The sequence below is a fragment of the Paenibacillus sp. FSL R5-0519 genome, from assembly GCF_037974275.1.
Classification (GTDB): domain Bacteria; phylum Bacillota; class Bacilli; order Paenibacillales; family Paenibacillaceae; genus Paenibacillus.
In genome coordinates this window covers 1,268,770-1,384,112 of sequence record NZ_CP150234.1, presented here as the reverse complement: position 1 = coordinate 1,384,112, position 115,343 = coordinate 1,268,770, and the positions used below count along the sequence as shown (strand labels likewise).

The window sequence follows — 115,343 nt, the reverse complement described above, 5'->3', positions numbered from 1 at the left end:
TGCATCATGACAGGTTTATTATGCGTGCTATGAATCTGCTGGGGGGAGAGTAACTGTTCCGGATAGAACTCCCACTCTCCATCCAGTGGAATGACGGATTGGCTCGTCCACTTCATACCTGTCAAGTCCAGAATACCCTGTCTGGCCACGGGCTTTTCGTGTCCACCTGAGATCTGCCATGTTACCACTAGCGCAAGCAGCAGGGTCATGAGTCCGATCCCTAACATAAATCGATCCGTTCTGATGACTGTCATCTCTCTTTCTCCAGTAACGTCTATCTTGCAACATAGCGTTATTTTCCCACTCGCACCTGAAGCTGTCCATCCTTTTTGATAACGACCATATAACGATGAAAAAAAGGCATCCGCAGATGCCTCCTGGATTTCATCTGATGCTGCTTGTCCCCAACTGAAGACAAGGACAAGAAGCATCAGCAATCTACTTTTTAATTCTGGGATGCAGCCTGGATCGCGCCATAAGCCCAGTGATCTACAGATACATCCTTCCATCTGGAAGTACCGGACACCTCAGGCTCAATCTTCACCAAACGATTTAGCAATGTAACGGCCTCTGCTCGCGTCACAGCATCGTTGGGACGGAATGCTCCGTCTTGCGACACGCTCATGACTCCCGTTGCCAATACATGTTGAACCGCCTCACGGGCCCAGTGCAGCGTAATATCCGTAGCTTCGTTTGACAAAGCTGTTGTTGCTTCAGTTGCTTCTGCATTGACATCGGCAGCTGACTCTTGAATTGTCAAAATCCGCTCGATGATGACAGCCATCTCGGCACGTGTGATAGAGCGCCCTGGCATGAAATCGCTGGCAGCATTACCACGCATATAACCTGCTGCTGTCGCCTTTGTAATCGCTTCTCGTGCCCACTCGGCGTCAGGCATATCCCGATAGGATGCCGTGCTTGCTTCATCGCTGTCCGACGGTAATACGCGATATAGCAATGCAGCCATTTCAGCACGTTGAACCGCCTGATTCGGTCTGAATGTACCGTCGGCATAACCTTGAATGTACGCTGAGGAGTTGCTGCCATTCATGAGAATAATGGAAAATGTGCTGAACTTGGTGACTTCAAACTCGATTCCCGGTTGGTCTGTTCCATTAAACTTAACAAGTTTACCCTTAACGAGTTCCTTGGTCCCATCGCTATGTTCAATAAATACTTGCAGCTTGTCCAGTTCCTTCTGTGTCAGGTTCGTATCCCTGATCGGTAGCACTACTGTCACCGGACGACTGCTCATATTCGTCTCAATCGTCATTGGACGACCTACCAAGCGAAGATCGGCGGTATTGTTTGACTGTTTGACGATTAATGCATCCTTCTGAATACGCTGCTCCACCACTTCACGTCCTGCGGCATCCTTGATCGGCACAAGGTGGAAAAATACGTCCGAGTCCAGTCCTTGCAAAGATTTCGCCGGAAGTTGCAGAGAAGCGTTATCCGTTTCAATATACAGATTTATCTTTTCATTGGCCATTAGTGCAGTAGACTTGGCAGGCAGCTTCACGTTCAGTTCGGATACCTCGTCCTTCTCATCCGGAATCATGATCCGGGCATTAGTCGACCCGGCCTTCTTCAGACTTTCAATTGCTCGAGAGGTCTGCTCGGCCGTCAGATTGACCTCGTCCTTTTTGCGTCCATCTGCCCCTGTGGTTCTCTCAATAATCGTTTCCGAAACAACAGCATTGGTGTTCCGTTCGTTGGTCACATGTACGGTAATCTTCTCGGAAGTGCTTGCAGACGGTGATGGTGTTGACGAACCACCGGATGAACTTCCTGAACCGGACGAACCCGGATTAGATGGCGTTGTTGGTGTTGTTGGTGTTGTTGGCGTTGTTGGTGTAACTGGCCCACTAACGACCGTAATCTCACCGGGTACTGCCTGTTTATTCATTTCAATTGCATCAGCATCCGTCACCGTAAAGTGTTCAGGCAGGGTTGTGTCGACAACCTGAACCGGGTACTTTCCTGCAATGGCACCGGTAGCAATCGTGAATTCGATGTTGAACAGCGCCTGCGGGCTCTCGGATGCCGGAACAGGACTGAGCCCGCCATTCTCATCACTCCAGCCTACAATGAGTGATCCTGTTTCATTATTCACGTTATACTGTATTTCCGTTCTGTCGCCTGTAACATCAGTAACCTGCATGGCTGCGGGATTGAACTTCAAACGTACCCCGTAAGAGCCGATTGGTTGATCAAGTGACACCGTATCGACCGATAGCGTTACCTTGTCACCTGCTTTTCCTTGTGCAGATCCGATGGAGACAACCACATTCCCGACCGGCTTCCCATCCGCCAGCACAGTAACTTGCCCATTCTCCCCAGTCGCCTGAAACGGATCATATTCCTCTACTAATGCACCCGCATGCAAAGTTACTGAACTTGGACCGGTAGCCGCACTCTCTTTAATCTTAAAATGAAGGGAATACAGCGCCGTGGATTCCTGAATGTAATTTTGCGTCGTCATGATCACTGAGATATATCCTAGAGCAGACGTATCCTCAGTTAGACTGACGCCCTGATAATTTTCATAGGCTTGGCGGTTTACAACCTCGTCCCCTTCCACAAGTTCTAGCACAGCCGAATCGTAGGCAAAGGACAGCTCGGAGTGATAAAAAGAAAATGCTGAGCCTTTTGAATCATAGGATACAGGCACTTCGACGATGTCTCCTGGTTTACCAGATACTTCTCCGATATGAATGATTGGATCTACACTGGCCTGTGCCTGAGGAAGCCACGAAAAGATCATGGAAACCGTGAGCAGCATAGTCAGAAGCGCCTTCATGGATCGTTTGGATTTTGTAGATATTAAATGCCCCTTTTGGTTTGGCAAGATAGTCACTCCCTTCTGATATTATGAATTAATCCCCAAGTAAACGCCCATAATCAGGGCTGAATCCTTCGCATCCAGGACACCATCATCGTTCATGTCCAATGCTTCAATCTGCTCTGGTGTAAACGTGATCAACCCTTTGATATATTTATTGACCAATAATGCATCGGCTGGTGTAAGCACACCATCACCGGTAGCATCACCTTTAATTCGCAGCATGATTGTGACATCCACGCTATCCGAAAAGACAGTTCCATTCTTGGCCTGCCAGCCAAATGTTGTCTTGATCCCTGTAAAAGCTGAACCAGGAACAAAGGCCAATGTGTTCAACTCTGCGACAGGAATAACCTGATTCTTCACCACATCAACGCCGTTCAGCTGCAATTTGCCGCTGTCAGGAATAGACGTAATGCGTATATCCGTCATTGGCCGTTCCTCTGGGTCGGCATAATTAGTTTCAAAATCGGCGGATGTAAAGGTTACTGGCAGCCCTTGTTTAACCATTTTGGAAAATGCACCAGCAGCCGGCTTCGGCGTATTATCCTGGCTGAGACCCAGAGTACGAGCAGAAGTTCCGTCAGCACTGAATACAACAATCCGGTCTCTCGCTGTATCAGCCATATATAATTCACCTTCTGGTTCAAAAGCAATCTGATTACTGAGATCAATCGGATATGCCTCGTTTCCAGTTACCCAAGTGCTCAGCACAGGAGTGTTAGGATATACGAAGCCTTCATAGCCTGTGCGCATAATCTGATTCTCGCTCACAACATATAAACGTTTGTCTACTACATCCAGTGTCAGATCTGCAAGCTTGTCCGTTGAATTCTGTATACTAACCAAAGGGTAGATAAAAACTCCATTATTATGGGTATACCACATATTTTGTCCCCCCTCGTTATTACCAGGGATTACACTGGAGTATTTCTCCAAATTCACCCTGCTTCCACTCCCTGAGTTATCCAGGTAGTTATAGGAAAATTTGGTCTTTATCTCTGTCTCATCATTCACCAATCTGGTCTCGTTATAGGTTACACCTATAGTTTCTCTGTTGTGCTGTTTAAATCTGATGACATTCCGAATATACCTTTGATCCACGCCATACCCCAAGTTCATCCAATATTTATTGTTTAAGTCGATAGGTGGTGCGCTTACTGTACCATCCGGGTTAAAAATATGGATCTGTAGGGATGTCCCTGATTCAGCAGCGTAGATTAATCCATCGTTACCCATCGTTACCGCCGTTACATTATCGACCTCTATCGTCGATAGTACCTCACCTTCCGGCGTAGCCCGAATAACCCGATTGTTGCCGCTATCTGCGATGAGCATCTCTGTTTCACCATCAGCCGCCGTGTAGAACTCAATATCCGTAGGTCGACTTAATGAAACTGGACCTGTTGCAGCCAGTACCGATGAAGATGGAAAAACCACGCTTGTGAGTAATGTAATGACAAGAGCAAGCACACTCCATCGTGTTCTCTTGACTCTTGCACCCTTGTTAGTATGTAGATTCAACTGGTCTCCTCCTTAAGTTTCTAATGACGTTCTGAATCAATATAACAAGCCGCTCTTAACAATCACTGAACATAAACAGGTTTGGGATGATCAAAAACAAGCATAAAAAAAACGACCAGACCAAACGGATACCCGTTTACTCCAGTCGTTCTAATCGATTATGTTTCCTCCGCATGATTCAGATCGCTGCAAATACCTGATCAAAGCCTGCTTTCGACTTGGCGAACCGCGTCTCCAGATCCAATTCGGATGCCGGTGCCAGTACCTCTTGAGCCACGACACCATTGTAACCAATGGCCTTCAGGTTTTTCAGAAAACCTTTCAGATCAATTACACCTTCCCCAGGATACAAGCGTTCTCCATCCTTCAATTCCTCGATCGGCAAATCATAAGCATCGTTGATATGCACATGAACAACCTGCTCTTTCTTCAGCTTCAACAGATCTTCCATCGGGAGACCATTCGTGTGCCAGTGATAGGAATCTACAAGCAAGCCAACATTGGGCGCATGGATCGTATCGATCCAGTCCAGCGTATCCTCCACACGCCAGATAAACGGATTTTTCCATTGCGTCCGCAAATGATGGCATCCCACAAACTCCAGACCCAACTTGATTCCGAATGCATCCAAGATGTCTGCGCAGAGTCTCAAGCGTTTTGTAGCCGCTGCCATAAATTGCGCTGCCGGCTGATCCGTTGAAGGTAGAATATACGTACAACAGCTGTAACAGTCCAGCGAAGCAGATGCTTCTGCCATGGCGACCAACGATTGCAATCCCTCACGAAATTGCTCATCTGTTGTCCGCCATTCTACCGTCAGACCCGATGAACCGATGATTACCTGATTGCTTTCCAGCAGATGTTTCGCCCGTTCCTTCCCATACGTTTCAATCAATGAGAGCGGATTCAAATCTACAGATTCGAATCCGTGCTTGGCCGCACCAGTGATATATTGTTCATCAGACTCGATGTTGCCCAGTCCCGCATTCGTTAACCCTCTAATCATGCCAATCTCCTCCTGTGACTCGTCTGGAATTGCAGCTTGTTTATCATTTTATAATAACAGTACTCTCCGAAAAAGAAACCAGCAAAAAGAGCGGCAACAACGTTAATTTAACGTCATTACCGCTCTAACTTCTCTATTTCACAGCTTCAAGCGCATACCGGTTACGTGGAATCTCAAGACCCAGATTCTCCCTTAGTGTCTCGTGTTCATATTCTGTACGGAACAGCCCTCGTTCTTGCAGAACCGGAACAACGAGCTCCACGAAATCTTCCAATCCATTGGGCACCACAGTACGAACATTGAATCCGTCTGCCGCTCCACCTTCAAACCATGCCTGAATCTGATCTGCGATCTGTTCCGGTGTACCAATGAACGATGTACGCGGGGTAGACGCTAACCATGCTACTTGCCGCAAGGTCAGCCCTTGTTCTCGTGCCTGCTGCTTGATCTTGTCTGTTGTACTGCGGAAGCTGTTGCTGCCGATCTCCCCAATCTCGGGGAAAGGTTCGTCCAGCGGGAACTGGGAGAAGTCGTAATGATCGAAGTAACGTCCCAGATAGTTCAGCGCTTGATCAATGCTCACCAGTTCGGCAATTTCCTGATACTTCTGCTCCGCCTCTTCCGCTGTTCTACCCACAATGGGACCAATGCCCGGGAAGATCAGGATATCCGTTGCCTGACGTCCATACGCCACCGCTCTTGCCTTCACATCCCGGTAGAACTCCCTTGCTTCCTCCAGCGTCTCATGTCCCGTATATACGGCATCCGCCGAGCGGGCAGCCAGATCTTTACCGGATTCGGATGAGCCCGCCTGGAAAATCACCGGATGACCCTGCTTCGAACGCCCCACATTAAGGGGGCCCTGTACGGAGAAATGCTTTCCTTTGTGATTAAGCGTATGTAGCTTGGCAGGGTCGAAGAATACGCCCTGTTCCTTGTCACCTACAAAGGCATCGTCCTCCCAGGAATCCCAGAGACCTTTGACCACATTCAGATGTTCTTCCGCAATTTCGTAGCGCAGCGCATGGATTGGATGTTCGCCTTTGCCAAAGTTCAGTGCTGATCCTTCCAAAGGTGAAGTAACCACGTTCCATCCGGCCCTCCCACCACTTAATTGATCCAGCGAAGCAAACTGCCGTGCAACCGTGAACGGTTCACTATAGGAAGTAGACAATGTAGCAACCAGCCCAATGTGGGAAGTGGCCCCGGCGAGTGCGGACAGAAGCGTCAGAGGTTCGAAGCGATTGAGAAAATGAGGATTGGACTTCTCGTTGATGAAGAGACCATCTGCAATAAAGAGCAGATCGAACTTCCCTTTTTCCGCGATACGCACCTGCTTCTTGTAGAATTCCAGACTAACACTCGCGTTAGTGGGAATATCCGGGTGACGCCAAAAGGAGATACTGTTACCCACTCCGTTCAGATTAGCTCCCAATTTCAATTGTCGTTGCGACATATATATTCCTCCCTATTTTGTAGTGATGTCCATACCGTTCGAATATCCTTTTATCTCTTAGAGTTGTTTCGTCGTGTTGTCATTTCTTTATGTTGTGTCCGCCCGCTTCTGCTGTTGTCATGCTTAATCCGGGTTTCCCCGCCTGTTTCACATCACTAACCCTGACTGCCCAAGCCGCTCCCAGCAATACCACTCCTGTGAATAGAAAAATAAACGGAATGCCGATCCATCCACCAAGCAAACCACCGATTAACGGCCCAAGCACAATGCCGAACTGACTCGCCGTCTGACTCAGACTGACTGCCCTCCCACGAAAATCGTGGTCAGCATACTTGATAATCAGCGCATTGAGCGCCGGATAGACCGCGGCAAAGAACAAACCATACACAAATCGCAGGCTGCCAAAATAAATCAGATTCGTAGCTGTCATCTGCAGCAGACTGCCAATTCCGCCGCCGATCAGACCGATAAACAGTGTTTTCTCGTATCCGATCCTGCCACCAATCTTGCCCCAACGGGGTCCCATAATGACGGTTGCCACACCAATCGCCGAGAAGACAATGCCCGCACTAAGTGTTGCACTGCCAACATCCCCGCCAATCTGCACGACATAGAGCGTCAGCACAGGTTCGATGATAAGCACGGAGGTCGAGACCAACAAAATCAAACCATAGATTCGCATCAGGCCGGGCGTGGAAGCTGCTCTTTTCAAATCCCCCATGATCTTCGTTGGAACGATCGTACGAACTTGTCGTGACTCCTTCACACCGAGGACCATCAAAGCCGCGATTAATGTAATTACCGCCGAGGCAACGAAGCATCCCCGCAGTCCGATCCAGTGACTCAACACACCTCCGGCAAGCGGGCCAAGAATCCCGCCCGCAGCGCTAGCCGTGGAGATCACGCCAAGTGCATAACCGACATGTTTCTCCGGTGTATTGGTACCGATTAGGGTAATCGAGGCGGGATGAAAACCAGCCATGAGTCCCTGAAAGACCCTTACGGCGATAAACGTATATGGATCATATACAAAAAAGTTAGCCAGATGCGCAATGCCCAGCCCCACTCCTGAACGGACGAGCATTAATTTGCTGCCATATCGGTCAGCCAGCGATCCCCAGAAGGGTGCGCATAATCCACTGATCAGAAAGCTGATCGAAATGGAGATCCCCGACCAAGCTTCCAGGCCGCTCTGGATACCGAGATCATTTTGCAGGAATATGGGAAAGAACGGAACGGACAGCGAGTACGCCATATGATTGAAAAACAGGCCGAACCACAGAATATACAGATTTCGCTTCCATTGTGGCATCTTGGCATTCTCCATACTATATAATTCCTATATAAAAAGTAGGTTATTATCCATATTAAGGTACCGTCATCGGAAAGTATAATAGAAAAGTTCAATAGACCCATTCAAGAATTAAATGAATGGGTCTGTTATATAACTTGAACTAAAAATTATTTACACTGACACTACGATGACAGAACAACCTTCCAATCGCTGTTATCCCCAGATTTTTTTGATTCCCTTTTCTCAAGGGTAAAATCCGCTGATAAAGGCGAACGCTTCGCTTTTCCAGTTTTCTTCTGTCCTCTCCGTTTCTGTGTAAAAGAATAGTTCAACTTATATAGATGTATAGTCAAAATTACTGCACTTGGACAGACATAAATACGTCCACTTCATCTTCACTATCCAACATAAATCCAAATCGTTCATACAATCGACGAGCAGGGCTTCCCTGCAATACATTTAAAGTAACTCGTTTCCCCTGAACTTCATCCTGTTCCAGCAGCATGTGCAGCACCTTAGTTCCTATTCTCTGACCTTGATAATCGGGATGTATGTAGAAATGTTCCAATAGATATATCTCATCCTTGGGCTTCAATGCTACGCAACCTACCATTGATCCCTCCACTTCAATAATCCGCGTATGGACAGCGTCGAATGTATTTCGGAAACGTTCACGTACGTTCACATCATCGTACCTTCCCAGCCTGGTTAGATCATCGTAAAGTACCAAGGCTCGCAAATCAGCGAGTGGCTCTTGGTCTGCCTGTACAGCTTGACGCATTGTTATTGAATTCATTGGTTGGATTCCTTTCTATTAGAGCCACACTAGATTTTGGATGTCTTATCTCACTATAGGGATAAGACACTTCAAAATCATACCTTTGGCAGCTCACTTGAGCAACAGCGGATTTTTAGAACGTAATATATTTTCCAAAGATATTTATCTCCGCAAAATAAAAAAAGCCCAAAAAGGACAATGCAGTCTTGCTTATACAAATAAGCGAACCGCAACCGTCCCTTTTGGATGTAGGTTATTTAAGAAAACTACGAAGCATGTGACGCTTTTGCTGCATGGTGCAATGCTTCCAGACCCAATGCGAGCGCACCACACAGGCCTGCATGCTGGCCCAATCCGGGCTGCACAATATATTGATCGATATGTTGCGTGATTGAAGCTGCATTCACATAACCATTCAAATTCCGTACAATCTGCTCCCGGATCAGTGGAAACAGATGATCTTGCTGCATCACACCACCGCCCAGGATGATCTTTTGCGGCGAATGAAGCAGAATGGCCGTGGTGATCGACTCCGCAATGTAAAAGGATTCGATCTCCCATGCCGGATGATCTGCCGGCAGTTCACTGCCGGGACTTTGCCAACGCGCTTCTATGGCTGGTCCTGCAGCCATTCCCTCCAGGCAATCGCCATGGTACGGGCATAATCCAGCAAAGTGATCGTCTGGATGGCGTCTTGTTCGAATATGTCCACCCTCCGGATGTAACAATCCGTGTACTCGTTGGCCCCCTGCTACAAGTCCAACACCAACGCCTGTGCCGATTGTGTAATATACACAGTTGTCCAGCCCTTGCGCCGCTCCCCATGTCACTTCACCCAGCGCGGCAGCATTCACATCCGTATCCCATCCGATAGGAACCGGAAATTCATGCTTTAAGGTTCCAACCACATTACAGTTTCCCCACCCAGGCTTAGGTGTGGTCGTAATATAACCATAGGTCGGACTATCCGGTTGCAGATCAATCGGACCAAAGGAGCCGATTCCCATGGATTCCACACCTTTATCCCTGAAATAGTCGATTACCTTGGTAAGTGTTATCTCCGGATGTTCTGTTGGAAAGCTGATCCGATCTTCAATCTGTCCATGCTCATTCCCTACACCACATACAAACTTCGTTCCGCCCGCTTCTATAGCTCCAATACGCATCGTTCTGGACTCCTTTCCTTCATTACTATTAATCTTTAGCCTTGGACGGTGATATCTCATAGAGTTGGAGTGAAGTGAATACCAGATCCGTATTTTCGGCATGAGCAGAGATGCCCTTGGAATCCACATCCGGATAGATCAGATCCGTGATAACCGCCTGACCATCATTCGCAAATACTTCCACAGAAGAATGATCTACAAAGATACGCAAAGAGTGATTCCCACTCACCGTTTTTAACTCAGCTGTATGGCGGCCCAAGAAATGTTCATGAAAATCGCCGATACCCGATCCACTACGATCGATATACACTTCACCGGTGTTGGCGTCTACGCCAACGAACGTTTCGTTATCTGCTCCACTTCTTAGTGCAAAATGAAACGACTGATCCGAAGCCCACTCCGCGTGAATCTCATAGTTCACTAGTTGCAACGCGTTCAACTGCTCACTCACTTGCTGAATCGAAGCATCCTGTAGGGACAATACTGTCGTACGGGCTTGCTCAAGTTCACGTGCAGGACGTTGAATCAATATAACTTCTCCCGCTCTTGTCTCCAGTGTCAACTCTCGTGCAATGGTCATGGCTCCACGGTAATCTTCGGTTGGCGTCTGGTTGGCATACATCCAGTTGCTCATCCAACCCATGAACAAGCGTCTGCCATCTTCAGCCGGAATGTCGGACCAACTAACGCCCGCGTAGTTATCCCGGCCATGATCAATCCAGCGAATCGTATGAGATTCCTCATCTGGGACAAATGTAGTTCCATCAAAATTCCCGATGAAATATTGCGTTCTGGAGCCTTCTATACAAGCAGGATCTGCACCAATGCTGACGAGCATTACCCACTTCTCCTGCCCCGATTCTCCATCCACTGCAAGTGGGAACAGGTCCGGACATTCCCACACACCATCGTGTGAACCGATCCCTTCGCCAAATTCACTTCCTAGCGTCCAATCCTTCAGATTGGGAGAACGATACAGACATACCGTTTGACCACATGCGATTATCATAATCCATTCTTTGGTCTGCTCATGCCAGAATACTTTGGGATCACGGAAATCTACAAAGGATTCGTGCGTTAATACCGGATTACCCTCGTACTTGGTCCAGGTTCTGCCACTGTCTTTGCTATACGCCAGACTCTGACGCTGAACAGGTTGCTCATTCGGCACTTCCAGATGATGTGTGAAAATAGCAACCAACCCCGGCTCATCTTCGAAGAATCCCGACGTATTGTTCCAGTCCACCACCGCACTGCCGGAGAAGATCATGCCATGTTCATCTGGTGCAAGAGCTACAGGAAGTTCCTCCCAAGTGACGAGATCTCGGGTCACGGCGTGCCCCCAATGCATCGGTCCCCATGTGGTACCAAACGGATGATACTGATAGAACAAGTGATACTCTCCATTGAAAAACACCATGCCGTTCGGGTCGTTCATCCACTTCTCTTTCGGTGAAAAATGGTATTCATTGCGGTAATCTTGTTGTAGAATCGTCGACATTATGGTTTCTCCTCCGTACTTTTCTTTATTGGTTGTTACGGTCATATCCCGCTTGTTTAATCTGCAGCCATTCTTGCAATCCAAGGCGATCCAGCTCTTTCAGATAAGCATCCCATTCCTGATCTACTTTCCCGTTCTGATACCATTCTGTACGCAGACGCAACACATAGGCGAACAAATCAGTCTCAATGGTGGAAAGGCGGTCGAGTTCATCGATTGAGAAGAACACGCTTGGATAGACGTTATCTGCTTTCATGTGTGGAACCATATATTTATCGAGCAGTTCCATACGCCATGCAGCATCTTCCGGTTTGGTGGTGTATTTGTCATAATAACTGTCGAGGATGGCCAATGGTCCCGCGATACTTGTCTTTTGCCTGAGTTCTACAGGTGCAGAGCCTTCCAGCGGAAGATGCTTCAACATGCCCTTGGCTTCATCGAATTCAAATATATTTTGCTGACTCTCGTCTCCATACGTACCCCAGTTGTTCTGCACAGATTGGAGCGGATCGTACAATTGGTCTACCCACTTTGCTGTGGATTCGAGGTTTTTATTGCTGCTGGTAATGACCATGCGACCACGATCAAGACCGATGCCATTTGTTCTTGTGACATTAATCTCTCCATCAGGTCCGGCAATTGGAGGCAGAACATCATACGTATCATTCATGCCTGTAATGTTGGCTTTATCCCATGTGAAGTACATACCGTACTTGTTGTCCTTGCCTTTTGCCAGATACGTGTTCCAATCCTGCTGATACGATTCAACGTCGATCAGACCTTCCTGAACCAGTTCATGAATGTACTTAACCGCGTCCTTGTAACCTGCATCAGCTGCCGTGAAGACCACTTTCCCATCATTGGTTACTACAGTATGATCCCAGTTCTCTCCGAGTCCAAATGCCGCAAAGAGAAATGTCAGATCTTCTCCGCCTGGCTTGTTAATAAAAGACAATGGAATTTCGTCGGCCTTGCCGTTGCCGTTGGGATCTTGGGTTTTGAACGCGATCAGCACTTCTTTCAACTCTTCGGTTGTCGTTGGCATCTTCAGCCCGAGCTTGTTCAGCCATTCCACATTAATCCAGGGCAAGTTATCCACTGCCTGAATCCGTTGTTTGCCACTTCCGAGTTCTTCAATCCATGGGAAGGAATAGATATGTCCGTCCGGAGCCGTGATCATGCTCTTGTATTCGGGAGCTTCCTCCAGCACCTTTTGCAGATTAGGCATATATTGTTCAATCATGTCCTCAAGTGGAATGATCGCCCCGTCCTTCGCCAGTTTCAGGAGATCATAATCCCCATAACCTGCATCAAATATGGCATCCGGCAAATCACCGCTGGCTACTGCCAGGTTTCTTTTTTCAGCAAACACATCACTCGTATAGTTCTTCCAGTTGATATGCACATTGGTTTTCTCTTCGAGTCGCTTATTAATCAGCTTGTCGTTCGGATCAGCGGGAGCCAGCGGAGAGCTCTGTGTTATAAAATTCAATGTCACCTTGCCATCAGGTGATTGCGCCTCACTTGCCGCGCCGCCTCCCCCCCCGCCACAGGCGGTTAGAAAGAGCATCGCAGATAACATGGAAATGGATGCCGTTGTAACGGCTTTTCTGGACTTGTTCACTTTTTTCATAATAATGACCTCCATGGATTGGGTTGGATCAAACTTGCTATATGGCTGACTGTTCCCTATTTGAGGGAACCAACCATGACACCTTTTTCGAAATACTTCTGGAAGAACGGGTACATGATGATGAGTGGCAGACTCGAAATGACAATGGCTGAATATTTAATCATCTCCGAGAGTCGTTTCAGTTCCGCCATCGCGAGTTGGTCACTGATCATACCTGGTGCAGCCTGATTCTGAATCAGAATGGAGCGCAGGACGAGCTGTAACGGATGGAGATTCGGATTGTCCAGATAGATCATCGCATCAAAGTAGGAATTCCATTGCCCAACGAAAGCATAAAGGGCGAGTACAAATATGATGGGCTTCGACAACGGAATGACGATCTGGAAGAAAATTTTCATCTCGGAGGCGCCATCCACGTTTGCAGCTTCTTTCAGCTCCCGAGGGACTCCTTTGAAAAAGGTTCTGGAGAGAATGATGTTCCAGACGTTAACGGCTCCAGGGATGATGATTGCCCACACCGTATCCAGCATGCCAAGATTACGAATAAGTAGATAGGTAGGGATCAGTCCCCCGCCGAAGAACATCGTAATGATGAAGATAATCATGAAAAATCCACGTCCCGCGAGCCTCTCATCCGACAATGCATAACCTGCAAATATGGATACGGTCACGGTAATCAGTGCAAAGGAAACCGAGTACAATACCGCATTTACAAACCCCCGGATCATGGCTGGATTGGACAAAATCATCTGATATCCGTCCAGACTCCAGTCCGATACATTAAAGGACAGTCCACGATTCAGTAACACCGTGGGGTCCATGAATGAGGCGATAACAATATAAATCAGGGGAACAACCACAACCAGTACAGCACAGGTGAGAAAGATGGCATTGAGTGTGAGGATCAATCGATCCATTCCCGTGTGTTTAACAACCATGGATAATACTCCTTTCCTAATAGAGGCCTTCGCCTTCATTCAATTTCTTCACAATCAGATTCACCGTCACCAGCAAAATCACATTGATCACCGAGTTGAACAATCCAACTGCCGCAGAATAAGCGTAATCTCCAGACTGTAGCCCCACCTTGTAGACATACGTGGCAATAATCTCGGAGGAAGGCAGGTTCATGGACGTCTGCATCAGATAGGCCTTCTCAAATCCAATGGACATAATGCCACCCGCTGCAAGGATAAAGACGATAGCCATAATTGGACGAATCGTTGGAAGATCAATGTGGCGAATACGCTGAAGGAGATTGGCTCCATCCAGATTAGCCGCATTGTGAAGCTCCGGATCAACATTGGCCAAAGCCGCAACGTAAATGATGGAAGCCCAGCCGGCTCCGGTCCAGATATCGGACAAAATATAGATCCAGCGGAAATATTCCGGTTCAGACATGAACATAATTGGCTGACCTGTGATCCAGGTCGCTAATTGATTAATCGGCCCTGTCGGTGAGAGGAAGATGAACAGCATACCCACCACCACAACAACCGAGATAAAATTGGGTGCATACAGAAACAGTTGGATATTTTTCTTCACGCCAGCTTTGCGTACCTGATTCAGCATGAGTGCAAGTAGAATGGGCACCGGGAAACTGAATATCAATCCCAAAAAGCTGAGTTTAAGCGTATTCATTAAAATGATATCGAAATTGGGAGAAGCTATAAATTTCTCAAAATGCTTCAGTCCTACCCAATCACTGCCCATAATGCCTTTGATCGGACTGAAATCCTTAAACGCAATGATGGCTCCATACATCGGGATGTACTTGAAGATAAGGGTCAAGATTAAGGCTGGTGCGAGCAACATATATAAAAAGTAATTCTTTTTAAGCTGCTGCAACCTGTGACCATTGGTCGTCCTCACTTTCACAACCCTTCCCCTGCCCTTTTTGGTGTCCACTATGTTATCCAACACGCTACCTCCGTTCCATTCTTGAAGTTGACAATTGTTTTCGGTAAGGGCTTTCAATATTTACAATTGCCTATTTGATAATTTACAATTTAGCAGATTTCAATGAATTTAGTCAATACATTTTGTAAAAAATAATTTGTGCATTTGATCATTTCTTCTTACCTAAATGTAAATTTAACACGCTAAAATTGCATATAATCAGCACCAATTCGGTGATATCAACATAGATACTTCTTTATCATCGCTGATATTCATCCAATCACATTACACTTGTAACAAAAATTTTGGAGCAATTATAAAAATGAAATTTGTGTCCCGAATTGTAAACAGAATTGTGCATTTGTAAAGTTAAGATTGCTATTTGTGCCATTCTATTATACATTTGACTTAGAGAAGAATATGGATGACTATTGATGAGTAGAGGTGAAGCATTAGATGGCAAAGGAAAAAGTCACGATACAAGACATCGCTGATGCTTTGGGGATCTCCAGGAATACGGCTTCCAAAGCATTAAACGATAGCGGAAACATCCCGGATGAGACTAGAAACCGTGTAATTAAAAAAGCAATTGAACTTAAATATAAACAGTTTGCCTATATGGAAAATGAACATGTTTTAACCAAGGCCCCAGGCAATATCGCCTTGTTAACTGAAAACCTGCCGAATACATCTCACTTTGGTTCGTTGTTAATCAGCGGTTTGGAGAGAAGAATCAGTGCGGAGGGATACAATCTCTCGATTCATATCGTGCGTGAAGAAGATCAAGACGCGCTTACACTTCCCAACAATTTTGATATCGCCAAAGTAGACGGCATCATATGCATTGAATTATTTGATCTGGAATATACTCAGCTCATTACGGATCTGGGCATCCCCACCATCTTTATCGATTGCGCGTCCAACATATGTTATCCCGAATTCCATGCAGATCTGCTCCTTATGGAGAATGAACACAGCATCTATCAGATCACCACAAAATTAATTGAGAGCGGCTACACAAGTATCGGATTTGTTGGAGACTACAATCACTGTAAGAGCTTTAATGAACGATGGGTTGGATATCACCGAGCTATGCTTGAATCAGGGTTGCAGGTAGACCTATCTCATTGCATTCTAGATAATGATCGCCTATGCTTCTCCAAGCCAGGATGGTTGAACCAGCGGGTGGCAGAGCTGACTTCCTTACCTTCCGCTTACGTATGCGCTAATGATTTTCTTGCCGTCGATCTGGTCAGGGCTTTGAAAGCCAGAGGTGTTTCCGTTCCGCAGGATGTTGCGATATGCGGATTCGATAATGCACCCCAATCCCGAATTATTGAGCCTGCATTAACGACCGTTCATATTTACAGCAATGAGATGGGGATTAAGGCTGCGGAGATGCTGTTATCCCGGATTAATAGCCCGACACAGCCGTATCAGGTCTCACATATTGTGACCAAACCCATCATCAGGGAGTCTACGCCAGCAATCATGGCCGATCATTCTCAGATGGTTCATGGTTCGGCAAAATAAAAAAACGTATGTCTCACGAGTAACAACTCGTGAAGCATACGTTTTTTGGTGTTTTCGACTTGGCTGGCTGTATGGGGACTTTAACCTGTCCAGCGCTGTCCAGAATAGAAATCATCTCGCGATTAGATCTCTTTCAAGATACCTTTTACCAGCCCAATAAAGGTTGTTTTCACTTGCGCAGCCACTTCAATGACTTCGTCATGACTTAACGGCTGATCCAGGATGCCACAGGCCATGTTGGTCAGACAGGATATGCCCAGAACCTTCATACCGCCATGAATGGCAACAATGGCTTCAGGTACTGTGGACATGCCCACTGCATCCGCACCCATCGTACGAATCATGCGAATCTCGGCTGGTGTCTCATATGCCGGACCACTCCACCATGCATAGACACCTTGCTGCAGGCCAACATTCTGTGCTTCTGCAACTTTAAGGGCAATGCTGCGCAGTTCGCGATTGTATACTTGGGACACATCCGGGAAGCGCACACCCAGTTCAGCATTATTTGGTCCCATCAATGGGTTATTGCCTACCAGGTTAATATGATCTGTAATGAGCATCAGTTGACCTGGCTCAAAGCTTGTATTGATTGCTCCGCAGGCATTGGTGATAAGCAATTGCTCGACACCCAGCGCCTTCATGATGCGGACCGGGAATGTCACTTCATCCAGTGTAAAACCTTCATAGTAATGAAGGCGACCTTTCATCGCTACAACCGTTTTGCCCATCAGATCCCCAATAACCAATTCATTGGCATGACCGATTGCCTCGGATTGTGCAAAGTAAGGAATTTCTGTATACGGGATAACGGTCGCATTTTCAATCTCGTCCGCGAGCGCTCCCAGCCCCGAACCCAGAATCATGCCTATGGCAGGTTTGGTATGGATTCGGTTTAATATGTAATCTCTTGCTTCCTGAATATGTGCGGATTGATGCATAATGATATCCTCCTGATGATCTCAATTGAGTTAATGAGGTCTTACTCATCAAGTGTAATGAACAATGGTCCTGATGTAAATGGAAGCTGTTATCCGAATCATTGCAGGGAGAACCTAGTCAATCCCGGTCAAGGCTTTTGTCCAGACTCCCAAACCGTTACCTGACCGATGGCACACCCCGATTCATGTACGAATCCAGTAGAAGGATCGGGAATGATGCCTTCACTGTAAACGGAATGGTTAATCTGCTCAGTGGATATATGAAGAGACTTCAGGCCATCTGCCTGTTGTTCAACCCATTGTTTGGATTGTTTCCGTAACAAATCACGGCCTCCCTGTTATCAGCCTAACATGCATTTTTCTTTTCATAAAAAAAAACGACCCTGTGTCACAGGATCGCTTAAGCTCATCGAATATGCTACTCCAGTGAATATGTGTTCCTGCTTTTCACGTAATCGATCAACATGATCAGTAACATCATGAGTGTGGCAAACATCATCGGCTTGGCCAGTGTGCCCTCTTCAAAAATGAAATAGGTTACTACCAAGTTCCCTACAAATGTCATCAGATAATTGCGGATGCGATCCATATACTCATCTCATTTCAGACAGAAATTCGATTCGATACGCAAACATCTTCATTTTTCGTTATCTTGAATTATACGCCAAAATGATTCCTTTGGCTGCAACTGTTGATCAAATATAAAAGGCCAATTTTTACGTCCACGTACCGGGAAATGATCCAACCAGGTGTAATTGTCCGCTACTCCCCAGAAAGTCACTGAGGTAATGGATGATTTATATTCCCGGAACAGATCGAAGATTTCTTCATATCGATGCTCCTGTAGCTCAGCCATTTCCGGAGTGGGCGCAGTAAGATCGGTTCGACGATCCTCATAACGAAACACCGACATATCCAGCTCCGTAACATGCAACTGTACATCCAGTGAAGCATAACGCTCAATCGCCATTCGGATCTCCTCAATTGAAGGACCATGAATATTCCAGTGCCCCTGCATACCGATTCCATGTACAGGCGCTCCCTTATCCAGCAAAGACCGAACCAAATTGTATATTTTCTCCCGTTTGACCGGATCGGTCTCATTGTAGTCATTATAGAAAAGAAGGGCATTGGGATCTGCTTCATGAGCCATGCTGAATGCTTGATGCAGATAGTCTTCTCCCACGAGTTGCAGCCACTTTGTGTCCCGCATGAAGAGATCGGTCTTATCTTCAATCGCTTCATTGACGACATCCCATGCATATATTTGCCCCTTATACCGACCTACTACCGTATCAATATGTTGCTTCAAGCGAGATAATAACAGTTCTCTGGAAGCAGGAGCACCTGAGGTATCCTCAAAGACCCATTTCGATGTCTGATTATGCCAGACCAAAGTATGTCCGCGAACCCCAATCCCTTGGGCAACAGCAAAATCAACAATTTTATCCGCCGCCTCAAATGTATAACGATCCTCTTCCGGGTAGATTTCTTCAAATTTCATCTGATTTTCAGCCGTGATGCTATTGAAGTGTTTGGCGATAAATTCCCCTTCGGACTGCAACATGCCTGTATGTACAGCAGCACCTATTTTGAACTTGTTGGCATAAGCAGCATGTAATGATGGAATTTCCGTCGACATATACAATTCCCCCTACCCATTTTTATCCATCATATCTTTTGTTGAATACGCTTACAATGAACAAATTATACTTCTTCCCCCTCATATTTAACTATTTATGAATCTTGCGCCCTGTTCGCAAAACAAAAACACCTCCACATTCGTTCAGCTGCTCATAGCAACAAAACTATTTCGTGGAAGGTGCCATGTTATCGTGATGTTCCGTTTAATTCAACTCCAGTGCGAAGTGAAATGTTACAGCTTGTCCACCTGTAACAACGTCACCTGTTTCACGGTGCATGCCGGGTTAATTTGTTCCTCGGACAGAATGTTCAGCTTGATGAGGCTTTTCAGCTTATGGCTGTCTACCTTGGACAACAATCGCCAGATGTCCGGGTCTGGAAGAGAAGCATACAGCTTCTGATCATCATATTCTTTGCGGTTCTGAAGCACTGTTTTCACGGTGTAACCACCAACCTGCGTCTCATAGACTCCTTGTTCTGCACAATACGCGACAATCTCATCCCGTAGTACAGACAACTGTTGCTCAATATCTTTTTGCTGCTGCTTCAGTTCAAAGTAAGATTGCACTTTCTGTTCCATATCGATCACGCTCCTCTATTATCAAAGGTATGCGAGGATCGCTAGTTTAGGACTGGCTGTTTATTTTATTTAAAAAAGTGGTCTTTCTATTACTTAATCGTATACTGTCGTCATTGTGTATCCCCGTATTACGATTACAGCAGGTGTTCATTCAAATATGGGTTACGGACAACCATGCTGTGAACCCTTTCCATGACATCTGGCCCCATGGGTACATCCCCAACGCGCCTTAACAGAATCCAGCGCAGGCAAGCTATCGCGTCAAAAACCTGCTCCTCTTCCAGCGTGTAGGTATAACTTGCAGAACGTGCAAATTTAGCGTGATACATCTCGCCGTAACGTTCCCCATTATAGATGTTGATAAGAAAAACAGACCATGCCATATCGTACCTTGGATCACCATACTGCCCATTAGTCCAATCGATAATGGTGTAATGACCGTCCATTTCAAGAATGTTTCCCAGATTATAATCGCCATGAATCAGACATTCCTGTCTGATCTGGACCTGCTGAATCAAGTTTGTTAGAAGATCATTTATATCGTCATGTAATTCAATTTGAGGAAAAAAGTATTGAACAAACTCGGTTTTGAATATGTATTCTCCATCTTCTCCAGTATTCATTTCATTCACCGGATACCGATGGACCTCCATCAATCGCTCAGCCAAATGTGTCAGTTTGCTTTGTGTTAATTGGGTAATTGGCTCTCCATCATAACTCGTTAACAGCACTTGATTCTGTTGGTCGTCTAATCCCCAACCGTAGGGTCTAGAAACACGAATTCCACTTTGATAAAGCTTGGACAATAATCGATATTGTTGGGCGATATCCGGTTTGGAATCCTTGTCCCAGACTTTCAATACGTACCGCTGATCTTCCATTTCGATTCTCATCACGCTAGCTTCCAATCCAGGTGTCATGGGAATGATGTGATACTCCTGTTCAATCATTTGCTGGACACGTTCATCCAGTTGAGTCCAGTTCATCTGGCTAAGTTCGGTAGTCAAACGTTCTCCTCCTTCCTCCATGTTATGACCGTCTTTCCGGTTAGTCAGGTATAATCAGGCCTTTGCCAATGACATTGGCGGATACTGGCTGCTTGCCCAATTCTCGTGCCCATACCGATAGCTGTCCCATATGGTGAATCTCATGGGCGACCACATGTCGCATGACTTCTCCCCATGAATCTGTAGCGACATTGCCACCTGAGCGGTGATCAATATAAGCTCTTTTTTCCATACTCGGCTCCCATGCTGTAACAAATGCCTCCACATCCGGACGTAATCTGCGATCCAATTGTCTTACCGCCTCAAGGTTCTGGTAGTTTGCAAAATCTTCGGCATCATCCGGTTTACCCTGAAGTAACTGAAGCCAGCTCCACTCTACATCAATGATATGAAACAGCGTTTGTAATATGTTACCTACTCCGCCCGTACGGGGCCGAAGCAGTTCTTCAAGCGGTACATCTTCACACCAGGTATACCATTGCTCACGCACGATCCAGTTGTAACGAAAGAAAGTTTCCATTGGTATATCCCCCTTTATCGGCTATGTTTTCAGAGAGATTTAATCAATTCTGTATTGGCAAAGGTATCATTAGAGTGTTCAAAATCTCCATAAATTCCGCTGATCTGATCGAATCCGGATTTGATCCAGAAGCGTAATGCAGGCCAATTTTTGAGCGCGACGTTAATTCGAAATTCCTTGTAACTTAGCTCGGAACAATGGAGAGTCAGTGCCTGAATTAATTCTTGTCCATATCCCTGCTTCTGGATTTCACTCTGAATATACAGAAACTCAAGATATAGCGAATCGTCAGAAGGATAACCGTGGTACACACTTAACAAACCAATGTTGCGATCATCCTCAGCCGTACGAATGGATTGAATTCGATAATTCTCCAGCCTGCCTCCCGGTGGAAGGTGGCCTTCTCCAAAACATTTTTTCACATAATCCAGATCATGCTCTCGTCCATCCCATTGATGTAAGTAACGACTGGTATCATAAATCGACTGAAGTTCAGGAATATCGGATTCTTTCACGTCCGAAATAACAAGCCTGTCTGACTTCCATTCTACCGGAAGTTGTTTCATCATAATCACTCCATCTTTACGTTCTGGTTGATCTCTTTTTAATATACAAGATTACATGAATACCTGCATATATAAACAGGACATTGAACAAATATAGAAGTACATTTAAAGAGATGCCAGATATAAACCAGATTGTTCCGTCCGAGTTGGCATAATGATAATCCGTAAAGAATCGGATCGGGAAACCATACTCTGTTCGGAGCGGTCCATCATCTGTATATAAAGTTCCAGGAATACATATGATGGCTAATACAGCAAGCCAGGCTGATAGATTCATGATTCTTTTGTTAATCGCCAATACCTCTCCTCCTGACGAATCAGTTTAATTCAACTCTTTCTGCTTCCTGTAACCAAACTTCCAACCCCATATCAATCATTACAAATAAAATAGCAGCAAAAACACTTAATAAGGTCAGAACTAACGTCTCTTTGAAATTCAGTATTTCTTCTCCTGCTCCCATGAGCACATAATAGATATACATCCCTAGAACTCCAGCACATGCATAACCCAATATCCTCGTACTTAGATACAACATATGATTAACGAATTGTATTCGGCAGAGCAGATCGTCCAGCAATATCGATAAAGGTAGCCCGATCAATACGATCAGCGGAGTTGCGTATACCAGATACATAATAATGTAAAAATCAAAACTGTAGGATTCATTCATCGATATGATACTTGCAGCCAAAGTAAAACAAATGATGGTTAGAACGGTTGTTATCAGCTTTCTTCCCATGTTCATCTCATCACTCCAATACAGTTATCTCTATTCATTGGATGTGCTCATGCGTCAGATTTTGTCGGTTGCCATCCGATTTCTTGAGACCAACGATGTGCTCTCTGTAATATGCTCCACACCATCGGTCCTTTTCCTTCAACATATTTGGGACGCTCATCTTTATACAATGACATGAGTCTGTGCTTTTCTTCCGCATAGTTCAAACAATCTTCTGGATGCTCCCTTAAATAGTCTCTGAACAGCAAGGTCATCTGCTCGGAGAAACTGCCTGCCTGTCTAACGTGTATATGTATCCTTCTGTTTCCGGGTTCTTCACGAAAGTAACGTTTAGTCTTATCTGGATTTTCTGCTCTGAATACAAAACTAACTGTTTCGATCTGACGTTTGTAGTCCAACAGATTTTCATAATTAGAAACAGATATTTGTATATCGATAATAGGTTTGGCGTCTATTCCGACAATGGAAGTGGACCCAACATGATCAATCCGCACAGCTTTTTCCCCTAACGCTTCTCTTAATTTCCAACCCGTTTCGAGAAACAAAATAGGCCATGCCGGATCATACTTTGCAATTCTCCATTGATCCTCCATACAACTCCTCCTTGGTTATCCAATCAAGCTATATAATTAAACAACACGTTCTTTTAACCTTTTGTTACATTTAGATTATTTAGTGATGTCATATAAATATCATGCAAAATCATCATTGTTTATCCCTAGTTCTATTTGTTTTTGGGATTCAATCATGTATTCGTACACATCATCAATTTCTGTTATCCCTTCGATATTCTCTTGCAACAGTTCAATAATTAATTTATGATCACTCTCTCTCATCCTTATATTTTTCAAATAGTTATCGTTATAGTCATTCATAAAATCTAATTTGTTCTTATAAAATCGAAATCTTTCCAAAACATATACTTCCTTAAGATTAATAAACAATGCTACAAAATCCTTAAAGTTTCTGGCCACTAAAGTTACTTGATTACCAAACGCCGTAGGTTGGATAAAGATAACCGGAGCCTCTTCCAAATCACTAATGGATCTATTAAACGTGAAAAAAGCAAAATGATCACCATCTGCCCCTGTTCTTCCAAATATGATGGCATCATCTGGCGTACAATAGTATCGATCATCATCATTGTTAAAACTAATATAAAAACCCATATAATCTTGAAGGGTTCCATCATGTTTTTTACGTAATACCGTATCCATTCGAACGATGCCTTCTAAGGATTCTGGCATTTTATAATGTACTTCCACGTTGCACACCTCTCTTCTATTAGCATTTATCAATATATCTATATTTTGACACAAACTTTAAAAAAGAGAAGGACCCTAGGGCCCTCCTCTTCACGTCTTAATGGTATTCACACTTGAAATTGGTAAACTCAGCCGAAGCATCTTGTCCACTCGCGTATAAACCAATGAGTACGCCTGTAAAACCTCCAGCCACTTCCGAGGATAGGTATCTCGTCTGTGCCGTGCCTAACAGAATCTCTTCATCCTCTACTTGAAACAGGAAGCTGTAGCGTTCCTGACTTGAGCGGATCAACAGCGTTGCATGCTGTTGATTTCCCAGATCCACTTCATGTTCTATCGATTTGATATCCCCGATATTCAGACGCTCAATTACCTTATAGCCGTTCTGTACCTGACGAATTGCCACTTCATAATGATGATTCTCATCCATATAGATTGTAACACCGGCCTCCCCATTCCTCAGACTAACATCGACTGAAATCGTGGCATTAAAGTCTTTCTGACGTAGCCCGATGAACGTAGGGGATGCCGGAATGTCCAGCGTTACATCGGTTCCTGTTAGCGTAAGCTTGTCTGATTCAAGCTGATAATGGTCCTTATTTGGATGACGAAGGTAACACCAATCGAGATTCCAGTCGGTATTTTCAAACGTATAATGCTTCTTATCCTGCTGGATCACTGTGTCCGGGATACGTTTAGTCTCAAAACTCGTCAGTGTTGTACCTTCATTCCCGGCTGTAAACCATCCGTCTTCACCAAACGTAATCGGAGTCAGAAATACTTCTCGGCCCAGATGATGGTACGTAGCCCACCTGCCGATCTGCCGGAATCCCAGGTGAAAGAGCCACCAGTTTCCCAGATCATCCTGAACCAGATCACCATGCCCCACACCCTGGAGTTCATAACCGCCCAGATTGCGGTTGGTCAGAACCGGATTATGTTCATAGGCTTCGAACGGACCTGAAGAAGAAGTGCCCCGTGCATACGTAACCATATGACCATACTCGGTGCCGCCTTCGGCTGCAAGCAGGTAATAATAACCGTTCATTTTATAAAGATGCGGGCTTTCCAGATATCGTCCACCCGTCCCATTCCAGATGGTCCGACCTGGTGTCAGTTTGCGACCTGTTTCGATCTCAATCTCACACTGGACAATTCCTCCAACGCCTTGATCATCAACCCCGTTACTCATAAACAAGGTCTTTTCATCTTCAAAATACAAGTCCGGATCAATTCCACCTTGATCCACATAAATAGGTTCAGACCATTCTCCGTAAATATCGTCCGTCCAGACATAGAAATTCTGATGCGTTGTATCATTCGTTGTCACCATATAAAAACGCCCCTTATTATGCCTGATCGTTGGAGCAAATACGCCTCCGGAGCTGTTCACCGTCTCGAGCTGAATCTGGCTTTTACGAGTGAGGCAATGACCAATCTGCTTCCAATTCAGCAAATCCTTGCTTTCAAAGAGCGGTACGCCAGGAAAGTATTGAAAAGAACTGCACACCATGTAGTACGTGTCGTGTACCTTAATCACACTAGGGTCTGGATAGAAACCTTTTACAACAGGGTTATTGTATCTCATTACTCCACTCCATCTCTTATTTAAAATTCACAAATATAAGAATTCAACTTCGTAGCAACTAAAAAAATTAAACACTATTGGCGATTAACTTGCAATGAATCTGAATTGCATCTTCGAGCTAATTTAATTAAATTAATATATATGTGATTTTAGAAGATTGAGAGTAGGGAGTTGTTGTACAGATGATCAAAGCAAATGGGGAGCTCCAGTTCATTCCTTTATATGAGGCGCTGGCAAGCGAAGTCAGATGGAGAATCATGGATATGATTGCAGATCGTGAAATGAATGTGAAGGATATTGCCGCAGCATTAGAGCTTAGCCCCTCCATTGTCACGATGCACATTCGTAAATTGGAGGATGCGGGGCTCATTGGGAGCAGACGCGTTCGGATTAACGGAGGGACACACAAGTTATGTTACCTCAAGCAAAATCATATTGAGATCGAGTTGCCATCCGCTAGTCGAACTTCACGAACCAGAGAGCAGACGATATCCGTCGGGCACTATACTGCTTTTGATATCCAGCCTACTTGTGGGCTAGGGACACTTGAGAAAGAGATTGGCGTGTGGGACGATCCCCGCTACTTCCTGGATCCTGAGCGGGTACACGCTGCAATTTTGTGGTTTGGGAAAGGTTATGTTGAATATAAAACATCTAATTTTGTTCTTCCGGACGAGAATACAGATGCGATAGAGATCTCGATGGAACTGGCATCTGAAGCCCCGGGATTACGGGATCATTGGCTGTCAGATATTCAATTCACCTTTAACGGTGTTGCGCTTGGAACGTGGACAAGCCCTGCCGACTTCGGCAGGGCAGCGCGCGGCAAGTATACGCCAGAATGGTGGCATCGCAATGTGAATCAGTATGGATTATTAAAGACCATTCGTATCGATACCTCCGGTACTTACATGGATGGAGAGCGGATGTCTGACATTACACTTGCAGATATTAAGCTGGACGAGCCGTTCTGGACGCTTCGATTTACGGTTGACGAAAAGAGCCTCAACGTTGGGGGATTAACGATCTATGGCGCCGGTTTTGGTAATCACGATCAAGATATTGTTATTCGTGTATTGGGTTGATTTTTTTCACCTAATCGATTAACTTGATTTTCTCAAAAACATTATATTTCTCCAGATCTGAAGTAATTGCATAAGGCAGGTAATGATATAATTCAGATCTGGTTGCCCACTTGTATTCACTATGTTCTTCTGAAAGATTCACTTGATGATCTTTGGTTCTGCACAAATACATTAGAAGAATGACCTGTCGATGGGGATGGGTAAAGAACGTACTAGCATACAGTAATTCATCTATTTGAACTTTAATGCCAACTTCCTCTCTAACTTCGCGAACCAAGGCCTCTTCCAACTCTTCTCCGAAGTGAAGTTTCCCCCCTACTGTTTCCCAACTTCCTGCGCCCACCTCATCCATTAATGAACGCTTTATAATTAACACTCTGCCTTCATTTTCGATCAGTCCTTTTATGACAGTTACCATTTTATTTTCCAAGTGCTTAATCCCCCTCCCCCTTTTTGTATTAGCAATCATCTTATGTTTGGAACCACTTCCTCAGCTGATTAATATGAGCTTGATGATAACGGTTATGGTCAGCCATGTGCCATAATCCCCAACGGATCGTAGCTTGCTTTTCGTTCTGATGTCCAAAAGTAACGACTCGATCTAGATCAGCATCCGCTAAATGTGCGCATGTCTCTTTTAGAAGGGTTAGTACACCCTCATATTGAGAGATAAGTGTGTCACGTGCCACATCTTGAACCAGCGGAAGTCTATTATTCACATCGATCATAGGGCCATATTGCTCTATTAAACGCTGAGGAAGGACTGCTCCCTTTATTCTATAAACCCAATTTATATCAACGAACGTAATATGTCGGATTAATTGAGCTGTACTATTAAACTGGTTGTGTTCCCCTCTGTAATCTACCTCTTCTTGCGACATACCTTCTGTAATTGATTTAAGTCGTTGGCTATTTTCTGTTACAGCGGATAATAACATCCCCACGACAGGTGCCATATTGGCTTCACCTTGTAGGTCGTGAATCATAGTCATCACTCCTCCTTTACCTTCGCTCTTTCAATAAGTCCTTTATTTCCCTTAACTCTGATAATATTTCTTTTGTGTGCTGACTATTTTTTGAGTTATCCATTCCAACTTTCACAACATAAATACCGAGGAACAGATAAACCACCAACATAATGATCATTCCCATGTGCAGCTCTCCTTCCCAAAGTAGTAGCACATTGCTATGAACGATGACTACCGTCTATATTTTCTCTTTCCAACTGATTCCCGTGAAATGCCTTCAAAATAAAAGCTCGATCCGGAACGTTCAACCGTTCATACGATTGCAGATACTGCCTGTTGTCATATGGAACGCCAATGAATTTCACATCGATTTTTCCCTCTTGGAGATCCACAATGCCATATCTGGCAATGGCAAGATCGTTACAGCCTAAAGCTCCCGGATTCATATAGATTCGTTGATCTGTCCTATAATAATGAAGAATATGATGATGACCAAAACAAACCAAATCATGAGCCGTCCCCTGATACCTTGTGTCCAATTTGGTCCCGGATGGTTCTTTATCTATGACATCCAGCTTGTCGTTGTTCATATGATAGTGAGTCAAAAGGAACTGACGTCCTTCTACCTCTTTTTCAACGAATTTGGGTAGAGCCTCAATTCTCTCGATCGATTCCGCACTTAGATGTTGACCAACCCATTCATGATGCTCGGCTATACCTTTATGTCCTTCTAATGGTCCCTTATTTTGGAGCAAACTCAACACGGCCTCTTCATGATTCCCCGAAATCGCTATCATATTTTTACGGCTGTACAACATTTCGATCACTTCATTGGAGTAAGGGCCAATACCGATCATATCCCCCAAACAAAATATATGCTTAATGTCTCCTCTGGAATCCATATCAGCCAATACCGCTTGAAGCGCAGGAACATTGCCATGAATATCGGTTAAGATAGCAACCTTCATTGAGACTCCTCCTCTGGGATATACATCGTCTGAACCTCCTGTACTCCCGGAATAAACCCCAGATTCAGATATACGGACTCCGCATCATTCCCCTGCATCACATACAATCGCAGAACAGGATATTTACCCTTAAGCTCATTCAAAGCTCTCTGTAACATCAGTGTAGCAAGCCCTCTGCCTCTATACACCGGTCGAACCCCTATGCTATATACGGCAGCCTGATTATCCTGCAGACAAAGACGACAGTTGGCAATAAGCTGCCCCGTCTCCTTATCGTATACAAGTGTAGAGGCCTGAGTTAGGATCTCATTCGTATAATTAGGGTCATCGCTTGGGATAAAATCTGTAAGAGTGGTATGTTTTCTTCGTGTAGCTTCAAGACTTCCTGCAAAACTCTCCAGGTCACATTGAGCAATTTCATCTTCATTTACATATGTTCTGGTGCCGGTTTCACTTTCAATAATCTCTGGACTCTTCACCGTTACCCTGCTGTCCCATTCGATGTCAAAATGATCTGTAGGCCGCTGCATCCAGCGACATCTGAACTCCACTGGCCAGAATCCGGCTCTTGCGTATAGATCGACTTGGTCTGGAAGAATCTCAAAGGTCAGAATGCGTTTCGTGCGATCCGACCACTGTACTAATGTATGCTTCAGAAGTTTCAATACCTCAAAGCACTGCTGGAATGGCGGGATAAAAAACAAATGATACATCCGGTTAGGCTCCATTCTCACGCCACCTATTTTGCTTTCCCCCTTGTAAATCCAGTACGCACTGATCTTGGAAGAGCTGAACTCTTCTTCTCTGAAAAATCCGACATACCGCATATCATAATAAACCGTGCAAAATAATCCCCATTCGGCAAAATCAGCTCTGCGAATCGAATATTCATCCGACAGATCATATTGAAGAATATCTGTAGACCATTCCGTTAAACTCATACGTCATTCCTCCTCAATTCTAATTACATGTACAGCAATCAAAGAACCTTTCTATACGCCACCCCGTGAACATGGACTAATACCTGCTGTGCTTCCAATCGTTCAAAGAAATCCAACATGTCCTTAAACGGATTCTCGAAATACGAAGTCAGGTGGGCAAGCTCTGGCGTTGTTTTGATAAAATTGTAAAAAAAGTAGGGGTCCATGTTGCCCACATCTTCTGGACTACCAAGAAAAACCTCTAATGTCTGGCCTGTTTCTGTATTCTTGAACATACAGTGCTCACCGTGAACATCAAAATACCAACTTCCCGTTAATTCTTCTTCACCATGGATTACATCCGCATTGGACAGCAAATGGTACGCCCCTTCGAGTATTTCCTCGCGATCAGGCTGATCGGTTTCCAATATCAATTGGTTGATTAATTGCCGCGCAATTCTCTTGTACATATCCATCACGGCCAACAATTCTTCCGTAATTTCCTTTGTTATTGATTTCATCATTTCAGATCCTTTGCCCTTTCAAATGAAGATTAACTGCTAGACCTTGCGGTTAGCAAAGATACGATAACGTATCCAAAAAGTTGAACCGTAAATACAATGGCGATAAACTCAACCATCATGCTGTTCGCTGCATTGAAATCATTCGCAAGATCCACGAAGATTTTCCCGGGCCTGGATAATACATCCCACGAATTCCACCGATTAAATCTGCCAATGTAGACACCTATACTGCTCAACAGCAAAATAATGCCTACAATCGTCAGGCTAATGTACTTATTTATTAATTTATTTAACATGCCTTGGATTTGAATAATCGAACAAGTTGAGAGCAGCAATCCTATGATTGCTACAGCAAACGTCAAGGTGAGTCCATACCAAAAATCAATATTAACCCAAAACCTGACCTCCCCTTGAGCATCAAAATATCGGAATGAGTGCAGGATCTCTGTAAAAAGGTAGGCCGCATTGGGCAGAAAAAAGAGCCAAACTGCACACATCAACCACATACATATAACGCTCATTGTGGTTAATTTCTTAATGAATATGTATCTAATGCAGGATGAGATGATGAATGGCACCCATGCCAGGAACATATCCCAACTTAAAAAGCGATACATATTCGTATCTGTTTGGGCACGTAAATACATCACAACACCTAAACAACAACAAGTAGCCACGAGCAAGGTGACGATGAGTCTGGGATCTTGAACCGGATGTTGGTTATCTTTCATTTCGTAGCTTCTGCGTCCTTTTCCTTATGAATGTTATACATTAAGTTATAAATACTTTTTAAATGCCTTGCTGGAATCTCCGTTATACCCCAATTTCGTATAAAAGTGATGTGCTTCGTGTCTGGATGATCCGCTCGTCAGAAACACCTTTAGACAATTTTTCTGCACACATATGTCTTCCACATACTTCATCAATTCAGATCCATATCCCTTGCTCTGCACATGTTCCGTAATGATAACCCGCTCAACTACGCCGAATGGTCTATTTTCCACCAAAGCATCCAAACAAATATGTAAATGAGCCGTGCCGATCACCTGATCACCCAATTCATACACGAACAAGAAACTGTTTGGGTTATTCCGAACTTCTTCAATCCGTTCTGCCAGCACCTTTGTGTTTAGGTTGTTCGGCAATAATTCTGTGTACAGCCTTTCGATAACCGCTGCATCCCTAGCTTCTGCCTCTCTTATCATCAAGCTTCCCCTCCCTGTTACCTCACTTGATAACTTAAAATGATATCACCGTTTTCTTCAAACTCTCCCGTTTCTTGAAATCCGCAACGCTTATACAGCGCATTTGCCGTACTGTTATGCGGAACATGCGATACCCTGATTTGCTGGCAGTCACTTCTCTCTTGCAACATACGAATCACTTCTTGAATAGCAAGTCTACCGTAGCCCTTCCCCTGATACTTCTCATCAATCATGAAGCGCAGAATCCAGTAATACCCATCATTGTAGATCTCATTATCAAACAAAATAAAACCGGCCATCTGACCCTCTGCGAAAATGCCATATGGTTTGGACGTAATCTCCTTCGTCGCATGGATCAATGAATCCGCATTGCTTGCGACCAAATCGAGCTGATCCTCCCGCGGTTTAAGATGGATGCACTCGAGTTCATTTTCTTTGGTTATAGGTTGTAGCGTCACTTGCTCCATATCCACTATCATCTCTCCTTGCAGGCTTATTCACTAGATTTTCTTGATCAATATAATCTCCAAAGGTTGTGTATCCAGCAACAGAGCCCCTGTGTCAACATACCCCAGCTTTCGATAGAAATGTTGGGCATGTTCGTCTGACTGCGTTGAAGTCATTACGGTATCGAAGCCTTGTTGCTTCATTAGATTTTCCCAGTGATGCACCACTTTTTTGCCAATTCCGCCGTTTCGATAGGGCTCATCAATCCAGATCATATTCATGAAGGGAAGGTTGTCCCAAAAGTAACCGTACCTCATCCATCCAATTCTTGATCCCTCGTCCTCGTTCCAGAGGATGAATATTTCTTTTTCATGAATCTTCGTTTTTACAAGTGCCTGATGGATATGCCGATCTCTATCCATGATATAGTCGAAGTCAGCTTCCGTTGCATATTCAATCTTCATTCGTTTTGCTCCCTTCATTAACTACGTCCATCATAACCCAAAATGTGGTAGTTGCGAACAGTTCCTTCCTCTTTTTTTCCCATGCCAAAAAACCACGGTTTCCCGTGGTTGCACCCGCTCTATTTTTCTCAATCCGATGTCGATCCGCTCACCAATTGTCCCTTGTACCATACGGCCTGCCGCGCAGATCGCCGCGCAACGGCTTCCGCCGAACAACTTGCATGGACCAATACAAAGCTTGCTGTGTCCCCCACCTTCGGCCACACGTGTTCCCCTTGTGAATCCAGCGGTGTCACACCGCCTGTTACCAACGCCAAAGATTGAGACAAGGACAATTCATCACTATATCCGTACAGTTCTGCGAAGCGCCCCGCCTTCTCAAGCAGATCCCCATTCCCAAAAGGAGACCAATGATCTGTCAGGCTGTCTGTGGCCAGCTTCACGTTCACGCCCATACGATGGAGCATGGGAAGAGGCATCATCGTTCTGCCAATAGGCACCGTGGAAGCAATGCTCATCCCGAGCGAAGCCATTCGCTGCGCCAGTTCTTCCGCTTCCTGCTGTTCTGCACGGGCGAACCAGAACGCATGACTTACCGTAACTTTACCCTGAAGCCCTGCTGCTTCGGTCAGATTCGCGAGTTCCAGCAGCGTTTGTTTGCCGGCCTGCCCGCCATCATGCAGATGAATATCGATGCCCGCCTGATGCTGAACCGCCAGTTCGACCATGGCATTCAGTGATTTCTCGATGTCTTCGTCCACGGTATGGGGATCGAGTCCACCCACATGTGTTGCACCTTCCTGCATCGCTTGGCCCATCAGCTCCACTGAATTGGAGCGAAGCAGTCCATGCTGCGGGAAAGCTACGATTTCCGAAGAGATTTTGCCCGAAAATGATTCCAGAGCCTGCCGCGTTGCTTCCAGTCTTTTCAAGCCACTGACGGGTTCGATATTGCAATGACTACGTACATGAGTGGAGCCGTACCCCTGGATCAAGGTTAGAATACTCTCCGCTTGACGCTTGGCATCTGGTAGCAGCTTGGGCAACAGAACCTTCTCTTCTTCAATACGTTCGAAAATACTGGAGATCCGTTTAACCGCTGTCCATGGTCCGTCGTAGTAGGTTTTATCCAGATGAATATGTGCCTCCTCGAACGAAGGCAGCATTAGCAGTCCCTTGCCATCTACTTGTGGCAGATCGTTAGACAGCGGAGCGTTTCCTTCTACAATCTCCACAATCCGTCCATCTTCAATCTGTAGATGAGCGGGGCTTGTCCGCGTACCCGTCACCTGTTCCCCTTCCCAAACATAACTCTGTTCCAAAGTCACATTGGTTAACCAATAGGCCTGCTTCATTATGTCATCCCTCTTTTCTTACCCGGCATTACGTCCCCCGGATACCGATTGATCTATGATCTATGATCCATGGTACCATACGGTTTCACAGGGCAAAAATACGTAAAACGTTGGTATTCCATACGCGGAACGTTTGCATTACTCAACCTTGATTCATGACAAAAAACAGGCACAATACGTGCCTGTCCTGTCTAATCATCTTAATCTTCTTAATTACGTGAATATATTAAAAATGAAACCGCGCATGCCCTCCATCGGTCACGCCTTCAATCTGTTCGATATTCAGCAGTCTGCGCTTCATCTCCAAACCTCCGCGGAACCCGGTCAGCTTGCGATTAGCCCCAATAATACGGTGGCATGGTAACAGAACCGGGATCGGATTGGCTCCATTTGCAGCCCCAACTGCGCGCACAGCCGAAGGTCTTCCAATCGATGCGGCAATGTCACCATAGGTCCGAATTTCGCCGTAGGGGACGCGGCCCAGTTCTCTCCATACCTCCTGCTGGAAGTTGGTTCCGATCAAGTCCAGTGGAATTTCATCGGTATAAGCCATCGGTTCCCCTGCAAAATAGGACTGTAACCAATCCATCATGCCTGTTTTTTTCAGCGCATGCTCATTCTCTTCCAATTCCACGCCAGGTGCAACTTTCTGCATCCAGCCGTTCCAGTCCTCCAGTGTTTCATTGGGCATGACCACTCGGCACACTCCCTGTTCCGTAGCGAGCAACACCCATGGACGACCGTCCAGTTGCATCGTGGTATACATTAACTTTTTTCTCATTCGTTTATCGCCCTCTCCCTGGTGGAATGCTACATGCTAGGACTATGAGGAAGTTCGCTTCTTCACCTTACGTTTCATACTGCGAATCATCTGCTTGCTCTCCGGATCAACGCGATACGATTCCGTGATTTTCTGAAGTGCCTTATTATACGTAAAATCGTCCAGAGTATTATGGTTCAGATAACGCATAGTCACCTCAGGTTGTTTCACATAAGCCATCGAGATCGCCCATGCAACCGCCATTTTCACATAATAAGCTTCGTGTCTGATCCGATCCAATGCGATTAGAACCCGATCAATATATCTCTCATCCAGATAAAAATTCAACAGCATCACGACGCCAAACCGAATCTCATATTCCTGATCTGATCTCAGATAGGGCTGCAAAAAAGCCCACATCGGCTCCGAATGCACCTTCGTATATTTCAGCCCCGCACAGAAGCTGTCACACACCGACCAGTTGTCAATCTTCGGTACAAATGTTTCAATAGCCTTTAACAGCTTGTCCAGATCCGCCTGAACATGTCCAATGACCATGGCTTGCAGCATCACTTCTTCAAAATATTCATCGTCTGCCGTCTCCAGATACGTGCGCCAGTCCCCGGCGGCAAGCTGCTTGGCAATCTTTCGCAAGGCGGGCAACCTTACACCCAGTACATTCGTGATGTTGGGAATAAGCGCAGCCGAGAATTTCTGATACTCCGGCTCAACCATGCTGAGCAATTGTGTTCTGATATCTACTTCCACTAGCGCAAGTCCTCCTCGTCTGTTGCTGTACAACAAGTATATCCTCGCAGCGTCCGTTTGTAAGCCCATATCGAATGTTTGAGCAAGATTACAATATCATTTTGGGTACGCCCTTTTCCCTTCATTTGTTTAACCGCCAACCGATTTCGTTTAAAAATATGGAGCTGACCGTTTAGAAAGGAGTGTCGAAATGAACGGACCTCATACCAAGAAAGATTTCTCCGTAGAGGAAATTACCGAACAACTCGTGCAACATGTGCAATCCCGGAACCTTCCCGATTTCTATAAATTGGTGAAAGAACTGCATCCCTACGACCTCTCACTCGTATATAAAAAGTTCCCTGAAGAAGAAATCAATCGGTTTCTTCTCTTGTTCAAACCCGATGCTCTGGCCGATCTGGCCGAGACCCTAAAGCTGCACGAACAGATTCAATTGTTTGAACGACTTGGGCCGGAACGAACGCTTGAAGTCATGCAGCAGATGGACAAGAGTGATCTGATCCGGTTCATGCACGATTTACCTGCCAAACGCAGAGAAGAATTGCTGTCCAACATGAACCTGGACCACTCTGTTATTATTCGGTCTGTTCTGAATTATCCGCCGGAGACAGCAGGGCGTATCATGACAGACCGTTACCGGACCCTGCTCTCCCACGAGACAGCGAAGGAAGCCTTACGGCAATCGCAAGGTACCATGCATATCTCCGCCTCCAGTTACCTCTATGTGACGGATGACGAAGGCAAACTGGTCGGTGTCGTGAGTTATCGGTCTCTTGCCTTGGCAGACGACAAGACCCAGGTTGAAGAACTGATGAACCGGCGGGTGATCCATGCAACAGTGGATATGGACCAGGAAGAAGCGGCACAGCTTCTGCAGCGTTATGAGTTTATTGCGCTTCCGGTAGTGGATGAGAATCACAGGTTATGCGGTATCATTCAGATGGATGATGTCATCGATATTATTATGGATGAAGCCAGTGAAGATTTGGCCAAGATGGGTGGTGGCGGTAAGGATATCGACTTTGATACCAAACCACTTGTTGCCGTCAGACGCAGACTCCCCTGGCTCATTCTATTGCTACTGATTGGCTTAATCTCGGGAAGCATCGTGGATTTCTTCGAGGATACACTGAATCAGGTAGTCGCATTGGCATTCTTCATGCCGATGATCGCAGGTATGACGGGGAACACAGGAACACAGTCTCTGGCTGTTGTGGTACGCGGATTGATCGGACGCAAACTCGACAAATCCACCGTACTCGCACTGATTGGTCGGGAGATCAAAGTAGGTACCATGATTGGCCTGGTATGTGGATTACTGATCACCGTCATTGCTTATTTCTGGCAAGGGGACTGGCTGCTGGGCGCCATTATTGGGGTGTCTCTGTTCCTCACTCTCGTCATCGGCACACTGACAGGTACCTGCATCCCGCTTCTACTTAGTCGTTTCAAAGTCGACCCGGCTGTTGCCTCTGGCCCATTAATCACCACATTAAATGATATCTTGTCCCTGTTTATCTATTTTGGAATCGCCACACGTTTTCTCGATGCCTTGATGTAAATAAATTGGGCATATAGCAAAACAGACCTGATCCTGAGATCAAGGTCTGTTTTTTCGTTTTATTTTTATCCCAGTGTTACGCTGATCTTTTATTTTTATTATAGATATCAAACGCTACCGCAAGCAGCAGTACCAATCCCTTAATGCCCTGCTGCCAGTCAATACCGAGACCAATCAGGGACATCCCGTTATTCAGCACACCCATAACCAAACCACCGATGATGGCACCAAAAACTGTACCTATACCGCCTGAAGCGGAAGCACCACCGATGAAGCAGGCCGCAATGGCATCCAGCTCGAAGTTGGTACCCGCCCTTGGCGTTGCAGCATTCAGACGTGCGGCGAAGATCAACCCGGATACTGCGGCAAGTGTACCCATGTTTACGAACACCCAGAAGGTTACCTTTTTCGTTTTCACTCCGGACAGACCTGCAGCCTTCTCATTACCTCCAAGTGCATACACATGACGTCCCATAACGGTACGATTCATCACGAAGGAGTACACAACGATCAGGACAAACAGCAGAACCAGGATATTCGGAATACCCGCATAACTTGCAAGGACAAAGGTAAACAGATTCGTCACAACAGCTACCACAATCAGCTTGAGCAGAAACAGTCCCTGTGAAACGACCTCAAATCCATATTTTCGCTGGGAGCGGCGTTCCCGCACTTCATTAACGATGTACCAGACGGTGAGCACAAGGCCCACAATGATGGATACCAGACCGAAGCCTGAGAATTGAATGTCTGCCAGGAAGCCCGAGCTTATTTTCTGGAATCCAGCCGGAAAAGGAGAGATGGATTGCCCCTCCAGCACAATCATCGTCAAACCTCGGAATAACAACATGCCTGCCAGCGTCACGATAAATGCCGGAATTCGCACATACGCGATCCAGAAACCTTGCCATGCACCGATCAAAGCGCCAACCAGCAAGGAAGCGATAACCGCAAGCCAAGCCGGAAGCTGCCAATCTACCATCATAATTGCGGCAACAGCACCAACAAAGGCTGCAATGGAACCAACAGACAAGTCAATATGTCCGGTAATGATGACCAGCACCATCCCGATCGCCAGCACCAAAATGTAGCTGTTCTGCAAGATCAGATTCGTTATATTAATCGGCTTGAGTAATAGTCCACCTGTCAGTACCTCGAACAAAAGCATAATTACAACCAGGGCAATAATCATGCCGTATTGACGAATATTATTTTTAAACAGTTTTGTTATCATTTCCATGCTTGCCGCCTCCAGACTTGGTCATATATCTCATCAACGTTTCCTGCGATGCTTGCTCCCGGCTGACTTCGCCGGTGATTCGCCCGGCATTCATCACATAGATCCGGTCACACAGGCCAAGAACCTCCGGCAACTCGGATGAGATTACCAGTACACCCTTGCCCTCAGCGGCAAGCCGATGAATGATGGTATAGATTTCGAATTTCGCTCCCACATCAATCCCGCGTGTAGGTTCATCCAGAATGAGAATATCCGGCCCCGCAAAAATCCATTTGCTGAGCACCACTTTTTGCTGGTTGCCCCCGCTCAGATTACCGGTCTTCTGTAAAATACTTGGGGCTTTGATGTTCATGCTTTTCTTCATCTCTTCCGCTACCAGCACTTCTTCGCGCTCGTTCACTACTGCGTTTCGCGTCAGCTTGCTGAGACCCGTAAGTGAAATATTGCGCTTGATGTCATCCATTAGAATAAGTCCGTATTCCTTACGGTCCTCTGTCACATAAGCGAATCCATTCTGAATGGCCTCCGTGACCGTATTGTTTTGAATGGGTTTACCATTCTTGATGAGCTGTCCCGAAATATTTCGGCCATAGGATTTGCCAAAGATACTCATGGCAAGCTCGGTGCGCCCGGCTCCCATCAGCCCGGCAATACCCACAATCTCACCACGTCGGATATTCATATGGATCTGATCCAGTACTTTCCGCTCGGCATGATGTTCGTGATATACCGTCCAGTCCTTCACCTCAAGGATAATTTCACCTATGGTGGCATGACGCTCCGGGTAACGACTGGTGAGATCACGTCCTACCATCCCGCTGATAATCCGGTCCTCCGTCACTTTCTCCTTCTTCATATCCAACGTCTCAATTGTCTTGCCGTCCCGTAAAATGGTCACGGAATCAGACACCTTGGATACCTCATTCAGCTTGTGCGAGATCAGGATACAGGCGATGCCCTGCTTCTTGAATTCCAGCATCAGTTGCAGCAGATTTTCACTATCATCCTCATTCAGCGCAGCGGTTGGCTCATCCAGGATGAGGAGCCGTACCTTTTTGGAGAGCGCTTTCGCAATTTCGACCAGTTGCTGCTTGCCTACCCCGATACTGGATACGAGTGTATTCGGATTTTCGCTCAGTCCCACCTTCGAGAGCAGCTCCCGTGTACCCACAAATGTTTCTTTCCAGTCCACAATGCCTCTGTTGGCACGTTCATTTCCCAGATATATATTTTCCGCGATTGAAAGGTAGGGAATTAGGGCCAACTCCTGATGGATAATGACAATTCCCAGATCCTCGCTCTGCTTGATATCCTTGAACTCACATTTTTTGCCCTGAAATAAAATGTCGCCTTCATACGTGCCATGTGGATATACTCCGCTTAACACTTTCATCAACGTAGATTTACCTGCACCATTTTCACCACATATGGAATGAATTTCGCCTTCACGGACTTTCAGATTGACATTTTCCAGTGCTTTAACGCCAGGAAAGGTCTTGGTGATGTTCTTCATTTCCAGAATGATTCCGGCCATGGGATGTGCTCCTTTCATTTATTATTTCAGTCCGATTTCTTCCTTCGTGTAATACTGGGTACCCACGATATCCTGTTCCACATTGGTACGATCCACGGAGACAGGATCCAGGAGATATGCTGGAATAACCTTAATTCCGTTGTTATATGATGTTTCATCATTAACTTCCGCCTGTTTCCCTTGCAAGATACTATTGGCCATCTCTACCGTCTTCTCGGCTAGCTTGCGCGTATCCTTGAATACGGTCTGCGTCTGTTCCCCGGCCACAATCGACTTGATTGAGGCAAGTTCGGCATCCTGTCCTGTAATAACGGGCAGCGGCTTGTTAGAAGTACCGTAACCGATCCCTTTCAAAGATGAGATGATACCAATACTGATTCCATCATAAGGAGATAACACGGCATCCAGATGATCACCTGAGTAATAAGCACTTAGCAGGTTATCCATCCGCGACTGGGCCAGTGCACCATCCCAGCGCAAGGTCGCAATCTGAGACATCGTCATCTGCTTGCTGCGTACGACCAGTTTGCCGGATTCAATGTACGGCTTAAGCACAGACATCGCGCCATCGAAGAAGAAATAGGCATTATTGTCATCTGGAGAGCCCCCAAACAATTCAATGTTATACGGTCCTTTTCCATCCTTGAGTCCAAGCTTTTGTTCGATGTAGGAGGCCTGAAGCACACCCACCTTAAAATTGTCGAACGTGGCATAATAGGTCAAATAAGGCGTATTGCGAATGAGCCGATCATACGAGATCACTTGGATTCCTTCGTCATGGGCCTTCTTGATGACATCCGTTAGTGTGTTACCATCCACAGATGCGATGACCATCACATCCACACCTTTGGTGATCATGTTCTCAATCTGTGAAATCTGATTCTCGACCACATCCTCAGCATACTGAAGATCGGTTTTGTACCCCTGCTCCTGGAAGAGACGGACCATATTCTCCCCATCTCCCACCCATCGCTCTGATGATTTGGTTGGCATCGAAATACCGACATATCCCTTTTCCTTGCTGCCTGCACCACTCTCTGCCAGATTGCAGGCCGAGAGCATCAGAGTCATCACCAGAAGCCAGATGAGCACTGCTCCTTTTTTCATATGAAGTTCCCCTTTCCTCACGTCATACGGTTCTAAATGAGTTATAAGATAACGCTTACAATACATGTAGTGCATCTTGTTCCTTGCTGTCCCTGTCTGAGATCAATGGTAGCATTGCACGGGCCTCAAGGTCTTTGCACGTTTTGAACCTTTTTTATAAAAATTTAACTTTTGATGGAAACTTCCGTTGTGAGCCTGGTCCATCAAAAATCTGTTTAAGATCAAAAAAAGGACATGCTCCGCTTCGCTTCACACGAAGTAGAACACATCCTTCTCATGTACCACATGACTGAATGAACAACTGTACAACCATAATCAATTCGCCGAAGGACGATAAGCCGTTCCACCGTTCTTTCGATACTGTACTGGCGAAATGCCCATTGTTTTTTTGAACGCGGTGCTGAAATAATGCTGGGTGTCGTAACCTACACGTTCGGCTATGGTGTGCATCGGCAGTATTGTGGAGTCCAACAACTGTATGGCCTTGCGAATGCGAGCGTGCGTGACAAGCGTCACGAAAGAATCATTCAGCTCTTTTTTCAGCACACGGCTAAGATATACGGCAGATACTTGCAGGCGGGAAGCAAGCGATTCCAACGTTAGTTCCCGCTCGGCATACTCTTCTTGAATAAGTTGTTTTGCCCGGCGAACGAGAGGGGACAACTGCACTTCTTCGTATACCTGTTCACGGCAATGACGGTACGTATCCTGCGTTTGTTCCAGTGTCCCTGCATGTATCTCCAGATGAGCATGAGTGGCAATATTCAGGCATGAACTGATCTGCTGTTCCAGAAGGGACTCTATTTCTTCGGGAGCTTCTTGCCACAGACATATGCCAATCAATCCGCTTACGTCCCGAAACAGAACATGTGGCAGATCTGCCAGCAGTTCACTGATTATATTTTCCACTGCAAACAGAAACAACTGACGATCATTCTCTCTCAGTATCGTCTGACGAGCTTCGGCGGCAGGCCACCGCACAATCCCGATCTGCACAGGTGAAACCGCGGGCAGACGCAAAAACTCAAGCTGTTCCGTCAGATCTTTCCCAGCAGCCTGCCCTTCCAGCCACTCCAGCATAAATCGCTGGCGAAGCAGCGGGATATTCCGTTCAATCTGATGGGCTGCCTGTTGTACATAGGCCGTCCTCTGGTGCTCTTCTGTAAGTCGCCGATGTAGTCGCTCAAGCGCAGCATGTAAATGTTCTGATTGTACAGGTTTTAAGATGTAATCCTCTACGCCAAGCCGAACCGCCTCCTGCGCATAAGCAAATTCATCATGTCCCGAAATGATCAGGTAACGACAGCCTGGGCACTTCTGTTGAAGGGCACGAATGAGTTCGATTCCGTTCAGAAATGGCATATTCATATCAACGAGAACAATATCTACATCCAGGTCAGCAGCCCGTTCCAGCGCTTCCTCGCCATCTTCCGCTTCACCTACAACCTCCATCCCGAGCGTTGTCCAGTCAATGGCATCCCGAATCCCCTCCCGAATGATCGGTTCATCATCAGCGATGAGCACGCGATACTTCTTCGTGACGTGGCTATCCGGTGTAATCTCCATTACCGTGTTCGATGCGGATGTCCCATCTACCCCAGTGGAAGTTGTCGCGTTCGATTTTATGAATTTTCCCATTCACTCTCCTGCCTCTCTTTGTTATTGATTTGCTGGATGGGTGGCAGCTCTCGCATCAACGGATGAATGATGGTCACGCGAGTTCCTTGACCCTCCTCGCTCTCCAGCAGAATACCGTACTCATCGCCAAAGGACAGCCGGAGACGGGCTTGCACGTTCAACATCCCATAACTTTTGCCTGTGATCCCAGGCGAAGACGCTTCCAGACTTGTCAAAGGAGCTTCGAGCAGATGCAGCATCTCGGCAAGCCGCTCATTGGACATCCCCGCTCCATCATCCTGAACGGTCAGCAGCAGTCTGCCATGTTCCAATCTGGCCTCCACCCGAATGTGTCCCGGCCCACGCCTGCCCTTGATTCCATGATAGATCGCATTCTCTATCAGGGGTTGAAGCAGCAGCTTTAACACGAAAAGGTCCCTGAGTTCCTCTGGAATATTCAATGTATACTGAAGCCGGTCGCGGTATCGTGTCTGCTGAATTTGCAGATAACTGGTCATATGCTCAAGCTCAGAGTGCAGCGGAATGTAATCCTGTCCTTTACTAAGCCCGATCCGAAATAATCGAGATAACGCGCCAACCATGCCGGATACATCGTCTGCCCCCTCTTTGCGTGCCATCCAATGAATTGTATCCAGGGTATTGTACAAAAAGTGAGGTTTGATATGCTCCTGCAAGCTTCGCATTTCAGCATCGCGCTTCTGCCGTTCTCGCAATTCATTCAGCGATATCAGTTCTCGAATCTGTGCCAGCATTCGGTTATAACTGTTGCCTAGCATTCCAATTTCATCCGCCCGATCGCTCCACCGGCCTGGTCTGAGATTACCCGTCTCCGCCCTGCGCATATAGGACATGAGCCGGAAAATCGGTTGGGCAATGGAACGCGAGAACCATAAAGAAGCGCTAAGTCCGAATAAACACACCACAAATACAAAGCTAACCACATAAAACTGGATTTGGCGTACTTCGGATATCGAGTCTCTTGTGGGAAATACCCCTACCGTTCTCCACCCCGTAAAGGTGGACGACTGATACATGAATAATAACGCTCCACCCTTGGTTTCGGCGGTAAACGTGCCACTCTCCCCGGAGGGAAACCACTCTGCGGGGATGTGTTCGATTAACGGATGCTCCGGCTTGTATACACTTTGACCTTCGGCATCCGTCACCATTACATAACCAGATTTACCCAAGGTCACATTACGGGCAGCCTGAGAGACGGACCTTAGTTTAAGATCAATCATAATAACGCCTCGCACACGCCCTGACGCTTCATCCGTGATGGAACGTGCAACCGATACAATCTCATCATCCTTATATCGTACATGTGTCGTGAGATTACGCTCTTTGGGCTGACCCAATACCATGAATATGCCCGGATTGGCCGCGGCTTCTTGGTACCAATTTTCCTGGATCAAGCTCTGCTCTGCTCGGGGATACATCTCGTTGCTAATATAGTCACCACTTCCATTGACGAGAACAATCCCGGCGATTTCAGGATACAACGTTGTGAACCCCTGCAAGGTTTGCTTGATGCCGTATAACTGATTTTGCTCCGTTTCGGCATTTGCGCCTTTATTCATCCGTTCACCGCTTGCATCATCATTCAACGACATATTGTCGTCCATAAAAGCATCAATATCCGGGTCAAATGCAATCAGATACGTCATATTTTGCAGATTCTCCATCTTGCTGTTCAGGGCTTCATTCACTTTACCAATCAGTTGCATCGTATGCCCTTCAACCTGTCGCTCAACAACCCGCTCCACAGTCCAGTTGACAAGCAGGCCGAGTCCTACAGAGGGCACAATGGCGAATAGCAAAAAAAGCAGCATTAGCTGGTAGCGAAGGGGCATATTACGCAGGCGCAAACCCCGAATCCCGTTCCTGAAGGTTGAGAGAAACGCTATTCTGCTCCAAGGCCTCTGACGCTTAAAATGCTCCTTGTTATTTGGCATAGTAATCATCCACATTTGAACGTGTCACGACAGAGATCCCCGTGTCCACCATCACGGGAAGCGGTGCATTTTCACCGGATGATGATGGAGCAGGAACCGTCAACTGGTGATGCAGATGGAACAAATATTGGAGTGACCAATACCCCATATTCCAGGTTCCCTGTGCAATTGTAGCCGAGATCGTCCCGTTCTTGATCATATCCAATGTAGCCTTATTTGTATCAAATGAAATAATCTGCATAGGATGTCTACCCCCGGCAGTTTGAACCGCTTCTCCCGCTCCTGCTCCTCCGGTAGCTTCAGTTACAAAAATACCCGCCAGCTCCGGATGTTCCTTCATCATTCTCAGGGTTTCGTCTCGGGATACCATCGCATCACCGTGTCCGTCTGCAACTTCAACGACCTGCATGGAAGGATATCTCTCCTTGATTGTATCGCGGAAGCCCTTTGTCCGCTCTTCATGATTCTGTTGTCCAGGCGAGGTTACAACCGCGACCTTTCCCTCACGACCCAGCAGTTCAGCCATTTTATCGGCGGCCATTACACCCGACTTGTAATTATCTGTCCCAAGAAAAGAATAGGCCTGGCTACCAGGTGCATCCGCGTCAAATAATACCACAGGGATATCTGCGTCGATTGCCTTGTTAATCGCTGGAACTAGCGATTGCGGATCGATCGCAGATATGGCAATGCCCGCCGGTTTACGAGCGATGGCCTGCTCAATTACCATGGTTTGCTCCTTCGCATCATACCGGGTAGCACCGCGATATTCTACGGTCACGCCCAGCGCATCCCCGGCATCTTCGAAGCCTTTGAGCGGGCTCTTCCAATACTCCAGCCCGGACTGAAATGTAATCATGATGTACGTCTCCCCGATATCACCACGCAGCCCCCGGTCCTCCCATGAACTGTTTACCTGACTGTTGTATTCGAATCTCAACACATACAACGCAAAGGCTGAGATTAGTAAAATGTATACCAGCAGCATTTTTTTCATTTCGTTCACTTCCTCAAGTAGTCTGATCACCGTGTACATCGTCTAAATTGTAAACGCAATCATACAAAAAGAAAACTACCCCTTATCTTTTAAAAGAACGCTCCTGCTGCTACCGGTATGTCTCCTGCAATAATGTACTATATGGTTTCTCCCTCTGGACGTATGATCATGGAACTAGACTACAACCAGAGGAGAGCATCATCATTATGAATCTTGCATCTTTTTTAATCTACTGTATCGTTGTTACATTCACCCCCGGTCCCAGCAATATTGTAATTCTTTCTTCTACACAGATCGTTGGCGCACGAAAAACAATGCGTTATGTCTGGGGAGCTACACTGGCATTTGGTCTGTTGCTTGCCGCTTCAGCATTTCTTAATCACCTTCTTGCCGGCGTCTTGCCTGGAATCCTGAAGGTGATGCAGATTGTCGGCGGCCTGTACATGGTGTATCTGGCGTACCAGATCTACAAGATGGGTACCACCGAGGATGCACCGAAACAAATTACCGGATTGTGGAACGGTTTTATTATGCAATTTGTGAATCCAAAGGTGGTCTTGTTTACGTTCACGGTCATTCCCAGCTATGTATTACCCTTTTATCAAAGTTCATTCTCATCGTTTCTGTTCGTGTTGCTCATTACGTTCATTGGTTTTCTGGCTTATTCCAGTTGGGTTGTTTTTGGCACGGTTTTCAGAACTATGCTGAATCGGCACCAAAAATTACTGAGTATTCTCATGGCCCTTTTTTTGTTATACTCAGCCATTATAGTATCCGGATTGATCTAAAGCTTGGGAGGTGTGCTGCATGGAACAGTTTAATTATAAAAAGTCGCAAGACGTGCTGGCACTATCCGCCAGCTTTACTGATTTTGCATACAAAAAACATTGCCACGAAGAGTATGCGGTTGGCGTGACTTTACGTGGCATTCAACAATACAATTTGGACGGACAATATCAGGCTTCTCACCAAAATGGCGTCATGTTGTTCAATCGTGAACAGTCCCATGATGGAAGCTCCTATGATAAAGCTGGCATTGATTATGTGATGCTGTATTTGAAGCCGGATCTGGTTGAGGAGATTATAGGCAAAAAGGATTTGCGTTTTGGAAGCCCCATCGTCTATGATCCCGAGCTTGCACGTAAGATCCTGATGCTGAACGATGCTGTTCAACACAGACAGGACGAAGCCGAGTGCAGCGAACGGGTCTTCGATCTGGTTCACCTTCTGGCTCAGAAGGAGATGGATACCAAGCTCTGGCTGCCCCAGGACAGTCTGGTTCGCAAAGCCAAGGAAATCATGTTTTGCAGCACCGAAGATGTGCTCAAGCTGGACAATCTGAGCTCCGAATTTGGCATGTCCAAGTTTCAATTTATCCGTGAGTTCAAGGCACAAGCCGGCATATCCCCCTACCAGTTTTTCTTAAACTGCAAGGTGGAACGTGCCCGTCAATCCATCGAAAAGCAGAAGGACGTATATACTGCTGTTGCCGATTGCGGATTTGTGGATCTGACCCATCTGAATAGGCATTTCAAACGGGTATTTGGCGTTACAGCTTATGAATACATGTTGCAGTTAAACTATAAAAATTAACTACAGAATATTTACACTGGCCACTCCGATGACAGAGTAACCTTCTGAGCACTGTTATCCCCAGATTTTTTGATCCCTTATTATAAAGGTAAAATCCGGAGATAGCGTATGCTTTCGATGCAGCTTTCTTTCAGAAAACTTTTAGGCGAACGCTACGCTTCTTCAGGTTCTTTCCGTCCTTGGGCAATTAGATTCTTTTCTTTCGTCTCCAAAACCACAAAACTGCCAAAGCTGCTAATAAAATGACTGTACCGTATAAGATGAGATCGAAAGGTCCACTTCGCCCGCCATCACTGGTTTCTCCAAAATCTTCTTTACTTACAACCTTGCCTGCGCCCAGCAATTTCAAGTCATCTCCGGCTTGTTCCACAAGAACATTGCGACTGCACAGATTCGTATGCAGCTTATGATCCAGTTCAGATTGATAAGCATAGATCAGGTAGGACTGATTCTTTTCAAATTGAATACCACATGATTCAGACCCACCGTCACTCGCGATGATTTTCATTTTTTTGGCGTTAACCCCCTTCCATGCCGTATCTACATCAAAGGTATACTCTCTTAACATGCCATCATTCTTCGATTGCTGCGATGGTCCTTTCTTTACCACTTCTCCTGTAAATACAGTTGTGTTTGTCTTCAATCTCTCTTGGACACCACTCTCCACACAACTGCAAGCATACACTTTCTCTCCGGAAAATAGAGCTAACCCCGACGTAACCAACAGTAAGACCAACATGCACATCACCAACCGTTGTTTCATTCCGACCGCTCCCCTCCTACATTCTCTGCTTGAACAAACGTCGTAAAGGTTACATATTTTTATTGCTGCTATAATTATTGTAAAATTATAGCACAATACAAATATCGTTATGTCCAACATACGCAAGGAGCCCACATACGAAATTAATGTTCACGGAGGATCTCAACATTTGATGCACAACTGGAAAAAGAACATCTCATTCCCGCTGCTCGTTGCAGCGTTATGCATGATCGCCTTTATAAGCATCGTCCTGTCCATCAGCGATAACCAGATTCATCGATTTGATGATACGCTGATCGGCTGGATTCAGGGGTTGGAATCCCCCGGCATGACACAATTCATGCAGTTTTTCACCTGGATCGGCAGTGAAATGCCTGTAGTTTTCATTACAATCATTGCCATGATTGTGTTATACGTTTGGCTACGACACAAACGCGAACTACTCTTCCTCGCTTGTGTGCTCGCCGGTTCAACCCTGTTAAATGCATTGCTCAAGCTGGTATTCCAACGTGCCAGACCTACGATTAACCGAATTATTGAAGTGAGCGGATACAGCTTCCCCAGTGGACATTCCATGGCTGCATTTAGCCTGTATGGTGGACTGGCCTTTCTCATCTGGAAACATGTACCCACCGTCACCGGACGTGTACTGATGATCATGGCCAGTGCCGTCTTTATACTGACCATTGGTATAAGTCGTATCTACTTGGGTGTGCATTATCCAAGTGATATCGTCGGTGGATATTTCTTGAGTGGTTGCTGGCTCTCCGCTTGCATATGGTTTTACCAGCGGCATCTGGAGCGTATGTCCCAACTGCACAGCAGAAGACTGGCATAGTCTCTACGAGCGCATGCATATGGAAATACCCGGCTTTCCTTAACTGAAGGATTGCCGGGTATTTCTTGCTTTTGTTTGTCTAAACTCATTCCTGTATCCCATCTTGTACAAGGTCCAGCTCAACATGAACTGGAATATCCATCGCAGGGTAGTTTTTATAGAATGTTTGGCTATTCCAATGATGACTACGGCTTCTTACATAATCTCCGAATGCGGCAGGATCCACATTTTCCGTCTGACATTTTCGAACCAATTGATTGATTTTGGATTCAATATGTTTTTGTACTTCATACTCCAGAGCTTTCATGTCCTTAAGTGATAAGAGAAAGTCATTTTGTGAATCCTTAATAATAGAAGCATTGATTCGAATGATCGTATCCAGAGTCTCTGAAGACCGAGCAGAAGACCAGTGATGCTCTACAGATGAAGACAAAATTTTAAGCAATGCATAGTGATGTTGCTTCTGGGAGGACGTCTCCGAGTTCGGAACCTCCGTGATAGGCACCAAAAACCTGCCGTTCTTGGCGTTCTCCGTTAGTAGCTTCAAGCACAGCCCCTCATCATCCGTGATCTGAAGTGTGGCGATCTCACCCTTAAAAATGACTAACCCATTGAGTTCAATTTTCTTTTGTTCGTTAAGGATAAGCCTGGGAAGATAAATATCCTGCCCCTTGCTGAAATACTGGAACAACGTCTGATGCAGACTGGAATGAGGCAGATTAGCGTAATTAGCATTTTGCTCAATCAATTTCATCAGATATAACGGATCATGAAATGGCATGGATGCTTTAATAATATCAAGTGCCTTGCCATCAGCAACGGCAAACTGCATCCGTCTGGAGACTTTGATATTGTGTGACAGAACACGCAAAATATCTCCAATGCCATTACGTGCATATGTTTCCCCGAGTACCATCACTCTTAACTGACCGTATTCGATAGGTTCTTTAGATTGCATGTTCATTCTAGCTACAACGTCGAAACTGTTCGACGAATCAATCTCCATCAATTTAACATCACTTTTGTCTTTGTCACTATACTCCCCGATCAATACACTGTTATGAATGTGGCTGTCTTGAATATCATACGCAGAAGTTAAAACAAGGCTGATATTGTTAATGATATTGGTATCTTTACAGGAACCGAGTAGAAACATGATCGTTACGATTATCAGGATTTTGCCGATGCGGATCATCCCTAATCACTCCTCGTCCAGACGATTTCTTGGCTGCACTTTACCGGGCTTATAACGAATGAACGAGAGTGGTCTCAAATAACTCGGTCGGGTAGTCGTCTGTTCATAAGATGCTCGAATCAGGCTGTCTTTGAGATCATTAAACCGCATGGGGAAAAAAGGCGACATGTATGGCGAACCCAGGGACTTCAAACGGGACAGATGAACCAGCAAAAAACAAAGCCCAATCGCAATGCCAAATGCGCCCCAGAGTGAAGCTAATAGAATAATCGGAAAACGTAAAAAACGAATCGCATTCGACATTTTATAGATCGGTGTGACAAACGAAGCAAGCGCAGACAAGGATACAATAATAATCAGCACATTACTTGTAAGCGCAGCTTCTACAGCAGCTTGCCCCAAAATAATGCCCCCCACCACGCCGAGGGTCTGTCCGATCCGATTGGGTAATCTCGCGCCGGCTTCCCGCAAAAATTCAATTGTCGTTTCCAGAAATATCGCTTCAAAAAATGGGGGAAAGGGTACACTTTGTCTGGTAGAAATCAATTTTCCTAATAGTTCTTTCGGTACAACTTCGTAGTGAAAAGTCATTAAAGCCACATACAGCGCCGAAGCGAATAAGGAGAAAATCACTCCAAAGATGCGGATCAGGCGAAAAAAGGAACCTAGAGCCCATGGCAGATAATAATCCTCTGGAGAGACAAAAAAATCAAACAATGTCGATGGACCTGTAATAAAAGAGGGAGATCCGTCACTAATCACAGCGACTTGGCCTGTTATGAGTGCATAGACAACTCGATCCCTGCGCTCCGTTGTAGTGAATAATGGAAACGGCGTGAACGAATTATCTGCAATCAGTTGATCCAGTTGCGATGTGTCAAATACAACATCAAAATGAATGCCCTTCAGTCTCTCTTCCATTCGGGTCACATTATCTGGATTGGCGATGCCTTCCACATAAAGTACGGCCACTTTGGACTGGGACAAGGACCCCACCGTTATTTCCTTTACAATCAGGTCGGTTGTTCGCAGTTGCATGCGAATCAAGTGCAGATTAACTGCCAATGATTCCACGAAGCCAACTTTGGGCCCTATTACACTGAACTCATTCTCGGTGTCATTGTTACTTCGGATCCCTTCCTTGCCTGTCATGGGAACAAGAATGGTTTTCTTTTCCTGAGTATGACACCGAATCACCAGATTACCCTGAAGGAGAGCTTGCAACACTTCATCGCTCTGATCCGTCATTTTCGATTCTTCAAGAGGGATATGCGTTAACAGATCGGGAAAGTTCACTGTTGTTCCTGTATCACTTCGCTCTTGTAACGCATGAATTACAACTTCCAGCAAATGACTGTCTACCAACGTTTTATAATAGTTAAATTCGAGAGGCAATCCGGCAACAGTTATAACCTGGGTCATGAAATCATCGGAACGATCGCAGGCTGCAAGTACATCTGGAATGGATTCCAACACTTTTTCTTGCTTATGATCAGTTAAGTTCATTTTTCATCGCCTTTCCCCGTGCGGTTTGGTGTCTCTTTCGTTGACTGGGCGAACTGCCCCCGATTGATTCGAAACAGAGAGACCAGAAAAAGAAGTGGCAGATAGACGAAAATCAATACTTCTCCTGTTCGCATATATACTTCTGTCATCATGTCAATTTGGGTGCTATTTCGGATGACCATGATGAGAATCACAAAGAGTACCGTAGCTATTTTGAGACCCAGGCTGGGTCTGATCGATTTCTCTAACTTCAGACAGTGGCAAGCTGCCCAGAGCCCCAACGCAATGATCGCTAACATTTTCAGTAACCAGAAGGATAACACCAGATACTCCATTCGCTGGATCAAGGGCATTTCGATAATGCTGATTAGGCTGAGTGTTGGCCACAGATGCTCTTTCATTTGTCCGTGACTGAAGAACATAAAGGTAAATGTGAAAAAAACGAGGTACACCACTGCGGCTGTAATGACTGCTGCATAAGCCCATCGGACTGAACGTTCGGGTGTTTTGATAAAAGGATAAACGACCAGCAGAATACCACAGCCGATAAATTCGTGGAGCATATCGCGTGTTGAATGCCAAATGGAGGATGCATCATGATCCAATATTGGCAGCAGATTACGAGGATGCAAATAGGATGCCACCAGAAAAATTTGTGGAAAAACAAGCAATAGGATGAACAGTGTTCCCCAAAGACACAGGCCTGTTACCGATTGAATTCCGCCAGCCACGCAATAATAGACCAGTACCAATATGGCCAGACTGATTACCGCAATATTCTGGGTAGGAAGAATCCATAATTGAACAATATGAACATAGGAGAGGAAGGCTACAAAGGAACCCAGCACAAAGTACAAAATAAAAATCCAGTTGATGATAGAGCCTACGTATCTCCCCCAATAACGTTGGTTGATATGTACAAGTGTCGATTGGATCGGAGATTGCCTTCCCAACAAGACGTACATCATTTTAATAACTACGGCGACAATAACTGAGGCAAGTACAATGCTGATCCAACCGTCATTCTCTGCCCCGTGAAGCATTTTATATTGAAAATTCATCAAACCCACGCTGACCAAACTGACGTATAACACAAAAAACAGATGAATGGGTGACATACTATAGCGGTTCCCGGATGTGTTCACAGAAATCTCCCCTTGTCAGTAAAGTAGATTTCACAGCATAGTTAAGTTAGTCGCTTTAATTCAGTATGTAAATTAATCTGCATTTTATACACCACAATATAAAAAACCGCCTGTCCCATGTATAGGAACAAGCGGGTATTGATTTATGCAATATTATAACTCTTCACCATTGGATTCGATCACTTTTTTGTACCAGTAGAAGCTCTTCTTCGGTGTTCTGCTCAAATCTCCGTTACCGTCGTTGTCCTTGTTGACATGAATGAAGCCATAACGCTTCTTCATCTCTCCAGTGGACGCACTAACCAGGTCAATACATCCCCACATCGTGTAGGCAATCAGATCCACGCCATCCGCTACCGCTTCTTTCATCTGTTCAATGTGACCTTTCAGATAATCAATACGATAGTCATCCTGAATGGAGCCATCTTCCTCAACCACATCGACAGCACCCAATCCGTTCTCAACGACCATCAGTGGGATCTGGTAACGATCATACAGATGATTCAGCGTATAACGCAATCCTTTTGGATCGATCTGCCATCCCCAGTCAGAAGCTTCGAGATATGGATTTTTGATACCCCCTAGCAGATTGCCTTCAGCTCTCTCAAGGGACTCGTCCGCACTTTCAACCAATGACATATAATAACTGAAGGAATAGAAGTCTACGCAACCTTCGCGCAGGGTCTGTTCGTCTTCAGGCTGCATCTCGATCTGGATGCCTTCTTCAGCGAAGAAACGTTTGGCGAATCCAGGATACGCTCCACGAACTTGTACGTCACCACAGATCATGTTGGACAGTTGGTCTTTCTTCTGTGCAAGCAGCATGTCGTCCGGGTTACACGTATTTGGATAGGTAGTCATGAAAGCAACCATACAACCGATCTGGAAGTCTGGGTTGATCTCATGTCCCAGTTTCACCGCTTTGGCACTCGCAACGAATTGATGATGTAATGCCTGGAATCGAGTCTGTGGATCATCCACTCCGTCGACCAACGTCTCTTTGCCTTCAAACAGAAGACCTCCAGCCATATAAGCACCCAACGGCATCGTCAGACAGTTGATCTCGTTAAATGTCAGCCAGTATTTCACTTGATTTTTGTAGCGGTTGAAGAGCGTTGCACAATAACGGAGATAACAGTCGATGACTTCACGGGAAGCCCAGCCGTTATACTTCTGTGTCAGACCGAATGGCGTTTCATAATGGGAGATCGTTACGAGCGGCTCAATATTGTACTTTTTCAACTCGGCAAAGACATTATCGTAGAACTGCAAGCCCTCTTCGTTTGGCTCCAGATCGTAACCGTTCGGATAAATCCGGGACCAGTTGATGGACATGCGGAACATTTTGAAACCCATCTCTGCCATCATGGCAATATCTTCTTTGTAGTGCCCGTAAAAATCAACCGCTTCATGGCTCGGATAATACGTGCCCTCTTCCAATACAGGCGTAATCCGGCGTGGAATCGTGTGGGTTCCTCCTGTCATCATGTCAGACGTGCTTGGCCCCTTTCCACCCTGGTTCCATCCACCCTCGAATTGATTTGCAGCCGTTGCGCCGCCCCAGTAGAATCCTTCTTTCATTGTCATGACCAGTTCCTCCTTCATATCTCAACAAGACTATATAACCAGTGTACCACCCATACCCTGACACCTATTGTCATGGTATAATCAGAGCATGGAAAATAACCGATTATTTCGAATGTTGCTTTTGTTATTGGAGAAAAAGAAAGCCACTGCACCCGAACTCGCCCGTATGTTCGAGATTTCGGTACGTACGGTGTACCGTGATATCGACCGGCTGAGCGCTGCGGGCATCCCCGTCTATACGACGACCGGCAAGCATGGCGGTATTCATCTCATGGACAACTATGTCATGGACAAGTCCCTGCTGTCGGAAGAAGACCAGAACGAAATTTTGATGGGACTATACAGCATCAGTGCAATCCCACACCTGAATAGTGCTCATATGCTGCAACGGCTGACCGCGCTGTTTGATCACAAGCTGGATTGGATCGAGTTCAATTTCTCACCATGGGGCAGCATCCCCCTGCAAGAGAGAGAACTGTTCAATCAGGTGAAACAAGCCATATTAACAAATCAACTCATTACGTTTCATTATGTTAATTCGGATGGTGAGAAAAGCATTCCGATTGTGGAACCACAGAAGCTTATTTTCAAAAATAGTACATGGTACTTCAAAGGCTATATTCATGATGATCCTGATCGGAAAGAATTCGAGACATTTAAGATGAAACGGATCACCCAATTGACCTTTCTAACGAGAAAACTCAATCACCCTGTTGATGTGGGGTCAGCCCACACTGAATCAGAGGCAGCTCCTGTCCTGACTCCTCTGACACTCTCGTTTTCCAGTAATATTGCATACCGGGTGTATGATTTTTTCGAACCGTCCCTCGTTAATATAGAGCCTGATGGCAGACTCCGTGTGTCTCTCGAATTAAATGTAGGGGAATGGCTCTACTCCTTCCTGCTATCGTTCGGTTCGGAGCTGACCGTAATCGAGCCTGTACATGTTGGACAGGAATTGCTCAGACGCCATATCCAAGCCGTTGAACATCTACAACATGTCATGAACAACCTTCCCAACAATGAATGATATAATATAGGCCTATACAACTTTTGATCACAGCTGACTCTCCGTCATCCATCTGACCGAAGGAGGTTTATCCATGCAAGACATTAGACGCAACAATGTGGAACGTTTCAAAGGTTTCGGTACGTTATACGATCAGAACCGACCAGCTGCTCCCACTGAGTTGGTGGATATTCTAACGACATATCTTGGCAGCACACCGCGCATGGTCGCAGATGTTGGCTGCGGCACCGGCTTATCCTCGTGGATCTGGCTGAATCAGGCAGAACGCATCATCGGCTTCGAACCCAGCGATGACATGAGGTCTGTAGCAGAATCCAAGTGGGAATCTGCCGGGAAGCCTGATAACCTGCGGTTTGTGTCCGGCTTGTCTCACGACCTTGGATTACCAGATGGCAGTGTCGATGTGCTGACCTGCTCCCAATCATTCCACTGGATGGAGCCGCAACTTACACTACGCGAATTCGCACGTGTACTTCGCACAGGAGGTATATTTGCTGCCTACGATTGCGACTGGCCGCCAATGGTAGACTGGCAGTTAGAACAAGCCTATCTGAAGCTGAATCAGGAAGCAGATCAACGAGCAGCCAGTATGGCTCCTCAGGATAGCCAGGCACACAAATGGAGCAAAGATGGTCATTTACAGCAGATTCAGGAGTCCGGTCTGTTCCGATATGTGCGGGAAATCGTGTTTCATCACCACGAGACCTTTGATGCAGACCGATACGTGAACCTGGCCTTGAGCCAAGGCGGCTTGCAAACGGCGTTGAAACTTGGAGCGGATGAACTATTAACAGCTGCCGATGAGTTCAGAGCGCTGGCTAATCGTGTATTTGACGGACAATCCAGAACAGTACTCTTTTCTTATCGCATGCGCCTTGGTATTGTCTGAAAGCAGTACGCTGTTGGCATCTCTTCTACATACCAAATGTAATAAGGAGGTCGTACACGTCATAACCATGACCTGTACGACCTCCTTATTATCTATATCTTCAGGATGAGAATAAGTCACTTAATTGTCGCTCCTGTACATTCAATGCCAACACCAATTTTGTCGGGTCTTGTCTTGAATAAATGACGTTAATAATATGCCCTTGCTGCACCTGCGGCAGCGCAGTAGATAAAATTTCTTTTTGCGTTGTCACAGTGAACGTTTCACCATTCGTCTTGGTTATGCTGAGTTTGAGTTGAAGCTTGATCTTATTACTGCCTCCACTTCCAAGTGGAGTGACATCAAGAATCTTGGCCATCGCTTTTTCCCCTGTTCTTGCAATATCCATCATCTCAGGGGATACCCCTTGTTGTACCATCTTTTCATCCAACAATTGCTGCATATCCTCCTGTGATAACTGTCCTTTCATATCGAGCCCTACCTTGCGTTCATCCTTCACAGAGACCACTAACGGAATGAAGCTGCCCGGCTGAAACTGAGCCATGGATGTCAGGGGAATAACAGTTTTCATTTCCGTATCGTATTTCTCACGCCCCTTACGCGACACCGTCAGACCCAATCGAACCTCCGGCTGTTCATTAATATACGTGCCAGTCTGTTGTATGCTCTTAATGACACCCACTGCCGGTAAACCTGTCTTGACTCGACCTACACCAAAAATATTACTCAAAATCGCAGGAACAAAGATCAACCCGAACCCGGCAAAGATCGCCGGTTTATACCACCAGGCTTGCATGATGATAAATGGATCATCCCACATCTTCTGTGCCAGAAATGGGGAGAACCCCACTCCAAACACAGTTAATACGCCAATCAATCTCAGAAAACCTACCATATGGCCCACCCTCTCTTCATCCTTCTCTCATATCTCTATCCAAACCTCTAACAATATGTCTGTAATACGTTGTTATACGTACTTTATAAATGGAGTATCTCCGTCCTACAAGTAAAACCTTCTAGATGGAAACTAGTCCCATATAGATCAGTTCAGTCGGATTCGCTGGATTCTGACCCAATCCTACCCGATCTCCAACTCGTGGAATCTGCATTTTGGACACCAGTGTCTCCAGGGTTCGCTGATACTGGTTACCGTTTGTCTCTGTCACATCCAATACAAGCACAACAATCGGATCAAAGTTGATCAGTTTGCCCGTATCGGTAATTGTCACCACCGTTGCTGTTGCCGTTAATGGAAGCGAACCACTCGCAGCCAATTGTGCCTGTTTTGCCGAATCCAGACTTTGGTTGATTGCCTCCCGATGTTCCTTGGATACGAAACCTTTCATCATCATGCCAGTGAGCCCTTTATTCATCATTTTATCTACTTTCGCAATCGTATCTTCCGGTTTGTTCTTTCTACCGAACCATCCCATAGTAAGCACCTCATTTGTTTTATTTTATTCATAGTTAAATTATAAACACCGCGGCTTGTCTTTGAATACCCTTCTGGCGGCATACAAAAAAAACGAAAAATCCGGTAATCAAATTACCGGATAATCATTTCTTTGGTAAGACATTATGCCAATTCCGCAAAAAAGCAACTGCTAATGCGATCCTCATTTTACGTTTGACAGATATTATTTGTGGCTAAGGTGGTGGCCTTGCACCAAATCATATTCAATATACTTATTTTTAAAGTGTGTCCATACTATAATCATCATTTTAACTCATTGCGGTTAACACTACGGCAATCGTATTAAACGCACCGTGAACAATCATGCCTGGCACGACCGATCCTGTCCGTTCATAATTCCATGCAAACACAACACCACTAATGAAATTTACGGGCATGGCATTAATCGTTGGAAAGTGAGCAAGAGTAAAGATTAGAGCACTAATCACAATCGCCCATTTCATCCTGATACGAGTCCGTAGCCAGCGATATATGAACCCGCGGTAGAAAATCTCCTCATAGAGAGGTGACACGAATCCAGCCGAAACGATACCGATAACGATAGTAAAAAGAGTGACATTTTGCTGCAGACTCTCTGTTTTGCTGTTGTCTACCGTATTTCCAAGAAAACTGGTAAGATATACTGCCATCACACTTAAAATGATGAGAAGCAGGAGCCACAGTGCAATTCTCCACCAATCCCTTACGGAGAATCCCTTGACGCCCACCTCTCTCCACGACAGCTTCTTCGGTCGCAAAGCAACCAAATACAGTCCTGTCAAAAGTGTAATTGCGATGGTAAGCCCTGTGAGTGTCCCAGAATAAAGGGTATTATCCAACCACTCCTCATATCCGGACTGTATTGGGTATTTAATCACGAATATTACAAATACAAATTCCAGCGCTAACAATACTAGTAACTCACGCCATGTCCACTGATCCGTCTTTTTCCACATTACCGCTCTAGTCATTCTCGATCCCTCAATCCTCTATTATATATTATAATGATATTAGGTGACGTAACGTCACCTGCAAGCACTTTTTGGGAGGAAAAAAACATGCAGAGATGGACAACAGGACAAGTATCCAAACAGAGAGATATCTCCGTTAGAACACTACGTTATTATGATCAGATCGGTCTACTACAACCGAGTCATAAGGAAGACAACGGTCGCCGTTATTATTCAGAGGAAGATTTATTTGCGCTTGAAAAAATCACATTGCTAAAATCACTATCATTATCGCTTGAAGACATACAGACTGTAATGAACAAACTATCTTATCGTCATATTCTGATCGCACATCATAATCATCTTCAGGAGCAATTAACTTCAATTCAGGGCAGTATTGAAAATACTACATCTTTGATCAATATGATTGATCTGGAAGGTATACTTTCCTGGGATCGGGTCTCACATCTGGTCCAAAACGTACAGCCCGTTGCTAAACAGTGGATGGATTACTTCAATGCTGAGGAAGTTGCCTTTCTACAGAAAGCATTACCGAAACTTAATAATAATGATAAGATTACTCAGCAATATGTCTCCTTGATACGCCGGATTGAGTGGTGCATACAACAATCTGTTCCTCCCCAATCGGATGAAGGCTATAACATTGCCTGTGAATTAATGAAGTTATCTCACGATACTTTTAATGGTGATGAGACATTGATCGAAAAGTTTTGGGAAGTGAGAAAGCTTCCTGCTACAGAGTCAGGACTATATCCCGTATCTGACGAAGTTCTGAACTTTGTGGAGCTTAGTACGGCTTATGCTCTTGAAATGGAATCAAATTTATAGTGGAATGAGAAAGAAAGCCGACTTGTCAGCCGGCTGTATCCAGGAAACATACTTATAAGAGACCCATAGTGATCCATCTTTTCCAAACGGATGATATTATGCTACCGCTCTATTTTTTGCGTAACAAATATACCAGCTTCCGATAATACATCGCCGCTTCCTTGTATTTGCGCTGATCCTCAGACACCACGGCCATCCCCTCATATAACGGTTCAAGCCGCATGACATGCTGCGCGGATTCAAAATAAGGCAGACAGGCAAGCGCACGCTCCATGAAAACTTCGCGATCTCCATGCGCAAGAGCCAGCTGGCTCTGGTAGAAGGTTCCGCTCATGTGATGGTCCTGGGTTGTTGCACATTTCAAGAGTTGATCTACACTTTGTGCAAGTACGCCCCAGTCCTTCCGCGCCAGAGCCACTTCGCATTGATATATACAGACAAGCGGCCGCATCGCGAGCTGTATTTCTTCCGTTTCCTGCTGCAATAGTGACTCAAATCGTTCAATCTCCGCCTGTGCCTGATCCAATTCACCTGTCATCGTTAACATGACAATCCGATTGTTGGCAATTGCCGTCACCAGGTCGCCTTGGTTCCCCGCATATACGAGGTTCGCCTCCGCCATGGTTAATGCCGAGAGTGCCTCCTGAACCAGTCCCATTGCGAAACAATACCCACTATATGCCACATATAACCCGGACAATCGATGGAACAGCCGCTGATCATATACATGACGCATCGTAAGCTCAAATACCTGTTTTGCCTCTTCATACTGTTTAACCTGGATGTAGGCTTCCATCTTGATATTTTGCACAGACAGCCAGAATTCACTGCCAGGAAGCGCCAGCTGACTGAGCCTGGTTGCATGAGTTAGTACATCTACAAAGGCCATTTTGGAGCGATAATATTGTATTTTATAGAATAAAAGTGCTTTGACTAACGGGCGCGGCAGATCAATATCGTCTGGGCGACCATACTTCTCCAGGTAAAAATTAAGGTAGGACGTATGTATATATTCATGTGCCGTTGCATCATTTAACTGTTGATAATATACCGCCTTCATCAAGGCCGTTGTCAGCTCAACAGTCAGTGTGTCATCCCGATCTGACAGCGCATGCACCGTCTCTTCGGATATCGACGACGCTGGAACAGACATTTGTTCGAAGATGCCCTCTGCCCGTTCGAGTGTTTCCTCGTCCTGAGCCGCAGCCTTTAGAATATAGGAAGGGGATACCCCCAGACGTCCGGCGATAGCTTCTGCCAAATCCTCAGGGAGCGGATAACGATCCGCCAGGATATTGGCAAAGTGGGCCTGCGTGACCAGACCTTCCACAAGGTCTTTACGGGAGATTTGTTTTCTTTTGCTTAGCAGTTCAATGCGTTCCTTCAGCATGGCATTCCTGTCCTTTCTACCCTAACAAGCGAGTACATTATATGCACATCATCGCAAAATTAGAGATATAACGCCACCCTCCGGTGAAATCAAACGAAACGGTTTCCGTTTCCGAGGTAATTGTTTTACAATAAGGAGGTATGTATACGAGCATTTGATCGAAATGCTGAAACATGAGCTGAATATGAAAGGATGCAAATAAATGATTATTAAACCAAGAACACGTGGTTTTATTTGTACCACTTCCCACCCTGTAGGTTGCGCTGCGCAAGTGCAGGAACAGATTGATTATGTGAAATCACAGCCTGAGCTCAAAGGCCCCCGTAATGTGCTCGTAATTGGTGCTTCCACCGGATACGGTCTGGCGTCACGCGTTGTATCCGCTTTTGGGGCGGGAGCGAATACGATCGGTATTTACCGTCCGAGCAGTTCCACAGAAAAACGTACAGCCTCCGCAGGCTGGTACAACTCCGCTGCATTTGAAAAAGCCGCTGAAGAAGCAGGCCTCAAATCGTACAGCATCACAGGTGATGCATTCGCAAACGAAACACGGGACAAAGCCGTTGAACTGATTCGCAGTGAACTCGGTCAAGTGGATCTGGTCGTATACAGCGTAGCCTCGGCACGCCGTACCGATCCAAACACGGGTGAAGTATTCAACTCTGTGCTGAAGCCTATCGGACAATCCTACACAAATAAAACAGTAAACTTCCACACAGGCGAAATCAGCTCTGTTACGCTGGAGCCGGCAACGGAAGAGGAAATTCGTCAGACCGTAACCGTAATGGGTGGAGACGATTGGGAACTGTGGATGGATGCCCTGCAACAAGGCGGCGTACTTGCGGATGATGCAACAACGATTGCTTTCTCCTACATCGGTCCTGAACTTACCCATGCCATCTATCGTGATGGTTCCATCGGTCAGGCCAAGAATCATCTGGAAGCGACTGCACTCAAGTTGAATGATCGTCTAAGTGCCAAGGGTGGACGTGCTTATGTAACTGTCGCCAAAGCGCTGGTGACTCAATCCAGCTCCGCAATTCCAGTCGTGCCGCTGTACATCTCAGCTTTGTACAAAGTCATGAAAGAAAAAGGCTTGCATGAGGGATGTGTCGAGCAATTGCAGCGTCTGTTCGCTGATCGCCTGTATGCAGGAGGAGAAGTACCAACCGATGCAGAAGGTCGCATTCGTATCGACGATTGGGAGATGAGAGATGACGTTCAGCAAGAAGTCGCGAAGCTCTGGAATGAATTGACTACAGAGAACATCTATGATCTGTCCGATCTGGAAGGTTATCGTCGCGAATTCTTCCAACTGTTTGGTTTTGAAACCGACGGTGTGGATTATGAAGCAGACGTTGATCCAAACGTTGAAGTGCCCCATCTGGTGAACTAAAAAAGTTTTGGCGAGTACGCAAACTTAGATTTTCGTTAGCACTTCTAATGCCATGTTAAAGATCTGATTGTACAATCAAAGAAGGGGAAACCACCGGGTTCTCCCCTTTTTTGTATCCTTTTTAGATCCTTTCATCCTAGATCCTTTCTACGCCATTTTAATTTCATATCCTTACATTCCTTCCTGTATCCCCCGATCAAAACGATTTAAGCTGTTTTTTCAACTCTTTCGGTACCGTCTTCTCCATAGTGATTGAATGCGCTCCATGCATGGACGCAAAGAATTGAAGACCCTCCCGAAAATCCGCAATCCATTCCTCCACAGGTGGAGCCGTCTCTTCCATGGATAACAAACGAACGGTAAGCACTCCAGTTTTGCGATCAAGTCGCGGGTCCATACGTCCGATTAACCGATCACCATGAAGAATCGGCATGGCATAATAACCGTAGGTTCTTTTCACCTCTGGTGTATAGATCTCCCATTTATAATGAAAATCGAATAAATCGACAATACGTTCTCTTCTCCATAACAGATTGTCCAGTGGCGGCAGGAAACGGACCGGGCCTGATGGATCATAGTGTGGCTCTTCCCTCTCCATATGTAACAACAAATCCTCGTCTTCAGCTCGAATATAATAAGGCGTCGCCACATCCTCCACCTTAAGCGGGATCATTCGCCCATCTGACACACGGGCAGCAATATCGGCGCGTCGTTCAGCGGCTGTAGATTTTAGCCAACCCAGACGGGGATCCCGGGCATCTACAACGCGATACGCATGAATGTATTTATCCAGCAGAGCCTGCTTCTGGGCTAACACATCCATATCTTCTTTCATCGGAAGTCCCTGTTGCTGCAATCCGGATTCGGTTATATGAAAATAACGTTCATTCCCTTGCCTCGCCACCACACGAATCACAGCAGAGTCTAACAGTAGGTTCAGAGCAAGTGTGGTATCCTTCGTCTTTGGCACATCTGCACTGTCCCAATAACCACTTACCCGTTCAACAGCACGGAAGGCTCTTGAAGGTAAAGGTCCTTCCTCCTTCAAACGCTGTAACACATGCTGCACTGTTTTCTCCAGACCTTGCAGGGATGGAGCCAGACGCTCCCTTAATCGGGCACGCACAGGTTCAAAGAGAGCATAATCCTCGATTGGAATGACACAGGCAGCATTTGCAAAATATTCAAACACCTTATGATCACTCAGCAGCGAATTTAAGCTGTCAGCCGTATAACCCGGGTCACGGGCACCCAGCACCAGATGCTGGTTTCCGGTTACAGCAGCTACAGGATCGATCTGCACGCAACCAAGGGAGCGCATCAAACTCAGAACTTGATCGGGTCCCGATGGTAAGGAAACTGCCGGCCAACGTTCCAGCAAAGCTTGCGTTTGCAGCAAAAAACGCCGAACGATTTTTTTATTCACATGCAGCGCAGTTGTCATATGTATAGATTCTTCCCTTCATTATAGTGTACAGAATTCTATCGTCTTACTTATCCAGCAATCCGCGCCTCATAAACAAAATAAAAAGAAGCACCACCATCCTGGATGATCTGCTTCTTGTGTTTGACCTTTTGCAATTTTTCCTGCTTCGTAGGCATGAGACGTACATGCTGGGATAATGCACCATAATCTCCGTTAACTCTTCGGCTCTGTTCCGAGCACCACTTGCCTGACCGCTCTGCTTTGCGTAATGCTTTTTGTGTTTGTGTACGTGCCATACTGGATTACACACTCCTTTGGTTGATATACACTCAATATATCATGTGCAGCTACGCAAGTGAAGGTGCTTTCTACTGGAATGGGCTTGTACATAATTAAATAGGCATTCACCCAAGATGTTAGCGGGATGGCCGTTTTCGCCGGGACTGCCACGTCTCGATGGGTTCATGATCATCTTCTTCGATCAGTTCCAATGCTTCTTCCACTCTTCTTGCTTTGAATAACATAATTAATTCCATCAGGTCTTCCCGGTCCAGCAACTTCACTCCATTGACTGCTGCAAGCGTCCGGCAAGCTTCCGTGTAACGGGCGGACGTTAATACAATCGACCGGTCAGCTTCATAATAACGCATGGAGGTATAGATTTCCTGCACAGCACTTAACCCTACGGGATGGTTTGCGCCATATCGCTTCGCTTGCACAACACTTCGTCTGCCGAGTCTATCGACAAACACCAGATCGGCCCCGAAATCCCGGCTGCTCGTCGTTTTATGAACCTCATCGTACCCGAGTTCTTCGAATAAATGATATAGATATAATTCAAATTCCGAACCATCCTCCATCTTGTCGATGTCCTTTATCGTAATCTTCCTGGGATTAGCTTCACTTCGTATCCGCTGCCCTCGCCCGATAATACGCCGAATAATCCAGGCCAGCAGTAGTAATATGAAAATATTACCGATGACCCATAGGGTCACATTTTCACTCCAGTTCATAGCTCTTCTCCTTGTTCTTTTCCCTATGTTCTATCCAACGTCTTAATCAGATATGGCTTATCACCGCACTAAATATATCAGACTTCCACCTTGATCGAAAGAAGATGAATTCCCTGTAACCCTCACACTTCTCCAAACATGGTTATTTCGACAAATACATGATAAAAGGTTACAGTGTGTTCGGTTGAATTGCACTTCACTTCAATGGTAAAATTCAACAATCGGTTCTCTTTTGAATCGAAGAAGAAAGGTGGTTTATCACTTGCATACATTGACCAAACACAAGTCCAAAACATGGGCTGCCCTCATTTTTAGCGGCATGCTCCTCTTCACCATGAATACAACAAGTTACGCTGCTGCCTCAACCGAATCCATGCCCAAACCAGCGTGGACGTCATCTTCCCTGATGTTATCTGAGGCCAATACCGAAAAAGATGTCCTGATCAAGGCAATCCATGCCGTGCCATCCAAAAATCTTGTCTATGTACATGCCTCCCAGGCCGTAACGAAAACAAGCAGCAAAACTACACTGGACTGGCAGCTGGACTCTCTCCAAGCATTCGATGCTACAACTGGGCAATTGAAGTGGAATACGATATTCCATGAGAAAAGCGGTCCTTACACCACCTACTCTGATTCGGTATATGCCAGCAACGGTACAGCTTATGTGTATATGGAATATTCGGACAAAACCAAAAAGTTGTACTCATTCAATACATCCGGTAAGACCAACTGGATCAAAACGGTGAACTCACCTGCAAGCATATCCCTATTGGATAACGATACGCTGATGGTTGCTTCAAGTCAGGGCGTGCAGTCAAATGGTTCCGTTCGCTCAGCCATCTCGTTATATGACAAAAAGGGCAAATTAATTACCGAAAAGACCATTAACGGCAGCGTGCTAAAGGCTGATCATGGTCGAATTGTAGTGGATGCCAGCAAACAAACCAAGGTAGGCAACTTCTGGCAGCAAGCTGCGAATCCCAAGGTGGAGATCTATGATCGTACGTTGAATCGTCTGGCCTTCTACCAATTCCCTGCCAATGCCAATACACTGGGAGATGGCGGCGGTGAATCGCTGGCCATTCTGGACGATGGTTCCATCCTTATGCGTGCCAATTTCGGGAATACGGGTAATCGACTGATGGGCTTTGGCACCGACGGCAAGCTTGCATGGGGACGTGCCATTGCCGGTGATGCCTACATCCAAACGGCTGGCAACGGCTATACGGTCCTTACAGGGCAGAAGCTGGAACTGTATACGATGAAAGGCAAAGTGACTGAGCGTACATTCAAGGACACACAGCCTGCATTAATGCATGTTGACCAGACACAAGATGGTCAGTACCAGCTGGATTTTGCCAAAACAGGATACATTCTTGATCCGCAGACACTGGAAGATGTGCATATCTACACGACCAGTGCCTCCGTTCCTTCATTAGAAGGTGTCTCTACCTATGTCGATGATGTCATCTATTCGATGAACGATGAGACATTGTCCAAATATGTACTGAAGTCCCATTCCGCAAAATAATAAAAGAGTCTTTTCGGCTCTTTATCGTATGTTCGTGATCCAAACTAAAATCTCGATTCAATAATAAGCCGGGCGAGTTCCATAAGGAGCTCGCCCGGCTTATCGCATGTCAGGATAGAATTATCCTATTTCCAATTCTCGTCTATAAATTCGTCCCGTCCGGATAACGCACGGTCTTCCTTATAGTGTTTCTCGTTTTTCTTGTGGTAATCCTGGTGATAGTCTTCAGCCCGATAGAACACAGCTGCATCACGAATTTCCGTAACAATCGGTTGACTGAATCGTCCGCTGGCTGCCAGTTCCTGCTTGGACTGTTCAGCAAGCTCACGTTGACGTTCATTATGCACAAAGATCGCCGTACGATACTGTGTCCCCCGATCCTGGAACTGTCCTCCGTCATCTGTCGGGTCAATCTGAGGCCAGTATAGCTCCAGCAGTCGTTCATAAGGGAATACATCCGGATCAAATGTAATTTCGACCACTTCGACATGACCGGTCTCCCCTGTTTTGACCTGCTCATATGTTGGATTCTCGACGTGACCGCCAGTATAACCCGATATAATCCCATGAATGCCCGGTTGTTCTTCGAACGGTGTAACCATACACCAGAAACATCCGCCGGCGAATGTAGCTTTTTCCATTCCGTTCATCCCCTCTTATCTAAAAAAACTACGTATGAATATAGATAGCTGATACGCATATCTTCTTATATTTTAAAACAACAAGAGGTTGATTGAAAGCCATCGTTATGGCTCTCAATCAACCTCTTCATTGGTAATTCATTTGGAACGACAACTTGTTCAAGAATTTATCCTGAAACTGGTTACCCGCGACTACGTCCCATAGAACGGAAGATCAAGCTCACGATGGCTACAAGAACGATCGCACCAATCAATGCAGGTACAATGTAGAATCCGCCCATCTCAGGACCCATATCACCCAAGATTACTCCACCTAACCATCCACCGATGAAACCCGCAACGATGTTACCGATAACACCACCTGGAATGTCACGACCAACGATCAAACCTGCCAACCAACCAATGATACCACCGATAATTAATGACCATAACCAACCCATATCATTCACCTCTAATTAAAGTTTTTGTTGTTGTCTGTCTACTATTAACCGCTACAGAAGCATTTAAACAATTGGCATAAAAATTTTTGCATATTACCTTTTGTCCCGATGCATCGTTCTCTGCAAAACAAGCCATAGTTAGGTATGGAAACAGATCGCGTTACTTTCCGGCATCTCACCAGCTCAGGGCTGCGTTATGTACCTCCCGAAAGTCATTGTATGTTAGAGCAGACAAGGTTAGTATCACCAATTGAGGTAGGATTATTTATAAGTTTGCGTCATATTATAGATGGATGGGTTAGATCTGATCAATAAAAGCCTGCACGGCCCTTACCTGGCTGCGCCAGCCACGTATGTTTGTGACTCTTGTCCAGCTCGCCACGCATGGACTGAATGACTTTTACAATGTCTGTCTGTCCATTCTGATGCCATTCCAGCGCAGCGCTCACATACAACTCACCTAGCTGCGCCAGAGAAAACGTGTCGGTCAGACGAGCTGCTTCTACCGTGCCTTCTTCACCCGCGAATACGGTGAAGCCACGTTGACGTAGATATTGCAGGCGCAGCGCTTCATCTGGCAGCGGAATTTCGTAAGCCCGGTCAAACCGTCCAGCACGGTTCATAAGGCCAGGATCGATTTTCTCAGGATAATTCGTTGTCCCAATCAAGAAAATGCCTTCTTTGGACGTAGCTCCATCCAGTGTATTCAGGAAAAAGGAACGGACTTCATCCGGCATCGAATCGATGTCCTCAATGATCAGTACCATCGGTGCGAGTCGCTTGGCAGCCTCGAACACTTCACGCACCGATTCACTGTTGGTATACTCCGTTATCTGCCAATACGCAGCCGGTCCCGGTATACTTCCTGCAATGGATTTCACCAATGTGGTCTTACCGTTTCCGGGGTGTCCATACAATAGAATGCCCCGTTTGTACGGGATATCATAATCTCTGTAAAAGGAACGATCTGCTTCGAAGAACTGATCCAGCGAGCGGAAAATATCCTGTTTAATCTGTGCAGAGAGAACAACATCCTCTCTTCCCACGGAGCGAGTAATCGATTCGACATGACGGTCGCTGCCATTGCGGGCATCGGTATACACCGTCACTTTTTTCATATTTTGCTGACGTTCCCGTTCCCGGACACTTCCCAGAAATTGCTTCATCTCTTCATCCCCGACAGCAAATACAAAGTCTTCGCTATAGATCCCGTTCTCTCTGAAAAATGGAACACGCACAAGTGCAACGCCCCATTTTGGATAGGCAAATACGTTGTTGCGGATGGAGTAGTGCACACCATACGTGGGCACATCACCATCATCATCGTAATGCAACGTCTGAAGCTCCAAATCCTCGAAAATGCGGGCTACCAATTCCACTTCGGTACTTCCATTTTGCAAGTCTTCCCGGAGTAACTCCCAGTATTCATTGTTCGGGTCAGAACTGGCATACAGTTTGTATTCAATGCCATAGCGCTGATGTAGCGCCTCGCTGATGCCACGAATCAGCCTTGAATAGATGGCGTACCCTTCCACTCGAATGCGGGTATCATGTTGTTCGTCATAAGTATAGATCGCCTTTGTTGGATCCGTTTGTTGTTCGTGTATTGTCATTATTTCGCTCCCTTTACCGCTACAAGCGGTTTGCATTTGGCTACAACTTGAGCCAGGCCTGCGCCGGTAACACTGTCTATAATTTCATCTACATTTTTATAAGCCTGAGGTGATTCATCAATAATGGATTCAAGTGAGCGCTGGTTTACCACGATCTCATCTTCTGTGCCGACGCCCAGTGCCGTAGCAAAATCCTCTACAGTAACCAATCGTTTCGTTGCTGTTCGTGAACGTATGCGACCCGCGCCGTGACATATCGAATAATAATTATCAGCGCCCTGTGGCTGACCGACCATGATATATGAAGCACTTCCCATCGAACCGGGAATAAGCGCCGGATGTCCAGTTGCCAGATAAGGCTTGGGATTGTCCGGGTGACCCGCCGGCAACGCACGTGTCGCTCCTTTTCGATGTACAAAAACGGAATCTTGGTCTGCATGGGATTCCTCCCAGGCGTAGTTGTGCATCAGGTCGTATAACGTTCGAAATTCACATTTGGGGCCAAATACATCCCGGAATGCTTCGCGAATAGCATACGCAATCAGGTGACGATTGACAACCGCGTAATTCAATGCAGAATACATCATGTTCACATAATGACGACCTTCTGCATGCTCCAGCGGCGCAAATACCAGTCTTGGATCGGATGTGCCCAAGTTAAGACGCTGCATGACTTTCGCAATCGCTGAAGAACTCGTCTGACTGACATATCCGCCCCATGCACGAGAGCCGGAATGAATCATGACCACGATCTGTCCATCGTACAATCCCCAAGCTTCGGCGATTTCACGATTCTCTTCGGCGATCTCAATCGCCTGAATCTCGGCAAAATGATTCCCTCCGCCCAGTGTACCGAGCTGACGATGCGAACGATGCCACGTCATATCAGGAATGTGATTTAACACATCCTCATCGTAACTGAATTTGCTGCTTTCCACATGGGTTATCGAGGTTGATTTTTTCGGTGTATAGCTGTCAGGGATATATTTTTTGGGTAAACCATGCAGCCCTTTACGAACAATGTGCTCCAGTCTTATATCCGAGTAATGACCTCGCTGGTTCGCCTCCATTGGCAATACTTTCTCTATGGCTTTGACAAGTTTACGGCGAAGCTTGATGTCTTTCAATTCGTCCTTGTGCAAGTTCGTCATGTGCACTCGCATGCCACAGCCAATGTCACTGCCCACGATGGAGGGAGAAACGTATCCGCTCTGCGCATCCCAGACGGCTGTTGTTCCAATGCATGTACCTACACCGACATGCACGTCAGGCGTGTAACTCATATAAGAGATTCCCGGAATCTGCAGATTATTGTTCGCCATCTCGAATACCTTGTAATCGAGCGAGGAAAAGAGTTGTTGTGCTGCATACACGGTTAGATCACCCGCGGGCAATTTTACTTCATGGCGGTAGCTACCTGCGTTTTCATTTTGACTCGTAAATAAATTAAAGTCTGTATTCATAAAAGTGTATTATTCCTTCCTGTACGTTCAGCAAATTCGGTTTGCTGATTCATCTATAAATTAAAACTAAAAAAAGCCATAGGCTAGTCGCCCATGACTTCTACTTAATGACAATAACGGAGAACAGAACAGCTTAAACATGCTTGTGTGTCTGTTATCCATCGCTATGATATAAGCGAAGAACGCATATCGATTATAAAACCCGCTAAACGATATGCCTATCCCCTATGTCGACCGTATGAGGCCAATGAGACGATGAGCCTGATATGCAGTTGTATCCACCTTGCGCCCTGTTTGATTCAGATCATAACCAAGCATCATGTCTCTCGGCCTCCCTTCGTTAATGTTAAGTCTTATAATAAAGGGACTGAAATTCATGTGTCAACCCTTTTCTTGGAAATAGATCCATGGTACAGACTTTATGTATAAACCAAAAGAGGGGACCGTCCTAGGACAGACCCCCTCTTTTCTTAATAATAATGATGTTGTTAGCTTAACATGATTATTACAGACCTGCTTGTTTTTCCAACTCATCAACCGGATTTTCGTCTTCTTTTTCAGGAACTTTGGAAGACAGGAACCAACCACATACCGCAATGGTGATCAGTACAATATAGAATCCGAATTTCCAAATTTTATTTTCCGGGAAATGCTCATCCAGAACACCCAATGAAGGGTGTGCAAGTGTAATAACTGCCAGTTTAACCCCTACCCAACCTACGATCACAAAAGCCGCAACTTCAAGCCCTGGGCGGGAATGAAGCAACTTCACAAAATATGAGGCAGCAAAACGCATGATCACAAGCCCGATGAATCCACCGAGGAAAATAACGATAAACTGTCCTCCGTCAAGTCCCCCGATTGCAGGCAATCCGCTTGGTGGCAACGCCACGGCCAAGGCAACTGCAGCAAGAATGGAATCGACTGCAAATGCGATATCGGCTACTTCGACTTTGAATACGGTCATCCAGAAACCAGATTGTTTTTTCGGTTTCTTTGGCGTCGAATCAGCAGCTTCATCTGTTTTATTGCGATTACCCAGTATCTTTTTAACAATGTGGTTAATCGAAATGTATAGGAGATACAGGGCACCGATCGCTTGTACTTGCCACACATCGACGAGGAAAGAGATCAGGAACAATGAACCTAAACGGAAAACAAATGCGCCCATCAGACCATAGAACAACGCTTTTTTGCGCTTCTCTTCAGGTAGATGTTTAACCATAATTGCGAGTACCAATGCATTATCTGCTGCAAGTAATCCTTCTAGAACTACTAAGACAGCCAACACCCACCCATATTCCAATAATAATGAAACTTCCAACGTTGACTCCTCCTTAATATCCTTATGATGTACAAAAAAAAGGACCTTTACCATCGCTGGTAAGGTCCTTTTATATCCACAAAAAGAGACCTTTACCGAGCATGAAAACTTGGTAAAGGTCTCGCTAACAACAAATTTGCTGCCAATAAAGCCGGGGATACGATCCCGAATTGACGACTTTACTGTAAAAGCTACTCCCCTTTAACAGGAATATGTAGTTTTAGTTGGAACGGGTTGTTAAACCTGTACTCATCATATTTCATAATCTTAAATAAAGTCAAGCTTTATTTCGTTTACGGTACAGCTTACGGAATACGACAACATCGTAAATCATATTCCCCAGTGGAATGAAAGAAATGAAGAAGAGGGCAATTGGACGACGCAGACGCCACTTCTGTGAGGTGTACATGCTCACCATAAATAACAAGTACATTAAAAATAAAAAACCGTACAAATTTCCAAACCAAGTGACAGCCTGCGGCATAACTCCGGCATCTCTCAACGGAAAAGCAACAAACAGTAACAATACATACGAAATTCCCTGCAACCACAACATCAGCCGGAAGCGTCCCAGCATAGAATGTAACATTATTTTCCTCCTGCTTCTATACATGTAACGAATTCAATTGTTCCCGTACAGTATATCACAAAAGCCGATTATCTCCGCTTTATGCCATGCAGCAGATTATTCCTGCACGCTTATATGGGTGGTCCACCTACCTTTTTGTAGGAGCCAAATGGCTGAGCTTCTCATAAGATAGATGACGAAGATTGTTACAGATGTCGGACAAGGAGGAGCCTGTTAATGAAAATTGCTATGATTGCACCCGAGAAATTACCTTTGCCAGGCAACGGTTCCGTTGAAATCTGCATACTGGGTATCGCTCGCGAACTTGCACACCGCCATCAGGTGACCATCATAAGTCGTCAAATGGAGGGTCTCGTCACCACAGAACAGATTGACGGTATCACCATTCAACGTGTCCCTGCTTCGAGTCCTGTCGGGTATACCAAAGCAGTCATCCGTCTGTTATCCAAACAACCCTACGATGTCATTCAAGTCGATAACAGGCCACGAAGTATGGCGACCATCAAACGAGCTTTTCCACGCACCCCCGTTGTACTCTATCTTCACTCGTTAACGTTTGCTCAGCCCGGACCTTCCAGATTCACATTGATGAAAAAAGCGGATTGGATTGCCGTCAACAGTCAGTCCCTGAGACAAAGGCTAGGCCGCAGATTCCCCTTGGTAAAACGCCGAATGAGTGTTGTACCACTGGGTGCAGATTTAAGCCGTTTCAGGCCTGTTGAATCCAGCGAAGAACAGATTCATCTGCGTGCTCAATTTGGAATAACTAAACCATTCTCTATTCTGTATGTCGGCAGGCTCATCCCTGGAAAAGGTGTAGACGTATTAATTCGTGCAACTGCCATCCTTCAGCGACAGATGCCTGTTCAACTGGTTGTTGCAGGCAAGGGACCTCCTTATTACATGCGTAAACTTCGCGAGCTCGCCCATGAACAAAAAGTCCATGTTTCCTTCCGTGGTCAGATAAACCATGAGCATATCGATCAGTTGTATCGGGCAGTCGATTGTCTGGTCTGTCCATCTCAAGAACATGAAGCTTTTGGCCTGGTCAATGTTGAGGCGATGGCTTCAGGATTACCCGTCATTGCTTCTGATAACGGAGGCATTCGTGAGATTATTGAATCAGGTATTAATGGATACCTTGTCACCGCTTATAAGCGTCCCCAACGTTTTGCCTCTTGCCTGTACAAACTTGCAAGCAATCCCCCTTTTGCCGAGATGTTAGGGAAGGCTGGTCGAGACAGCGCAAGGGCACATTTCAGTTGGGCCAGAACAGCCATGCATCTGGAAGCCACCTATACCAGGCTCATCCGTCAATGAGCCTTCTTCTGTTATGAGCTTTTTGCCCCATGTAAACCTGCTCTTAAAGATGATCAAGCTTTTTCACGAAATTGCCATCCCGCAATCAAAGAATCCATCTGCGGAACAGGAATGTGACTCATCTCAATTAACTCCATAATAACCATATCTCTCATCATGAATCGTACTTTGGCACATGTTAGTTGGTGAAATACATCGTAGAATGCCGTCCCGGTCCAACATCCATGGGGTACGACAAGCGGATCATTAACGATATAGCCTACGGCCCCAATCGGTGGAATAACAACCTTAATTGCTTGTTCATCCAATCGATTGTCTGGATCTTTGACGAGATACACGGTATCCCCCACATGTAAAACCTGTACTCCATGATAGTGGTCCATCCCATACATAGCTGCGAATAATTTAGTGCTCATATGACCTGCTCCTTCTCTTGTATTTGTCCATAATTAAAATTTACAAAGATACATCGGTCTCATAATGTTCCAACCACTCGACAAGTTGCCTGCGTATCTCTCTACGAAACTCCCGTGGTTCAAGTACCTCTGCTTCGGGTCCAAATTGATACAACCATTTCAAAAATTCTCGGCTGCTATTCAGTGTCACTTCAAATAACAATCCCCCATCCGACATATTCGTCATTCGCGGGCGAACAAACATTTCTTCTTCTTTTATGTAGGGGGCTATTTTCTCAGAGAATCTTACCTTGAAATGGATATGCTCGTCTCCACGGTCAATGGACCATGTGTTCTTCATATACTGTATTATGTTGAAGTCACCCTTGTCGAAACCGGTATTGGTTCGTGTGACATCCAAAAAACGGCTAATTCGGAACAATCGAACTTTTTGCAGCAAATGACAGTATCCGATCAGATAAAAACGTTGATCACGTGGAATGAGATAATAAGGGTCGATATCGCGAACTGTGATCTCATTTCTTGTCAGCGTATGATATTGAGTACGAATGGTTTGCTGGCTTAGAATAGCTTCGATGATGGGAATCAGCAGATTAGGGTCTTTTCCTTCCTCACGATAAGCTGGCGTGCCCATCCGAATAATTCCCGCAATATTCTCTACAATGTCACTGTTTCTTGATTTTAATTTGGTATGAGCCGACATAACCTTGTCAAAAGCTGAATCAAACTCAGCAGGTAACTTGGAGGTATCAACTACGGACGGGAGCAAGGAGAAAACCATTGCTTCCTGTTCAGTAAAATCTAATGGATACATGGCAAACTCACCAATAAATCGGTAACCTTTGCCGTATCCTTCATTCATAATCGGGGCGACCCTATCCAAAATCCGGAGATCACGATAAATCGTGCGTACAGTCGTACCGCATTTCAGCGCCAATTCCTTGGCCGAAATTCCAGGATTTGCTTGTATAGCCTGAAGTATACGCAGCAGACGAATTAATTTCTCTGTCATGTAGTTTCTCCCCTTCGATATTTTATCGGCAAGGAAAACTAGTTCCTTTAGTACAGGACTAAATCTTTAGTCCCAATATTATTTTCGCATTTTCACCATTTCAGTATAGTCCAATTGCACTCTTACCCCCTTTTAATATACATTCTCTTACTTGCTTGCGTAAAACATTAACCCAAATGACCTTAAACCTAAGCCTGAAAGCCTACACAAACTTTTAAAAAAATGCAAAAAAAAAGCCTAATCTCACCAAAGAGACAAGGCTTTCTTGGAATTACTGGTTATGCAACTCTAATAATTGATTCATCACATTCACCATATGCTCACATAGTTCAGGAATATCTCCCATCTGGTCTTCATTCACACTACGGTCAAAGTATACATGAGCCATGACGTTGTATGTGATTGGCTCTTCATCAAAGATATAGCGGATGTTCAGGCACATCCGCTGGTCAGGCCAGCCCATCTGCAATATTGAACGAATAGCCGAGCACTGTGTCTCGGTCTCCTTCACAACCATACCAAACCGCAGTTCCAATCGGCAACCCGGATGCGCTCCAGGCTTCTCCAATATCTCTGCTGCAAGTTCCTCAAGGGAACTGCTTAATATGACTTCTCCTGTTACTTCCGGACGATCCCTGAGACAGAACTGTATTGTGAACTCTCTGGACATCACTGCCATCTCCAGCCGATCTTTACGCCCCGTAATCTGAATACGTTCATCCAGGTTATCCATATCATAGAGATAATTCTCAAACCCGACTTTCAGATTGTCATACACCGTTGGATCAAACATTGAAATATACCTACTTTCTTGCCCTTTAACATGTATTGTAGTACATTCTTTTCCTTCATGCGACTATCATAACTTCTCGTCCGTGAAATATAAAAAGCCCAGTCCGGGGACTGGGCTTCGGCTAAGCATGGGGTCTGATGAGATCACCCAGCTTGGCTTATTCTTCTTCAGCTTTTTCTTCAGCTGCTGGTTCAGCCGCTTCATCAGCAGAAGCTGTTGGCTCTTCCTCAGCCGCTTGTGGCGGCATGACGGACGCGATGATTGAATCAGGAGATGTTACGAGTGTCAAACCTTTATCCAGTTTGACGTCCGCTGCAGTCAAGCGATCACCAATATCCAATCCGCTAACATCAACTTCAATGGACGTTGGCAGATCCGCAGGCAATCCTTCTACCTCCAGCTGTGTCTCCTGTGTCTGGAATACACCACCCGCTTTTGAACCGGCTGCTGTACCCTGGAAGTCGATCGATACACTTACGCTGATTGGCTTGTTCTTGGAAATTTGCAAAAAGTCTACATGCAGCAAACGTCCGTTACGCTCTTGCTGATCCTTGATCAGTACGGGAATCGTTTTACCACCCTCAACATTCAGGTTGAACATTTCGGAGCGGCCTGTGCGTGCCACTTTCAGCATCTCTTTTTCATCTACATGTATTGAAGCACCTTCAAGTCCCGGGCCGTAAACGACTGCAGGAACTCGTCCGCCTTGTCTTAACAAACGCAGTGCTGCACCTTTCTTTTCCGTTCTTGGCGTTGCTGTAAGTTGAGCCATTTTTCCGTTGGATTTCATGATTGAACATCCTCCTTCAAGGGATCACTACATTATATTTGTTGGAAAGCGTTAAAGCTTCGCTTATAGACCATAATGGTCTTTTTTTCGTTGGCCGAATCGTGGGCCATATCTATATTTACCCCAATGATAGAGGATCTCAAACACGAAACAAGACAATTCTTTATTTTCGGCTAAGCTATTCTCCGTATATTCAGACCAAAAAAGCAGTCGGAATCTCTTCCAACTGCTGGTTTAGCAAGGGTTTGACGAACTACGTTCAAAGTTATAAATAAAGAAACTATGCGCTATCACGATCTTCCGTTTTTTCGCTTTCGCGAATGATCTGCATCTCGTCTGACCCGCTACGGACAATAATGTGCACGTCCCCATCTTCAGGTACAATGTCCACGTAACGGTCTCCGCACGTATCTTTAGCTTCCCATTCGTTCAATCGAATGATCAATCCCAGATGATGCAGACCCGGAGCAACGCGAAAGCGGGCTTCAGCGGCATTTCCGACTCGTTCCAGCTGTACTGCTCCGTCCTCCATACCAGTGCCCCATACCCAGACATCCCAACCTTCATACTGCTGGTCTTCCCGTTCGTAGCGAAGCGTGACGGTTCGCGAAATCTGTTTATGAATCGTCACGGCAAGAGTTGCGCGGATTCCTCCTGCTTCAGCAATAATATGGGTTACTCCGGGTGCCATCGCACGTACGATCCCTGCCGCACTCACCGCTGCAAGTTCAGGGTGAGAAGAGCTCCAACGTACATTCGAATCCTGTAGCGGCTGACCAAATTGATCAAGGACCAAGGCACGGAAGCGACTGATGCGGGTCATGTACATGACTGGTTCGCCCACAATTTCCATTCGTTCAGCATGACGGTAATCCACTTGTAACATACAGCTTGCCGTTATGTCCCCACAGTGTACTGTAATCGAAGCTTCCCCTCGTTCCATTGCATGGATTGTTCCATCAGGCTGGATCCGAATAATATCCGGATCAGAAGAAGTCCAGGTAACCGGGGCTTTTTCTACCACATTGCCAATGCTGTCCCGTACGATTGCTCGCAGTTGCGTGGTCTCCTTCGGACTGTATACCTGGCGAGGAAAACTAATCTCCACTGTTGACGGCTCAGCGCCTCCAGCACGCTCTGTGTCATACAGTACCATCAATGACCATCGTTCTATCTGCACATTACCACGAACAGTCTCAATCCGATCTGTACCTGCCTGATGAGCATTGACTACGACATGCCAGTCCCCTTCTCCCAGGTCCACATGCTGCTCATGTTCTGTTCCGTTATAAATGACCATTATCTGATTCCAGGTGTCCTGATTCGCACCATCCTGAAGCATAAAGGCAACTACATTGCCATCCGCACGAATTACACGAAGGTGATTTCGTACCTGTTCAGCATCAATCATACGAAAAGCGGGATGTGTGCGACGCAGGTGAATAAGACCACGATAGTAGTCGAACACCGGTCTGAACCGTGCTTTGTTGGCCCATGTGATGGCGTTCACCGCATCCCCGCTCCGATAACTGTTATGATCACCGGCTTTGGACCTGAGCAACTCATCCCCTGAATGCAGGAACGGAATGCCTTGAGAAGTCAGCAGAATGCCGGAAGACAGTAACGAGCGACGAACCATCTCATGATCCAAAACATCATCTGCATCCACATACCGATAAGGATCTGCTGCTTTTACAGCGGACTCAGCACTCCCACCACCCACGGGCTGTCCGTCCTTCCATACGGGAAATCCTAATTCATGTCTTAGGTTCATGGTTGTTGCAATTTTATCCCACAGATTGAGGTTGTCATGGGCAGTTACATAATTGACAACCTCCACAGGTGAAGATGTGAAATCATCCAGTGCCCCGGCTAATCCTCTGAGAATCTCATATTCCTGTCCTCCGGCCCCCGTGACAAACCCTCTGCCACTTCCATCACTATCGCCCTTGATTGCACTGCGAAAATGATCATTAAATACTGCAAATCCCTGACCTCGCTGGGTTCCTTTTAATGTTTTGCGGTCCAAAGGCGAATCTCCACCCGTCCAAGGTTCCCCATAGATCAGAAATGCCGGATCAATCTGCTCCCGCAATTCGCGTGTCAATTCGTTCATCGTTTCCGTATCGATCAGGGCCATAAGGTCAAATCGAAATCCGTCCACATGATATTCTTCTGCCCAATATCGGAGAGAATCCACAATATATTTTCGCACCATTGGACGTTCTGTCGCCAATTCATTGCCTACACCAGAACCATCACTTAGGGTTCCATCCTCCCGATAACGGTAATAATAGCCGGGTACGATCCGTTCAAAAGGTCCTTCTTCCACGCTATACGTATGATTATAGACAACATCAAGTACAACCCGGATGCCTTGCCTGTGCAGCGATTGTACGAGTGATTTGAACTCCCGAATTCGAACTGCCGGATCACGAGGGTCGGTAGCGTAGGAACCTTCGGGAACGTTATAATGTTGCGGATCATATCCCCAGTTGTATGGTGCTCGGACATTGGAACCAACGTCTGCCGCAGCGAGTTCATTCACCGTCTGATAATCCGCCACAGGCAGAAGATGTACATGAGTGACTCCCAGTTCAGCAAGATGGTCTACACCAATACTATTGCCTGCTCTATCCGTCAGACCGGATGCTGTGAATGCCAGATATTTTCCCTTATACGGAATATCGGCGTGTGGGTCTGAGGAGAAATCACGAACATGTAACTCATATAACACGGCATCGACAGGACGCAGAAAAGCAGGTTTGACATCCAGTTCCCAATCGACCGGATTGGTGGTGTCAGGATCGATAATAGCCGTTCGTTGCCCATTGGCCGTTACCGCTCTCGCGTATGGATCAACAACGACTTCAATCCGCTGATCATTATGAGTGATACGGTACATATAATAATAACCTGCCCAATCACCTGTAAGCTCTAAAGTCCATATTCCGTCCGCATCACGTGTCAAGGAATGATCCCTTCCACCCTTATGCTCTTGCACCTTACCTCCCTCGTTGTAATGCCCTTCATCTTCAAAAATCAATATATCAACCTGTTGTGCCGTAGGTGCCCACAATTTAAAAGTACTTGCGGCACGAGTATATGTTAAGCCAAGATCGTTGCCTTCGTAACGAAAAGAAGTCCATTCCGGCATCGTTCCCACCGCCTTTATATCCATTGTTTTCGTGTTGTCCCGATGTTACGGAGCGGGACGGGATTTGTCAACCCGGGGTTGTCTGTACTCATCATATTGGTTCAATTTGTGTATTCAATTAGCAATCGCTTTCAAAATATAGATATGAAAACATGCGCCATAGATTGACAGCATTTGTACCTGTCCTGACAAAAAAAGTTTGAAATATACAAGAATAGAATGCAGGATGAGCGTGATTTGCTTTTAAACAAAGCTATACTTAGCTACGCATTGAACTGGCGGATGTTTTAGTACTTCCGAGTATAACAAACTCCTGTTTATGGTCGAGCCATCGCTCTTTAACTCGACAAAAAATCGCCCTTCCGATTGGAAGGACGACTCATTTTCACTTTTCACCCGATCTACAGGACAATTGAACATGTCCTTATTTAAGCACGCTCCCTTTTACTAGCACACTCCATTCTCTTGCTTGAGGATTAGGGTCGATCAGGAATTCGAATTGGAATACATCACCGTTATGGATAGCCCGTTCACATGTACATGTCCGTCCTGTACGGTGCGTATCGTATCAATGCCTGCTTGTCCTTTCTCAACAATTACATTCCATGTTCCTGTGGGAACAGAGAGGTCACGCTTTTCCTTTGCCGCGTTATAGATGACAACAATGCGATCCCACGAATCTTTGGCTGCTGTACCGTTCAATTCATACGCCAACAGCCCATTACCTTTTTCGATTAGACGAACATGCTTCTCGATCTCTTCCCGTGTACGAAGCCGAAATACGGGATGCTCTCGCCGAAGAAGAATCAGCCCACGATAATAGTCAAACACTGGCTTGAACAGCTGCTTTTGCTCCCAATGTATGGCGTTGACTGCGTCTCCACTCTGGTGGCTGTTGGCATCCCCATATTTGCTGCGAAGCAGCTCATCTCCAGCGGCGATCAGGGGTACACCCTGGGAGGTTAGAACAATACCGTTGGCAAGCAAACAACGCCTAACGGTCTCATTCTCCAGAATGTGTTCCGGATCAATATGCAGGTAAGGCTTAGCCTTCTCTACAGCCTCTTCCACACTTTCGCAACCGCGAATACGTCCATCGTCGTCATAGGTGAGGAAATTCAAAGCATCATGGAGTCCTTGTGTACGTGCGACTTTGTCCCATAAATTAAGATTATCATGCACCGTTACATAGTTGATCGTCTCGAATGGACCATCCGCAAAATCCTGAATGGCTCCCCGGACACCAGTCCACAATTCGTCTTCTTTCCCGTCCGCCCCCGTCGCAAATCCCGTACCCATTCCATCGCTGTCTCCCTTGATCACTCCTCGGAAATTATCGTTAAACACAACAAAGCCCGCCCCGCGCTGCGTTCCTTTTAGGGTCATATCATCCCCAAGTGGCGAATCGAGTGCGCCCCATGGTTCACCATATAACAAAATGGAAGGTGACACTTCGGTATGCAATTCCGCTGCAAGCTGTTTCATCGTAGTGGTGTCGATAAGGCCCATCAGATCAAAGCGAAAACCGTCCACATGGTACTCCTCTGCCCAGTAGCGGACCGAGTCGATGATAAACTTGCGAACCATGGCGCGTTCAGTAGCCACTTCATTACCCGTACCTGAACCATTGCTATAGGTCCCATCGGCGTTTTGACGATAGTAGTACCCTGGTACAAGTTTTTCAAAAGAGCTGCCTTCCGTATCAAACGTATGATTATACACCACATCCATAATGACACCTATTCCCTTGTTATGAAGGGCAAGCACCATGGATTTGAACTCACGAATTCGTGTCTCCGGGTCGTCTGCACGTGATGCATAGGAACCTTCCGGCACATTATAATGGAGCGGGTCATATCCCCAGTTATAGTTGGAGGCATCCGTCGTATCACCATCTATTCTGGATTCATCCACCGTCGCAAAATCAAATACGGGTAGCAAATGCACATGGGTAATCCCGAGTTCAACCAAATGATCGATCCCTAGTGTGTTGCCCTCCGAATCACGCAGACCTGTCTCGGTAAAAGCCAAGTACTTGCCTTTATTCGTTATTCCCGATGAAGGGTGAATGGAGAAATCACGGACATGCAGTTCGTACAGGACTGCATCTACAGGACTGGTCAATTCGGGGCGTATATCCTCACTCCATCCGTACGGATGTGTCTGCTCCAGTCTGACAATTACACCCATTTCTCCATTCATGGTCACGGCTCGTGCGTAAGGATCTACAGCATTGGTCGAATGTCCATCTTCAAAAGTAGGCTTGTACATGTAACGGTAGCCGCTTAAATTACCCTCCAGTTCCAGCACCCAGATGCCTTGTTCTTTCTTTTGCATAGGTATCGCCTGCTGTTTCCGTTGATTGGACTCTTCCTCCGGGGTCCCCCCTGTCAAAGGTGGATACAGAAGTAGTTCCATTTGAACGGCTAACGGAGACCAGACTTTGAAGAGACAGGCTTGTGCTTCTAAGGTGACACCTAAATCTCTTCCTCTGTATGTATCTTCTGAAATCAATATTTCCTGCTTATCCTCTTCAATCATATGTGTTGTTCCCCTCTCGTTGAGAAAATTATGAATATGGACAGAACGAGTGCTCCTTACCCTTTATACCCGTTCTGCTGCCCAACCATAATCCCAATTACACAAAAGAAGACAAACGTCATGTAGATTCACATAACGTCTGCCTTCTTAATGGATCGATAACCTCTCTCTAATGCGGTACCTGGGATTGGAAATCATTACGGCTGGATTGATCGGCATGGTACCAAACCACGTCCCCATCTTGCATCGGCCAGCTTCTCCCCTGACTATCTACCCGGCTGTAATCGAAACCTTCCATTTGCCATTGATTCATTAACGGCGCATGAATGTATTGCAGATGGGGTGCATTCGTATTGCCACTGCGCAACGTTTCGATATTGAAGTTAACTACAATGTAACCGTCCCTCAGAAATACCGTTGCCTTCTCATCCAACTGATTTTGTCTGGCGAGCAGTTCTAGATTGGTTCCTTTGGGAACAGCATATACGTCCGCTGGCAAGCTATATTCGCCATACCAGCGCTGGATCGCTGCATTTGCCCGATCCACATTAACACCAGATGGAATATCTGTTTTTGGGCCAATAAGTGTGCGGATCTGTGAAGGGAGAATCATCCAATCATAACGACCTACCCATGTCTTATGATGAGAGGTCTGATCCACGAAACGAACCATATGTTCGGCGAGTGACCCTTGAATACGTTCTTCCTCCGACAGTTCATAGGTATACTGGTAGCGCGCCGTATCCCCCAACTCCGTACCAGGTACATTCCGCAACCGTGAGTTCAGCACAACAAAGCGTTTCTCTAAATCTTGTGCCGATCCGATACGAATGAGGCGTTCCTGTCCCCGATGGTAGTATAAATCCACCTCTTGTCGGGTGGCGCCATCTTTACTCACAAAAGAGAATGTTGGCGTGATTCGGATACCATCCTGTTTCCCAAACATATTACCTTTGGTCTTCAGGTCGAACTTGAAATGGTAACCCGTCTTCACCGCTGCATTTCGGAAGCCTTGTACCGGATGACTGCCGGGACGAATAGGCAGAACATAGGGAGCCGAATTACCTCGGGCATCTCCGTCGATACTGTTTCCTCCGGTCCAGTAGCTCACACCCGTTGGTTCGGGGCTACCCATCCGCTTGCGGAACACATTCTCCCAGTTGTAGTCCGAAATATCCGTGATATGAAAATCATATAACCGTCCGATAACCTCTACAGCAACGGTATCTGCTGCAACATGATGGGTCAGATTCGTGTTGGCATCCTGTTGTCCTGTAAAGTTTGCAGGTGCATTCTCGGCAATATTACGAAACTCTATCTGATAGTTCCCTTCATCTACCCATACAGGGAGATAAAAAGGGGTATCTAATTGATTTATCGGAATATCCACCCAAGTCATGGCCGGGATAAATTGGCTTCTGGCTGCATTATAAACATCGAATGGGAAACGAACCTGTTTGATCCGGAAATATTTCGCATAATCACGGTTTCCATAACCAGGGTAACTCCCTATATCCAAATGTTGACCTGAAGTTGGAATTCGTACAACAAATGGACGCTCTAGAATAAGTGCAGCTCTGGTCGGATCAGGCGTAGTCTTCTGGTTATGCGGCTGATCATCGGATACCCAGGCATAGTTCACAACTGGAGTATGTACTGTCACCGAGTTTATGCCCAGAATGGGAAACTTCTGATCCTGCCCACCGTTAACATTGCCAGGGAGCAGTCCATACGTAATCTCACCCGTGGTGGGCTGGTTAGCTTTGTTCATCAATGTGTTCTTGATCGTCAGTCGGTTCTGGTACAGAACAAGATCCCCAATCATGCCCGGCTGGGGGATCGTTCCCGGTTGCGGAGCTGATTTTGCTACTGGAGCGGGGTCCATAATCGTCGCCCCATTAAAGGTTACCTTATCGTTATTTACAGTGTTCTCTCTAACCTTCGCTTCAGCTTCAGATTGAAACAACGACGTTTCATCTGGCGTAGGCGGTTCATCGGAACCACCTGGAACCCCTTGGATGCCAAGATCAATTTCTTGACATGGCGCGGGTTTCACATGAGTGTTAACCGCAGTATCCATAGCCGATTGCAAAGTCGGTGGAGTATATACATTGGGCGTCAGGGTCACGGTGTCACCATAACCACCTAGCGCATAGTTAGATACCTTTGCCTCATTTAACTTGTATACCTCCAGATTATCGATCTGCCAATAGCTATATGTTCTTGTTACTTGCATGGTTTTATCCCCAGGGACGTCAAGTTCTCTGGGCTCAGGAGGTGTTCCTGGATCCCCCTCACCACTAGAAGCTCTTCCCGGAATCGTCCAGGTTTTATGATAAACCCTTTTCACAGGAACCTTGTAAGTCACCGTTCCTGTCATGTTAACCCAACGGTGCTGAAACAGATATTCCTTGGCCAAGACATTGGCATAGAGATCTTCCGAGGTCGGAATTCCACGGGTAACATCGAACTTCTCAGATCCCCGATCGTCCGCCTTCAACACACCTCGAACAGATGGGTCTATAACCGATGCTTCGATAACCGTGCCTCTACTAGGTGGGCTGATGGTCACTGAGCAAGCGTTCACAGGATCGCCCCCCGGATCACCATCATTCCCCCCTTCTCCATTATCCGTACAGTCCTTGACCTCAAGCACCTGAGTCCCTTGTTCATCCAGTTGCTGAGCAGTATCAAGAAAATGGGCTTTGATGGTAGTGCTGCCCACGATCCCTTTTATCGTGATTTTGCCATCTGCACCGATCGTGGCTATAGTTGGATTCGAGCTCTGCCACGTCAATTTGGGATGAGCTGTCAGTTTATGAACGGTGCGATCCGGTTTGGTTAGAACGGCTTCAGCCTGTAGAGGTGTCGTATTGGCTTTACAAGCATTCGGCAGATTCACAACGAGTCCTGGCTCAGACGTGACTGTTATGGTCGCAGTATCCGAAATCAGGTAGGTACCGTTGTTCCAGATCGCACGCACAGTTACCGTACCTGGACTCTCAGCTTTTAACATCCCTGTTTTCAACTCTACACTCGCAATTGTCTCGTCAGAAGAAAACCATTTGATCTCTGCCTCTCTTCGGGATACGTCGATGCCCTCACCAAAGGCTGTTCCACCATAGCCCTTCGTCTTCACCTTTGCTACCATCTGCTGAGTTTGACCTAGGGTAAGGGTTGTATCTGGAGTTACATCGATTTCTTTCTCTTCTTCCAGATCACCTTCCCAGATGATATCCATAGGTGTGAAATAAGAGACATTATGCTTAATACAACCAGCAGTTGTTCTTCCCCCATTGGTAAATGGATCATTCTGAGTCCATTCATGATTTCCACCAGTTAATGTCCTGATTTCAACAACTGTGCTTGGAGGTGTAATAACTGTTCTTCCCACGCCCGTGTACGATTCTTGTTCAGGCGGGGTTTGATATTCTACACTTTTAATTTTTACTTCTTTAAAACTAGAGGATGTTAATGTATTGCCGTTATATTCAGGCCAAGAAACCGCTGGCCACCGTGAAAAGTCAACCCTATCCGGCACCTCCTTTAATGCAGGATAAGGAGTTGTACAACTTCCTGCATTATTAGAATATGTGGGACCACCACTGTGATCTGCTCTAAATCTTCCATCATCAACCTGGTACCAATATACACCTGGTGTACCCACTGTTTTCTCAGCTTGAATAGATTTAAGAACAGGACTTTTCATAGATTTTGGACCGTACGAATCGTTATCAGCGTAAACAAAATCATTTATAGATATACCAATCACGTAAGAGCTTATAATTAATAATACAAACAATGTTCTGGACCATATGAATACGGACAGCCGCATTCGTTTTCTCATAGAATTGCTATCACCTCACTACTGGTACATATTTTGTATTTTCATTTCTCCTACATCTTCAGCTTTAACATGATACGATCCATTTTTATAATCTAGAGTTGACCTTGTCCAAAATCTAACCTTTTTCCCTTTTATTATGAGTTCTTTAGGGCTATTAGGAATAGTTTTGAATCCGTTCTTATCAGCAAATTCTAAATCTAGACGTCTAAAACTTAGTAATCCGTTATTTAAACCACTACTGTAAGTAATTAAATCGGACTTATCCGTATTTGATATAAAAGATAAATCAGCAAATGTTAAATAATAGTCGCCACTTGAGATATTAGATTCCACAAAAAGTTTACTGTATACTCCCAGAGGTTTACCATTCTGAACCTTCAATACAATAAATCTATGGAGTGTAAGCACTCCTGATTTGTTAGAAAGTTTTATATCTCCTTTTGATATATCACTTACCTTGACTGAATTTTTAGTATAAAAATAATTACTAATCGTGGTTAAATTCGTACCCGTCGTGCCAACCTCTCTCATCTCATTCAGATCACTATACTTCCCGGCATCCGTGCCCTCTACGTCCATATAACGCAGCAAAATGGCCGATACTTCTGCACGTGTGGTAGAATCCGCGGGTTTTAATTTGCCATCCTGGAAGCCGCCAACAATGCCTGTCCCACGGACAAGGGCAAGATACGGAATCTGTTCGGCACGAATGGTGCCACGGTTCACTTCCGGTGTGGGCAGCAGCGTGTTTTTCGTATCGTTAAAAGCGTCTTGGAAGCTGCTGCCGGACTTGATCAATCCATTGGCAATCCATTTCATCATCTCGTAACGAGTTAGCTCCGCATTCGGATTGAAGCCTTTGGGATAATCGCCAGCGTTAATGAATCCTTGTCCGACAAGCTGGCTAACCGGCACTTCAGACCAATGTCCCTTGAGATCAGCAAAGGGATTCTGCCCCTCTACCTTCTCCAGTCCAGTCACGCGGGCAAGTATAGTCGCATATTCCCCACGTGTGATTTTGCCATTGGGACGAAACGTTCCGTCTTGATAACCAGAGATCAGATTTTTTTCATAAGCTTTGGCAATTGTTGCTTGAGCCCAGTGGCCCTTGATATCTTTGAACTTGCTAAGGGCAGTATCACTTGTTACCGACGCCGCATTCGCTGTTGACGTCAAATGTACGGGACCAATCGGTAATAGTGTTGCTGCCAATACAGCTGACGTTAACAACCCGACGATCCAACCGTTCCTTTTGTTCTTCTCGTGTCCTTCAATCTGCTTCTTCAATCTACTCACGCTCCTATGTACCTTAGTATGGGGATGCTTTACTTGGTCAACCTAGTCACTTCTCTTCATAACCAAAACCTAAATTTGCCATAATAATCAATATTCTACCATGTTGTACTAGGCTATTGGTATTATTTTTCGTCCATCCCCATCACTTCAAGGCGTGCAACGCTCCTTCCATAGACCCACTTGATTCGCTTAAAACAAAAAAAGGCCATGAATCCGCAGATTCATAGCCTTATGCTTTAAGGGTGTGGTCTTGCTTATGATATTGGAAAATGAACTCACTCATAGAATAAACCATATCATTCCAAATGATCAACCTTTTTTTCTCACTAAGCTTTATTTTCCGTTTAATTCCTTATAGGATGCTTCCAATTCCGTGATCAACTGATCACCACCGGCTTTTCTCCAGCTTGCAATTTCCTGCTCCCAACCTGCATCATCGATTTTACCCATAATGTACTTGGTCTGCGCATCCCAGATCATCTGATCCAGCTCCTGACCACGCTCGGTATAGATCGCTGAAGACAAGGTGAGTGCCGGATTGGCAATGGCGTACTGCTCATTCTCACGCGCCATCTTGGTACCTTTCATACCAATGGGAACATCGACCAGTTCAGCCACGTTATAACCTTCAATGCTTAACAAATTATCCCGATATGGCTTCACTTCACGCTGATAGGCGTCAAAATCCTTAAGTTCGGTTTTTCCATCCGCAGTCTTGGTATAGTGAACATCGAGTAATCCACGGAGCTGCAACGTGCTCAGCTCCTCATCCATCAACTGATCCAGGAACGTAAGGACCTTCTTCAGTTGCTCCTCATCTGTAACGGATGCTTTCGGAATGACCAGCATTCCGTAGTTTCCAGGCTCTCCGGCGATGCGAATACCATCGGGTCCCTGGAACGGAGCTACATCAATCTCTCCATCCGGAGCATTTGGCGTAAGCCGTTGCTGAGAAGATTTTCCGTTCTGAGCCACACCGTTCAGCTTCATGCCAACGAGGCCCGAATCCATTTTTTTGTCCGCATCAGAAGGGTCCAGGGCAGGGAAATCACTATTAATCAATCCCTCGCTGAACAGTCGCTTGAAGAGTTTCATCGTATCCACATATTCCGGGGTCAGGAACTCCGGGGTCAGTTTCCCGGCATCGTCCACTCCCCATTTATTAACGCCGCCGATACTTACAGCGATCCGGGTCAGTGGGGAAGAGACGCCCTCATTATACTTTTTGAATAACAGTGCACCGTACGTATCTTCCTTACCATTCCCGTCCGGATCATCCTTACGAATAGAGCGCATCACTTCATACCAGTCATCCAGCGTTTTGGGTATATCCAGCTTCAATGTATCGAACCAGTCCTTGCGATATACAATCGCAGTCCGTCCAATATCCCGGAAGTTCGGAATACCGAAGACCTTGCCTTCAATTTTGATATTGTTAAAATAAGCCTCGGATTGGGCAGACAGGTTTTTATAATCCTTCAAGTAAGGCCCCAGTTCCCAGAACAGTCCCGTTTTGGCGGCATTAAACGTTGTCGGTACATAATTCACACGCATAATAGTCGGCATCTCGCCCGATGCAACCATAACGTTCACTTTATCATCAAAAGCAGACTGCGGAATCCACTGTACATTGACATCCGTATTGGTATATTCCTCAATCTTCTGTTCAATCCCATTCTCCTTGGCCGGTATATCACCTACCTGCATTAAAGAGATGGAAATGGGAAGTTTACCTTCCCCTGCAGCAGGCGCTTTTTCTCCCCCGCAACCTGCAAGCAATCCAGCGGACATTGCACCAATTACAACGATTCCGCCTAAACGGGACATTGGACCTTTTGGACTCATGAACCATCTCTCCTTTTGGATAAGGTTATGTACACAGACCACTCCGATGACAGAACAACCTTCAGATCGCTGTTATCCCCAGATTTTTTGATTCCCTTCTAAACAAAGGGGAAAATCCGGGGATAAGCCTATGCTTCCGATGCAGCTTTCTTTCAGAAAGCTTTTAGGCAAACGCTTCGCTTCCTCAGATTATTTCTGTCCTCTCCGTTCTCATGTACATGTTAGTTGGACTTGTAGAGTTCAATCTCCACTCCTGCCAAAATGAACGGAGCAACCGATTTCGGATCATTGATCCGAATGGACTCGGTCACATAATACTCGTAGGACCCGTCACGATACGGGCTTCCTCCAAGACCGGCTCCGCCGTTACACTGCGTCAAGGACAGCACGCCTTCACGATCCGTTTGCAGCAGATGCTGCAGCAGACCCTGATACCCTTTTTCCGCAACCGCTTTGAACTTGCCGCTCAGATATCCTTTACGCACACCCTTGGCCAATGCATAGACAAACATTGAGGTGCCTGAAGCCTCCAGATAATTCCGCTCTCGTCCCGGCTGATCCAGCAGATGTGGCCATAGTCCGGTCTGTTGATCCTGTACATGCACTAATGCGTTTGCTACCCGTTCGAAGATGCCCACAATCTGCCCGCGCTGCGGATGATCTATCGGCAGATGATCCAGTGTATCCACAACCGCCATCACATACCAGCCCATCGCCCTGCTCCAGACATGCGGAGAACATCCCGTCTCCCCCGAACTCCAACGCTGCTCTTTGCTCTCATCCCAGGCATGGTACAAAAGACCACTACGCGGATCACGTGTGCGTTGCTCCACCAGCAAGAGCTGCAGAGCCGCCTTGTCGAACCACTTCTCTTCACCCGTTACCGCGCCATACTGGGTCAGATACGGAGTAGCCATGTACAATCCATCCAGCCACATCTGGAAAGGGTAAATCTTTTTGTGCCAGAATCCGCCTTCACTCGTATGTGGCTGTCCCTTGAGCTGAGTCATAAGCAAATCCGCAGCTTTGCGGTACTTTTCTTCACCCGTTTTCTCATGCAGCAGGAACAATGATTTTCCCTGATTGATCTGATCCAGGTTATATTCCTCAACCGTATAGGAACGAATCGAGCCATCTTCCTGAACAAAATGATCCATTAGCTCACGGATGTAGTCAAAATACCTTTGCTCCCCGGTGTGCGTGTACAGCTCCTCGAGTGCTTTCAGAAAGCAGCCATTTTCATAATGCCAAGTGGAGTACAGCTCATGGTTGCGATAACTTTCCATGAATTGCTGTGCCATGCGCACCGATGTGAGTTGCAATGTTTCCTTCATGATCAAGCCTCCGCTTCCGGCTCTTTATTGAGCCTGTTTTTTATAATCTTCGGCATATTCCTCACGAATCTTGTTTCCACCCGCATTGCCCCAATTCTCAATTTCCTTTTCCCAGCCACTTCGATCGATCTTGCCCATGATATATTTGGTTTGTGCATCTGCAATGACCTGATCCAGATCCGCCCCGCGGTCACCATATGTTGGGGAATATAACGTTAGCGCAGGGTTTGGCACAGCGTGCTCCGCCAGTTCCTTGGCAAGTGCCGTACCTTTCTCACCCAGTTCCGTATCCTTCAACTTCGGTACGTTATACCCTTCCACATAAGGAAGGTTGTCACGGTAAGGTTTCACTTCACGCTGGAATGCATCGAAGTCACTCATCTCCACCTGATCTTCGCCCACTTTGGTGTAATGTTTATCTTCCATGCCACGCATCAACAGGGTAGCCATCTCAGGGTCCATCAGTTTATCCAGGAAGGAGAGCAGGTTCTTGAGTTCTTCTTCCGATTTCACCGTCGATTTAGGGAATGCCAGAATGCCCGAGTTACCCGTCTGTCCTGCAACACGATCTCCATTCGGTCCGAGCAAACCAGCAATGTCTACCACACCATCCGGATTGTTTTTGGACAGACGCTCCTGCTGACTTTTTCCATTCTGAGCAACACCTACACGGATACCGACAACGCCGGAATCATACTTTTTCTCCGCTTCCGTAGAATCGAATACGGCAAAGTCCTGGTTCAGCAGTTTCTCATCATACAACCGTTTCAGCAGATCCAGCACCTGCATATATTCCGGCGTCATGAATTCAGGCGTGAAGCTGCCATCCTCCTCAACTTTCCACTTGTTAGGTGCACCAAAACTTACGCCCAGGCGCGTCGTGAAGGAATATTGGTCCTCATTATATTTTTTGAAAAGCATCAGTCCAAACGTATTATCCTGACCATCTCCATCCGGATCGGAGGTTGCCAGTGTTTTAATCGTTTCATACCATTCATCCGGTGTGGTTGGCACCTTCAGATTCAGCTTCTCGAACCAATCCTTGCGATAGATCACCGTGGCCCGCGCGATATCCGAGAAAACTGGAACTCCGTAGATTTTGCCCTCTACCTTGATGTTGTCAAAAAAACGCTCGTTCTGAGCCGACAGATTTTTGTAGTCTTTCAGCAAAGGCCCCACTTCCCAGAACACATCATTACGCATAGCGCTGGTCACGGTCGGATTATACTGCACCTTCACAATTTTTGGCATATCGCTTGAAGCGATCATCACGTTAATTTTGTCATTATAGGCCGAAGCCGGAATCCACTGAATATCCAGCTTGGTGTTGGTATACTCTTCAATCTTTTGCTGAACTTCATTGCCTTTGCTTGGCACATCACCCACCTGTGCAATGGCTATGGATACATTTTGTACGCCGCCCTCGGCAGCCTGACCCTCGTCTGATCCGCATCCTGCCAGCAACCCTGTCACCAGTGCCAGTGTGCTTAAGACAGCTACGGCTTTCTTTTTTGTTGCTTTCATAACATGAAAACCTCCCTTTTTTATGCAGTCAAATTGTCATATTGAACTGACTTTGAAGCATGTGACGACTCAACCTTTCACCGAACCCAGCATTACTCCTTTTGCAAAGTGCTTTTGCAGGAATGGGTACACCAGCATAATCGGGATCGTGGAGAATACGATAACCGCCATGCGAATGGTGAGCGGCTGGATCTCGGTCTCTTCGATACTTGTGTCTCCGATTCGGCTCTGTGCCAGAATGACAATCTCACGCAGCCAGACTTGGACAGGCCATTTCTCACTATCGTTGATATAGATTACAGCGCTGAAGAAACTGTTCCAGTGGGCTACTGCATAAAAAAGTGAAAATGTCGCCATGGCTGGCATGGACAACGGCAGTACAATCCGGAACAATACGCCGACATCGTTACATCCATCAATTTTGGCTGCATCCTCCAGTTCATCGGGAATAGCCTGGAAGAAGTTTTTCAGTACAATCAAGTTAAACGCACTAATAGCGGTAGGCAGCATCAGCGACCATAATGTATCCGTCAGGTGCAAGGATTTCACGACAAAGTACGTTGGAATCATCCCGCCGCTGAAGAGCATCGTGAACAATACACCCAGCAAAATGGGCTGGCGTCCACGCAAATATCTTCTGGAGAGCGGATACGCCATAAGTGACGTAAACAACAGGTTAATAAAGGTACCAATCACCGTAATGTAGACCGATACACCCAGACTGCGAATCAAGGTATCCGTTGAGAAAATGTAGCGGTATGCAGCCAGAGAGAACTCTTTTGGAAAAAGAATGAATCCTCCCTTGGCCACTTCATGCGGACTGGTAAACGATACGGCCAAAATATAAATGAACGGTATGACCGTCACGATACCAATCAGCAGCAGCAAGCCGTGATTGAGAAAATCAAAGATCCGGTTGCCCCACGTTTTATCCTGTTGCATCTTAATGTTCACTCCTATCTGGTGAAGAACGTCTGCTCCCGAGGGTTAGTAGACGCCTTCCTCCCCGAATTTTTTGGCCAGCGTATTGGCACCAAGGACAAGCGCCAGCCCGACAACCGATTTGAACAACCCGACAGCAGCACTATAACTGTACTGTGCCTGGGTGAGCCCCTTCGTGTACACGTAGGTATCAAATACCTCGCCCACATCCCGGTTCGTCGGAGTCAGCATCAGGAAGATCTGTTCAAAGCCTGTATCCAGGAAATTGCCCAGACGCAGAATAAGCAAAATGACGATTGTACTGCGAATGGCCGGCAACGTAATGTGCCAGGTTTGGCGCCAGCGATTGGCACCATCAATCCGTGCAGCTTCATAGAGTTGTGTATCAACACCGGAAAGTGCAGCAAGGAAGATAATCGTGCCCCAACCGACTTCTTTCCAGATGGATTGTCCAACAATCATCGTACGGAACCATCCGGGTTCAAGCAGGAACGCCACTTTTTGTCCAGTCAGGTTATAGAGCAATTCATTAATCGCACCGCCCTCGGTTGTGAACAGCATGTAGAACACACCGACAACAACAACCCAGGAAACAAAATGCGGAACATAAACAAGCGTTTGTACAAATCGTTTGAAGCGTTCACGGCGAACCTCATTCATCATGAGTGCCAGTACAATCGGCAGCGGGAAAAAGAACACAATGTTATAAATGGCGAGTAAAAACGTATTTCGAAACAATGTCCAGAACTGCGGTTCTCCGAAGAAACGCTGGAAATGTTTGAACCCTACCCAGTCACTCCCCAAGATACCCTTGTAAGGCGTGTAATCTTGAAAAGCCATCGTGATGCCATACATGGGTATGTATTTGAAAATAACAAAGTAAAGCACACCCGGTATTAACATGATATACAGCCACCGGTTTTTGATAATGTCCCTCCACAGCAGGTTTTTGTCACTGCGGGTAGCGGGCCGTGTTCGAGCCGCCGTTTCGGCTTTCATAGTGTCTTCCTCCCCACATTGGAAACGATTACAAAAGATCACTTCCTGAATTCATATCTTCATTGTGGAGGATAAACCTATGACTGGCTATCGTCTCGTTTTAGCCTTTTGTTATTCCTTATGCAGCAAGGGTTTATCTGATTTTATTCACAGAAATGAAAGGCGCAATGAACTGCTTTTAACCTCCATATTCCTGTCTTAACTTCATGGATAAGTGTGGTCTTTTCCCTACACCTGAACATGAAAAAGCCTGCCTCCATGGCAGGCAGAACAGGCTTGTTTTATCGCTGCTGCTCCCGGTACTTGCCGGGGGTAGTTCCTGTGATTTTGCGAAACGTACGGATAAATGCGGTCGGATTGGTATAGTTTAATTTCTCAGCAATCTCTGATATTTTAAGATTGGTTGTTTGCAGCCAGGTCTTCGCTTTTTCCATACGATACTCTGCGAGATATTCCGTAAAATTGACTCCTGCTTCCTTCTTGAATACACGACTTAGGTAGACAGGGTGAAAATTAAGCTCAGCGGCACAGGCCTCCAGCGATAATTCACGATCATAACGTTCCTCGATCAAACGAATCATGCGCCTTGCAATATTCATGTATTGAGATTCTTCCTGCTCCCGCCAAAAACGGATGACGGGCTGGAACAGCCGCTTGCGGAACCAATTGGTCATTTCGTCCAATGTGGACAACTTTAGCAAATGTGACATGGATGCTTTTTCACCCAGTACTTCAGCCACATCTCCACCTTGCTCCTGAACAAGCTGATATACACGAGACAGCAACTGAACCATAATGACGGGGTATTCACTGAAATGAAGCTTCTTATCGGCAAGCAGCCCCAAATATTGCGTAAAATAGGTGTCTGTCTTCTCTTCATCTCCTTGCTTGAGCGCAGAAGCGAGCTGATCTTCAATCATCCGTAACTGGGTATACAATGCAGCCTCCATCTGACCACGTGGCTGTATATCCTCGTAATGCAAAATAATACGGCTGCCCAGACTTACCCGGCCTTGCAGTGCCTCGCGGCTCTCCTGAACCGCTCTTGGCGTATCTCCAATACAAGTGTACGAACGACTGATGCCAATGCTTACAGGAAGATTCAGATAGGTCACGACACGTTCGCGAATCCAGTCAGCCTGAGTGTGCATCCATTCCTTCAGCTTCACCTCATCCGTGAGCTCAGAGGCAAGTACGGTGACTTGAGCATCATCCAGCATGACCGGGGTGAACCGAACTGCAGAAGGAAGGAGTTCACCTACCATATTGTTGACAGCAAACAGCAGCAGGTCCCGATCCTGTTCCTCATATCGGGTCCCTTCCAACGTATCCATCTGGAGCATGAGTACGCCAAGACTTGCCCACCCGGTCGGGAAGTCATACAATTCTCCCTGATATCTGAAATCTTCTTCCGAGATTTTGCCTGTTAGCAGTTTGGTCATAAAAAACTCTTGGAGATGCACATGCTGCCCCTTCATCTGCTCACGCATCGTTTTCTCCGAACTGAACAAGGTTGACAATTGCTCCTCAATATAGATAAATTCATCCTGACGGCGTGCTGATGGAATAACCGGGGAATCCAACCCTTTCGTAAATTGCAGCAGTCTGGAGATCGGTGAATACATCCGCCGACTGCCGTATATGGCGACCAATCCCGTTACACATAACATGACCAGTGTAGCGACACCGGTAACCAATGCAATCTTCTGTGACTGGGCCGTAATCTGCCCAAGGGATACAACGGACACGTATAACCAGCCATTAAGTGGAGATTGCCTATAACTAACCGCCACTTGGTTACCTTCCACCTCCGAGCTGAAGAAACCCTCTGGCTGGCCTGTCGTTTGTACCATTTCATCAATTTCCTTATTGAGCGTGTCATATTTCCCATCTTGCTGCACATCGTTTAGAAAATACTTCTGCTCTCGATCCAGAACGTACATATCTCCGGAATTCGCATTTCGGCTCAAAAATGTACTTATTTCCGTATCGGCGATATCAATCACAAGAAATCCCTTTGGTTTCACATTCGTTGGCATCATCGGGATTTTGAATACCATACTGACCACATTATCCGATGATATGAGAGTAGGTGCCTGTTCGGTTGTCAGTTCCCCCATGCCAGCTGACACGGGTACACTTTCTTTCGCTGAACTGGCATTTTGAGTGACCCAGAACAGGCTGTTAGTGTAGGTCAGATAAGAACCAATCCGGTCCCGAATGCTGAAATCATCCAATTTGCCAAAAGAACGCATCGAAACAACCCAATCTTCGTCCAGATTAACCAGATAGGCTTGGTCAATGTTCGTAACCGCTTGCAAGTTGTTAAAGCCTGACGTCAGGTCACGAATCTCCTGAAAATCGCTGCTGTTCATCGGTTTCTTCATCGCTTGAAGTACCAGGGGTGAATTGACATACTGAATGGATGATAATTGCAGGCTGCGCAGAACTTGTTCTACCCGCATTTGGGTCTGATGCAATATCTGAAGGTTGCTTTCACGTACTTTCTGCTCAATGTCACGTGATGCAATCGTGTACGAGACCGAACCAATAACAATGACGGGAAGGGCTCCGAGGATCAGGGTAAAGCAGAGCAAACGCAGTAAATACTTAGGCAAAAAGAGCATCCTCCTTTAATATGTATGTTTATTATATTAAATCGCTTTCATTGGATTATTTTACTATTGTTATTTTAAAACCCATTCTTATTCAAGTCCACTCATTTATTCTAAGGTTGACTTCAAACCAATTTCCAGTTTATATTGGTTGCATATTCCTCAATCAAAGGAGAGATTTTTTAATGTCGGTGAATGTTCTTAACTAACCAAGTTTCATATTCAGGAGTTTGGCCTTTCATTGCGCTTGTGCCCACATGGCATACGTGTATTTCATGATGCGCCAGATCCCTGTACTTAGTTAAGAACAGCGGATATCATAAATCGCCTCCGGGATTGTCATTGTCCGGGTCTATTTCCGCGCTGAGTTCAGCGCGGATTTTTTAATATAGACCTGTAGCGGACTTTGCTTTCCCATATATTTAGGGCGGAGAATGACGTTTGTTCATTCTCCGCCCTTTTTGCGTTTTCCAGGAATATGTTTCGCGTGTCAACTGCAATCCCAATTCAAATTCAAGGAGAGATTACGCATGAATGAGAGCACATTAAACAGTCTGGGTTATCCACAAATTCAAAAAAATGTTGCAGACTGCGCCCTGTCTCATCTGGGCAAACGTTATGCCAGAGAACTAAAACCGATGGTAGATGCTCGCCTGATCCAGCTGCGCCTGGAAGAAACAGCAGAAGCGGCTGCGTTGATTCGTTTCGGGGCCAGTATCCCCCTCCCTTCACTCGACGGAATGGAAACGATTATGGATCTGCTTGGCACCGGTTATCTATTCAGTGAACGTGACTTCAGTCATCTTGCTCAGTTCCTGCGGAGCTGTGCACAACTCATGAAGTACATGGAGGGCAAATCTGACGCCGCTCCCACCGTTAGTCGCTATGCAGCATCCATGATTCTGATCGAACCTTTGCTGCGTGAGATCGAGCGCTGCATCCATAGTGGACGCATTCAGGATCAAGCAAGCAAAGAGCTGACTCGTATTCGCAAAAAAATGACGGTGAATGAGGAGCGTATGAAACGAAAGCTTGATTCTCTGGTGAGTAAACATCGTTCCATTATGCAGGAGCATGTCATCAGCCAACGCGGAGGAAGAACCGTTCTGCCCATTAAGAAAGAGTTCCGCAAACAGGTGAAAGGCAGTGTGCTGGATGAATCCGGAAGCGGGCAAACCGTATATATTGAACCTGTTGAGTTAGTAAGTCTGCAGATGGAATTGGCCGCTCTACAAGCGGAGGAGTCCCGAGAGGAGATGAGAATTCTCGGTGATTTAACCTCTCTGGCCGAATCGTATAACCGTGAAATCGCACTGAACACCGAAACGGTTGGTGTATTGGACTTCCTGTTTGCCAAAGCCAAATATGCGGCCACCATGGACGGACGTACCGTTCAAGTCAATACTCAGGGCCACATCAGCCTTCAACGTGCACGTCATCCGTTCATGGGTTCTTCCATGGTTCCGCTTGATTTTGCCATTGGCAGGACGTATTCGTCGCTCATTATTACGGGCCCGAATACCGGGGGTAAAACGGTTGCACTCAAAACCCTTGGTTTGTTAACCCTGATGATGCAATCCGGTTTGCTTATTCCGGTAGAGGAAGGTGGCGAGATGGCTGTTTATACCGAGGTAGCGGTTGATATTGGTGACGGGCAGAGTCTGGAACAGGCACTCAGTACATTCTCTGCACACATTCGCAATATGATTGGCATACTGGAACAGGCCAATACGTCAACTCTGGTGCTTATTGATGAGATGGCTTCCGGCACAGATCCCGGTGAAGGTGTCGGACTGTCCATTGCCATGCTGGAGGAATTGCACAGCCGCGGAGCAACCGTTGTGGCGACAACCCATTTTGGTGAAATCAAACATTTTGCTGCGGCCACGCCAGGATTCGAAAATGCCCGTATGGAATTTGACACCGTTACTCTCCAGCCGCTGTATCGATTGCGTATCGGAGAAGCTGGTGAGAGCTATGCTTATTCCATCGCATTAAAGCTGGGCATGCCACAGCGAATTATCGAGCGTTCCAAGTCCCTGTCAGATCAAAGTATTTCTAGAGATCGTACATTGGTGTTCACGTCACCTCCTAGGGAAACTCCGATCCTGACGCCGGAGCGTTCCGCTAAGGAGGCAGACGACCCGACAGAGTTATCCAAGCGGAATCAGTTGAATCAGACGAAGCAATCCAAAAATTCAATCGGTCTCCACAAACAGAGAACAACCAGAGAGTTGGATTCTGCTGCTCCTGCCAAAACGTTTCGCAAAGGGGATCGGGTGTATGCGGCCTATCTGAATCAGTCGGGAATCGTATGTGATGTGGAGGATAGCCGTGGAAATATCGGGGTCATGCTACGTGGACGCAAAGTCAAAATCCATAAGAAACGCCTGACCCTGCATATATCTGCCAATGAGCTTTATCCGGGTGACGATTATGACTTGGACATTGTGCTAGAAACAAAGGAAAATCGAAAGAAACGTAAGTTGATGGGACGCAAACATGTGGAAGGCCTGCAGATTGAACTACCGCCTGAAGAATGAATAACCCCTGGGAGAAACAGACCTTGCGGAATGGAATTCATATGTATCGTGAATTCCATGATCACCAGCGTATTTCTGTTATACTGGGAGCAGTATGTTCAACTTCAGCTCGTAGCTATTCCACAGGGAGGGAAGAACTGTATGTCTGCAGAACAAGACGATCAAGAGCACATCCCTATCGATGTTCTTGTCTGCCCATTATGCGGTGAAGCTAATCGCTGTTCCTATGCCGCAGGACATCCTCATTCGGAATGCTGGTGTAACCGGGCTACTTTCCCCGAGGGTGTATTTGACCGCATTCCGGCAGAACAGCGCCGAAAATCGTGTATATGTCAGCGCTGTTTGGATGAATATGCCGATAAACATCAACCAAAAGAAGAGCCACACAGTTAACAACTGTGTGGCTCTTCTTCATTATGCCTAATCTATATAGTTAGCTGGCTAGCGCTGCTCTTACATTTGGTTATACTGGGCAACAGCCTGTTCAAGCACCGGATGATGCTCATCCATCGACGTGTAATGGTGGAGCGCAGCTGTAATTCCCTTCTGGCGAATCATGTCCTGTAGTTCCACTGCTTCCGGATCATCGGAGACATCGAACTTGCAGGCTGCTGCCATGCCCATAGCCAGATAGGTCGTTTCGGTTCCATCCGCATAAGCCTGAAGGGCCGGGCGAACCAGACGATCATTCGGAGACAGCTTGCGCAGCGGGGAACGACCCACACGAGTAACCTCATCGGTGAGATACGGGTTGACAAACCGTCCCAATATTTTGAAAATATACTGCTCATGCTCTTCCGGATTGAATGCAAAACGCTTCACCAGAACTTTTCCGGTTTCCTGCAAAGCACCGTAGACAATGGATTTTACCTTTTCATCGGCAATAGCCTTCTGAATCGTGTCATACCCGTGCACATTGCCGATATATGCTGCAACGCAGTGTCCTGTATTCACCGTGAACAGCTTCCGTTCGATATACGGCTCCAGATCATCAACATATAGAATGCCCTCAACCGGTTTGAATGCAGGGGCCATCTGGGAACGATCCACCACCCACTCGTAAAAAGGCTCCACCTGTACATGCAGAAGATCTTCATGATGCTGGATAGGCACGATCCGGTCTACGGCCGAATCTGGAAAATACACGTACTGATCCGCAAGGGAACGTGTCTCATCTTTGAGCAGAGCATATACTTGCTCTTTCAATTGTGTACTGGCTCCAATTGCGTTCTCGCAAGCAATAATGTGAAGAGGGTTTTGTGCAGGACCGGAATTCAGTCTTTTTTCAAGTCCCTTCGCAATACCTGGTGCAATATGTTTCAGTACGCCCACGCCCACTGCGGTTGTGATCAGATCAGCTTCCACAACGGTTTGGGCAACCGTCTCCAGCTGGGTTCCATCGATCGCATTTACACCTGTCACGGTCTCCTGATCCTTGCTCTCGTTAGCCAGTTCCACCGTATACTGACCCCGTTGCTGGAGAGTGGTTACCAATGTCTGATTCACGTCGGAGAAAACCACCTCATACCCTGCCCGGGAGAGGATTAATCCGATAAAACCGCGTCCAATGTTACCTGCTCCAAAGTGTAGGGCCTTCATAGCTCCATTTCACTTTCCAGAATCGCGATAACTTCTTCGGCTGTTTTCGCGAGACGCAGGGCCTCCATGTTCTCATCCTCAGCACAGATCACCGCAATGCTAGTCAAAATCTCCATATGTTCCCCGCCTTGAGCCGCGATACCAATGACCATATAAGCCTTCTCATCGCCAAAATCAACACCCTGTGGATACTGAATAACGGAGATGCCTGTGGATAAAATAAATGCTTTGGATTCCTTCGTACCGTGCGGAATCGCAAGACCGTTCCCTACATAGGTTGAGACAATCTCTTCACGTTCAATCATCTTCTCAATGTAATCAGCGGTAATATGTCCCGCATCCTTCAGAATCTGTCCTGCCATACGAATCGCTTCGTATTTGTCCTGAGCCGTCGCATTCATGATGACTTTATCTGTTGTTAACATACTCATAATGGTTGACCTCCAATTTCGGTTTTACTGCGATAAAATCCAACAAGTTCCTGGGACAGGTAATGAATGAGTTCATCCCTGATTCCCTTTTCCAGCAATGTAATCATTTCTTCCTGCAATAACAGGGCGCTGATCTCACTGAGAACCTCCAGGCTTTCCTTGGATAATTCTCTGGGACCAAGCATCAAGAGGACATGGGTAACTCCTGCCGGATCATCCGGTGTACGAAGGAGTGGCTCAGTGAGCTGAAACAAGCTAATGGACGGCCTGTAAATCCCCTCACTGCGTGTATGAAACAGCGCAAGTCTTGTACCAGGAATTTTCTGACTCCCCACTGCTTCACGTGCCTCCAACCGTTTTGCGATCTCCCCCGGTTCCTTCAACACACCAGTTCCATGGAGTACGTTGCACATCGCATAGACCGTTTTATAGAACCCGATGTCCTGATTATCCAGCGGGTACACCTGAAACTTGCCAATAATTCGGACGATTTCAACTAAAATAGCTTCCATTCCGTCAGGGTCAGAGTAACGACTTGTGGTCTGAACCTCTGCTTCACGGGGCTTACTATGCTGTCGTTGTAACGTTGTTGTTCTGATAAAATGACGCAGACGTTCGCTCTCTTCTGCCGTAAGCAGTGGACTCACTTTGTAATACTGATGCTCATCCATCGGCAGATCAACAGTGGATAAAACCAGATCATATTGATCTGTAGGTATCCGTGCAGCTTCATACCAGGACACGCTATCCATGATCCGAATCTCAGGAATCTCCTTGGATAATCGGCTGGAAAGCATGCGTGATGACCCAATTCCGCTTGTACACACGATGATCGCCCTGATCTCCCGTTTCAATGCACGTAACCTCTCGATGGAAGCTCCAAAGTGCATAACCAGGAAACCAATCTCCTCATCCGGAACGTCTGTGCCTGGCCAAGCTTGCCCAACAGATTGTTTGACATCTTCAAAAAGTGAATCATAATCCTTGCGAATCTGCTGCAAAAGCGGATTACGAATCATCTGTTGTCCTTCAATTCGCTCCATTACAGGTTGCATATGACTAAGCAGACCTTCACGAAGCAAACGATCCTCATGAAAGGCGTAATGCGTCCTCGCCTGCATCTGATCAATCAGTGAATGTACCCTGTCCAGTAAAATCAAGTCGTCGATTGGCAACAGCCGCGAAGAGTGAATCCGCTGCTCTGTCTCAACCAATAGTCTGTGAAAATAAGCTTGCTCATCTTGGGAGAATGTCAGCCCCAGCTGGGTGGATAACACACCACACAAGCGGGAAGCCATATAAGGTGGAACCTTCATTTCATCCTGCTCTGTAACTGCATCTCCCGTGTTCTCTCGTGGAGACATACGGCCAATGCCAAAGCCTTTACGAATACGTACAACCGCGACGGATAATTGAATCAGCAGCTTCATGTATTGGCGTTCCGGGATGTTCTCCAGCCACTCAATGTCTGGTTGCCATAAGGCATTTTCGACCGTAAGCACATCACCGTGTCCAATCATATCCAGCAATTTTTGGTTTACGATGGAGCCACCTTGTTCAGGTTGTCTTCCGAACAGGTCGGATTCATCCAGAAATTCCAAAGCAAGTGCAGCTATGGCTGTGCGATGAATCGTCTCACTCCCGTTAATCTTGACGCCATATCCACGTCTGCGAACCAGCTTCAGTCCCGCCTGACGAATCCGTGACTCCAGATCATCCAGATCCGTGGTTACGGTGGATACGGTCACTTTCAGATCCGAAGCCAGAGCGAGTAACTTTACAGGCTCCGCTTCATCAAGCAGGATGCAAAGCATGAAGAGCTTACGCTCTTCCGGCGTAAACTCTACATATTCTTTACCCTCCAGTTGCTGGCGCAATACAGCCAGATCATCGGAACTGGCATCAATTCGGATACCGGTTCCTGATTTTTTTTCCAGCCTCATGCCCAAAGGTTCAAGCCATTGTTCAATCATTTGCAGCTCCCGGTGAACCGTTCGGGTACTAACCTTTACTTCAACGGCAATTTCACCGGCAGTGACTTCATGTGGATGCTCCAGCAGAAACTCCACGATTTCACGTTGTCTTTTGGTAATACTCATATCTCAGCCTCCGGCTCAGGGAAAACGATTGCGCGCAATTACTTCAGACGTTCAACAAGCGCATCGTATTCCGGGCTTTTTAGGAAGTTGTCGATGGATATATGTTCTGCGTTTGGCGCAACGGAGCGGGCACGATCGGTTAATATTTGTTGTGTGATTACCACATCTGCATCCGGCGGGATATCACTGATGGCCGTATTGGTCACCGTAACGTCAATCCCCTCTGCCTTCATCTTCTTGCGGAGAATGGAAGCACCCATGGCACTCGACCCCATGCCTGCATCACAGGAGAAGACAATCTTCTTCACATCTGTTCTCACTGTAGAAGAAGCCTTATCTGAAGCTCTGTCTGCTTCACGATGATTATTAGCCGTAATGCCTGCGTTTGGCACGGTTCCTTGACTCTTCATGTCTTTCATTCGACTGGATGCGGACTCCAAATCTTCGTCCTTTTGTTTACCCGTTTTCAGCAACACTGCTGCAATCAAGAATGAAACGACTGCTGCTACAAGCACCCCTGCGAGCATCGGCAGGTATCCACCTTTTGGTGTTAACAAGAAATACGCGATAATACTACCCGGTGATGGTGCCGAAACAAGTCCTGCTCCGGTGAGCATGAATGTTAATGTACCTGCGACGCCACCCGCGATTGCGGCAAGAATCAGAATCGGTCTCATCAGAATGTAAGGGAAGTAGATCTCATGAATTCCCCCGAAGAAATGAATGATAACGGCACCTGGTGCAGAAGATTTGGCCATTCCGCGTCCGAAGAAACAGTAAGCAAGCAAGATACCAAGTCCCGGACCCGGGTTGGATTCAAGCATGTATAATACGGATTGCCCTAATTCTCTTGCTTGATCGGTTGCAATCGGTGTCAGAATACCGTGGTTGATTGCATTGTTCAGGAACAATACTTTACCTGGTTCGATAATCAGGTTGACCAGCGGTAGCAAGCCCAGATTCATCAGACCTTGCACACCGGCAGACAATATTTTGCTAATCGCTTCTACAGCTGGCCCAATACCCAGTAGAGCAAAAATCCCCAAGATCCCGCCAATAATACCGGCTGAGAAGTTGTTAACCAGCATTTCGAATCCGGCTTTAACTTTACCTTCGATTGATTTATCGAACTTTTTGATGATCCATGCTGCCAGTGGTCCGGCAATCATGGCACCGAGGAACATCGGAATATCACTACCCACGATGACCCCTATGGTCATAATGGCACCCACGACACCACCACGCTGACCATGCACCATTGTACCCCCGGTGTAACCAATCAAGAGTGGCAGCAAATATTTGATCATCGGATCAACTAGCTGTGCAAGCGTCTCGTTAGGGAACCAGCCTGTTGGAATAAACATGGCCGTAATTAATCCCCAGGCGATGAATGCACCCATATTCGGCATGACCATACCGCTCAGGAATCGGCCAAAACGCTGCACACCTACCCGTAGCCCACCTTTGGAATTGGACGATTGGTCCAAATTACTCATTGTATTATCCTCCTTGGATCAAGTGATTATGATTTATGAAAGGGGTATCATTTCTCCCCTGCTGTAATCCTAAGCGAGAATGCTCTCCTGTTCAATGAAATGAAAGCGTACTTTCGTCATGAACAATGATGACAACATTAGGTTATGTAATCGTTTTAATCGATGCATAATGGCTGAAACCATTGGTACACAAGGCTTTTCTTGCCTATGACTTTTGTCATTTCCAACAACATTTTCTACCCTATAGCTTGGTCCAATCAGGTGATTTACATCCACAATCTGCTTGAACCCTCATTCAACATCATTCTTGGAAAACAGAAAAAACCTGTGCAAGCATCAGGCTCACACAGGTCGAAACAATATGAAGCTCATTTTATTTGGTTATAAAATATATGTTAATAAGTACAAGTACGTTGATCCTATTCTTCCGTATGTTTACGATACGCGTCTGCATTCATCAATGTAGACAATGCTGCTGTCAGATCTCCCTCAACACGAATCTCAATCATCCAGCCTTCCTCGTAAGGAGAGCTGTTCACAAGTTCTGGTGAATCCTGCAATGAATCATTGACCGCAATTATTGAACCTGTGACTGGAGAAAACAAGTCTGACACCGTTTTGACCGATTCAATCGTTCCAATGCTATCTTCTGCTTTTACATTGGTCTCAAGGTCAGGCAATTCCACAAACACAATGTCACCCAGCTGATGCTGCGCGAACTCGGTAATGCCAATACGTACAGTATCCTCCCCTACGGTTTGCACCCATTCGTGCTCTTCACTGTACAGGAAATCACTTCTCAATTCGCTCATCGATATCCGCCTCGCTTTTCATTAAATGAGTGCATGCGTTCTTTGACCTTAACCTTTTTCCCAGAACATAGCGTATGATATTTCGGATTCAAATGTCAAGATACCTCACAATTTATTTGATAACGGCCTCCCCAAACCGTAACCTAAATACACTCTTTCTACATATACTGGTGAAAACTAGAATAGTAAGCGTAGTCTTTTTGGATACACGAACAATATCGTTTAAAATATATTAAACATTCGGTTTTTCTCCATTATCAATGATATCGTTCTTGACATCAGTAGTGGATTCACGTTTTAATGAGGAGAGTAAATGTGTTTATTGGACTATGTTATACCCGCGGATGAATGTAAAGGGAGAGATTACCCGTGACACCCGATTCGGGATGTACATGAGGTAACGCCGAAGGAGTAAACCACCGATAAGCGGGGGTGAATCTCTCAGGCAAAAGGACTTTTACGGGACGCAACTCTGGAGAGCATCTATTCGCCCTGAACAGGCGTTATGATCACCCAAGGGGAAACCTGCTGTACAATACAGCGGGGTAACTCTCAGGTACAAGGGACAGAGCCTTAGAATACAGCGTGCTACTTGGCATGCCGATTCTTTGGCCTGTCCTTTTCCTTTTTCCCAAAAAAACGAAAAACAGGATTTCAATCGGCGCTGCCATAGCTGCCTTACCATACTTATCTACGAATGACTTCTAGCTGAAAAATTAAAAAATACCCTGGTTCATTGATCCACGATTGCATATTCGGCCGGTTGACGGCCCATGACGAGGTGATTTGATGTCCGATTTGCTTAGAACACCACTCTTTCCCCTGTATCAGCAATACGAAGGCGTACGGTGCATTGATTTTGGAGGCTGGGAGCTTCCGGTGCAATTCAGCGGAATCCAGAAAGAACATGAAGCGGTGCGTGAGCGTGCTGGACTGTTCGATGTATCCCATATGGGCGAATTCACGGTACTGGGGGAGCAGGCTGAAACATTTTTGCAACAAATGATGACTAATGATGTGACCACGCTGGTTCCCGGTCAAGCCCAGTACACTCTGATGTGTTATCCAGATGGTGGTGTGGTGGATGATCTGCTCGTGTATAAGCTGGAAGATCAGCATTATATGCTCGTCGTTAACGCCTCCAATATCGACAAGGACTGGGCGTGGCTGCAAGAGCACTTGATCCCTGGCGTAAACATGACCAACGATTCGGAGCAGACGGCGCTACTTGCCCTGCAAGGTCCACTGGCTGTGGATATTATCGGAAAAGTTACCGAAACGGATGTATCGGCTATTGAACCGTTTCGTTTTGTGCAGAATGCCGAAGTATGTGGAGTGAAATTGCTATTGTCCCGTACCGGTTATACCGGTGAAGATGGCTTTGAACTATATATTCCAGCAGATCAGGCCGCTACCGTCTGGAACGGATTAATGCAAGCCGGCGAAGGTCACGGACTGGTGCCAACCGGACTTGGTGCCCGGGATACATTGCGCTTTGAAGCTAGGCTGCCCCTGTATGGACAGGAATTGTCGGCAACCATCTCTCCGCTTGAAGCTGGTGTTGGCATGTTTGTGAAGTTAAATGCCGGACCTTTTATCGGACACGAAGCCTTGTTACAGCAAAAAAATGACGGGCCAGCCCGCAAACTGGTTGGCATCGAAGTGCTGGAGCGCGGTATCCCCCGCCCCCACTATCCGATTTACGCAGAAGGCGTACAGATTGGTGAAGTAACAACAGGCACGCAATCACCTACATTGAAGCGTAATCTGGGGCTTGCCCTCATCGACAGCAAATACGCTGCGCTCGGAACCCCACTTGAGATTGAGATTCGAGGTAAGAAACTAAAAGCCGAGGTCGTAAAGACCCCTTTTCATAAACGGACACGTACGTCAAAGACACCTACTCAAGGAGCTGATCAAGCATGAGCAAGCACCGTTACATTCCCATGACAGAACAGGATCAGAGTGCCATGCTCGCAACCATCGGTGTGGATTCACTGGAGGAACTGTTCCAGGACATTCCTCAGGAGATTCGTTATCAGGGCGAGCTGCCCGTATCCTCCAAACTCGATGAATATGCGCTGACACGGCACATGTCCAAACAAGCTGGTGCCAACGCCAATTTCGAAACACACGCCAGCTTCCTCGGCGCAGGCATATATGATCATCATGTTCCTTCCGTCATCAATCATGTCATTTCACGTTCCGAGTTCTACACTGCCTACACACCTTATCAGCCTGAGATCAGCCAAGGTGAACTACAGGCCATTTTCGAATTTCAATCCTACATTTGTGAATTAACCGGTATGGCTGTAGCCAATGCCAGTATGTATGACGGCGCAACCGCCTTTGCTGAAGCAGGTAATCTGGCCGCAGCAGCAACACGTCGCAAACAGCTTATCGTATCCCGTACCGTTCATCCGGAAGCCCGTCAGGTATTGCAGGCGTATGCGCACGGACTCCGTCTGGAGATTGTCGAGATCGGTTATAAGGATGGGGTCACGGACTGGGATGCCCTGCAAGCCGCCATATCGGATGATACCGCAGCTGTCATGATCCAGAGCCCGAACTTCTTTGGTGCTGTGGAAAATGTAAAACAAGCGGCTGACCTTGTGCATGCGCACAAGGGCCTGCTCGTCGTAAGTGCTAACCCGCTATCGCTGGGTCTGCTGGAAGCCCCAGGCAAGCTGGGTGCCGACATCGTCGTTGGTGATGCACAGCCCCTCGGCATCGCCGCTTCACTCGGCGGCCCGACATGCGGATATTTCGCCGTATCCCAGCCTCACATGCGCCGAATTCCTGGCCGCATTGTAGGCCAGACAACGGACCGCAACGGCAAACGTGGATTTGTACTCACACTGCAAGCACGTGAACAGCACATCCGCCGCGAAAAAGCGACATCCAACATCTGTTCCAACCAGGCTTTGCTTGCGCTCAGCGCATCTGTATATATGTCCATCATGGGTAAACAAGGCATGATCGATGTCGCGGATCTGAATCTGCAAAAGAGTCATTACACCCTAAATACATTAACTGCGATTTCCGGTGTTAGCCTGACGTTTAAGGCGCCAACATTTAATGAATTTGTGATTAAGCTGCCTGAAGGAACTGACATCGATGCCCTTCAACTAAAACTGCTGGATGCGGGCTTTATTGGCGGCTATGAACTTGGACGTGATTATCCGGAGCTTGCCGGACATATGCTAATCGCCGTTACCGAACGACGCAGCAAAGAAGAGATCGACGAATTCGCACGAGTATTGGAGGGATCGCTGTGACTCAGGAAACGACAACAACGACAACATCGATACAAGGACCAGGACAATCTGATATGGGTGCCTCTGTCTCCACTCCGGCTCAATCTGAGACAGCTACAACATTCAGCGCACAGACCTTATCTCCTGCTCCGGAACAATCATTGATCTTTGAACTCAGCAGCCCTGGACGTGTCGCTTATTCCCTGCCGGAATGTGACGTTCCTCGTCAGGCTGTTGATACGTTGATTCCCCGGGAAATGCTCCGTTCGGAAGTAGCGGCACTGCCGGAAGTATTCGAAGTAGATGTTATCAGACACTATACTGCGCTGTCCCGTCGTAATTTCGGTGTAGATAACGGATTTTATCCGCTGGGTTCTTGTACGATGAAATACAATCCGAAGATTAATGAGGATGTTGCACGTTACAATGGTTTCGCCAAAATCCACCCTTATCAGCATGAATCCAGCATTCAAGGTGCACTTGAACTGTTATATACATTGCAAAATGACCTTGCGGGGCTGACAGGCATGGATGCGGTAACCCTGCAACCAGCCGCTGGTGCCCACGGAGAATGGACTGGACTTATGATGATTCGTGCCTACCACGAAAGTCGTGGTGAACAACGTACCAAAGTCATCGTGCCCGATTCTTCTCACGGGACCAACCCGGCAAGTGCAACCGTTGCAGGATTTGAGACTGTGACGATTCCATCCCGTGCAGACGGACTGGTTGATCTCGATGCACTTCGCGCAGCCGTTGGTTCGGATACAGCAGCATTGATGCTGACAAACCCGAATACACTTGGTTTGTTCGAGAAAGACATTCAGGAGATTGCATCCATCGTACACCAAGCTGGTGGCTTGTTGTACTACGATGGCGCGAACTCCAATGCCATTATGGGCATTACCCGTCCGGGTGATATGGGCTTTGACGTGGTGCATCTGAACTTGCACAAAACGATGAGCACGCCTCATGGCGGTGGTGGACCTGGTGCCGGACCCGTCGGGGTGAAGAGCCGTCTGATCCCGTTCCTGCCTAAACCAATGGTGATCAAGAATGATGATGGTGTGTATTCACTGGACCGTGAAGGAGATCAATCCATTGGCCGGGTCAAAGCGTATTATGGCAACTTCGGTATTTTGGTACGTGCCTATGCCTACATTCGCACCTATGGACCGGAAGGCTTACGCCGTGTATCTGAGTGTGCGGTACTGAATGCCAACTATATGATGGCCCGTCTCGCACCTTACTACGAGATTCCGTATCCAGGGGTATGTAAACATGAATTCGTCATGTCTGGTCGGGGATTGAAGCAGTATGGTGTGCGTACACTGGATGTTGCCAAACGATTACTTGATTTTGGATATCATCCGCCAACGGTGTACTTCCCGCTCAACGTTGAGGAATGCATCATGATCGAGCCGACGGAAACCGAAAGCAAAGAAACACTGGATGGGTTTATTGATACGATGATACGGATTGCCAAAGAAGCGGAAGAGACACCAGAGTTGGTACTCAACGCACCTTACGGAACACCGGTCACTCGTCTGGATGAAACAACAGCAGCTCGTAAACCTGTACTGAACTGCGCTTGCAGTTAATCCAATCATTGTTCTCACAGAAGCTCTTGCTGACATTCCAATCAGCAAGAGCTTTTCGAATTGCCTTCCCTCCGAATCATATTATCCCGCTCATAACAAAAAAAGCCGATATCCACAATGAATCGCGGATATCGGCAAAATTGCTGCACGACTGCAGCTTTTTATCGGAAAAAGAAACCCTTAAAATCGGGTGGAAACCCCGTAAAATTACATTATGCTTGAATGCTTTGAACCAATTCAACGACTTGTTCAGCCGTTTGCATATCCAGAGCTTTAGCAGCCAGTTCTTGCATATCCGCACGGGACAGCTTGGTGATCTGACTACGAGCTGGCAGAATGGAGGTTGCGCTCATGCTGAACTCATCCAATCCAAGACCGAGCAGCAATGGAATTGCTGTTTCGTCTCCTGCCATCTCACCACACATGCCAACCCATTTGCCTTCACGATGCGCTGCATCGATAACCATTTTAACCAAACGCAAAATGGCCGGGTTGTAAGGTTGGTACAGATACGATACACGTTCGTTCATACGGTCTGCAGCCATAGTGTATTGAATCAGATCGTTCGTTCCGATACTGAAGAAATCCACTTCTTTGGCAAACTGATCCGCGAGAACTGCAGTCGAAGGAATTTCGACCATGATTCCGAGTTGAATGCTGTCAGAAACAGCAATACCTTCAGCAACCAGCTTCTCTTTCTCTTCGAGCAAGACAGCTTTTGCTTCACGGAATTCACCCAGTGTTGCGATCATTGGGAACATGACACGCAGGTTTCCATGTACGCTTGCCCGCAGCAATGCACGCAATTGTGTACGGAAGATATCCAGACGGTCCAGACACAGACGAACTGCGCGGAAACCGAGGAATGGATTCATTTCTTTTGGCAAGTCCAGATATGGAAGTTCTTTGTCTCCACCGATGTCGAGTGTACGAACAACAACAGGTTTGCCTTCCATTTTTTCCAGTACCGCTTTGTAAGCATTATACTGAATGTCTTCGGAAGGAAGCTTGTCTCTACCCATGTACAGGAACTCGGTACGGTACAGGCCTACAGCCTCGCCGCCATTCTCCAGAACACCCGTTACATCATTTGGTGTACCGATATTGGCTGCAAGTTCAACATGAACGTTGTCCACGGTTACTGTTGGCTCATCACGCAGTTTTCTCCACTCTGCACGTTGTGCATCATACTGTTCCTGTTTGGCACGGTATTCAGCAACAACTTCGTCCGTAGGGTTAACCAGCACGTGACCATCCAGACCGTCAACGATGATCATATCACCTTGTTTCGCTTGAGCCAGGATGTCCTTGGTCCCAACGACAGCCGGAATCTCAAGAGAGCGAGCCATGATCGCCGAGTGAGAAGTACGTCCACCAATGTTGGTTGCAAAACCTTTAACAAATTGGCGGTTCAATTGAGCCGTGTCCGAAGGCGTCAGATCCTCCGCAAGCACGATCACTTCTTCATTGATCTCAGCCGGACTCATGAAGTCGATACCAAGCAAGTGATTTAGCACACGTTTGGTAACGTCACGCATATCTGCTGCACGTTCCTGTAAGTATGCACTCTTCATGTTCTCAAACATGGAGATAAATTGCGATGCCGTTTCGTTCAAAGCAAATTCTGCATTGATCATGTCATCTGCAATTCTAGCTTTAACCGGATCAATCAGTTCCGGGTCATTCAGAATGAGCAAATGCGAAGCAAAAATCTCAGCTTTTTTCTCGCCAAGCTCTTGTAAAGTACGCTCTTTGATCGCCTCAAGCTCAGCCTGGGATTTACCCAGAGCTGAGTCAAGTTTTGCGATCTCTGCGTCAACGTCGTTAATTTGGCGTTTTTCTACAGAGTAGTCAGGATGCTCCAAGATAAACGCCTTGGCGATAGCAATACCCGCCGAAGCCGCGATCCCGGAGACATTAAGCATTAATTTCGCCCAACCCTTCGTTAACCATAACGTCAGTCAAAGCTTGAAGAGCTTCAGCTTCGCCTTCGCCTTCAACGATAATGCTGATGGTGTCGCCTTGTTCCAATCCGAGGGAAAGAACACCCAGGATGGATTTCAACGTTACTTTTTTACCGTTAGCTTCTGCAAAGGATTCTGCACCTTTGAATTTGTTTGCTGTATTAACCAGGGCTGTCGCCGGACGTGCGTGGATACCATCTTCGTCTGTAATTCTGAATGTTTGTTGCATTACAATCATCTCACTTTCAGTAGTTTGGTTTAGGCATTGCATATATTTACACTTGCTTGCCATCGTCGTAACACTTCTTATTTTATCTCAATGATTGGCTGATCGCCAACTTTGAGTACTCCACTCTTCTTCAGGGTTACCGTGGAGCCCTCTGGCAGGTTGGTGAAAATAACTGGCGAAATGATGGATGGAGCGTTTGCTTTCACATACTCCAGATCCACTTCCATAATCGGCTGACCCGCCGATACCAGATCACCTTCCTGTACCAGTACGTTAAAGCCCTGACCCTTCAGCTTCACCGTATTGACACCTATATGAACAAGCACTTCCTTGCCTCCGTCGGACATGATGCCCACGGCATGTTTGCTTGGAAATACATTAAACACTTTACCATACACAGGAGAAGTTATTGTACCATCATGTGGCAAAATTGCGAATCCATCACCTGTCATTTTCTCAGCAAATACTGGATCAGGTACATTCGTAATGTCCATCAACTCACCATTGACTGGCATGACGATGTCCTCAGCAACGATACGCTCGCCTTGCTCACCTTGTGCCTTCTCCTCTTCAGGAGTTGGTTTGGCTGCTACTGGCGTTGGTGCTGGTGTTCGTCCTGCAATAATATCCTGCATTTGAGATTTGATTGTGTCGGAACGTGTTCCGAAGATGGCTTGAACATTATTACCCACTTCAAGCACACCAGATGCACCCAATTGTTTCAAACGATCTTTTTTCACATTGGATTTCTCATTAACTTCAATCCGCAAACGAGTAATACAAGCGTCCAGATGTTTGATATTTTCCTTGCCACCGAAAGCTTCGAGAATATTATGGGGCAGATCATCCGTTGAACCGGAGCCTCCACCAGATTCGGTTTCAGGCGTTGCATCTTCACGTCCTGGTGTTTTGAGATTGAATTTGCGGATGATAAACCGGAAACCGAAGTAATAGATTACCGCAAGAATCAATCCGACAATAATAACGTCCCACCATGGTGTACGGTTTGGAATAATACCAAAGATCAGGAAGTCAATGAACCCACCGGAGAAGGTCATACCGATCTTCACACCCAGAATTTGCATGGTCATGAAAGACAAACCTGCAAAGATACAGTGTACTGCAAACAGGATTGGTGCTACAAACAGGAACGAGAATTCAAGTGGTTCTGTAATACCTGTCAGGAAAGAGGTCAGCGCAGCTGAACCCATGATACCTGCGACATACTTTTTGTGTTCCGGTCTTGCTTCATGGTACATCGCAAGAGCGGCCGCTGGCAAACCAAACATCATGAACGGGAATTTACCAACTTGGAATGTTCCCGCTGTGAGGTTAACACCATCACGCAATTGATTGAAGAAGATTTGCTGGTCACCACGAATGACATCTCCAGCTTTGTTCACATACTCACCGAATTCAAACCAGAATGGGGAGTAGAAAATGTGGTGAAGACCAAACGGAATTAATGACCGTTCCACAACACCGAAGATAAATGCCGACAATGTCGGGCTTGTATCGACCATGAAGTGAGACACAGCATTCAATCCATTTTGAATTGGTGGCCAGATAATCACCAGAACTAACCCCAGCAAGAGGGAAACAACCGAAGTAACAATCGGAACAAATCGTTTACCTGCAAAGAAACCCAGGTAGGACGGCAGTTCAATTTTGAAAAATCGATTGTAACAGAGCGCGGCGGCAATACCTATGATAATACCTCCGAATACGCCTGTACTCAATGTTGGGATACCCAGAATGCTGGCATAACCCGGTACTTCGCCGATCATTGCTGGTGTAACCCCTACGGCTGTACCCAGTGTGACGTTCATGACCAGATAACCGATGATGGCTGCAAGACCCGCAACCCCTTCGCCACCAGCCAATCCGACGGCTACACCGACGGCGAACAGCAATGCCAGATTATCGAACACGATCTGACCTGCGTTCATCATAATTGTTGCGATCGAGTTCACCCAAGGGGTGTCGAGCGCCGTTACATATTGCAAGAAATCTGGATTAACCAGCATGTTACCGATTCCAAGCAGCAATCCTGCCGCAGGTAGAATGGCTACAGGCAACATAAGAGCTTTACCTACTCTTTGCAATACACCAAAAAGCTTTTTAAACATCGCGTCGTATCTCCCTTTCGTCTAAGTTATATGTCGTGATGCAAGCAAGGAAACACAAAAAAAGGCATGAATTAATAAAGTGAACTGTGCCAACCTTCGGGTATAGCATACCCTGTATAAGGTAAGAACAATCACACTCAAATTAACTCATGCCTGATCGAGTCAGTAACACGTCGCTTATGTTTATTCAGTTGCTTGATTACGGACACCATTGTAGCACCAGTTCTAATCTATTGCAAGCCTTTACACCAAAAAAATCAATCCGTCATTCCTTCACTGGTCACTTATCCTCTTCTTCTTTCCGTTGATTCAGCCGTTGCAGGTGAATGGTTAGATAACCTACCTCTGCAGGATAAACAGGCAGATTCAGTCTTTTCTCCATCACTTTGGTCAGTTTCCATGCAAGCGAGTACATTTCGGGATACTCCAACTTCAGCAGGGAATCCAACTTATGAAGCTCTTCCACTTTGTCTCCACGGCGAACACGCTCAAGAGCGAAACGAAGATGAGTCAGCAAACGAGAGTAATCAAGCGATTCCGTTTCAAACGAATAATCCAGTTGATTAGACACCAGGTTCACCAAATCAGTGATCAATTGAGAATGCTCACGTACTTGGGATATATTTTGATTGGTCATTGCACTATAGATATGGAGCGCAACAAAACCAATCTCGTCCATCCCGAGATCTACACCCATTCTCTCTTTGATCAGACGAATGGCGTAATCTGCCATTCGATATTCTTCCGGATAAATCTCGCGAGTCTCATATAAAAATGGATTTTGTATGACAATACCCTGCTCTTTGCGTTTTAACGCGAAAGAAATGTGATCGGTTAATGCAATATGGATATGTTCATTCAGAGGAACATCTGTACGCTCTGCAATATACGTAATAACTTCGTTAATAATCTCGATCAGTGCTTCATCCACCTGTGGAAGAAGCTGTTTGTACTGCTCTTGCTCCTGCTGGTTTTTCAAAATGAACATTTTCTCCACAGCCATCAATGGAATGTGATCACTCGGCTTTCGGTTAAAGCCAATGCCTTTACCAATAACAACGACTTCCCCGTGTTCAGGATGCTGTGCAATGATTACATTATTATTTAGCGCTTTATCTACATGCAGGCTGCTCATTGTTTGCA

102 protein-coding genes and 1 riboswitch (1 of these 103 running past the window's edge) are annotated in these 115,343 nt (G+C 46.2%); of the genes, 17 read left to right on the top strand and 85 right to left on the bottom strand.

Features of this window, described 5'->3' with window-relative positions:
• The 12 genes from MKY73_RS06090 to MKY73_RS06035 form a co-directional block, all read right to left on the bottom strand.
• Positions 1–254: the beginning of a histidine kinase gene (locus MKY73_RS06090; protein WP_339306236.1), read on the bottom strand. It extends 2,779 nt beyond the left edge of the window; the window shows 254 of its 3,033 coding nt (coding positions 1–254); the start codon lies at positions 252–254; its stop codon lies off the left edge, out of view.
• Between the two features lie 191 nt (positions 255–445).
• On the bottom strand, positions 446–2,851 hold the full coding sequence (locus tag MKY73_RS06085; protein ID WP_339306235.1) for an S-layer homology domain-containing protein: 2,406 nt from the start codon (positions 2,849–2,851) through the stop codon (positions 446–448).
• Positions 2,852–2,872: 21 nt separating this feature from the next.
• The gene (locus tag MKY73_RS06080; protein WP_339306234.1) at positions 2,873–4,369 is read right to left on the bottom strand and encodes a dockerin type I domain-containing protein; all 1,497 of its coding nucleotides are present in this window, start codon (positions 4,367–4,369) and stop codon (positions 2,873–2,875) included.
• A gap of 178 nt (positions 4,370–4,547) precedes the next feature.
• On the bottom strand, positions 4,548–5,375 hold the full coding sequence (locus tag MKY73_RS06075; protein WP_339306232.1) for a sugar phosphate isomerase/epimerase: 828 nt from the start codon (positions 5,373–5,375) through the stop codon (positions 4,548–4,550).
• A 133-nt stretch (positions 5,376–5,508) separates the two neighbouring features.
• Complete coding sequence (locus MKY73_RS06070) at positions 5,509–6,831, bottom strand: LLM class flavin-dependent oxidoreductase (RefSeq protein WP_339306231.1); 1,323 nt, start codon at positions 6,829–6,831, stop codon at positions 5,509–5,511.
• 79 nt (positions 6,832–6,910) lie between these two features.
• The gene (locus MKY73_RS06065) at positions 6,911–8,143 is read right to left on the bottom strand and encodes an MFS transporter (protein ID WP_339306230.1); all 1,233 of its coding nucleotides are present in this window, start codon (positions 8,141–8,143) and stop codon (positions 6,911–6,913) included.
• 337 nt (positions 8,144–8,480) lie between these two features.
• Positions 8,481–8,921 carry a GNAT family N-acetyltransferase gene (locus MKY73_RS06060; protein WP_339306228.1) on the bottom strand — a complete coding sequence of 147 codons (441 nt, stop codon included), beginning with the start codon at positions 8,919–8,921 and terminating at the stop codon, positions 8,481–8,483.
• Between the two features lie 248 nt (positions 8,922–9,169).
• The gene (locus MKY73_RS06055; protein WP_339306226.1) at positions 9,170–10,069 is read right to left on the bottom strand and encodes an ROK family protein; all 900 of its coding nucleotides are present in this window, start codon (positions 10,067–10,069) and stop codon (positions 9,170–9,172) included.
• A gap of 28 nt (positions 10,070–10,097) precedes the next feature.
• Entirely contained in the window at positions 10,098–11,570 is a 1,473-nt protein-coding gene (locus MKY73_RS06050) for a glycoside hydrolase family 32 protein (protein WP_339306224.1), read from the bottom strand.
• A gap of 25 nt (positions 11,571–11,595) precedes the next feature.
• Positions 11,596–13,203: an ABC transporter substrate-binding protein gene (locus MKY73_RS06045; RefSeq protein WP_339306222.1), complete on the bottom strand. Its 1,608-nt coding sequence runs from the start codon at positions 13,201–13,203 to the stop codon at positions 11,596–11,598.
• Positions 13,204–13,259: 56 nt separating this feature from the next.
• Positions 13,260–14,141, bottom strand: coding sequence for a carbohydrate ABC transporter permease (locus MKY73_RS06040; RefSeq protein WP_339306220.1), 882 nt, complete (start codon positions 14,139–14,141; stop codon positions 13,260–13,262).
• A gap of 16 nt (positions 14,142–14,157) precedes the next feature.
• Positions 14,158–15,018, bottom strand: coding sequence for an ABC transporter permease subunit (locus MKY73_RS06035; protein WP_339243173.1), 861 nt, complete (start codon positions 15,016–15,018; stop codon positions 14,158–14,160).
• Positions 15,019–15,558: 540 nt separating this feature from the next.
• Here MKY73_RS06035 and MKY73_RS06030 point away from each other — a divergent pair.
• Positions 15,559–16,635 carry a LacI family DNA-binding transcriptional regulator gene (locus MKY73_RS06030; RefSeq protein WP_339306218.1) on the top strand — a complete coding sequence of 359 codons (1,077 nt, stop codon included), beginning with the start codon at positions 15,559–15,561 and terminating at the stop codon, positions 16,633–16,635.
• Between the two features lie 122 nt (positions 16,636–16,757).
• On the opposite strand, the gene MKY73_RS06025 is transcribed toward MKY73_RS06030, so the two are convergent.
• From MKY73_RS06025 to MKY73_RS05965, 13 genes are all read right to left on the bottom strand, one after another.
• A complete protein-coding gene (locus MKY73_RS06025; RefSeq protein WP_339306216.1) occupies positions 16,758–17,576 on the bottom strand; it encodes a purine-nucleoside phosphorylase in 819 nt (272 codons plus the stop codon).
• Positions 17,577–17,704: 128 nt separating this feature from the next.
• Positions 17,705–17,899 (bottom strand): hypothetical protein, encoded by a 195-nt coding sequence (locus MKY73_RS06020; protein ID WP_339306214.1) that lies wholly within the window; start codon positions 17,897–17,899, stop codon positions 17,705–17,707.
• A gap of 95 nt (positions 17,900–17,994) precedes the next feature.
• Complete coding sequence (locus tag MKY73_RS06015; RefSeq protein WP_339306212.1) at positions 17,995–18,165, bottom strand: hypothetical protein; 171 nt, start codon at positions 18,163–18,165, stop codon at positions 17,995–17,997.
• Between the two features lie 48 nt (positions 18,166–18,213).
• Positions 18,214–19,218, bottom strand: a complete 1,005-nt coding sequence (locus MKY73_RS06010) for an endo-1,4-beta-xylanase (protein WP_339306211.1) — start codon at positions 19,216–19,218, stop codon at positions 18,214–18,216.
• A 234-nt stretch (positions 19,219–19,452) separates the two neighbouring features.
• Positions 19,453–19,800 carry a hypothetical protein gene (locus tag MKY73_RS06005; RefSeq protein WP_339256841.1) on the bottom strand — a complete coding sequence of 116 codons (348 nt, stop codon included), beginning with the start codon at positions 19,798–19,800 and terminating at the stop codon, positions 19,453–19,455.
• 134 nt (positions 19,801–19,934) lie between these two features.
• Positions 19,935–20,807, bottom strand: coding sequence for an aminoglycoside phosphotransferase family protein (locus MKY73_RS06000; RefSeq protein ID WP_339306209.1), 873 nt, complete (start codon positions 20,805–20,807; stop codon positions 19,935–19,937).
• A 40-nt stretch (positions 20,808–20,847) separates the two neighbouring features.
• Positions 20,848–21,327, bottom strand: coding sequence for a DinB family protein (locus MKY73_RS05995; protein ID WP_339306207.1), 480 nt, complete (start codon positions 21,325–21,327; stop codon positions 20,848–20,850).
• 29 nt (positions 21,328–21,356) lie between these two features.
• A complete protein-coding gene (locus tag MKY73_RS05990; RefSeq protein ID WP_339306205.1) occupies positions 21,357–21,896 on the bottom strand; it encodes a GNAT family N-acetyltransferase in 540 nt (179 codons plus the stop codon).
• Between the two features lie 13 nt (positions 21,897–21,909).
• Entirely contained in the window at positions 21,910–22,191 is a 282-nt protein-coding gene (locus MKY73_RS05985) for a hypothetical protein (RefSeq protein ID WP_339306203.1), read from the bottom strand.
• Positions 22,192–22,210: 19 nt separating this feature from the next.
• Positions 22,211–22,633: a hypothetical protein gene (locus tag MKY73_RS05980; RefSeq protein WP_339306201.1), complete on the bottom strand. Its 423-nt coding sequence runs from the start codon at positions 22,631–22,633 to the stop codon at positions 22,211–22,213.
• 47 nt (positions 22,634–22,680) lie between these two features.
• Complete coding sequence (locus MKY73_RS05975; protein WP_339306200.1) at positions 22,681–23,226, bottom strand: GrpB family protein; 546 nt, start codon at positions 23,224–23,226, stop codon at positions 22,681–22,683.
• A gap of 99 nt (positions 23,227–23,325) precedes the next feature.
• Positions 23,326–23,898, bottom strand: coding sequence for a hypothetical protein (locus MKY73_RS05970; RefSeq protein WP_339306199.1), 573 nt, complete (start codon positions 23,896–23,898; stop codon positions 23,326–23,328).
• Between the two features lie 97 nt (positions 23,899–23,995).
• Positions 23,996–25,486, bottom strand: a complete 1,491-nt coding sequence (locus MKY73_RS05965) for a glycoside hydrolase family 43 protein (protein ID WP_339306197.1) — start codon at positions 25,484–25,486, stop codon at positions 23,996–23,998.
• A 182-nt stretch (positions 25,487–25,668) separates the two neighbouring features.
• Here MKY73_RS05965 and MKY73_RS05960 point away from each other — a divergent pair, with 182 nt between their 5' ends.
• Complete coding sequence (locus tag MKY73_RS05960; protein WP_339306196.1) at positions 25,669–26,571, top strand: ArsR family transcriptional regulator; 903 nt, start codon at positions 25,669–25,671, stop codon at positions 26,569–26,571.
• 10 nt (positions 26,572–26,581) lie between these two features.
• Here MKY73_RS05960 and MKY73_RS05955 read toward each other — a convergent pair whose 3' ends face one another.
• The 13 genes from MKY73_RS05955 to MKY73_RS05895 all read right to left on the bottom strand — a co-directional run bounded on the left by MKY73_RS05955 (position 26,582) and on the right by MKY73_RS05895 (position 34,950).
• Positions 26,582–27,001 (bottom strand): NUDIX domain-containing protein, encoded by a 420-nt coding sequence (locus tag MKY73_RS05955; protein WP_339306195.1) that lies wholly within the window; start codon positions 26,999–27,001, stop codon positions 26,582–26,584.
• Between the two features lie 40 nt (positions 27,002–27,041).
• The gene (locus MKY73_RS05950; RefSeq protein WP_339306194.1) at positions 27,042–27,557 is read right to left on the bottom strand and encodes a DinB family protein; all 516 of its coding nucleotides are present in this window, start codon (positions 27,555–27,557) and stop codon (positions 27,042–27,044) included.
• A 16-nt stretch (positions 27,558–27,573) separates the two neighbouring features.
• Complete coding sequence (locus MKY73_RS05945) at positions 27,574–27,723, bottom strand: hypothetical protein (protein WP_339236771.1); 150 nt, start codon at positions 27,721–27,723, stop codon at positions 27,574–27,576.
• Between the two features lie 34 nt (positions 27,724–27,757).
• A complete protein-coding gene (locus MKY73_RS05940; protein WP_339306192.1) occupies positions 27,758–28,507 on the bottom strand; it encodes a metallophosphoesterase family protein in 750 nt (249 codons plus the stop codon).
• Positions 28,504–29,448, bottom strand: coding sequence for a GNAT family N-acetyltransferase (locus MKY73_RS05935; protein WP_339306191.1), 945 nt, complete (start codon positions 29,446–29,448; stop codon positions 28,504–28,506). Before MKY73_RS05935 ends, MKY73_RS05940 begins: the two co-directional genes overlap by 4 nt.
• A 38-nt stretch (positions 29,449–29,486) precedes the next feature.
• On the bottom strand, positions 29,487–29,951 hold the full coding sequence (locus tag MKY73_RS05930; RefSeq protein ID WP_339306189.1) for a hypothetical protein: 465 nt from the start codon (positions 29,949–29,951) through the stop codon (positions 29,487–29,489).
• Positions 29,952–29,980: 29 nt separating this feature from the next.
• Positions 29,981–30,544 (bottom strand): DUF1361 domain-containing protein, encoded by a 564-nt coding sequence (locus MKY73_RS05925; RefSeq protein ID WP_339308504.1) that lies wholly within the window; start codon positions 30,542–30,544, stop codon positions 29,981–29,983.
• A gap of 183 nt (positions 30,545–30,727) precedes the next feature.
• Positions 30,728–31,156, bottom strand: coding sequence for a GNAT family N-acetyltransferase (locus MKY73_RS05920; RefSeq protein WP_339306187.1), 429 nt, complete (start codon positions 31,154–31,156; stop codon positions 30,728–30,730).
• A 17-nt stretch (positions 31,157–31,173) separates the two neighbouring features.
• Positions 31,174–31,623 (bottom strand): GNAT family N-acetyltransferase, encoded by a 450-nt coding sequence (locus MKY73_RS05915; protein WP_339308502.1) that lies wholly within the window; start codon positions 31,621–31,623, stop codon positions 31,174–31,176.
• Positions 31,624–31,656: 33 nt separating this feature from the next.
• Positions 31,657–32,067: a GNAT family N-acetyltransferase gene (locus MKY73_RS05910; protein ID WP_339306185.1), complete on the bottom strand. Its 411-nt coding sequence runs from the start codon at positions 32,065–32,067 to the stop codon at positions 31,657–31,659.
• A gap of 128 nt (positions 32,068–32,195) precedes the next feature.
• On the bottom strand, positions 32,196–33,422 hold the full coding sequence (locus MKY73_RS05905) for an amidohydrolase (protein WP_339306184.1): 1,227 nt from the start codon (positions 33,420–33,422) through the stop codon (positions 32,196–32,198).
• A 226-nt stretch (positions 33,423–33,648) separates the two neighbouring features.
• Positions 33,649–34,203, bottom strand: a complete 555-nt coding sequence (locus tag MKY73_RS05900) for a methylated-DNA--[protein]-cysteine S-methyltransferase (RefSeq protein WP_339306182.1) — start codon at positions 34,201–34,203, stop codon at positions 33,649–33,651.
• Positions 34,204–34,245: 42 nt separating this feature from the next.
• A complete protein-coding gene (locus tag MKY73_RS05895; RefSeq protein WP_339306181.1) occupies positions 34,246–34,950 on the bottom strand; it encodes a DNA alkylation repair protein in 705 nt (234 codons plus the stop codon).
• 190 nt (positions 34,951–35,140) lie between these two features.
• Between MKY73_RS05895 and mgtE the strand changes: the two genes are divergently transcribed.
• On the top strand, positions 35,141–36,511 hold the full coding sequence (gene mgtE / locus MKY73_RS05890; protein ID WP_339306179.1) for a magnesium transporter: 1,371 nt from the start codon (positions 35,141–35,143) through the stop codon (positions 36,509–36,511).
• 76 nt (positions 36,512–36,587) lie between these two features.
• On the opposite strand, the gene mmsB is transcribed toward mgtE, so the two are convergent.
• The 6 genes from mmsB to MKY73_RS05860 form a co-directional block, all read right to left on the bottom strand.
• Complete coding sequence (gene mmsB, locus MKY73_RS05885; RefSeq protein WP_339306177.1) at positions 36,588–37,751, bottom strand: multiple monosaccharide ABC transporter permease; 1,164 nt, start codon at positions 37,749–37,751, stop codon at positions 36,588–36,590.
• Positions 37,726–39,285 carry a multiple monosaccharide ABC transporter ATP-binding protein gene (gene mmsA / locus MKY73_RS05880; protein WP_339256881.1) on the bottom strand — a complete coding sequence of 520 codons (1,560 nt, stop codon included), beginning with the start codon at positions 39,283–39,285 and terminating at the stop codon, positions 37,726–37,728. The genes mmsB and mmsA overlap by 26 nt, the downstream gene beginning before the upstream one ends.
• Positions 39,286–39,306: 21 nt before the next feature.
• Positions 39,307–40,392, bottom strand: coding sequence for a multiple monosaccharide ABC transporter substrate-binding protein (chvE, locus tag MKY73_RS05875; protein ID WP_339306175.1), 1,086 nt, complete (start codon positions 40,390–40,392; stop codon positions 39,307–39,309).
• 315 nt (positions 40,393–40,707) lie between these two features.
• Positions 40,708–41,958 (bottom strand): response regulator, encoded by a 1,251-nt coding sequence (locus tag MKY73_RS05870; RefSeq protein WP_339308500.1) that lies wholly within the window; start codon positions 41,956–41,958, stop codon positions 40,708–40,710.
• Between the two features lie 56 nt (positions 41,959–42,014).
• A complete protein-coding gene (locus MKY73_RS05865; protein ID WP_339308498.1) occupies positions 42,015–43,883 on the bottom strand; it encodes a sensor histidine kinase in 1,869 nt (622 codons plus the stop codon).
• Between the two features lie 91 nt (positions 43,884–43,974).
• Positions 43,975–44,982 carry a substrate-binding domain-containing protein gene (locus MKY73_RS05860; RefSeq protein ID WP_339306173.1) on the bottom strand — a complete coding sequence of 336 codons (1,008 nt, stop codon included), beginning with the start codon at positions 44,980–44,982 and terminating at the stop codon, positions 43,975–43,977.
• Between the two features lie 206 nt (positions 44,983–45,188).
• Here MKY73_RS05860 and MKY73_RS05855 point away from each other — a divergent pair, with 206 nt between their 5' ends.
• Positions 45,189–45,770: a LysE family transporter gene (locus MKY73_RS05855; RefSeq protein WP_339306171.1), complete on the top strand. Its 582-nt coding sequence runs from the start codon at positions 45,189–45,191 to the stop codon at positions 45,768–45,770.
• A 19-nt stretch (positions 45,771–45,789) separates the two neighbouring features.
• Positions 45,790–46,575 (top strand): AraC family transcriptional regulator, encoded by a 786-nt coding sequence (locus MKY73_RS05850; RefSeq protein WP_339306169.1) that lies wholly within the window; start codon positions 45,790–45,792, stop codon positions 46,573–46,575.
• A 187-nt stretch (positions 46,576–46,762) separates the two neighbouring features.
• On the opposite strand, the gene MKY73_RS05845 is transcribed toward MKY73_RS05850, so the two are convergent.
• Positions 46,763–47,338 carry a hypothetical protein gene (locus MKY73_RS05845; RefSeq protein WP_339306167.1) on the bottom strand — a complete coding sequence of 192 codons (576 nt, stop codon included), beginning with the start codon at positions 47,336–47,338 and terminating at the stop codon, positions 46,763–46,765.
• 172 nt (positions 47,339–47,510) lie between these two features.
• Here MKY73_RS05845 and MKY73_RS05840 point away from each other — a divergent pair, with 172 nt between their 5' ends.
• On the top strand, positions 47,511–48,176 hold the full coding sequence (locus MKY73_RS05840; RefSeq protein WP_339308496.1) for a phosphatase PAP2 family protein: 666 nt from the start codon (positions 47,511–47,513) through the stop codon (positions 48,174–48,176).
• 85 nt (positions 48,177–48,261) lie between these two features.
• Here MKY73_RS05840 and MKY73_RS05835 read toward each other — a convergent pair whose 3' ends face one another.
• The 4 genes from MKY73_RS05835 to MKY73_RS05820 all read right to left on the bottom strand — a co-directional run bounded on the left by MKY73_RS05835 (position 48,262) and on the right by MKY73_RS05820 (position 53,609).
• A complete protein-coding gene (locus MKY73_RS05835; RefSeq protein WP_339306166.1) occupies positions 48,262–49,371 on the bottom strand; it encodes a Ger(x)C family spore germination protein in 1,110 nt (369 codons plus the stop codon).
• A gap of 6 nt (positions 49,372–49,377) precedes the next feature.
• Positions 49,378–50,877 (bottom strand): spore germination protein, encoded by a 1,500-nt coding sequence (locus MKY73_RS05830; RefSeq protein WP_339306163.1) that lies wholly within the window; start codon positions 50,875–50,877, stop codon positions 49,378–49,380.
• Complete coding sequence (locus MKY73_RS05825; RefSeq protein WP_339306162.1) at positions 50,874–52,022, bottom strand: GerAB/ArcD/ProY family transporter; 1,149 nt, start codon at positions 52,020–52,022, stop codon at positions 50,874–50,876. The genes MKY73_RS05830 and MKY73_RS05825 overlap by 4 nt, the downstream gene beginning before the upstream one ends.
• A gap of 153 nt (positions 52,023–52,175) precedes the next feature.
• The gene (locus MKY73_RS05820) at positions 52,176–53,609 is read right to left on the bottom strand and encodes a glycoside hydrolase family 1 protein (protein ID WP_339306160.1); all 1,434 of its coding nucleotides are present in this window, start codon (positions 53,607–53,609) and stop codon (positions 52,176–52,178) included.
• An 88-nt stretch (positions 53,610–53,697) separates the two neighbouring features.
• On the opposite strand from MKY73_RS05820, the gene MKY73_RS05815 reads away from it, so the two are divergent.
• Positions 53,698–54,639: a YafY family protein gene (locus MKY73_RS05815; protein ID WP_339306159.1), complete on the top strand. Its 942-nt coding sequence runs from the start codon at positions 53,698–53,700 to the stop codon at positions 54,637–54,639.
• Positions 54,640–54,712: 73 nt separating this feature from the next.
• Positions 54,713–55,528, top strand: a complete 816-nt coding sequence (locus MKY73_RS05810) for a class I SAM-dependent methyltransferase (protein WP_339306158.1) — start codon at positions 54,713–54,715, stop codon at positions 55,526–55,528.
• A 100-nt stretch (positions 55,529–55,628) separates the two neighbouring features.
• Here the strand turns inward: MKY73_RS05810 and MKY73_RS05805 are convergent, their stop codons facing one another.
• The 3 genes from MKY73_RS05805 to MKY73_RS05795 form a co-directional block, all read right to left on the bottom strand.
• Positions 55,629–56,423 carry a hypothetical protein gene (locus tag MKY73_RS05805; protein ID WP_339308494.1) on the bottom strand — a complete coding sequence of 265 codons (795 nt, stop codon included), beginning with the start codon at positions 56,421–56,423 and terminating at the stop codon, positions 55,629–55,631.
• 121 nt (positions 56,424–56,544) lie between these two features.
• A complete protein-coding gene (locus MKY73_RS05800) occupies positions 56,545–56,961 on the bottom strand; it encodes a hypothetical protein (RefSeq protein WP_339306156.1) in 417 nt (138 codons plus the stop codon).
• Between the two features lie 289 nt (positions 56,962–57,250).
• Entirely contained in the window at positions 57,251–57,952 is a 702-nt protein-coding gene (locus MKY73_RS05795; RefSeq protein ID WP_339306155.1) for a type II CAAX endopeptidase family protein, read from the bottom strand.
• An 87-nt stretch (positions 57,953–58,039) separates the two neighbouring features.
• On the opposite strand from MKY73_RS05795, the gene MKY73_RS05790 reads away from it, so the two are divergent.
• Positions 58,040–58,780, top strand: a complete 741-nt coding sequence (locus tag MKY73_RS05790) for a MerR family transcriptional regulator (RefSeq protein WP_339256895.1) — start codon at positions 58,040–58,042, stop codon at positions 58,778–58,780.
• A gap of 109 nt (positions 58,781–58,889) precedes the next feature.
• Here MKY73_RS05790 and MKY73_RS05785 read toward each other — a convergent pair whose 3' ends face one another.
• The gene (locus MKY73_RS05785; protein WP_339306154.1) at positions 58,890–60,170 is read right to left on the bottom strand and encodes an XRE family transcriptional regulator; all 1,281 of its coding nucleotides are present in this window, start codon (positions 60,168–60,170) and stop codon (positions 58,890–58,892) included.
• A gap of 202 nt (positions 60,171–60,372) precedes the next feature.
• Here MKY73_RS05785 and fabV point away from each other — a divergent pair, with 202 nt between their 5' ends.
• Positions 60,373–61,566, top strand: coding sequence for an enoyl-ACP reductase FabV (gene fabV / locus MKY73_RS05780; protein WP_339236832.1), 1,194 nt, complete (start codon positions 60,373–60,375; stop codon positions 61,564–61,566).
• Between the two features lie 196 nt (positions 61,567–61,762).
• Here the strand turns inward: fabV and MKY73_RS05775 are convergent, their stop codons facing one another.
• From MKY73_RS05775 to MKY73_RS05765, 3 genes are all read right to left on the bottom strand, one after another.
• Complete coding sequence (locus tag MKY73_RS05775) at positions 61,763–63,010, bottom strand: crosslink repair DNA glycosylase YcaQ family protein (protein ID WP_339306152.1); 1,248 nt, start codon at positions 63,008–63,010, stop codon at positions 61,763–61,765.
• A 50-nt stretch (positions 63,011–63,060) separates the two neighbouring features.
• A complete protein-coding gene (locus MKY73_RS05770) occupies positions 63,061–63,288 on the bottom strand; it encodes a hypothetical protein (protein ID WP_339306150.1) in 228 nt (75 codons plus the stop codon).
• Positions 63,289–63,408: 120 nt separating this feature from the next.
• Positions 63,409–64,005, bottom strand: coding sequence for a restriction endonuclease (locus MKY73_RS05765; RefSeq protein ID WP_339306148.1), 597 nt, complete (start codon positions 64,003–64,005; stop codon positions 63,409–63,411).
• Positions 64,006–64,267: 262 nt separating this feature from the next.
• Here MKY73_RS05765 and MKY73_RS05760 point away from each other — a divergent pair, with 262 nt between their 5' ends.
• The gene (locus MKY73_RS05760) at positions 64,268–65,539 is read left to right on the top strand and encodes a hypothetical protein (protein WP_339306146.1); all 1,272 of its coding nucleotides are present in this window, start codon (positions 64,268–64,270) and stop codon (positions 65,537–65,539) included.
• 125 nt (positions 65,540–65,664) lie between these two features.
• Here the strand turns inward: MKY73_RS05760 and msrA are convergent, their stop codons facing one another.
• The 6 genes from msrA to MKY73_RS05730 all read right to left on the bottom strand — a co-directional run bounded on the left by msrA (position 65,665) and on the right by MKY73_RS05730 (position 71,609).
• On the bottom strand, positions 65,665–66,180 hold the full coding sequence (msrA, locus tag MKY73_RS05755; RefSeq protein WP_339306144.1) for a peptide-methionine (S)-S-oxide reductase MsrA: 516 nt from the start codon (positions 66,178–66,180) through the stop codon (positions 65,665–65,667).
• Positions 66,181–66,362: 182 nt separating this feature from the next.
• On the bottom strand, positions 66,363–66,620 hold the full coding sequence (locus MKY73_RS05750; protein WP_315938471.1) for a GlsB/YeaQ/YmgE family stress response membrane protein: 258 nt from the start codon (positions 66,618–66,620) through the stop codon (positions 66,363–66,365).
• A 308-nt stretch (positions 66,621–66,928) separates the two neighbouring features.
• Positions 66,929–68,233 (bottom strand): AAA family ATPase, encoded by a 1,305-nt coding sequence (locus MKY73_RS05745; RefSeq protein ID WP_339306142.1) that lies wholly within the window; start codon positions 68,231–68,233, stop codon positions 66,929–66,931.
• A complete protein-coding gene (locus tag MKY73_RS05740; RefSeq protein WP_339306140.1) occupies positions 68,233–69,696 on the bottom strand; it encodes an RtcB family protein in 1,464 nt (487 codons plus the stop codon). Before MKY73_RS05740 ends, MKY73_RS05745 begins: the two co-directional genes overlap by 1 nt.
• Before the next feature lie 505 nt (positions 69,697–70,201).
• Positions 70,202–71,020, bottom strand: a complete 819-nt coding sequence (locus tag MKY73_RS05735; RefSeq protein WP_339256909.1) for a TerC family protein — start codon at positions 71,018–71,020, stop codon at positions 70,202–70,204.
• A gap of 277 nt (positions 71,021–71,297) precedes the next feature.
• Positions 71,298–71,609, bottom strand: a complete 312-nt coding sequence (locus tag MKY73_RS05730; protein ID WP_339306139.1) for a DUF3817 domain-containing protein — start codon at positions 71,607–71,609, stop codon at positions 71,298–71,300.
• Between the two features lie 216 nt (positions 71,610–71,825).
• Here MKY73_RS05730 and MKY73_RS05725 point away from each other — a divergent pair, with 216 nt between their 5' ends.
• On the top strand, positions 71,826–72,929 hold the full coding sequence (locus MKY73_RS05725) for a glycosyltransferase family 4 protein (protein ID WP_339306137.1): 1,104 nt from the start codon (positions 71,826–71,828) through the stop codon (positions 72,927–72,929).
• Between the two features lie 53 nt (positions 72,930–72,982).
• On the opposite strand, the gene MKY73_RS05720 is transcribed toward MKY73_RS05725, so the two are convergent.
• The 14 genes from MKY73_RS05720 to MKY73_RS05655 form a co-directional block, all read right to left on the bottom strand.
• Complete coding sequence (locus MKY73_RS05720; RefSeq protein WP_339306135.1) at positions 72,983–73,345, bottom strand: HIRAN domain-containing protein; 363 nt, start codon at positions 73,343–73,345, stop codon at positions 72,983–72,985.
• Between the two features lie 40 nt (positions 73,346–73,385).
• Entirely contained in the window at positions 73,386–74,357 is a 972-nt protein-coding gene (locus MKY73_RS05715) for a WYL domain-containing protein (protein ID WP_339306134.1), read from the bottom strand.
• Between the two features lie 271 nt (positions 74,358–74,628).
• The gene (locus MKY73_RS05710; RefSeq protein WP_339306132.1) at positions 74,629–75,150 is read right to left on the bottom strand and encodes a hypothetical protein; all 522 of its coding nucleotides are present in this window, start codon (positions 75,148–75,150) and stop codon (positions 74,629–74,631) included.
• Between the two features lie 157 nt (positions 75,151–75,307).
• Positions 75,308–75,940 carry a 50S ribosomal protein L25 gene (locus MKY73_RS05705; protein ID WP_339306130.1) on the bottom strand — a complete coding sequence of 211 codons (633 nt, stop codon included), beginning with the start codon at positions 75,938–75,940 and terminating at the stop codon, positions 75,308–75,310.
• Positions 75,941–76,220: 280 nt separating this feature from the next.
• A complete protein-coding gene (gene pulA, locus MKY73_RS05700) occupies positions 76,221–79,097 on the bottom strand; it encodes a type I pullulanase (RefSeq protein ID WP_339306128.1) in 2,877 nt (958 codons plus the stop codon).
• Between the two features lie 486 nt (positions 79,098–79,583).
• Positions 79,584–81,638, bottom strand: coding sequence for a type I pullulanase (gene pulA, locus MKY73_RS05695; RefSeq protein WP_339306126.1), 2,055 nt, complete (start codon positions 81,636–81,638; stop codon positions 79,584–79,586).
• 169 nt (positions 81,639–81,807) lie between these two features.
• Positions 81,808–85,032 (bottom strand): DUF5704 domain-containing protein, encoded by a 3,225-nt coding sequence (locus tag MKY73_RS05690; RefSeq protein ID WP_339306123.1) that lies wholly within the window; start codon positions 85,030–85,032, stop codon positions 81,808–81,810.
• A 471-nt stretch (positions 85,033–85,503) separates the two neighbouring features.
• Entirely contained in the window at positions 85,504–86,781 is a 1,278-nt protein-coding gene (locus MKY73_RS05685) for an S-layer homology domain-containing protein (RefSeq protein ID WP_339306122.1), read from the bottom strand.
• A gap of 333 nt (positions 86,782–87,114) precedes the next feature.
• A complete protein-coding gene (locus MKY73_RS05680) occupies positions 87,115–88,626 on the bottom strand; it encodes an extracellular solute-binding protein (protein WP_339306120.1) in 1,512 nt (503 codons plus the stop codon).
• A 221-nt stretch (positions 88,627–88,847) separates the two neighbouring features.
• Positions 88,848–89,960, bottom strand: a complete 1,113-nt coding sequence (locus MKY73_RS05675) for a glycoside hydrolase family 88 protein (RefSeq protein WP_339306118.1) — start codon at positions 89,958–89,960, stop codon at positions 88,848–88,850.
• Between the two features lie 24 nt (positions 89,961–89,984).
• Positions 89,985–91,484 (bottom strand): extracellular solute-binding protein, encoded by a 1,500-nt coding sequence (locus MKY73_RS05670; RefSeq protein WP_339236881.1) that lies wholly within the window; start codon positions 91,482–91,484, stop codon positions 89,985–89,987.
• Positions 91,485–91,553: 69 nt separating this feature from the next.
• The gene (locus MKY73_RS05665) at positions 91,554–92,426 is read right to left on the bottom strand and encodes a carbohydrate ABC transporter permease (RefSeq protein ID WP_124115652.1); all 873 of its coding nucleotides are present in this window, start codon (positions 92,424–92,426) and stop codon (positions 91,554–91,556) included.
• A gap of 45 nt (positions 92,427–92,471) precedes the next feature.
• Positions 92,472–93,425: a sugar ABC transporter permease gene (locus tag MKY73_RS05660; protein ID WP_017686861.1), complete on the bottom strand. Its 954-nt coding sequence runs from the start codon at positions 93,423–93,425 to the stop codon at positions 92,472–92,474.
• Between the two features lie 281 nt (positions 93,426–93,706).
• The gene (locus MKY73_RS05655) at positions 93,707–96,043 is read right to left on the bottom strand and encodes a helix-turn-helix domain-containing protein (protein WP_339306116.1); all 2,337 of its coding nucleotides are present in this window, start codon (positions 96,041–96,043) and stop codon (positions 93,707–93,709) included.
• 527 nt (positions 96,044–96,570) lie between these two features.
• On the opposite strand from MKY73_RS05655, the gene MKY73_RS05650 reads away from it, so the two are divergent.
• Positions 96,571–98,583, top strand: coding sequence for a DNA mismatch repair protein MutS (locus MKY73_RS05650; RefSeq protein WP_339306115.1), 2,013 nt, complete (start codon positions 96,571–96,573; stop codon positions 98,581–98,583).
• A 141-nt stretch (positions 98,584–98,724) separates the two neighbouring features.
• Positions 98,725–98,976, top strand: a complete 252-nt coding sequence (locus tag MKY73_RS05645; RefSeq protein WP_339306113.1) for a cysteine-rich CWC family protein — start codon at positions 98,725–98,727, stop codon at positions 98,974–98,976.
• 60 nt (positions 98,977–99,036) lie between these two features.
• Here MKY73_RS05645 and MKY73_RS05640 read toward each other — a convergent pair whose 3' ends face one another.
• The 5 genes from MKY73_RS05640 to gcvH form a co-directional block, all read right to left on the bottom strand.
• Positions 99,037–100,182, bottom strand: coding sequence for a mannitol-1-phosphate 5-dehydrogenase (locus MKY73_RS05640; RefSeq protein WP_339306111.1), 1,146 nt, complete (start codon positions 100,180–100,182; stop codon positions 99,037–99,039).
• On the bottom strand, positions 100,179–100,613 hold the full coding sequence (locus MKY73_RS05635) for a PTS sugar transporter subunit IIA (RefSeq protein WP_339236891.1): 435 nt from the start codon (positions 100,611–100,613) through the stop codon (positions 100,179–100,181). The genes MKY73_RS05640 and MKY73_RS05635 overlap by 4 nt, the downstream gene beginning before the upstream one ends.
• Positions 100,610–102,712, bottom strand: coding sequence for a BglG family transcription antiterminator (locus tag MKY73_RS05630; RefSeq protein WP_339306109.1), 2,103 nt, complete (start codon positions 102,710–102,712; stop codon positions 100,610–100,612). Before MKY73_RS05630 ends, MKY73_RS05635 begins: the two co-directional genes overlap by 4 nt.
• A 38-nt stretch (positions 102,713–102,750) precedes the next feature.
• Complete coding sequence (locus tag MKY73_RS05625) at positions 102,751–104,208, bottom strand: PTS mannitol transporter subunit IICB (protein WP_339306107.1); 1,458 nt, start codon at positions 104,206–104,208, stop codon at positions 102,751–102,753.
• A 419-nt stretch (positions 104,209–104,627) separates the two neighbouring features.
• Entirely contained in the window at positions 104,628–105,020 is a 393-nt protein-coding gene (gene gcvH / locus MKY73_RS05620) for a glycine cleavage system protein GcvH (RefSeq protein ID WP_339306105.1), read from the bottom strand.
• A 344-nt stretch (positions 105,021–105,364) separates the two neighbouring features.
• Positions 105,365–105,487, top strand: a riboswitch (glycine riboswitch).
• 322 nt (positions 105,488–105,809) lie between these two features.
• Between gcvH and gcvT the strand changes: the two genes are divergently transcribed.
• From gcvT to gcvPB, 3 genes are read left to right on the top strand one after another with little or no spacing between them, the layout of a single operon-like run.
• Positions 105,810–106,946, top strand: coding sequence for a glycine cleavage system aminomethyltransferase GcvT (gene gcvT / locus MKY73_RS05615; RefSeq protein WP_339306103.1), 1,137 nt, complete (start codon positions 105,810–105,812; stop codon positions 106,944–106,946).
• Complete coding sequence (gcvPA, locus tag MKY73_RS05610) at positions 106,943–108,298, top strand: aminomethyl-transferring glycine dehydrogenase subunit GcvPA (protein ID WP_339306101.1); 1,356 nt, start codon at positions 106,943–106,945, stop codon at positions 108,296–108,298. The genes gcvT and gcvPA overlap by 4 nt, the downstream gene beginning before the upstream one ends.
• The gene (gene gcvPB, locus MKY73_RS05605; protein ID WP_339306100.1) at positions 108,295–109,878 is read left to right on the top strand and encodes an aminomethyl-transferring glycine dehydrogenase subunit GcvPB; all 1,584 of its coding nucleotides are present in this window, start codon (positions 108,295–108,297) and stop codon (positions 109,876–109,878) included. The genes gcvPA and gcvPB overlap by 4 nt, the downstream gene beginning before the upstream one ends.
• Positions 109,879–110,090: 212 nt before the next feature.
• Here the strand turns inward: gcvPB and ptsP are convergent, their stop codons facing one another.
• The 4 genes from ptsP to MKY73_RS05585 form a co-directional block, all read right to left on the bottom strand.
• The gene (gene ptsP, locus MKY73_RS05600) at positions 110,091–111,803 is read right to left on the bottom strand and encodes a phosphoenolpyruvate--protein phosphotransferase (protein WP_339306099.1); all 1,713 of its coding nucleotides are present in this window, start codon (positions 111,801–111,803) and stop codon (positions 110,091–110,093) included.
• The gene (locus MKY73_RS05595) at positions 111,796–112,071 is read right to left on the bottom strand and encodes an HPr family phosphocarrier protein (protein ID WP_036617010.1); all 276 of its coding nucleotides are present in this window, start codon (positions 112,069–112,071) and stop codon (positions 111,796–111,798) included. The genes ptsP and MKY73_RS05595 overlap by 8 nt, the downstream gene beginning before the upstream one ends.
• Positions 112,072–112,148: 77 nt before the next feature.
• Positions 112,149–114,200, bottom strand: a complete 2,052-nt coding sequence (gene ptsG, locus MKY73_RS05590; RefSeq protein ID WP_253440114.1) for a glucose-specific PTS transporter subunit IIBC — start codon at positions 114,198–114,200, stop codon at positions 112,149–112,151.
• Between the two features lie 280 nt (positions 114,201–114,480).
• Positions 114,481–115,335 carry a PRD domain-containing protein gene (locus MKY73_RS05585; RefSeq protein ID WP_339256945.1) on the bottom strand — a complete coding sequence of 285 codons (855 nt, stop codon included), beginning with the start codon at positions 115,333–115,335 and terminating at the stop codon, positions 114,481–114,483.
• Positions 115,336–115,343 lie beyond the last annotated feature (8 nt).

Excerpts from the sequence above, each read along its gene's own strand:
- MKY73_RS06075 (WP_339306232.1), bottom strand. The coding sequence starts at position 5,375 with ATGATTAGAGGGTTAACGAATGCGGGACTGGGCAACATCGAGTCTGAT.
- MKY73_RS06070 (WP_339306231.1), bottom strand. The coding sequence starts at position 6,831 with ATGTCGCAACGACAATTGAAATTGGGAGCTAATCTGAACGGAGTGGGT.
- MKY73_RS06065 (WP_339306230.1), bottom strand. The coding sequence starts at position 8,143 with ATGCCACAATGGAAGCGAAATCTGTATATTCTGTGGTTCGGCCTGTTT.
- MKY73_RS06060 (WP_339306228.1), bottom strand. The coding sequence starts at position 8,921 with ATGAATTCAATAACAATGCGTCAAGCTGTACAGGCAGACCAAGAGCCA.
- MKY73_RS06055 (WP_339306226.1), bottom strand. The coding sequence starts at position 10,069 with ATGCGTATTGGAGCTATAGAAGCGGGCGGAACGAAGTTTGTATGTGGT.
- MKY73_RS06050 (WP_339306224.1), bottom strand. The coding sequence starts at position 11,570 with ATGTCGACGATTCTACAACAAGATTACCGCAATGAATACCATTTTTCA.
- MKY73_RS06045 (WP_339306222.1), bottom strand. The coding sequence starts at position 13,203 with ATGAAAAAAGTGAACAAGTCCAGAAAAGCCGTTACAACGGCATCCATT.
- MKY73_RS06040 (WP_339306220.1), bottom strand. The coding sequence starts at position 14,141 with ATGGTTGTTAAACACACGGGAATGGATCGATTGATCCTCACACTCAAT.
- MKY73_RS06035 (WP_339243173.1), bottom strand. The coding sequence starts at position 15,018 with ATGTTGCTCGCACCAGCCTTAATCTTGACCCTTATCTTCAAGTACATC.
- MKY73_RS06030 (WP_339306218.1), top strand. The coding sequence starts at position 15,559 with ATGGCAAAGGAAAAAGTCACGATACAAGACATCGCTGATGCTTTGGGG.
- MKY73_RS06025 (WP_339306216.1), bottom strand. The coding sequence starts at position 17,576 with ATGCATCAATCCGCACATATTCAGGAAGCAAGAGATTACATATTAAAC.
- MKY73_RS06015 (WP_339306212.1), bottom strand. The coding sequence starts at position 18,165 with ATGGATCGCATCCGCAATTATCTGATGACATTTGTAGGGAACTTGGTA.
- MKY73_RS06010 (WP_339306211.1), bottom strand. The coding sequence starts at position 19,218 with ATGTCGACGGAAATTCCATCATTACATGCTGCTTATGCCAACAAGTTC.
- MKY73_RS06005 (WP_339256841.1), bottom strand. The coding sequence starts at position 19,800 with ATGGAACAGAAAGTGCAATCTTACTTTGAACTGAAGCAGCAGCAAAAA.
- MKY73_RS05995 (WP_339306207.1), bottom strand. The coding sequence starts at position 21,327 with ATGGAAACTTTCTTTCGTTACAACTGGATCGTGCGTGAGCAATGGTAT.
- MKY73_RS05990 (WP_339306205.1), bottom strand. The coding sequence starts at position 21,896 with ATGATGAAACAACTTCCGGTAGAATGGAAGTCAGACAGGCTTGTTATT.
- MKY73_RS05980 (WP_339306201.1), bottom strand. The coding sequence starts at position 22,633 with ATGGGAAGAAAGCTGATAACAACCGTTCTAACCATCATTTGTTTTACT.
- MKY73_RS05975 (WP_339306200.1), bottom strand. The coding sequence starts at position 23,226 with ATGGAGGATCAATGGAGAATTGCAAAGTATGATCCGGCATGGCCTATT.
- MKY73_RS05965 (WP_339306197.1), bottom strand. The coding sequence starts at position 25,486 with ATGAGATACAATAACCCTGTTGTAAAAGGTTTCTATCCAGACCCTAGT.
- MKY73_RS05960 (WP_339306196.1), top strand. The coding sequence starts at position 25,669 with ATGATCAAAGCAAATGGGGAGCTCCAGTTCATTCCTTTATATGAGGCG.
- MKY73_RS05950 (WP_339306194.1), bottom strand. The coding sequence starts at position 27,557 with ATGATTCACGACCTACAAGGTGAAGCCAATATGGCACCTGTCGTGGGG.
- MKY73_RS05945 (WP_339236771.1), bottom strand. The coding sequence starts at position 27,723 with ATGGGAATGATCATTATGTTGGTGGTTTATCTGTTCCTCGGTATTTAT.
- MKY73_RS05940 (WP_339306192.1), bottom strand. The coding sequence starts at position 28,507 with ATGAAGGTTGCTATCTTAACCGATATTCATGGCAATGTTCCTGCGCTT.
- MKY73_RS05935 (WP_339306191.1), bottom strand. The coding sequence starts at position 29,448 with ATGAGTTTAACGGAATGGTCTACAGATATTCTTCAATATGATCTGTCG.
- MKY73_RS05930 (WP_339306189.1), bottom strand. The coding sequence starts at position 29,951 with ATGATGAAATCAATAACAAAGGAAATTACGGAAGAATTGTTGGCCGTG.
- MKY73_RS05925 (WP_339308504.1), bottom strand. The coding sequence starts at position 30,544 with ATGTTCCTGGCATGGGTGCCATTCATCATCTCATCCTGCATTAGATAC.
- MKY73_RS05920 (WP_339306187.1), bottom strand. The coding sequence starts at position 31,156 with ATGATAAGAGAGGCAGAAGCTAGGGATGCAGCGGTTATCGAAAGGCTG.
- MKY73_RS05915 (WP_339308502.1), bottom strand. The coding sequence starts at position 31,623 with ATGGAGCAAGTGACGCTACAACCTATAACCAAAGAAAATGAACTCGAG.
- MKY73_RS05910 (WP_339306185.1), bottom strand. The coding sequence starts at position 32,067 with ATGAAGATTGAATATGCAACGGAAGCTGACTTCGACTATATCATGGAT.
- MKY73_RS05905 (WP_339306184.1), bottom strand. The coding sequence starts at position 33,422 with ATGAAGCAGGCCTATTGGTTAACCAATGTGACTTTGGAACAGAGTTAT.
- MKY73_RS05900 (WP_339306182.1), bottom strand. The coding sequence starts at position 34,203 with ATGAGAAAAAAGTTAATGTATACCACGATGCAACTGGACGGTCGTCCA.
- mgtE (WP_339306179.1), top strand. The coding sequence starts at position 35,141 with ATGAACGGACCTCATACCAAGAAAGATTTCTCCGTAGAGGAAATTACC.
- mmsB (WP_339306177.1), bottom strand. The coding sequence starts at position 37,751 with ATGGAAATGATAACAAAACTGTTTAAAAATAATATTCGTCAATACGGC.
- mmsA (WP_339256881.1), bottom strand. The coding sequence starts at position 39,285 with ATGGCCGGAATCATTCTGGAAATGAAGAACATCACCAAGACCTTTCCT.
- chvE (WP_339306175.1), bottom strand. The coding sequence starts at position 40,392 with ATGAAAAAAGGAGCAGTGCTCATCTGGCTTCTGGTGATGACTCTGATG.
- MKY73_RS05870 (WP_339308500.1), bottom strand. The coding sequence starts at position 41,958 with ATGGAGATTACACCGGATAGCCACGTCACGAAGAAGTATCGCGTGCTC.
- MKY73_RS05865 (WP_339308498.1), bottom strand. The coding sequence starts at position 43,883 with ATGCCCCTTCGCTACCAGCTAATGCTGCTTTTTTTGCTATTCGCCATT.
- MKY73_RS05860 (WP_339306173.1), bottom strand. The coding sequence starts at position 44,982 with ATGAAAAAAATGCTGCTGGTATACATTTTACTAATCTCAGCCTTTGCG.
- MKY73_RS05855 (WP_339306171.1), top strand. The coding sequence starts at position 45,189 with ATGAATCTTGCATCTTTTTTAATCTACTGTATCGTTGTTACATTCACC.
- MKY73_RS05850 (WP_339306169.1), top strand. The coding sequence starts at position 45,790 with ATGGAACAGTTTAATTATAAAAAGTCGCAAGACGTGCTGGCACTATCC.
- MKY73_RS05845 (WP_339306167.1), bottom strand. The coding sequence starts at position 47,338 with ATGAAACAACGGTTGGTGATGTGCATGTTGGTCTTACTGTTGGTTACG.
- MKY73_RS05840 (WP_339308496.1), top strand. The coding sequence starts at position 47,511 with ATGCACAACTGGAAAAAGAACATCTCATTCCCGCTGCTCGTTGCAGCG.
- MKY73_RS05835 (WP_339306166.1), bottom strand. The coding sequence starts at position 49,371 with ATGATCCGCATCGGCAAAATCCTGATAATCGTAACGATCATGTTTCTA.
- MKY73_RS05830 (WP_339306163.1), bottom strand. The coding sequence starts at position 50,877 with ATGAACTTAACTGATCATAAGCAAGAAAAAGTGTTGGAATCCATTCCA.
- MKY73_RS05820 (WP_339306160.1), bottom strand. The coding sequence starts at position 53,609 with ATGACAATGAAAGAAGGATTCTACTGGGGCGGCGCAACGGCTGCAAAT.
- MKY73_RS05815 (WP_339306159.1), top strand. The coding sequence starts at position 53,698 with ATGGAAAATAACCGATTATTTCGAATGTTGCTTTTGTTATTGGAGAAA.
- MKY73_RS05810 (WP_339306158.1), top strand. The coding sequence starts at position 54,713 with ATGCAAGACATTAGACGCAACAATGTGGAACGTTTCAAAGGTTTCGGT.
- MKY73_RS05805 (WP_339308494.1), bottom strand. The coding sequence starts at position 56,423 with ATGGTAGGTTTTCTGAGATTGATTGGCGTATTAACTGTGTTTGGAGTG.
- MKY73_RS05800 (WP_339306156.1), bottom strand. The coding sequence starts at position 56,961 with ATGGGATGGTTCGGTAGAAAGAACAAACCGGAAGATACGATTGCGAAA.
- MKY73_RS05795 (WP_339306155.1), bottom strand. The coding sequence starts at position 57,952 with ATGACTAGAGCGGTAATGTGGAAAAAGACGGATCAGTGGACATGGCGT.
- MKY73_RS05790 (WP_339256895.1), top strand. The coding sequence starts at position 58,040 with ATGCAGAGATGGACAACAGGACAAGTATCCAAACAGAGAGATATCTCC.
- MKY73_RS05785 (WP_339306154.1), bottom strand. The coding sequence starts at position 60,170 with ATGCTGAAGGAACGCATTGAACTGCTAAGCAAAAGAAAACAAATCTCC.
- fabV (WP_339236832.1), top strand. The coding sequence starts at position 60,373 with ATGATTATTAAACCAAGAACACGTGGTTTTATTTGTACCACTTCCCAC.
- MKY73_RS05775 (WP_339306152.1), bottom strand. The coding sequence starts at position 63,010 with ATGACAACTGCGCTGCATGTGAATAAAAAAATCGTTCGGCGTTTTTTG.
- MKY73_RS05770 (WP_339306150.1), bottom strand. The coding sequence starts at position 63,288 with ATGGCACGTACACAAACACAAAAAGCATTACGCAAAGCAGAGCGGTCA.
- MKY73_RS05765 (WP_339306148.1), bottom strand. The coding sequence starts at position 64,005 with ATGAACTGGAGTGAAAATGTGACCCTATGGGTCATCGGTAATATTTTC.
- msrA (WP_339306144.1), bottom strand. The coding sequence starts at position 66,180 with ATGGAAAAAGCTACATTCGCCGGCGGATGTTTCTGGTGTATGGTTACA.
- MKY73_RS05750 (WP_315938471.1), bottom strand. The coding sequence starts at position 66,620 with ATGGGTTGGTTATGGTCATTAATTATCGGTGGTATCATTGGTTGGTTG.
- MKY73_RS05745 (WP_339306142.1), bottom strand. The coding sequence starts at position 68,233 with ATGACAATACACGAACAACAAACGGATCCAACAAAGGCGATCTATACT.
- MKY73_RS05740 (WP_339306140.1), bottom strand. The coding sequence starts at position 69,696 with ATGAATACAGACTTTAATTTATTTACGAGTCAAAATGAAAACGCAGGT.
- MKY73_RS05730 (WP_339306139.1), bottom strand. The coding sequence starts at position 71,609 with ATGTTACATTCTATGCTGGGACGCTTCCGGCTGATGTTGTGGTTGCAG.
- MKY73_RS05725 (WP_339306137.1), top strand. The coding sequence starts at position 71,826 with ATGAAAATTGCTATGATTGCACCCGAGAAATTACCTTTGCCAGGCAAC.
- MKY73_RS05720 (WP_339306135.1), bottom strand. The coding sequence starts at position 73,345 with ATGAGCACTAAATTATTCGCAGCTATGTATGGGATGGACCACTATCAT.
- MKY73_RS05715 (WP_339306134.1), bottom strand. The coding sequence starts at position 74,357 with ATGACAGAGAAATTAATTCGTCTGCTGCGTATACTTCAGGCTATACAA.
- MKY73_RS05710 (WP_339306132.1), bottom strand. The coding sequence starts at position 75,150 with ATGTTTGATCCAACGGTGTATGACAATCTGAAAGTCGGGTTTGAGAAT.
- MKY73_RS05705 (WP_339306130.1), bottom strand. The coding sequence starts at position 75,940 with ATGAAATCCAACGGAAAAATGGCTCAACTTACAGCAACGCCAAGAACG.
- pulA (WP_339306128.1), bottom strand. The coding sequence starts at position 79,097 with ATGCCGGAATGGACTTCTTTTCGTTACGAAGGCAACGATCTTGGCTTA.
- pulA (WP_339306126.1), bottom strand. The coding sequence starts at position 81,638 with ATGATTGAAGAGGATAAGCAGGAAATATTGATTTCAGAAGATACATAC.
- MKY73_RS05680 (WP_339306120.1), bottom strand. The coding sequence starts at position 88,626 with ATGAGTCCAAAAGGTCCAATGTCCCGTTTAGGCGGAATCGTTGTAATT.
- MKY73_RS05675 (WP_339306118.1), bottom strand. The coding sequence starts at position 89,960 with ATGAAGGAAACATTGCAACTCACATCGGTGCGCATGGCACAGCAATTC.
- MKY73_RS05670 (WP_339236881.1), bottom strand. The coding sequence starts at position 91,484 with ATGAAAGCAACAAAAAAGAAAGCCGTAGCTGTCTTAAGCACACTGGCA.
- MKY73_RS05665 (WP_124115652.1), bottom strand. The coding sequence starts at position 92,426 with ATGCAACAGGATAAAACGTGGGGCAACCGGATCTTTGATTTTCTCAAT.
- MKY73_RS05660 (WP_017686861.1), bottom strand. The coding sequence starts at position 93,425 with ATGAAAGCCGAAACGGCGGCTCGAACACGGCCCGCTACCCGCAGTGAC.
- MKY73_RS05650 (WP_339306115.1), top strand. The coding sequence starts at position 96,571 with ATGAATGAGAGCACATTAAACAGTCTGGGTTATCCACAAATTCAAAAA.
- MKY73_RS05645 (WP_339306113.1), top strand. The coding sequence starts at position 98,725 with ATGTCTGCAGAACAAGACGATCAAGAGCACATCCCTATCGATGTTCTT.
- MKY73_RS05640 (WP_339306111.1), bottom strand. The coding sequence starts at position 100,182 with ATGAAGGCCCTACACTTTGGAGCAGGTAACATTGGACGCGGTTTTATC.
- MKY73_RS05635 (WP_339236891.1), bottom strand. The coding sequence starts at position 100,613 with ATGAGTATGTTAACAACAGATAAAGTCATCATGAATGCGACGGCTCAG.
- MKY73_RS05630 (WP_339306109.1), bottom strand. The coding sequence starts at position 102,712 with ATGAGTATTACCAAAAGACAACGTGAAATCGTGGAGTTTCTGCTGGAG.
- MKY73_RS05625 (WP_339306107.1), bottom strand. The coding sequence starts at position 104,208 with ATGAGTAATTTGGACCAATCGTCCAATTCCAAAGGTGGGCTACGGGTA.
- gcvH (WP_339306105.1), bottom strand. The coding sequence starts at position 105,020 with ATGAGCGAATTGAGAAGTGATTTCCTGTACAGTGAAGAGCACGAATGG.
- gcvT (WP_339306103.1), top strand. The coding sequence starts at position 105,810 with ATGTCCGATTTGCTTAGAACACCACTCTTTCCCCTGTATCAGCAATAC.
- gcvPA (WP_339306101.1), top strand. The coding sequence starts at position 106,943 with ATGAGCAAGCACCGTTACATTCCCATGACAGAACAGGATCAGAGTGCC.
- ptsP (WP_339306099.1), bottom strand. The coding sequence starts at position 111,803 with ATGCTTAATGTCTCCGGGATCGCGGCTTCGGCGGGTATTGCTATCGCC.
- MKY73_RS05595 (WP_036617010.1), bottom strand. The coding sequence starts at position 112,071 with ATGCAACAAACATTCAGAATTACAGACGAAGATGGTATCCACGCACGT.
- ptsG (WP_253440114.1), bottom strand. The coding sequence starts at position 114,200 with ATGTTTAAAAAGCTTTTTGGTGTATTGCAAAGAGTAGGTAAAGCTCTT.
- MKY73_RS05585 (WP_339256945.1), bottom strand. The coding sequence starts at position 115,335 with ATGAGCAGCCTGCATGTAGATAAAGCGCTAAATAATAATGTAATCATT.